Source organism: Psychrobacter sp. 2Y5, from assembly GCF_051847375.1.
Taxonomy (GTDB): Bacteria; Pseudomonadota; Gammaproteobacteria; order Pseudomonadales; family Moraxellaceae; genus Psychrobacter.
In genome coordinates, this window is sequence record NZ_JBPYDA010000005.1 from 1 (window position 1) to 115,343 (window position 115,343).

Here is a 115,343-nt window from a genome sequence, read left to right on the forward strand (position 1 = left end):
CTAATGAATTTCTTAGATCTAGCTAATCAAGACTGTCACCTCTTAATCAACTTCTAACAACTCAGAACCAATAAAGCCCCTTGCTGTGGGTGTGTATTATATAGATTTAGACATGTCTGTCAAATAGTTTTCATCATTTTCAGCAAAGTTTTTTGCTGAAAATGGCGGTTGACTAGCAAGCAACTGTTTTTATTAGCTTTATACTTTAAAATATTTAAATCATTTGTTTACTACTTGCTAGAAACGTCTTCTTAGCAACAAAAACTTATTTAGCAGCTGCTAACGCCTTTTCAATATCGGCCTTAATAGCTTCAGGCTTAGTGGTTGGCGCATAGCGGTCGATCACTTGACCATCGCTACCGATTAAGAACTTAGTAAAGTTCCATTTAATACCATCGGTAAGTAGCCCGCCCTTCTGCTCTTTAAGCCACTTAAAGATTGGATGAGCATCGCTACCATTGACATCGACTTTGGCCATCATAGGGAAGCTGACGCCATAATTTTTTTGACAAAAAGCGCCAATCTCTTCGTTACTACCAGGGTCTTGGCTACCGAACTGATTACACGGAAAGCCGATAACCGTTAAGCCTTGGTCTTTATAGTGCTCATTTAGGGTCTCAAGCCCTTCAAACTGCGGGGTAAAACCGCATTTGCTCGCGGTATTGACCACTAGCAGCACCTGACCTTCGAAGTCAGCTAAAGACTGCATCGTGCCGTCCATACGCTCAGCAGTAAAATCATAGATAGTACTCATCACTCATCCTTAATCAAATTATAATTCGGTTGTCGCTGTGCCCAAAATATAAGGGAGCTATTATCAGCTCCCTTACTATATAACAAAGTCTACGTAATCAATAGCTAGTATTGAATGCCGCTTAGTCTTCGGCTTTATCCAAATCGATCGACACTGAATTGATGCAATAGCGCATACCCGTAGTCTCACGTGGACCATCAGGGAACACATGGCCTAAGTGTGCATCACAGTTACTGCAAGTGACCTCGGTACGGCGCATCCCTAGCGAATCATCGACGTGCTCATCAATAGCGGAATTGTCGATCCCTTGATCGAAACTTGGCCAGCCACAGCCAGCATCAAACTTGCTTTCTGAATCAAATAATTTGGCACCGCAAGCTTTACAGCGATAGACGCCTTTATCATTGACATCATTATAAGCGCCGGTAAAAGGACGCTCAGTGCCTTTCTCGCGAATAACATGATACTCATCCGCACTTAAACGCTGCTTCCAGTCGGTTTCGGTTAACTGGGCAATCTCTTCTTTGGTGAGTTGGCTGTCTTGCATAGTCGTTCCTTATTATCGTTCACTTTTAAAATTTTGAATTTTCAAAACATTCTGATAGGTTCGATATGGTAGTTATCCTTAATTATTCAATGTGTAGATGACTATGATTACTAAAAACACACGTTAAAGTGCTCTTACATTTTTATGAGTAAGAACTGTTTTTAGTTTTAACTCATATCAAAAATACCTTATAAATAATTGATATTAATAGATTAACTTAAAAACACCTCATAGAAGTTCTGTGGAAAAACTATATATTGCAAGTATAACTTGCATTGGAATACGTTAGATGGCTTGCATTGCCAGTACTAATGCAATAATATCTTGCATTAAAGTATTTAATAAAGTGTTAATAAGCTGAGGTCAAATTAATTATGAGTAAAACCCAAGATAAATTCGCTCAAGACCAGCGCTTGGCACAAGCTGAAAGACTGGTACAACTGCGCCGTGATAAAGGCTTAACCGCTGAGCAATTGGCACAAGCAATGACCAAAGCAGGCGCTAGAGTCAGTCGCGGCGCTATTTCCAATTGGGAGCGCGGTACTAATGGTATCGTCTCCTCCAAGCTGCCTACGCTTGCGCGACTTCTGGGATGCACAGAAGGCTATCTGCTTCGCGGCGACAATGATAGCGATGGGCGTGAACCCAACCCTCAGTCCATAACGACAGATCAAAATAAGCCCTCACTAGCCCATGGCAACCCAAGCCAGCAATTAGATACTCACTCAAATAGTTATACGACTTACCAAAACAAAACTCCTCAAGATAAAAAGCTTCAAGACAAGGAAGAGACGACTATGACTGAACTCAAAAAATCTGAAAAACTACAAAACGTTTGCTATGACATTCGCGGTCCTTTATTAAAAATGGCTAATAAAATGGAAGCCGAAGGTCAACGCATTCTCAAACTCAACGTCGGCAACCCTGCTCCTTTTGGCTTAGAAGCGCCGCATGAGATTTTACGTGATGTGGCGATGAATCTGCCAGAAGCGACAGGATATTCAGACTCGCAAGGGATTTTTTCGGCGCGCAAAGCGGTGCTGCAGTATTATCAGTCTAAAGGACTACTATCAGCGGTCGATGTACGCGATGTCTACCTTGGTAATGGTGTCTCAGAGCTGATTGTGATGACGATGCAGGCGCTGATGAATGATGGTGACGAGGTACTGATTCCGATGCCCGACTACCCTCTATGGACGGCAGCGACCAATCTCTCTGGCGGTACTGCAGTGCATTATCGCTGCAATGAAGATGATAACTGGCAGCCTGATATCGAAGATATTAAAGCAAAGATTACGAGCAAAACTAAGGGCATCGTGGTTATCAATCCGAATAACCCGACTGGAGCGCTGTACTCTGATGAGAATCTAAAACAGATTATCGAAGTTGCTAAAGAGCACAATTTGATTATTATGGCAGATGAGATATATGACCGCGTACTATATGACGATGTCGAACATAAGCCTATGAGTACGCTTACCGATGAGGTACTAGTCTTATCTTATAACGGCTTGTCAAAATCGCACCGTATTGCAGGCTTTCGTGCCGGCTGGATGATGGTCTCTGGTAAAAAGCAACATGCTACGGACTTTATCGAAGGCTTAGACATGCTCGCCTCTATGCGCCTGTGTTCAAACGTGCAAGGACAATATGCCATTCAAACGGCGATGGGCGGTTATCAAAGTATGAAAGAGCTGACCTCAGAGAAAGGCCGCTTGTTTAAACAGCGTGAAATGGCAATCTCGCGTCTTAACGCGATCCCCGGCATTTCTTGCACTATGCCGCAAGGAGCGTTTTACTGCTTTCCAAAGATGGACCCTAAAATTTATCCGGTCAAAGACGATATGCAGTTTATGATGGATTTATTGATTGAGGAGAAGGTACTCATGGTACAGGGCACTGGCTTTAATTGGGATACCCCTGACCATTTCCGCTTAGTATTCTTGCCTAATCTACATGATTTAGAGAATGCTATGGATCGCTTAGATCGTTTCTTTGCCAAAAAACGTCAACAATACGGTACAGATAAATTAGCTAATAAAGCTGCTAATAAACAAGCTCTTGAAGCTTGAATTCATGATGAAAGCTATCATGATAAATTAAAACCAAACCACACTTTATTGTAGTAAAAAAGCTTATCGATGATCATCGATAAGCTTTTTTTAACATTGAATTTTTAACCTGTCTTTTTCATCATTTTATAGTCAATATCCCATTAACTAAAAATTTGATTGAGTATCAAGAAGCTGATAGCCGATAGTGCTGCGGCGACTGGTAAAGTGATAACCCATGCCAGTCCAATAGGTTTCATAAGTGCCCAATTGGTGTTTCTATTGACGATACCGATACCTAACACCGCGCCTACTAAAGTATGCGTACTCGATACGGGTAAGCCTAAAGTCGAAGCGCCCATTACTACGCCTGCGGCGGCAAGCTCAGCTGAAAAGCCAGAGGCCGGATGCATTTTGGCGAGGTTAGTGCCCACCGTTTGAATGACTTCTTTGCCAATAAACCATAAACCAACGATAAGCGCTACTCCAAAGGTGAGCATCACAGGCGATGGTACTGCAGCCTCTGAGGCGATCGTATTGGTGCGAATCACATCCATAATAGCAGCAAAAGGCCCCACCGCATTGGCAATGTCGTTAGAGCCATGACTAAAGGCAAAGGCTGAAGCGGTAAAGACCTGCATCCAGCTGAACATAATAAAGGTGGCTTTGGTCAGATCCTCTTTGTGTTTACCACGGATACTCTTAGTATAGATATAGGTGGCTAGCCAAACTAGCGCACTTATCATGCCCATGATTAAGAAACCTTGCAGGGTCGTCATATTACTATTGACGTTTTTGAGGCCTTTAAACACCACTAACGAGGTCATCACCGCCCCGCCCATAGCTGCCAAGATAGGTACCCATTTCTTCAAAGCTTTTAGGGTATCTAAGCTTTCACGCTCATGCTCGACGATATACAACTTTTTATAATAGTCTGTCTCTAAATCCTCAACGTCACAGTCATCGTCTTTATAAATGTCTTGATCGCGAAGCATGGCTGAGGTATAGGAGAGCTGTTCAGACTCAGTCATCGCATCCAGACGTTCTTTGTGCTCTTTTTTGATAGATTTTTTATCGGCTTTTAGCTCTGCGATTTGCGCTTCTGCCTGATCGTTGTAGTCGATGACGTTACGTTTGATATGACCATATAAGAAGTAAGAGAGCACGCCGCCTAATAAAGGTGACAATACCCAAGAGACAGCAATCGTGCCGATAGTGCCCCAATCTACGGTTGAGAGCGCCATCTCAGTACCACCTAGAGTGATCCCTAATACAATAGAGCTACCCACTACCCCGCCGATGATGGAGTGCGTGGTTGAAACGGGCAGACCTTTTTTGGTGGCGAATAACAACCAAAACGCTGCAGCAATCAAAGCAGACAGCATGACATAAATGAACTGATTAGGACTGACCGCCAAGCCGTCCAAATCCACAATACCACTGCGAATAGTATCAGTTACTTCACCACCTGCTAATACAGCGCCCGACACCTCAAATATCGCTGCCACCCCCAAAGCTTGCGGAATGGTCAAAGTACCTGCACCTACTGAGGTGCCAAAAGAGTTGGCGACGTCATTACCACCGATATTGAATGCCATAAAGACACCAAAGGCAGTAGCAACGATAAACAACGTCGTTTGTTGACGCATCGTGTAGTCGAGACCCCACCATAAAAAATAGCTGGTCATCGCAGTCAGTAAAATAGCAAAGAATAAATTGATTCTCATAGAACCAACCGGCTTGGTTGATGCTGTAGAGTTGCTGCTAATACCCATAAAATGAGACGCCTTGAGTAAGATTAAAGAGACTTGCTAGTGATAATGATGTCACAACACACGCTGATATCCTGCTCAGCTGCGTGATTGCAGCTTAACTTCATCGTGCTTGAATCTGGATAGAGCTACTCTTTGAATGTATAGCAATCCTTATAAACCTGCCCGCCATAGGCTATAGACATACAATTAAGCCGCAAGTAACAGTCTAAATCAATTGATTAAGGCAGCTCGCGGCTTAGGTATCTAGCGATTATTTATCTCATAAATAGCCGCTAATAAGTTTATTAGAATAAAACCATTAGAATTAGAACAAATCATTAAAATGAAACAATGATATATTGAAGCGACAAATATTTAGGCAATACACCTCACTGCAATAAATATCGAAGTCATAAAACATTGGCTCAATAAAACACTGTATATAGGACTAACCCCTCAAATAAAAGAGTCATCAGCCCTTATTCGTGCGCCCATTATATTAAATATTGAGCACTTATGCACAATGAAATTGCCAAAATTGTAACGACAGGTTTATGAGCAGAGCTCTTTATATTTATTCGCTTATTTTCGCTTTTATCTCGTGACTTATTTATAGGCTTTTAGCTGCTCAATCGCATGATCAAGCACATCGAGACGGGCACGGCGCTTATCGTTGGTTGCGACAATACACCAAGGCGCATGCTCAGTGTCTGTATGCGCTAGCATATCAGCCGCCGCTTGCACATAATCCGACCACTTCTCACGGTTGCGCCAATCATCATCAGTGAGTTTGAATTTTTTATGCGGGGTTTCTCGTCTTGCTTCAAAGCGCTCGAGCTGCTCATCCTTATCAATAGCGAGCCAGTACTTAATCACTAGCGTGCCTGCTGCTTGTAGATCCGCCTCAAAGCGGTTAATCTCGCCATAAGCACGCTGCCAATCGATAGGCTCAGCAAACCCTTCAATACGCTCAACCAATACCCTACCGTACCAAGTGCGATCGAAAATAGCGATACGGCTGATGCGATCCGTTTGCTCATTAGGCAGCTTAGTCCAAAATCGCCAAAGATAGGGATGCTGTAGCTCGTAAAGCATCGGTGCGCCAATATTATAAATCTGATACTCGCGTGGATCGAGTGGTGCAACCATTCTTTTAATAGAGCCGCCCTTACCCGCCGCGTCCATGCCTTCAAAAGCAAAAATAACATGGCGACCTCTGCGATCTCGTATGAGCTTCGCAAACTCAGCTTGCTTGTCTGCTAGCTCATCTTTGTAATCTGACTTATCTAGGTCATGGTCTTTGATATCAGTGAGCGCTTTTGGCACTTCTGTATCTATAAAAGCAGCGGCTGTACAATCAGGCGAGTCGGGCGCTGCAGGGGTGCCTGAGCTTTCTTTCATAGACGTCTCACTACTCGCTAATGCCGTTTGTATAGCGTGCAGGACTTCGTGACAAAATCTCGTTTGTGCTTGCGACTTATCATTACCATCAATAATGACCCAGTCGCCTTGTTGGCTCAGTATTGTTGCTGCTATCAAGTTAAACTGCTCTAGCACTTCCTCATCGCACCAATCTATCTGATACAGATACTGAGGATCTGCTGTCTCATCATTAAGACGCTCCTTTAACGTCTCAGCATCGATATGAAACCAGCACTTTAATACCTTGGTATGATTGGCACTCAAGTCTTGCTCAAAAGTTTTTAACTCAGCCAATTGCTCTTTTAAATAAAGGTGCCAATCCGTTGTTGGGAGTTTTTGTTGTACCTCCGCGCCGTTTGCTGATTTATACTGAACCATGCGTATCACGTTATGTATCAGATCGGCGTACCAATTCCCAAAATAAACCATCACATCGCCGTGACGCGGCATCGCTTTAGTATGCGCCTGCCAAATAGGCTGATAAGCTAACGGCGGGTAGCCAATAGTGGCTTCTACTTTTAATAGCCTTGGATCGACCCATTGCCTTAACTGTTTGACCGCGCTGCCCTTGCCCGCTTGCTCCATACCATTGACCAGCACTAGTAAGCCTGTTGGCTTATTCGTTGGCGGCGGTGTTTGTTGCCTAGTAGCCCTAAGCGCGAATTGCGCAGTGACCAAGGCCAGCCTAAGCTCATCTTCATCCATCGAAAACTCGCTTAGCGGATTGGGTGTCAAACGGCTACTAACTACTTGCGGATCTAAGCGCGCGCTGACAGCTTGCTGCCTATTATCATTTTTCTCATTTGCACCGGTTTTATGCTCTTTATCGTTAAACATGATAGCGACTCACTTGCTAGTTATTTATTCTGAAGGTATAGATAAATAATAGCATTCACTTACCACCGAGATAATATCGCTGTGTAACAGTTTGCCATTTGTATTGTTTTTTATTTAAGGGTAACTTTAGGGCATGTCCTCCCTTTTCGTGTCCGCGTGCTTGCGATTATTAAGCAGAGTCATCTTAGTAGGGCGTGTTGAACATTAGATCATGGCACTGACAGAGATTATTTTTTAGGCGATTCAAAGGTAAAAATATCTAGCTTAGTCATTCTAAGGGGATATTTTTAGCAGAGAAGCGGCAAAAAAGAGTCCTATCCTTGCAGGCTGATGCTAAAATTGCCCCATACGGTGTTGCAAGTCTAGCTAAGGTATTAACATTATCTTCGACTTGCGCCTAGTCTGGAACGATTTTAGCGATCAGCAGTGCCTATTTATGAATGTTCAACACGCCCTAATAAAAACGGAAAAAACGAAGGCTTTAAGGTATCATAGCCTCATAAAAAATGTACCAAAAACTCTTAGTAGCTATTGCCAATTCTGCTACTCTCTTAGGCAGCATGTGTTTACTCTTTATTATACTTTTTGTGCATAATAAGCGTTCAGCTGCTAATTTTTTGGCTTGATTATTTATTTATATAAGTTTATTCATATAGGATTGTTATGTCAGCATTATCAGAACTACAACATCATCTAGCGCGCTTTTGGCAATTGCCCTACCACGATGATGCAGCGCTGAATGAAAAACTCATTGAAGTGCAAGCATGGCAGCGCGCCCGTATCGAACAAACCCATGCCGATGTCTTTGAACAACCAAAAAACCGGCCGATGGCAGATTATTTTTTGACGCAGCTCTATGGCGGTGATGAGTTCAAAAAGCTCGCCGAACAACTACAGCGTATCGTTCCTAAAGCCAAGAAAGTAGAGCGTTTCGCGCCTGCTGCAGCGTTAGAAACAGGGAGTATGGCTATTTACGCTGCTATTCTAGCCATTGAATTAGACTTGCATTTAGCGCAGTGGCTAATAGCGCAAGACTTGCCTGTCAATGCAGAGACTATGATTTGTGCTTATCGTGCGGTTGATGAAGCGGATGAACGCCGAGCGCAGCTTGGGAACCTAAAAGAAGTCTGCTACCGTACCGATAAATATATCAACTCATTTATGTTACGCAAGGCTTTTGCTATGGCAAAAGGCACCGCCTATCGCCATAATTATCAGCCGCTATATGACTTTATCGATGCAGGGTTTACTGCTATGCGCCCGTTAAAGAGCGTCAAAGGCTTTATAGAGCCTTTTTGCACGCGCGAGCTTACCATTGTCGACCAAGTCCATGCCGCGGATAATGGCGACACCGTTACCGTGTTTGCTGTATCATAGCGCTACAAATACCAGCATTAGCGCTCCTAAATCAACAACTAGCCATGCGTATCAGTAATAGGATAATCTTATGACTAACACTGCCAATGACACCCTTAATAATAGTATTAACGCTACTCATCTCGATACTAATATGCATAGCAAGCCTAACCCTCATAGCGACTTGCAAGACAAGTTGGTCAAAGATAGTATCGCTAATAACCAAAATATTACCGCACAGGCACAAGCTCGCCAAAGTCCTGCGCCTAAAGTTAAGAATAAAACCATTATGAATACTAATAACACTGCAACCGACAATAATAAAACAGCTAGTCCTAAAACCAATGATTTCACGCAAGTTCAAGACCTACCAGTCGGAACCCCGCAAGGTCAACAAACCACGCTGCCTAACAACGATACGACGAGTGCCGCTACCGACAAGCAAGCCCAGTCTCAGACCAATAATGCCGCAGTCAAAAAAACGGCTTTTAATCAACGCGATGATATTAACAACCCACATACGCCTGACACTGATGGTTTAGAGCAAACGCATTTTGGCTACAAAACGGTCAATAAAGCTGAAAAACAAGCACGCGTGGCGGACGTCTTTACCTCAGTCGCCAAAAAATACGACATTATGAATGACTTGATGTCCTTTGGCATTCATCGTTTATGGAAGCGCTTTGCCATCAGCTTATCAGGTGTTCGCGCTGGCCAAAAGGTGCTCGATATCGCAGGCGGTACAGGCGATTTGGCAAAAGTGTTCAGCCGTGAAGTCGGTCGTCATGGTCATGTGGTGTTATCAGATATCAACGCCGCTATGCTCGAGGTCGGCCGTGAGCGTTTAATCAATGCAGGCTGCAATAACGTCGATTTTGTCCTCGCGAATGCCGAGACTCTAGCGCCTTTCGACGATGAGAGCTTTGATCTATTGACCATCAGCTTTGGTCTACGTAACGTTACAGACAAAGATGCGGCGCTGCGCTCTATGTACCGCGTCCTAAAGCCCGGCGGCCGCTTACTTATCTTAGAGTTCTCCAAGCCTATATTTGAGCCTTTATCTAAAGCCTATGACTTATACTCATTTACGGCGCTACCGATGATGGGTAAAATCGTCGCCAATGATGCTGAGAGCTATCAATATTTAGCAGAGTCTATTCGTATGCATCCTAATCAGCAGACGCTCAAACAGATGATGCAGCAAGCGGGCTTTGTCAATTGCGATTACCACAATCTAACCGCTGGTATTGTTGCCGTGCATCGCGGTTTTAAAGCGTAACTATTAAAATTTAGAGCTTAAAGCTGAAAACCTAATCTTATTACTGTGAGAATATTATGCTAACGGTCTTACTTTTGGCAGGCGCTGAGAAGCTTATTAATGTCGCTTTGATGAGTGATGAAATCATCCAAGCCGGTCTTGAGCCCTTGGCTGGTAAAGTGCTGCGCCTCAACATGGCGGTGCCTGAGCTGCATTTAGACGTTATATTCAATCATAAGCGCTTGCGTTTTGAGCCAGTAACGATTCCTAGTGTTTTTGAGCCCCGCGGCGGCGATCACCTAGATGAGCGCGCGCAAGCGGACATGGATATGGCGCGGCTAGGCCATAGTCAGCCTGACTGCATTATTACTGTCGATAATCCCGCGCAGTTGCTCAACTTGATGCGCGACGCCACAGGTAACTTGCCTATTGAAGGCGATTATAAAGTGCTGATGCAGCTGAAACAGTTAGTCGCTGGGTTTGACCCCGACATTGCCGGTCAGCTAGAGCCACTCATTGGCAAACCTATGGCAAGTCAGTTACAGCTGCTGATCACTCAGCTCAAATGGGGTCTACGCCACAGCGGTAAGCGCGTTTTTGATGATGTCACCGACTGGGCCAATGATATCGCTGGTACCAGTGAGCCTGATCCGACGGATAAAGCTGAGGTTAATGATTTGAAGCAGCAACTGCTTAAGTTGCGCGTGGATGTTGAGCGCGAAGAGGCTAAGTTGGCAGCGCTTAGAATGGAGCAAGCGCGTTTAAGACAAAATCAATAATCTATTGCGATAACTTTTTCGCTTACAACTACCACTGTTTTAACCTTGTACCTTATCTAGAGTAATTATTGCCCATGCTACTATCTCATCGCGCACGCTTACTCGAGCTTTGGCGTATTGCCGCCAGTTATCGACTTGACACTCATTTTCCTGTAGAAGAGGCGCCGCAGCTGCAGCCTGTGGCGCGTTTACTACGTTTGCATCCTGCCGCTTGGGGCAAAAAGCATCAGCCTAATGCGGTCAAATATGCATTAGAGGATATGGGTACGCTATTTCTAAAGCTAGGCCAACTGCTCTCGACTCGTCGCGATTTAGTACCGGCTGAGATCATCGAACAACTAGTACAACTACAAGATAAGGTCAAGCCTTTCGATGTTGATACGGCTATCGCCCAAATCGAAAATAGCAAGCAGGGCTTAGGTCAGACGATTGACACCTTATTCGCCCGCTTCGATACCAAACCTTTAGCCGCCGCCTCTATTGCGCAAGTGCATACCGCCGCCCTGCCCGATGGTCGCGAAGTCGTCGTCAAAGTCGTGCGTCCTGATATTCGTGAGACTATCATTGCTGATTTTGAGTTATTACGCGAACTTGCCAATTGGGCCTCTGCGCGGATAGAGGCAGCACGCGCGGTACACCTTATCGATATCGTCGAAGACTATCGGCAAGTGATGCTCAATGAGCTGGACTTAACGCTAGAGGCGGATAATACCACTAAGATGCGTAACAACTTCTTAGGTTCAGCGCTGATGTATGTGCCTGAAGTTTATGACGCCTCAAAGAACGTCATGGTGATGGAGCGCATTCAAGGCGTGCCGATCTCGCAAGTAGAAGTCTTTGATCAGCTTGGTTATGACCGCGCGGCATTAGCAGAAAAAGGCTTAACGATATTTTTTACCCAAGTTTTTCGTGATAATTTCTTTCATGCCGATATGCATCCGGGTAATGTCTTTGTTGAGACCCCGCCTGTCACGACCCTTACCAATGAGATAACCCCTGTCAATTTAGGTCATGCGCCGCGTTACATCGGCCTTGATTGCGCAATTATGGGCACCTTATCTAAGGAAGATCAGCTGATAGTGGCGCGGATGCTACTAGCAGTAATGAATAACAACTTTACCGCCTTAGTCGATATTGTTAGTCGCGCCGGATGGATACCGCCCAATACCGATAAGCATGCCTTAGTGCGTGACATGCGCCGCACTGTTGGCCCTATGCTACAAAAATCTATCAATGAGATAGATTTTGCTGGCGTCTTGATGCAAATCTTAGACATCGCCCGCCGTCATCATATGAGTATTCCGCCGCAGCTGATGCTACTACTCAAGACCTTAGTCCATGTGGAAGGTCTAGGCCGTGATCTCTATCCTGAGCTAGATATTTGGTCGTTAGCTAAGCCGATTTTGAGCGGCTGGATCAAAGAGCAGCTCGATCCTATGCGTAACTTGCAACAGCTACGTAAGCAACTGCCTGAGATTTTATTATCGAGTACTGATATCCCCAAACTACTCGATCAAGGCCTGCAAAGCTTGGCCTCACAAGGCTCACGACAAGATAGCCAACTGCGCGAGATGCAGCAAATACGCGCTGATATGCTCAACGACCGTCGCCGCGACTGGTTAGCATTAGCAGGATTTGCTATCAGTATTGCTATTGCCACCCAAGTCATAGGTTGGTTATCACCGCTGTTTTATATTTTAGCGGTTCTAGCAGTCGTCTGGCGTATTTTAGCTTAAACTTATCTCTAAAATATGCTCACTAAGACTCAGTTATCAAAAGCAATTTTTTGATAACATCATGAGTATTTTTTATCGAAAATCTATTTCTTTTCTAGGAGCTAGTTATGTCCGCCACTCGTCATCCTGACCACGATACCCATCAAAAAACTATTAGCAACGCTACCGAAGCGTCTAGTCAAAACTATCCTAGTCATAATAATCAACTCGCTACGCCAAACCATAGCGCCGCCATTGCAGCGCTAAAACAGAGGTTTGGTAAGCAGCTCAGTACCAACCTGACCACTCGCGAGCAGCATGGACACACGATGACTTGGCTAGCCAATCAGCCACCCGATGCGGTATTGACCGTTTATGATAAGCAGGAGGTAGCGGCAGCTGTCGCTATCTGTAATGACTATAAAATGCCAGTGATAGCTTTTGGTATTGGCTCGTCATTAGAAGGTCAACTTAACGCGCCACACGGTGGTCTGTGCTTAGATATGCATGCTATGGACGCTATCTTGCAGGTACATCACGAAGATCTAACCGTGACCGTGCAGCCTGGCGTCACCCGCGAGCAGCTCAATCACTATCTGCGCGATACTGGGCTATTCTTCCCAATAGATCCCGGTGCTAACGCCAGCATCGGCGGTATGGTTGCGACTCGCGCCTCAGGCACTAATGCGGTACGTTATGGCACGATAAAAGATGTAGTCCTAGCCCTTGAAGTAGTCACTGCTAGCGGAGAGATTATCCGTACTGGAACGCGTGCCAAAAAGTCGGCGGCCGGTTATGACTTAACACGTCTCATTATTGGCTCTGAGGGTACGCTAGGTATTGTGACTGAAGTGACGCTAAAACTATCCGGTATTAGCGAATGTATCGGCAGCGGACTTTGTCATTTTCCAACGGTTGAAGAAGCTTGCCAGGCGGTGATGCTCACCATCCAGATGTGCTTGCCTATTGCTCGTATTGAGCTGCTAGATAGCCTGCAAGTCAAAGCCTGCAATCTTTATGCTAATTTAGACTTGCTAGAGACGCCGACTTTATTTGTCGAATTTCATGGCACGGAAGCTAGCGTGCGTGAGCAAGCTGAAACCTTTAACGAGATTATAGAAGAGTTTAATGGTAGCGACTTTGTATGGGATACCAATGAGGCGGAGCGAAAACGTCTTTGGCAAGCTCGGCACAATGCTTATCATGCCAGCTCAGCTTTACGACCGGAAGCTAGCGCCTTATCGACAGACGCCTGCGTGCCTATATCACGCTTAGCTGAATGTGTCAGCGCGACTGCCAAGGATATCGAAGACTCAGGGATGATAGGCCCTATCGTCGGTCATGTCGGTGATGGTAATTTTCACGTCTTGCTATTAGTCGATACTAATAATCCGGAGGAAATCGCTACGGCTGACGCCATAATCAGCCGATTAGCAGTACGTGCTATCGAGATGGATGGCACTTGCACGGGTGAGCATGGTATCGGTCAAGGCAAACAAAAGTACATGGCGCAAGAACACGGTAATGCTGTCGCCGTCATGCAAGCTATAAAGTCCGCACTAGACCCTAATAACATCCTCAACCCTGGTAAGATCTGGCCACAGCCGCTAGCTGTGACGGAATAATCCACTGTTAGTTGCTCTTATTGGCTGATATTACAAACGCGCTAACTTTACGAGTCAGCGCATTTGTAATGAATAAAGAACTTTAGCCTTATTCCATCTGATCGATAGCCATCTGCGTCAATATGCGTCCGCGCGCGGTACGCAGTACATAGCCTTGCTGTATAAGGTAGGGCTCAATGACATCCTCAAGCGTACCTCTATCCTCAGCCATAGCAGCGGCGACTGCTTCTACCCCCGCCGGGCCACCATCGAAGCGCTCAAGCAATATCTCAATATAGCGTCTATCGAGATGATCAAGACCGCGTCTATCGACTGCTAGCATATCGAGCGCGCTTGCTGCTATAACGCCATTGATACTACCGTCACCTCTGACCTCGGCATAATCACGCACGCGGCGTAGCAAGCGATTAGCAATCCTTGGCGTACCGCGAGCACGGCGAGCGATTTCCACTGCTCCATCTTCGGTCATCGGCACACGCATTAGCCGCGCCGCTCGGCTAACGATAGTGGTCAAATCGGCAATATTATAAAACTCTAAACGCTGCACGATACCGAAGCGATCGCGTAGTGGCGAGGTGAGCAAACCTGCTCGCGTTGTCGCCGCCACCAAAGTAAACGGCGGCAAATCAAGCTTGATAGAGCGGGCAGCAGGTCCTTCACCAATCATAATATCGAGCTGAAAGTCCTCCATCGCAGGATAAAGAATCTCTTCGATAACAGGGCTTAAACGGTGAATCTCATCAATAAATAGTACATCGCCAGCCTCTAAATTGGTCAGCATCGCTGCTAAATCGCCAGCACGTTCTAGCACCGGTCCTGAGGTTGAGCGCAGATTACCACCCATCTCGCGGGCGATAATATTCGCTAACGTCGTTTTACCTAGACCTGGTGGGCCAAATATCAGCGTGTGATCTAGCGCCTCATCACGAGCCCGCGCCGCGCCAATGAATACTTCCATCTGCTCACGGACTACAGGCTGTCCAATATATTCAGTGAGCAATGACGGACGAATATTGACATCAGGAGCATCGCCTGCGCCTTCTAAAGGATTGATTAATCGCTCTTGGCTCATAGTTTTATCATTTTTAAAAAATTAGGGTATTAACGTATTAAATAGCATAACCAAAGTGCTTGCCTATGTCATGCATAAACGCTCAAGAAAGGACAATATAACGTAAATAAGCGACATCTAGTGTCGCTTATTGATAAGAGATTATAGAGTTGTAATCGGCGAAGTTGGCTAAAATCTGGACAGCTGCTGCAGAGTGGCTTTGAGTAAGCTTTGCGTATCCTCAAAAATAGCGCCGTCACTTTTAGCCGCTTTGATGGCCTGCTGAGCCTCTTTTTCTTTATAACCTAAGCTCACCAGCGCTCCTTCTACTTCTGCTAGAATACTGCCCTCAGAGGAAACAACAACAGGCTCTACATCAAGCACTAAAGAACTATTATCGACTTCGATGTTTTTAAGCTTATCTTTGAGCTCAATCAGTAAGCGCTGCGCAGTCTTTTTGCCGATACCTGGTATGCGAGTGAGCGCAACTTCAGAGTCTTGCTCGACGTGCATTTTTAGCTCGGCGGCTGACATCGCTGAAAGCATCGCTAAAGCCATCTTGGCACCGACGCCGTTGATTTTGATCAGTTGCCGAAACACGTCACGCTCTTTGCGATCGATAAAACCAAACAGTAGCTGCGCATCTTCGCGCACATGTAGATGCGTCCAAATGCTCGCTTGCTGTTCAAGCTGCAACTGACAAAACGAAGGTAGCGGCAGCTCGATGTCATAGCCCACACCAGAAGCGGTCATAATGCAAGCGGTTGGTGCCATTAAATGCTGTACTTGCCCAGTAATCAGTCCTATCATAATGCGCTACCTGTCGTTAATGGAACTCTAAAATATCATTAAATAAGCCATTTTGACCAAAAAACTTATTTATAAAAATCAACCATATCCTCAAGGCTGATTGGGCGGATCTTATGCGCTTGACCTGCTGAGCCAAAAGCTTCAAAGCGATTGGTACAGATGTCGGACATCGCTTGCATAGAAGCTTTGAAGTACTTGCGTGGATCAAAATTGCTTGGGTTTTGAGCCAAGTGCTGACGAATCGCCCCGGTGGAAGCCAGACGCAAGTCAGTATCGATATTCACCTTACGCACGCCGTGTTTGATCGCTTCAACGATTTGCTCGACAGGTACACCGTACGTCTCACCGATATCGCCGCCATACTCATTGATGACCTTGAGCCATTCTTGTGGCACCGAAGACGAGCCGTGCATTACTAAATGAGTATTTGGGATACGCGCATGAATCTCTTTGACCCGCTCAATAGATAAAATATCACCAGTAGGCGGACGGGTAAATTTATAGGCGCCATGGCTGGTACCGATCGCGATCGCTAGCGCATCGACTTGCGTATCTTTGACGAATTGCTCAGCTTCATCGCTGCTGGTCAGTAACTGTTCTTGACCTAATACTCCTTCAGCGCCAGAACCATCTTCCTCGCCTGCCATGCCAGTCTCAAGGCTACCTAAACAGCCGATCTCCCCTTCTACTGAGACGCCGCATGCATGAGAGAATTTGACCACTTCACGGGTCACGCTAGCATTGTAGTCATAGTCCATTGGTGTTTTGCCGTCTTCACCCAAAGAGCCATCCATCATCACTGACGAGAACCCTTGCTGAATAGAACGCTGACAGATCGCCGGCGACATGCCATGATCTTGGTGCATAACAACTGGAATATGCGGCCACTCTTCAATAGCAGCTAGAATCAGATGACGCAAAAAAGCGGATCCAGCATAAGTACGTGCCCCTGCACTCGCTTGCACAATCACTGGTGAATCACAAGCGTCGGCGGCCATCATGATAGCTCGCATCTGCTCTAAGTTGTTAACATTAAAGGCAGGTACGCCATAGCTATGCTCAGCGGCATGATCTAGTAGCTGACGTAGGGATATTAAAGCCATAAAACGCTCTCTATTTAAATTTTAAAAATATGAAAATGACACTCATAATTGTTGCGGGATGATTATAGCAAACTATACCCAACTCTCGTAGTGCTTACGCTTCTATTTATCTTCTGAACACTTCGATTATAAAACTCAATGATGGATTAATTAATTAACACCGCTAAACGCAGAAAAAGCCTTGGCAATAACCAAGGCTTTTTAAATAAAGTAGAGATTTATCTTGAACTAACTACTCTTTAGGTTGCTACAAATAGTGTCAGCGGCTTTAATGAGTATTAGTATTGTTGGTCAGCTTCTACAGCCACTTCATTAGCAGCATTTTCTGTAGCATCAGCACCGTCAGCTACGGCTTCAGCCGTGCCTTGAACAGCAGCATTTGTGCCATCAGCGATAGCATCGCCAGTATTAGCTAGCGCATCGGTAGCTGCAGCTCCAGCTGTTTCAGCGCCCTGAGCAATCTCATCACCAGCATTTTGCGCGGCAACTTCAGCGTCTTGAGCAGCCAGTTCAGCTTCAGTAGCGGCAGCGTCTGTGTTAGCCGCGATATCATCACCAGCAGATTCGACAGCAGCTTCGGTGTTCTCTTCCGTTTGTTGGCTACATGCAGTGACTGCGAAAGTACCAGCAAGGACACTGGCAAGTAACAAATGACGTTTTAACATAATAAACCTCTTGTAAATAATGCATGTCAAATTACATGGTTTTGCTAGTTTATAGTTAGCAATTAGGACATGCAATAAAAATTTTCAGTATATTAACAATATAATAACTGCTTCAACTCACTATTCTTAAACATGATCGAATGACGACTATGCTTACGAATAATTTGACAGCCTACCTCAGTTGATTTACGAAGTTTGTACGCCTAATGTTACTATCAGCGATATTAAGCGCTCAATTGTAAGGCGGCCACGGCAGGTAACACCTTTCCTTCGACAAACTCTAAGAAAGCACCGCCTCCTGTCGACATATAACTCACGCCGTCAGCGACTTGATACTTATCAATGGCGGCTAAAGTATCGCCGCCGCCAGCTATCGAAAACCCGGCGCTCTCTTGCACGGCTTTGGCGATAATTTGCGTACCTGTGCCAAAAGCATCTACTTCAAAGACCCCAACAGGGCCATTCCATAAGATAGTCTTAGCATTATTGATAGCGTCAGCCAGTTTTTTGGCGCTTTGCTCAGCGATATCTAAAATCATATCATCAGCGGCTATATCGGTAACTGCTTTGACCTCAGCATTGGCTTGCTGTAATGAGCCCGTAAAATCTGCAAAATCGATATCATTCTTATTTGCGGTGATCACATACTCTGGCAGTAAAATATCGGTTTTAGTCATAATATCACGCGCGGTATCGACTAAGTCCGCCTCAAATAGAGAAGCTCCGACGTTATGTCCTTGCGCCGCCAAGAAGGTGTTTGCAATACCACCACCAACGATGATTTGGCGGCAGACTTCAGCTAGGCTATGCAATACTTCAAGCTTAGTAGACACTTTTGAGCCACCAACAATCGCTAGCATGGGCTGAGCTGGCGTCTCAAGCGCTCGGCTGAGAGCATCAAGCTCAGCGGCTAATAGTGGCCCTGCACAAGCGACTTTACCCGCCTGATGCATCGCTTGGGTAACCCCTTCTGTAGACGCCTGCGCCCGGTGAGCGGTGCCAAAAGCATCCATCACAAAGACGTCACACAAGTCAGCATAGTGCTGCGATAAGCTAGCATCGTTACTTTTTTCACCTTTATTGAAGCGAACGTTCTCAAGCAGCACCACTTCCCCAGGCTGAATATTGACCTTGTTCTCTAAGTAATCACGGTTTAAAGTGACCGGCTTGGTGATTCGCGTTTCTAGCTTATGCGTTAAATAGGCGGCGACAGGCGCTAGCGAGTATTTGCCTTCTGGGCTACCTTCGGTCGGACGACCCAAATGAGAGCAAATAATAACTGCCGCGCCTTTGTCTAGAGCCATCTGGATAGTCGGCAAGCTCGCTTGCAAACGCGCATCGCTCATTACTTTACCGTCTTTAATGGGTACATTGAGATCTTCTCGAATTAAAACGACCTTACCCGTCAATTCCAGCTCACTCATACGCAAAAAGTTCATGACCACTTCTACCTTATTGTCTTTTATTGAATGTTCGGTTTATTCATTCGGGCGTGTTGAGCACGTCCAACTGCTTTGACACTATTTTATTTAACAAGCCGCATCTGCTAACTTTTCGTTTGCTAACCTTGATTTGCCAACTCTTATGTATAGCGCTATTTGCTGCGCCGCATTTTAGCGGTCTATCTAATATACCGTCAACTCAATCTAGCTTATATTTATACCTAATAAACTGGGCACCTTTATAATAAACCTTCGATAAACCTCAGTAACATTTCGTGGTGGTACTATTGGCTTATCCGCCTTAAGCTGATACGGTACAAAACAACAAAAACCAGTAGGAGAGTATAATGAGTATTGATTTAGATGTGGCCAAAAAAACACTATTAGACCTAAAAGAAGAATACCAAACTCGCATCGATAACATTGAAGATCATATTCAAAACCCACAAGATGAGCTCAATAAAGATTGGGAAGATCAAGCGATCTCTATTCGTCAAAACGATACACGCCAGCTCCTTGCAGCAGAAGCCAGGCAAAACCTTATTTATGTTAATGACGCTCTAAGCCGTATCGAAAATGGCACTTATACTGAATGTGAAGTCTGCGGCGAGCCTATTCAAGAAGAGCGTCTAAAAGCCGTGCCTTATGCGACTTTATGTATGGAGCACGCGGAATAAAGCTATCTAAAACTCTCGTTAAACCTATTATCGATAATAATCAAGGCGTGTTTAGATTTAAACACGCCTTTCTTAGGCCGCTCTTGCTCTGTATCGTTTGGGTAATTTGAGCTGTGACTCTCTTGATGGCAACCTATATTGAGCTGGGCGCATTCCACGCGCTCAAAGCTTGCTGCCACTGCTGGCATTGATGAGCGATTTTATCAACGCTCAAATCCATAATATCTCCAACAACCGCGATATAACGAATAGGCAAACCTTGTAGCTGAATAATATTCTCTACCGTTAGACCGCCTATCACACAGATATCTATCTCTTGCTCGCATCCTGCTACAAGCTTCGAGCGCTCTATAGGCTCGGCATTAGGCTTAGTCGTTGAGCTAAAGATAGCGCCCATTGCCGCGTAGCTTGCGCCTTCGCTATTGGCCTTGATGACCAAATCGACATCATTATGACAAGTACGCCCAATTACTTGCTTGCTACCTAAGCGCTGCCTGGCCTTCTCGACACTGCCATCGCTCTGCCCTAAATGCACGCCCGCGCTCAGCTTCTCCGCTAGTGCTATATCGTCATTAATAACGACTGCAACCTTGTATTTATTGGCGAGCGCTACTATTTGCAGCGCTTCTTGGTAGAGTTTAGCGGCACCATCTTTTGACGCCAAAACTTGTTTGCGGCGGATCTGGAGTAAGTGCACCACCCCTGTCGCCAAAGCAGACTCTAGCTTAGCCATCAGCACTGGCAACTCGTCATCATTAGTCAGCAAATACAGCTTGGGGATTGGTAGATTTGATGGGGTCAATAGCTCAGTCATATCGTGGGTGACTCAATTGAGGTTTAGATAATTTATTCACTATGTAAGTTAAGATCTACGTTTTATATCTTTAATTAAATATCAGCTTTCAAAATAATTATTATAAAAAAGGCTGTTACCTTAAATAACAGCCTAATAATAATCACAATACTAGGATAGTCTTTACACCGTACGGCGGCTCGCCAAACTATTCAAGATATTCTTGGCATCGCCCCAACGTGTCGCTGAGCTGTTAGCGCCTAAGATCACAATGATGGCTGGACGATTATTGACGCGAGTTTCCATGACTACGCAGCGGCCTGCCTCATTAATAAACCCTGTCTTGGAGATACCGATAGGATAGCTACCTGAGCGAACTAAGCTGCTAGTATTATTGGCAGAATAGGTGCGGTTACCACTAGCGTAATTGGCCACATAAAAATCATAGCTCTTAGTGGTAGAGAAGCGGCGAATCACATCATAATTACCAGCGGCGCGTACCATCTTTACCAAATCATTTGAGGAGGCAACATTACGCTTATCCAGTCCAGTCGGATCACCAAAAAAAGCGGTTGTCATACCGAGCTCTTGGGCCTTACGGTTCATCGCCCGCATAAAGGCATCATAGCCGCCTGGATAGTTACGAGCTAAGCTTTTTGCCGCTGGGTTTTCAGACTTCATCAAAGACATCAATAGCATCTCAGCACGGTTTAAGCGATCACCTGATTTTAGACGTGAGCTGGCACGCTTAGGACCCACAAAATCCTCAGGCTCGAGTATCAGCTCCTCACGCATATCTAGGCCACTATCTAGCACCACCATAGCAGTCATTACTTTGGTAATACTTGCCATCGGCCGAGCGATATCAGCGTCTTTTTCGTAAATGGACTCGCCAGTTTCCGCATCGATCACCGCTACACTACGAGAATCGGTACTAATTGGAATCATGTCGCTGCTACCAAAACTGCCGCGGTAGGTAGTATTGTAGCTATTGCTGGAATTGAATCTATTATTGCTGCTACCATAGCTATTAGCGTTGGTAATATTGGTGGTGCCGTAACCGTTATCTACTTTTTTGATGCCTGAACCACTATTAGAGCGGCTGACACTAGACGACTTGCTGTACATAATGTTACGAGCTTCTGATAAACTATCAGCGCCGCCCCAACTGACGCGAGCACTAGCTTCAGGGTTACCATTAATTGTAAGCGCCGCTTGCGCAACACCGCCCAAACTCATCGAAATCAGAGCAGCAACGAGCTGCTGTTTGGTTAATGATAAATTTCTCATTCTTCCCCCTAAGGTTAGTATGGCATCAGTCACCAATTATAATAGACAACCGATAGATAAATAGCGTGCAACGACTATGTTTAAATGTGGCTTAATAATGACTAGCTCACTATCAGCTCATTGATAAATTATTACCAATATAGCCCAATGACGACTAGCAAATGATTACTAAGATAGTATTGTGTACTTTTAGTGTATCATGGTTTGTATTTTAGAGTAATCGACTATGCCATCTACGTAAACCTTTTTGAGTCTTGAGTAAACTTTGCTACATTTGCTTTAGTTTTCAGCAATATTGATTAACATTTCAGTAATATATAATACGATCAACTCGTTCTTTTTCAAAGTCTTTATCTCTAAGATTTTATCTACAAAATGGTCTTATTTTTAGCCGTAAATGATAGCTTGTAAAAAAAGCAGTAATAAAACACTCTGTGGACAGTATAATTAAGAGTATAACTATGATTAGAGTATTAGTAGTAGACGATCACGATCTGGTACGTATGGGTATTAGTCGGATGTTAGCCGATAGTGCTGATATCGAAGTTGTAGGTGAAGCTGACGGCGGAGACATGGCTATCAAACTGGCGCGTGAGCTGACCCCTGATGTCATCTTACTTGATGTCAATATGCCCAATATTGGTGGTTTAGAAGCAACTAAACGCTTGGTACAACTCGATATAGGCTGTAAGATCTTAGCAGTGAGTAGCGTCGTTACTCAGCCCTACCCTTCTATGCTGCTTAAAGCGGGCGTCAATGGTTATATCACCAAAGGAACGCCTCTTGATGAGATGATAAGAGCGATCAAAAAAGTGTATCAAGGGGGCCGTTATTTCAGTCATGATGTGGCCGAGCAGCTCGCGGAAGTGTTACTCTCTGATAAAGCTGGCTCGCCTTTTGATCTACTAAGCGACAGAGAAAAACAGGTAGCAATGATGGTGGTTAATTGTCAAAGTCCACAAGAAATCGCCGATCAGCTATTTGTGAGTGTCAAAACGATCAACACTTACCGCTACCGCATCTACGAAAAAGTAGGAGTCGATAGTGATGTAAAGTTGACGCACTTAGCCATTCGTCATGGTTTGATTCAGCCCTAAGTTAAATACTCGCGACTCTTATTTGGTTTGGTTTAATGCTCTTATGGAGTGTCAGTATCTTAATACTTTGTTCTATCGAGACTTTATTCTCTCAGCACTTTACTGATTTGAAGTGAGTCTAAGCAATTTAATACTGTTTAATGCCGTGCTGTCGTTGAAGTGACCTACTATGATGCTATCTTTATTATACTGCTGTGATACCTCTGCTTTATGACCCTATTAGCCAAAACGATGACTATCATCAACAACTATCGTCAGCAAAACGATACTCTGCCTTCCTCACAGCTACGTAGATTGGGACTGGTTTATAGCAGTTACCGCCTTGTCGTTAACGTATTTTATTTAATATTAGCTTATGCTAATGCTAATGCTGATAATTTGCTCTTGCCTAGTTTACTACAGCAGACAGCATTGGTATTTTATACGCTACTTAGTATTATTTTGCTGGGTTTATTCTATGTCGTGCGTAAGCGCCCACAGCGCCAGCTCGGCTTTGGCTTAGTAGTCGATATTATTATGCTCAGCTTGCTGCTCTATAGCAGTGGCGCGCCAGATTTACAACTGACGATGCTGTATATGGTGGTAGTTGCCGCAAGCTTTATGTTACTTCCCGGCTCGCAAGCGCTAGTCATCACTTTGCTCGCCGTTATCTTTGTTATTTATCAGCAGTTTTTTTATGCTCTCTCTAGTAGCATCAGCTTAGCTAATCTAGGCGACGCGCTGCTCATGTCCGCCAGCTTTTTGGTCGTTGGTTTTTTGAGTTGGACAATATCGCAGCGTTTATTACACGTTGAAAAAGTCTCAGCACAGCAAGCAAAAGAAGTCGCCCGACTCAATGATATCAATCAAGAAGTTATCAGCCAAATGGTCAATGGCGTTATAGTCCTAGATCAGCAGCAGGTTGTACTGGCCAATCGCGCTACTTATCAGCTATTAGGTATCACTGAAAAAAACAATGCGCTAGAAAACTTTCAACAGCAATTAGCGCATCTACACGCTCAGTTATTAGAGACTTGTTTGGCGGTACCTGCGGGGCAAACGCGACTGTTTACTTATAAGCTACCAACGACTATAGAAGCTTCGATCGTGGCGCGCTTACGGGTACAAGTCACTCCACTAGAAGACTATAGCCGCCTGATAATATTAGAAGACTTACGCCGTGAACAAGCCAGCGCACAACAGCTAAAGCTTGCCTCACTTGGACAGCTAACCGCTAGTATTGCTCATGAGATTCGTAACCCCTTATCAGCCATCTCACAAGCCAGCCAGCTCCTTATGGAAGAAGTCGATGACCAGCCTGCCAATACGGTTGAAACTGCGGCGGCTAATAGCGTAGATGATGGTAATCAAGAGCTGTACAAGATGATATTCTCACAAACCAAACGCGTTAACAGAATCATTGAAGATGTGTTAAAGCTCTCTAAACGACAGCCGCCCAATAAACACAGCATTGAGCTTAAGAGCTGGATGGTAGAGTTTATTGCGAATCATTTTAATGGTCATGATGTCTTTTTATCCGGTACAGTGCAGCCTTTTATTGTCTTTGATACCGATCAATTAGAGCAGATATTGATTAATTTAATCAATAATGGTCTGCGCTACAGTAGTTTATCCCACCCTCATGCTTACGTAGAAGTAGAGGTTTATAGTCGACGCAACGATGTTATAATCGATATATTAGATAAGGGTGCAGGGGTAAAAAGCGCTGACATTGAGCACTTATTTGAGCCTTTTTTTACCACTGACAAAGCCGGTACGGGCTTAGGTTTATACTTATCACAAGCGTTTAGCGAAGCTAATCAGGCGCGTTTAATCTATGTTCCTGAACACGAAAAAACTTGCTTTCGCTTGATTATCCCAGCTATTTCGGCAGAAGCAAATCACGTTGACAGCGCTAGTATTTAAACCGTGATTTAGTTTACGGCCGACTTTATCTGCACTTTATACCCATTGATCTATAATCATTGATCTATAATCACTGCTCCATACCAATTTTATTTATTGAACATTGGACACTGAATATTGAAAGGTTATTTATGACAGCAACCGCACTGGTCGTCGATGACGAAGTAGATTTGTGCCGCTTAATGCAAATCACCCTGACTAAAATGGGCATCAAAAGCGATGTCGCTTATGATTTAGCGCAGGCAAAGGCTTACTGGCAAGCCAATGAATACGATTTTTGTCTAACAGATCTGCAATTGCCTGATGGCTCTGGTCTTGAGCTAGTCAAGCTGATCAGTAGCAGCTCTTGTGTGCCGGTGGCTGTCATTACCGCGCATGGTAGTATGGACTTAGCAATCGAAGCCCTAAAATTAGGAGCATTCGATTTTGTCAATAAGCCTCTGGAGCTACCGCGTTTACGGCAGGTGGTCGAAAACGCTCTAAAAGTCATTCGTCAAGATGATGCTCAAACAGTAGACACGCAAACGCCTGAGCAGCAATTGTTAGACCAACGTTTGATTGGTGACACTCAGGTCATGCATACGCTAAAATCTACTATCTTAAAGCTCGCCCGCTCGCAAGCGCCGGTATTTTTATCAGGGGCGTCAGGTACGGGTAAAGAAGTCGCCGCTCGGCTCATTCATGATCTAAGTCCTCGCCGTGAGGCGCACTTTGTTCCTGTCAACTGCGGCGCTATCCCCTCTGAGCTGATGGAGTCAGAGTTTTTCGGTCATAAAAAAGGCAGCTTTACCGGTGCCGTGGCTGATAAGCAAGGACTGTTTCAACAGGCCAATGGCGGGACGTTGTTTTTGGACGAAATTGCAGACTTACCGTTAGCCATGCAAGTCAAGCTACTGCGCGCTATTCAAGAAAAAACCGTACGGGCGATTGGTGATACCAAAGAGGTCGCCGTTGACATTCGCCTGTTATCCGCGACCCATAAAGATCTGGCTCAGCTGGTAGCTGCTAACAACTTTAGACAAGACTTATATTACCGTATCAATGTCATAGAGCTAAAGCTGCCAGCCCTTAATGAGCGAGCTCACGATATTCCAGCTTTGGCTCAGCATTTCTTGGCTTTGATTCGTGAGGAATGGCAACTAGAAGGGTCACCGCAATTAAGCGATGATGCTATTCAGCGTCTAAAGGCGCATCATTTTGCCGGTAACGTCCGTGAGCTACGTAACTTATTAGAGCGAGCGATAACGTTAGCGGAGAGTGATATCATCGCGGTTGAGCACTTAGGATTACCAGATCCTGACGGGTCATCGTCTGAGCAATCACCTTTCCATCAGTCGCAACCTATGACTAAGCAGACTACTCAAACAACTTTATCAGATAGTTCAGCCCCTATTATCAATAGTTTATCAGCGGACACTCCTCAAGCCGAAGAGCCAGTAAAAAAAGCCGTAGCTAACAAGCCTAGCCGTCCTTATCGGGTACAAAGCCCATTGTTCGCACCGGACTCTATTCAACCCTTTAGTACGGATAGCTTAACAGAGCATAAAACCGTCAAGCCTAGCTCAGAGAGTCAGACTAACCAGCTAAATAATATGCAAAAAGACACGACAGCAAGTGTATCAGTAGCGACTCAAAAAAGCACCCCTGCTGAATTACCCGAAAAAGGCTTAGAGGCTTATCTACAGCAGCAAGAAAAACAGCTTATTATCACCGCGCTGCAACAGACTGGCTGGAATAAAACACAGGCCGCTGAGCTCCTAGGCACGACCTTTCGCTCCTTACGTTATCGCATGAAAAAGCTTGAGATTGCTGAAGAGCAAACGGACTGATAGCTTCGCCATTAGGCGGCTATATAATGAGCACTCTAGCTACTTCACAGCCGGCTCTGCTACGCGGCTTTTTCTAACCAAATGGATTCCGGAGTTTTGTATTTTGGGGCGTAGTAAGTCAAGGGCTTGCATCTCCCACGAGCGCTCACTACCCGTCAGACGCACATCAGGCTGCACCCCAACTTTATCAATCTTTGTCCCCGCCGTGGTCAGATAGTGCGCCACCGTTAGCTTTACAGCTTGCTCATCATTCAAAGCTATCACCGACTGTACAGAGCCTTTACCGTAGCTCGTCTCCCCAATAATAGTTGCTCGATTTTGCGCTTGTAAGCTACTGGCTAATACTTCTGCCGCTGAAGCGGAATAACGGTTTTGCAAAATAGCTACCGGTAAAGACGCGAGTAACGCACTGCCTCTAGTCGATAAAATGCGCGGATCGCCTTGGCGTCCTTTGACTTGTACGACATCAGCATCATCCATAAACAGGCTAGCGACATCGACTGCCGAAGTCAGTACCCCACCCGGATTATCTCGTACGTCTAAGATCACTCCAGTGATAGGCGCGTCTAAATCTATAAGACTTTGTACTATTTTTTCACGTGTCGTTTCTTGAAACGCTGGCAATTTTACAATAGCCACGCCATCTACCAAACGCGTCTCTATCATCTGTGCCCGAGTATGATTACGCTGTAGTGTCACCGCGCGCTTACGTCTCCCTGCCCTTGACACGATAACGTCGATTTGTGAGCCGGCAATACCAGTTAGTAGTTGTTTAATATCATTGGACTCGCGCTCATCATCAAGCTTAAAATCACCCACTTGATGTAAGTAATCCCCAACAGCCACGCCTTTTTTGTCAGCAGGTGAGTCTTTTATCACCTCGGTCACGACCCAATGATCAGCATCCGCTTTATAGAGCGCTTTGATACCGACATCACCAACATCGCCCTGGGTGAAAGCACGTAGATTTTCATATGCCTCAGCATCCAAAAACTCTGCATGACTATCAAGCTTGGTCAGCATACCGCTCATAGCATTATTGAATAAGGTCTCATCATTGACCGGCTCTATATATTCGCGGCGTACCAGATCAACGACAGCGACAAAGGTTTTAAGCGTCTCAGGCGAAATAGCTTTGAGCGATACCTTCGCCACCTCACGCGGTATATCCTCATAGTTATCGTCAGCGCCCTCTCCTAATAGATCGCTCGTACCCTCTCCAAAGGCATCAATATTATCAATATCATCCACTATCCAGTCTTGGCTTTGATCAGGAACGCCAGTATCGTCTTCTAAGAAATCGTCAGTACTACTATCACTACTGCTGTTAGTCATCGACTTATTGTCTTGCAAGCTGATCAGTTGTAGATTTGCGGTAGAGTCTGTCTGTTGCTTTTGTTGCTCACTAGCTTCAGTCATTACCTTTATCCGGTCGTCATTGAGCGCAGCTTGCGTAGGCCCGCTAAACGCAAACACTCCTAATAGACAAGTGGTTAACATCGGTCGAAACGCTTGATACGGATTTATCATCATTTCTGAAAAAGGTTTTTTTAGAGCAGATAAAGGCATAGGAAGACTCACCTAAAAAATAAATATTTTCGTTATATAAAGCAACAACTATAAGTATAAGATAGCTTAAGGCTATGATAAAAACCACTTAAAGTAATTTTAGTAACTAGTATATTTTTATAAAAGAAACTTTAAAAATCCTCAAAACTATAAGCGCGAAAGCTATAAAAAACAAAGCTTGCTGAGCGAAGCATGAAAAAGGGAAGAATAATCTCTATCCTTCCCTTTTCCTAGCTATAACTGATGTGATAACTTATCTTAAATTGTCTGTTATAAACACGATCTATGGCTACTCATTAATTTAAGCGGTAGCAATCAGTAAGTTTTCACCTGTCATCTCGCTTGGGATCTGTAGATTCATTAGTGATAGTATCGTTGGCGCGATATCACTTAATCGGCCGCCACTACGTACCTTAACATCCTTTTCACCAATATAAATAAGCGGGACATGCTCAGTAGTATGCTGAGTATGCACTTGCCCGCTCTCATAGTCCTGCATCTGCTCACAGTTACCATGGTCAGCGGTAATGAGCATATCACCACCAGCGGCGCGTACCGCAGCTTCAACGCGGCCGATACAGACATCTAAGGCCTCTACCGCCTTGACTGCAGCATCGAAAATACCCGTATGCCCCACCATGTCACCATTGGCATAGTTGACAATCAATACATCATACTTACCAGACTCGATAGCTTCAACGAGCTTATCAGTGACTTCCGGCGCACTCATTTCAGGCTGTAAGTCATAAGTGGCAACATCAGGCGATGGCACCAAGATACGCTCTTCTCCTGCAAACTCCTCTTCACGGCCGCCACTAAAGAAAAAAGTCACATGTGCATACTTTTCTGTTTCTGCAATGCGGAGCTGCGTCTTACCTTGATTTTGTAAGTACTCGCCTAGTGTATTGCTCAATGACGTAGGATAATAAGCGATGCTCGTTTTTGGGTTGTCCGCGAGCACGTCTGAGTATTTAGTCAACATAACAAAAGCGGCGAGCCTTGGCTGCTTATGACGCGCAAAACCTGAGAACTCATGATCAGGCAGTACAAAAGCTTGTGCCAATTCGCGCGCACGATCAGAACGGAAATTCATAAAAATAACCGCGTCGTCATTTTCAACAGTGCAAGGCGTTTCGCCATGCTCGATAACGGTAGTTGGACTCACGAACTCATCTGTCTCGCGCGCTTTGTAGGCCGCTTGAATAGCGCCATCCGCCCGAGTTGACATACGCTCCGCTTTACCTTCGGTAATCAGCTCATAAGCTTTTTGCACTCTATCCCAGCGGTTATCACGATCCATCGCGTAGTAACGACCGATGATACTCGCTATCTGGACGTTTCCTTCGTAATGAGCATTGAGCTTATTTAAATACTCTCGCAAGCGATTAATATATTTATCCGCAGACTTAGGCGGCGTATCACGACCATCTAAGAAGCAATGTACAAAGACATTTTTGGCACCATGTACTAGCGCTGAGTGACACATACCTTCGATATGATCTTGATGCGCATGTACCCCGCCATCAGATAATAGACCCATAATATGCACATTACCGCCGAGCTCATTGGCCGCTTTAACGGCGCCCACTAGCGCTTCATTTTTATAAAACTCGCGATTAGCAAGCTCGCTTGAGATGAGCGTTGAGTCCTGATAAAGAATGCGCCCAGCGCCCAAGTTCATATGACCCACTTCAGAGTTACCAAACTGACCTGGCGGCAGTCCGACGTCTTCTCCTGAGCCTGATATTAACCCATGTGGATACTGCTGATAAACCTGATCTAAATTTGGCATATTGGCGGCAGCAATAGCATTATCGTCACTTTCTTCACGATGCCCAAAGCCATCTAATATCATTAATACATGTGGCGTTTTCTTATCTTGCTGATCGCTGTGCTGGGTATTATCGTTGATAGACTCTGATGGTTGTTGCTTACTAGCCATAGATTACCGCTCCTCAAGTGAATGAAAGCCTGTACTGCTCAAATAGTGAAATACTGTCAATTGAATACCTATATGCAACTTAGCTCTATGGATTCAGACAATATAAAGTGCTCTATATTAGCACACATCTTGAAATTGCTGAAAAATTGGCTTTTTATCCCTTACTTTATTGATATATTAAAGCTATTTGAGCAGGCAATAAAGGGTATCAATCTGTAAATCAGACTTGCAATACCTTATTTCATTGGTTAAGATAAAACTATTCTGAAGTGTTGGCTAGTAGATGTTTATTCCCTGAGCCGATAATGCTTTACCAGGATGTGCTACCTATTGCTTCATTGTGTATGCCTGCACTGCTTGCAGTGTATCAGGAAACCTGCCGAGGCAATGACACATCCGCCCTGAACTTCACGGTTCATGGGTCACCATCTTACGGCGACACTTTGGTTGTTAGATTCGGTTAGGTGTTCTTATTTATAGTCAATAAAATGAGCACCCACCATCGAAAAGCCCCTATCTTCATGAGATAGGGGCTTTTTTTATGTGCAATAGAACTTTTTTAGACACCCTACTTTAAGCAAATTACAAAGTTATAGAAAAATAGCATTATAAAAAATAGAGAACTATTGGCTATTCGTCATTAGCAGATTTAGTAATTTTTTTGACGTCTTTTGGTACATTTTTGGCCGTGCCATCTACTGTTGTATGCTGTTTGAACACATCACCGAAAGGGTTTTGTTGCTGCTGACCAAATGGGTTTTGTTGATTACCCATGCCGCCGCCAAATGGATTCTGTCCACCGCCCATACCGCCAAACGGGTTTTGGCCGTCCATGCCGCCCATACCATTGGCGCCGCCCATTTGCTTAGCCATCATCTCCATCATCTTCTGCTGATTATTCATGACATAGTTATTGGCTTTGTCTTTAAGCAGCTTTTGAACCGGTGGCAAGACGACCAGTAACGCCAATAAATCGCTAATCACCCCAGGTATCAACAGTAAAATACCTGCAACCGCCATAGCGACACTTTTCATCATAGTAGACTCTTGCGGACGCATAGACGGATTCATCATACCGCCGGCCTTCATCTGCTGTGCCATCGGGTTGAGCGCGGTCATGCCTTTACGAATAAGCGAGATACCTATCACTGCGGCAATAATAAACCACATGAATACCAACCAGCCACTAGTGAACTGGGCAATCAAATACCAGACCAGCATCTCAATAATAAACCAAACAATGGCAATCCCAACTATCTGACCCATGACGTGTCGTCCTTAAAATAAACTTAAAAAATTAAAATGGCTAACATATGATGTATATGGGGATGGCTTGCTATACTATCAAACTTGTAGAGCATTTTTAAGTAAATAGTAAATCGAAAGAGAATATTAAATAAACCTAAATGCTAACAAAGAAACCAATAGCAAAACCATGCCAAAATAGTGGCAACATAGTGGAGAATTATGGCAATTATTATCGGAATCGATCCGGGCTCACGTATGACAGGGTACGGCATCATACGGCAAACAGGCGACAAACTGACTTATATTGATGCCGGCACCATTCGCACCGATACCAAAGAGATGCCCGAACGCTTAAAACGTATCTTCAATGGCCTAACCCGCATCACCCAGCATCATCTCAAATACGCTGATGAGCCTATTTATACCGCTATCGAGCAAGTGTTTATGGCCGAAAACCCAGATTCGGCGCTTAAATTAGGCCAAGCGCGCGGCGCTGCTATCGCGGCAATGGTAGCACTAGATTTGGAAGTCTCAGAATACACCGCTCGGCAAATAAAACAAGCAGTCTGCGGCTATGGCGCGGCCGCCAAAGAGCAAGTGCAAGATATGGTTTGCCGTATTTTGACTTTAGAGGTAGTACCGCAGCAAGATGCCGCCGACGGTCTTGCCTGCGCTATTTGTCATGCGCATTCTAGCCACTCAATGAACAAGCTGATTCTCAATAGCGCGCTAAGAGGCCGCGGCTCCTCAAAGAAAAAGGGCCGCTGGCGCTTAAGTGAAGAGGATTTAGGCAATCTAAATTAAGAGTGTGTGGTATATTTCAATAAATACCGCTTAAAAACTTTAAGCACAGTTTTTTTATTATAAAAAACGCGCTAATATCAGCACGTTTTTATGATCGTAGCGGCGCAGGCTTGCCAAGTTATAATTTACGAAAATAACTGCTTATTCAGTGCTATCTACTACCGTACTTTCAATCACTCTATCTAGTACATAAGCGAAATCTGAATCAACATTATCTACTAATACGGTGTCGGTTTCTGTCTTAAAACGCTGCAAACGTAATATCTCATTATGCTGCCCATCATGCTGATAACCATCAATGCTACCAGCAAACTCGACATATTGCCCTTCGCTAGTTTTTAAGCCTTGGTCATTATAAGTGATTGGTCGTACTTGCAAACACATCTGCGTCTTATTGTCCTGACACAGTTTTGACTCAGCAGCGACTTCCCAAAATATAGTTTCGCCTTTACTATTATATTTGGCTTGTGAGGTCAGTCTACCCCTCCAAACCAAGGTACTTTCATCGCTAGTGACTTGTGTTAATGTTGGGGTTGCAGCGTTATTGGCACTAGCCGCTATACTTACTTGGTTCTCTCCTTGCATCAGTTGATTGAGCTTCATTTCAGCTTTATCAAGCTCACCACAAGACATTTTGGTACTCATACTTTCACTAATCTTCAATTTATCTTCCTTTAGCATAAAAGAAGCTCCCATAGTGTTGCAGCCAACGCTATAGTTCAAAGTATGATTGTTTTGCGAATTAATCAGCAGGGTCACTTGCTCTTTTATAGGTATAAGTGACGTAATCGGTTGACGATTACTATCAGTCGCTGTATCTAATATCCAGCGGTAATCACTAAGCTTGGTCAATAGCTGATCTTCAGCACTTATTGACTCAGCAGTGGTATCGCTATCATTAGCGTCAACCTTGTCCATCCTTTCGCTCTCTTCAGTAGTCGCTGCACTGACAGAGTCATTATCTGTTACTGGAGAGTTATCACTACAAGCACTCAGAGTCATTGCTGCTGCTAGTAAACTGGGCAAAAAAGCGGTTTTTAGAGCAGCTCTCATATTTGGTTGGTTCATCATTGGTAGCATAGGCAACCTCTCTTTTAAAACAAGTCTAGATTTTTAGCAGATTTAGCGTTTAATAGTCAAATCATCTCTCATGATTATAGGTGCTGTGATAAATAATTTAAGTGATATTGATATTATTTATCACCATTCACCACATTTATCAAAATAAACAACTTTATCGGTATGTACTGAGCCGTTTATTATTTTTATATTTTAGGGCTTAGGAATCAGATTTAGGCTTTGCCATGACCTTTATTCCAAAACGCTCATGCATACTCTTATAGAAGCGTGCTAAGTTTTCACCTTGCTCTAAAGGATTGACTTTGAGGGCTTTACCGAAATCAAGACCTAGATACAGTACGATATCAGCGAAGGTGAGATGATCGGTAACTAGATAGTCGCGACCCTTAAGGGCATTTTCAAAATAAGGCAGGGCTTTGACAGCGCGTGCGATGGACTGCTCCACAAATTCTGGCACTTGATCGACCCGCTTGGCTTTAGAAGGATGGCTGTGCTGAAACGCTAGCATATAATTGTACAACACCTCAAACTCAGCAATACGGCGCATGGCACAGACTTGCGCGCGCTGTACAACATCATTACCCATCACCGAGCGCTCGCCATAAACGCGATCGAGATATTCACAGACCGCCTGCGAGTCATTAAGTACGGTACCATCGCCTAAAGTCAGCACTGGCACGGTTTGCATCGGATTGATCTTAGTAAAAGACTCTGAAGACTGCTCATTGGCGGCAAAGTCAATATCGACCACACTTAAATCATCCATGTCGTCAACGTCAATGCCTTTTGAGGCCAGTAGAATAAGTGCTTTACGTGGATTGGGTGCCGTGCGCGTAATATATAACTTTTTCATAGTAACTTCCCTGTAAGTGAATGAATTTGGATAAGTGCAGGGCTTTTAGCGCTATTAGATAGTATTTATTTTAGCTTTATAATTAGTGTAGCAGTACATAATAGCTAGCTTGCAATCCTTATAATAGCAAACCTGACTAAAACTTTTGCTACGAATAGTAAAAAAGCCCTACGACTTTATGTCATAGAGCTTTTGCATACTAAATTAGCTTAAACGAGCTTATTTATTGGGTGCTGGAGTGGTACGCAAATAAGGCTTAATTTCAGTATGACCTTTTGGATAGTTCGCAGCGATATCTTCATTTTTGACACTAGGTGGAATAATAACGTCATCGCCGTCTTTCCAGTCGACTGGGGTGGCGACATTGTACTCGTCTGATAACTGCATCGCATCAATGACGCGCACGATTTCATCAAAGTTACGGCCACAGCTGGCTGGATAAGTTAGCGTTAAACGCACTTTTTTCTTCGGATCAATAATAAATACGCTACGGACTGTTGCCGTGTTATCGGCATTAGGGTGAATCATGTCATAAAGATCAGCAACTTTACGATCAGAATCCGCGATGATGGGGAAATTCACGGCGGTACCTTGGGTCTCTTCGATATCTTTCGCCCAGTCATTATGATCGTCTAAACCATCAACTGATAGCGCAATGGGCTTGACATTACGCTTTTGAAACTCGCCGCCGAGAGCTGCTGTGCGGCCAAGCTCTGTCGTGCAAACTGGCGTGTAATCTGCAGGATGGGAGAAAAGCACTACCCAGCTATCACCTGCCCAATCATAAAAATTGATATTGCCTTCAGTCGTCTCCGCATCAAAATTTGGAGCGTCGTCACCTAAACGTAGAACTGCCATAATAGTATCCTTGTTATTAGTGTTTGAAATTATTAATGTTTCAGCGTCAGCGCCTACAGGGCTGCCACGCTGTATTGTTATCATAGCTATATAACGTTGTACAACTATATAGCTATATCTAGTAAACAAGCTTCTCTAGCTTACCAAAACAGTTATGAATGTCTTGTGAGAGATTGTAATGCGCTTATTCCATTTAGAGGTAAGCTAAAAGCCCATTCCTAGATTACTAGAAATGGGCTCATTTGCAAACTAATATTGATAATTAAGCTCGATACCTAAGCTGGATACTTAAGCTGGCTTATAACTATCACGTAAGCTGACGATTTGATTGAATACTGGCTTATCAGCGCTGTGCTCTTCGCTATCTGAGATGAAGTAACCTTCACGCTCAAACTGAAAGCGAGTACCGGCGTCCGCATCCGCAAGCGATGGCTCCACGACCGCATTTAACACGGTTAAAGAACTCGGGTTCAATGCCTCATGCACATCACTTACGCTACTTGGATCTTCTGCGCTAAATAAAGGCTCGTAGAGTCGTACCGTCGCTGGCACACCTTTATCGGCTGAGACCCAATGAATGACACCTTTGACTTTTCGGCCTTCAGGGTTATTACCTAGAGTCGATGGATCGATAGTTGCTTTGAGCTCAACAACGTCGCCACTATCATCAGTAATGTGCTCAGTCACCGCGAGCACATACGTATTACGCAAGCGAATCTCAGGTTTTTCTGGAGATAAACGCTTATATCCTGCTGGCGGCTCTATTTCATAGTCGCCTTGATCGATATAAAGGGTTTGAGTAAAAGGAATCTCGCGCTCGCCCATATCGACATTAGGATGCTTAGGTTGGCTGAGCCACAAGGTTTGGCTATCTTCATCGAAGCGAGCGGCTACGCTATCAGCTTTTAAATCTTGCCACTGGCTCACCGCCTCGATAAAGTTAGTAATCGTCACTTTTAGTGGTTTTAATACCGCCATACCTCGTGCGGTAGTAGTATCCAAAGATTGACGAATACTGAACTCTAACAAACGCATATCGGTGACGCCATCGGCTTTTGCGATGCCAACGCGCGCACAGAAATCACGCAGCCCCTCTGGCGTATAGCCACGGCGACGCATGCCAGCCACCGTTGGCATACGCGGATCATCCCAACCTTCTACAATGCCTTCGTCAACGAGCTGCTTAAGCTTACGCTTACTGGTCAAAGTATGATCGACATTCAAGCGACTAAACTCATACTGATGCGGTGGCTGCTCAAAACCGATCTTCTCGACGATCCAGTTATAAAACGGACGATGATCTTCGAATTCTAACGTACATAACGAATGAGTAATGCCCTCGATTGCATCCGATAAAGGATGAGCAAAATCATACATCGGATAGATGCACCACTTATCACCCGTTTGATGATGCTCTTGATGCATGACCCGATAGATAATAGGATCGCGCATATTCATATTAGCATCAGACATATCGATCTTGGCTCGCAGTACTGCTTCACCATCAGCAAATTTGCCGTCTTTCATATCGGTAAAGCGTTGCAAATTGTCTTGGACGCTAGCATCGCGTTGCGGTGAGGGCGTGCCCACTTCTTTGAAGGAACCTCGGTTCTCTTTGATTTGTTCAGGAGTTTGCAAATCGACATAAGCATCGCCTTGCTCAATCAATTGCACCGCCCACGCATGCAGCTGATCGAAATAGCTGGAGGCATGCAGTGCCTCGCCCGCCCACTCAAATCCTAGCCAATGAACGTCCTTTTTTATATTGTCAATATAGTCCTGCTTTTCAGCGGTCGGATTGGTATCGTCATAACGCAAATGACAAAGCCCGTCGAACTCTTCAGCGACGCCAAAGTTTAGGCAGATGGATTTGACATGACCTAAATGCAAATAGCCATTAGGCTCAGGAGGGAAACGGGTCACGATTTGCTCGTATTTTTGCTTTTTTATATCTTCACGAATGATATTACGAATAAAGTCGTTTTTCGGCTCATCTTTTTTTATATCGTTGCTCGCGTTATTACTAGGTTTGGCGCTCATTAATCATTGCTCCTAAGCCATTTATTAGCGGCTTGAATTGAAATCATTATAAATTAAGAATAAAAATAAAGTTGCGTTATTCTATCAGCTTTTGCAAACTCATTAACAGCCAGATACATGACATCAGGCAAAAAAGCCGTTAGACTGACCTCTAAATTAACACTGCCTCTTATGAGCGAAAAGGAATATCTATGCATGCTATCAAAACATTCGGGTTTGCCAGCTTATTTGCCCCTTTGTTTATACTAGGTTGTGCCAGCACCAATAACACAATGATTTCAGACACTCAGCCCAATTCATTTTCCAACACCAACAATCAGGAGACAACCATGAGCGATATGCCAGTAGTACAGTTAGAGACATCAATGGGTGATATCACTATTGAGCTCAATGAAGAAAAAGCGCCAAAAACCGTAGAAAACTTCTTAAACTACGTCAATTCAGGTCATTATGAAGGTACTATCTTCCATCGCGTTATTGATGGCTTTATGATTCAAGGCGGCGGTATGGACGCCCAGATGAATGAGAAAAAAACCAACGCACCAATCGAAAACGAAGCGGATAATGGCCTTAAGAACGATAAAGGCACGATCGCTATGGCGCGCACTCAAGACCCGCATTCAGCGACTAGCCAATTCTTTATCAATGTCAAAGACAACGACTTCTTGAACCACTCGGGCAAAAATATGCAAGGTTGGGGTTACACGGTATTTGGTAAAGTCACCGACGGTATGGATGTGATTGAAAAAATGCGCAGCGTTGCAACAGGTCGTTTCGGTATGCATGCTGATGTGCCAAACGAGCCTATTACTATCAACTCTGCTAAAGTCGTTTCTCAATAAGCAAACGCTAGCTGAATAGACCTCTATTTAGGATAGCTAATTAGGAAAATCATAAATGCAAACCTTTAATCATCTGATAACCACTCGCCCGCATGATATACGGCAAGTCTTGATTAGTGATTTGCATTTATCGCTTGATGAGCCTGCCTTGGTGCAGGCTTTTTTAGCGCTGCTTGATGACTGTCTCGCTTTGCCGAATCTTAAGCGCTTGTTTATCTTAGGCGACTGGTTTGAGGTTTGGCTTGGCGATGATGTTTATCTGTCCTTAACAGACGACGAAAGACAAGCGCATTGGCTAACCCCATTAATCATTAGGCTCAAACAGCTACGAGTGAATGGCTGTGAGATATTAGTCATGCATGGTAATCGTGACTTTTTATTAGATCGCGGTTTTCTCAATCTATTTGGTGGCGAGCTTATCGATGAGCCTTATGCCCTAGATGTTGGTGAACAAAAGTATCGCTTGGAGCATGGCGACGCACTGTGCAGCGATGATAAAAAGTATCAATGGTTCCGTAAAGTCATACGCCATCGCTTGAGCAAATGGTATCTACTCAATAAATCCCTATCGAGGCGCTTAGCTATCGCTGAGAACATCCGCGCTAAGAGCAAGCTCAATAACCGTACCAAAGACGCTTATATCATGGACGTTAATGAGCAATCTGTCGCCCAAGCGGTTGCTAACAATGACGCGCTACTGCATGGGCACACACATAGGCCTAATATCCATACAACGCTAAATAACAAAACTCGTTATGTGCTTGGTGATTGGCGTTATATCGATACAGATACGCGCCAGCCAAAAGTCAGCGCAGTAATTGGAGCGGTTGTAGCAGAGGCGCACTCAGCAGAGGCTGAATTTAGCTTAGTCGAGTTTATATACGCAGTATAAACCTAGCTAGCGTAACGAGTGCGTTATTTGGCAAATCTTATCCTAATAACAATGTTTACCTATAAAACTTACCGCTATAATAACTAGTATTTAAAACTAACCGCGCCCTAGCAAACCATATGCCTAAACACAATCTCGTTATCCTTATTCATGGTCTACATCAAGTGGCCTTTGTCATGCGGCCACTGGCCAAACGCTTGCAAGCACAAGGGTTTGATACTCATCAATTCAGCTATCGCAGCATGCGCGACAGTATCAAAACCAATAGCGCTCGCTTAAACACTTGGCTTGAGAGTCATCATCACCCTGATCAGCCAATCGATCTCGTTGGTCATAGCTTGGGCGGGTTGATAATCCGCGATTTTGTCGCTCACTATCCGCAGTGGCGCATTGGGCGCTGTGTCACTTTAGGTACGCCCCACTTGGGCAGCGTCAGTGGTGATTACAGTTGGCGATTAGTGCCTTTTATTGTCGGTAAATCATATGAGCAAGCTTTGGACGGCACAGTTGCATCTTTGCCTGACGATATTGAGCTTGGGGTTATTGCGGGTAATAAAGCGCAGGGCTTAGGTCAGCCGATTTTGAACTATCATAATCGTAAACTGCGCAAGGCTGATAGCGACATAGAAGATAAAAGCTTAGCTCATGACGGCACAGTGTATGTCACTGAGACTCAGCTTGCCGGCGCTACTGACCATATCATCTTGCCCGTCACTCATACTGGCATGCTAATGAGTAGAGAGGTCACGCAACAGTTGATCTGGTTTTTAGAGCACGGTAGGTTTAATCACGGAACGATTAAGCCTTAACTCCCATGCCCTGCTTAAGCTCAGTTTTATGCTCTTCAATAATAGGTATCAAAGTCTGTGTCACCCATTCATGACGCCAGCCTTGTAGCCCCTCTGGCAGATCAGCTAAGTCTTTATCATAAGCAATGACTTCATATAATTGATGCAGCCACTTTTTACGTATTAATACATTTGCTGGTATGCCGATCTTCTCTGACTGCTTGTCCACCACATGCTGTACAGCCTTGGCGAGTGCTTTATTCTTGGAGCGATAAGGCGCTGGCAGGCGATCTGGATACTCTGCCGGGTGCTGCTCTTTTGCTTTTTTGATAACATTTAGCAACTCTTCTCCGTAGAGTCTGAGCATACTACGATGCATAGTAGTTTTGTGCGCCAGCTCGCGCATAGACTTAGGCTTTTCGGTGATAATCTCGCGTACCGCTTGTTTTTTTATCACAAAGGTGCGCGGCTGATTGGTGGCACGCGCCAACTGTTCACGCCAACTTGCCACCGCTTGCAGAATAGCCATTTGCTGCGTGTCATAGCGATAGTCCGCCATAGTAAGATACATATCTTCATCGGCAACCTGCTGGGAGTCGTACAGCTCTTGAGCATAGAGCTGACAATCGGCCCAGACATACTCGTACAAGCCTTGCTTTTTTAGCTCATATTCCAAGCTCAGATACAGTGCCGGCAAAAAACGCACATCATCTATCGCATACTGCTCTTGTTCATCAGATAGAGGACGACGCAGCCAGTCGGACTGACTTTGCTCTTTATCAATATGCATATCCAACTGATCATCTAGTGCTTGCTGGTAGCCCATCTGCAACTGACCGGTTAAATACGATAGCGCAATTTGCGTATCAAAAATATTAGTCAACGGCGGGCAATCAGATAGTAAGTAAAAAATACCTAAATCTTCGCCACAAGCGTGCCAAATGGCAACCTCAACTGCGCTTAGCGCTTGCCAAAACTCCTGCAACTGTAACTGCGGGGCATCTAATAAATAGATATGAGCGCCCACGTTTATCTGCACCAAAGCTAAACGCGGATAATAAGTATCGCGCTTGATAAATTCAGTATCCAATGCCACTCGTCCGCAGCCTTCTAGCGCTGCAATGACGGATGCTAATTGGGATTGCTCTTTGATCCAAGTCACCGGCAGCTCATCGGCACTATCTAGTAGCGCATCAATGTCTGGCTTGGAGGGTAAAGCGTTTGACGCAGAGACTGATTGATTATCGAGCGTCACTATAGAGCCATTATCAGTAGAAATATCATCTTGCGTAGTTGTTATCGTTGTTAAAGAAGGGTTGGGCACGGGCAGATACCTGCTTAAATTGAAAAGTTAATGAGTCGATTATAACAATATCAGAGTATTAATTGGGCTAGCGTTATTTATTTCAAAGAATAAAAAACTAGGCATAAAGCCTAGTACCTTTACTAATCAATTAATACCACAAAACGATGCTTTTATAAAAAAGAGCGATTTTGCAATGCTTGACCTAAGGTCATACTATCAAGATACTCAAGCTCACCGCCCATCGGCACCCCTTGTGCCAGGCGAGTGACTTTTTTGACATGGCGACTGGTCGCCTCGCTAATAAAATGCGCCGTTGTTTGACCTTCTACTGTGGTTCCTGTCGCTAGTATCAGCTCCTCTACCGGCTCTTCTTTGACCCGCCAGACCAGCTGATCGATATTGAGATCATCGGCACTAATGCCATCGATAGGCGATAGATGACCGCCCAAGACAAAATACAGGCCGCGGTAGCCAGCTGTTTGTTCAATCGCCATCACATCAGCTGCCGTTTCCACCACACACAGCTGAGTGCTATCGCGTCTTGGATCTTGACACAGCGGGCAGATACTCTCATCACTGAAGCTATGACAGCGCTGACACTCAACGATTTCACGCATCGCCTCATCCAAAGCTTGGGCTAGTGCCATACCTTGCGGGCGTTTTTTGCTGAGTAAATGCAAAGCCATACGCTGCGCACTTTTTTGACCGACACCAGGCAGTATACGCAGCTGCTTGACCAGCTGATCGAATTTGACAGTAAGCAAATTATTATCCTTTCACTATTATAAAACGGACTCTATAACTTAAATTCTAGTTATAAAAATGGGGTCATATCATCACGATAACAACCCCATCTATTGACTGCTAAAGTCAGTATTTATAAGCTTTTTGTGTTATCCAACAATGAATAACCGCTTAGAACATGCCTTGCATACCTGGTGGTAGACCCATACCTGAGGTCGCGCCAGCCATAGTTTCTTCGTATAGCTCATCTGCCTGACGAACGGCATCATTAATAGCGGCGGCGATAAGATCTTCGATCATATCAGGCTCGTCCTCTAATAAACTAGGGTCGATAGATAAACGCTTGACCACATGGCGGCCGGTCATGGTGACTTTGACGAGGCCACTGCCTGCTTCTGTCTGTACTTCTTTATTGGCCAGCTCTTTTTTGGCCGTCTCAACATTGGCTTCGACTTTTTTTTGCATGGTTTGTGCTTGTTGCATCAAGGCTTGAATATTCATAAATATCTCTTTGTCTTTTATAATAAAAATTGATGGCTATAGCGTAAGATAGGGTATCAGTTTAAGATAGAGTATCTTTGCAAATCAGCCAATCGTCTAAAACTGCTCGTATCAAACCAATTATACCGTTATCTTTATAAACTGTCTAAGCCGCGAGCCAAGTCTTTGATGATATCTTCAACATCCTCGAGCCCTACCGACAGTCGAATTAAACTATCATTGACCCCTGCCTCAGCGCGAGCTTCAGGCGTTAAGCGAAAATGAGTGGTGGTCGCAGGATGAGTAATCGTCGTCTTAGCATCGCCTAAATTATTAGTAATAGAGATCATTTGTGTCGCATCTATCACCTGCCAAGCGGCAGCTTTGCCATCTTGCGTACCATTATCAGAATCGATCACTTTGACTTCAAAACCCATAATCGCGCCATAAGCGCCGGGCATATGGTGCTGGCGTGTCGCAAGCTCGTGCGCTGGGTGATCTTTTAGACCGGAGAAATGCACGGTATTAACGTTTGGATGATTCACCAAAAACTCAGCTACTTGATTGGCATTATTACAGTGGGCTTGCATGCGTAGCTTGAGAGTCTCAAGCCCTTTGGTAAATACCCAAGCGTTAAAAGGACTCATGCTGATACCGCCTGAACGTACCACGGTAAAGGCCTCTTGCATCAGTTTATCGCTACCGACTAAGGCGCCGCCTAAGACTCGGCCTTGACCATCTAAATACTTAGTCGCCGAATGAATGACCACATCGGCGCCTAAGTCTAACGGACGCTGTATCACTGGTGACGCAAAGCAATTATCGACAACGAATAAGATATCATTGGCCTTTGAGAGCTCACTCAAAAAGCCAATATCGCAGATTTGCGCCAGCGGATTACTCGGACTTTCGCAGTAGATGAGCTTGGTGTTGGGCTGTACGGCTGCCGCCCAAGCGTCATTGTCAAAGCAATCAACGTAACTGACCTCGACGCCGAACTTGGCCATATAGTTATTGAAAAGGCCAATGGACGACCCAAACAGCTGATTGGCCGCCAGCAAGTGATCGCCCGCCTTTAGGTAAGCCAAACACATGGTCAAAATAGCGCCCATGCCAGAAGCGGTTGCCACTGCGCGCTCACCGTTTTCGAGTGCTGCTAGGCGGCGCTCAAAGGTGCGCACGCTTGGGTTAGTATGGCGCGAATAAACGTTACCCGTCTTAGTACCATTAAAATGCGCGGCGGCATCACTCGCCGACGTATAGACATAGGAGCTGGTCGTAAAAATGGCTTCTGAATGTTCACCCTCATCGGTGCGATGTTGTCCGGCACGTACGGCGATGGTTTGCATACCATAATCAAGGCTCAAATCTAAAGCATCTGAGCGCCAGTTATTATCCAAACTACTATCGTTGCTATTTTGTTGTGCTGGCGATTGGCTCATAAGTGTTCCGTAGTGAAAATTGAGGCTACAAGGAGGATAGATACCGCTATTGGTTATCGTTTTAAACTGCACAATATCATATCATGCCTCTGCTTTTCAGACCTCTGCTAAGCTTTTTTTCGTAACTAGGCTTTAAGCCTTTATCGTACCTAAGCCCCTGCTACGAATTAAAAAATTTAACGTATTTTTTATAGGCAGACACCCTTGTACCTGCTAAGCTTGGCAAAAATATTTGTGCGAGTTGCTAAAATGTATAACTTTTTTAGTTATTACTCACATACTTGTTAAGCACGATATGATTATGTGTAGAGTCATATTAATACTGCTTCAATACTGTAATGGATACTGCCATTAATTCAGTACTGATACTGCGTATTACTAATAATGGCATGGTAGTAGACCGCTAAGCCAATCTTTTGAGTTCATTGAGGCCACCTTATGATGTCGATGTTGGATGTTTATTCTAGTAAATTGACGATGAGCCTTACTCTTGGGTTGTCATTGAGTTTAGTTGGCTGTCAAATCTTACCGAAACAACCGCACTTAGCAGAGAGTAAAGCTCTATCTGAGCGGGTTAATGCTATGTATACAAATAACAGCGTAAAAGATCAAGATGAGTCAAATATTTTAAATTCACGCTTGGACTCAGGTATTGAAGATAACAACGTCAATACTGAAACCGATGATACCGCCAATGCTGATAATAATACTGACTTAGTCGCCGCTATTAGTGAGCAAAACAAAATCCATCCTGATTTATCAGGGTATCATCCGATTGTCACCGGAGCCAATGCTTTTGCCTCTCGTAGCATATTGACCGATATGGCGACTCGTAATATCGACGCTCAATACTACATTTGGCATGACGATCAGGCCGGTCAACTACTACTAAAAGACTTATGGGAAGCGGCTGAGCGCGGCGTTATCGTGCGCTTATTGATAGATGACTTTAACAGTAGTGCCGCACTTGATCAGCAGTTATTACGTTTCTCCAGTCATCCTAATATAGCGGTAAGAATTACTAACCCTTTAATGCATCGTAAGTTTCAAGCGCTAAACTTCGTCACTGGTCTGCCGCGTATCAACCGGCGCATGCATAATAAAAGCATGACTTTTGATAAACAAATCACTATCATCGGTGGCCGCAATATCGGTAACGAGTACTTAAGTAACGATCAAAACAGCCAATTTGCTGATTTAGACGTACTTCTTATCGGTAAAGTGGTCGCGGATATTGATAATAGCTTTGGCAGTTATTGGTCAGCGCCTATTTCTTACGATATTGAGACGTTAGTGACTTTAGATAAAGATGGACCTACGGACTTTATCGCAGGGCTTGATCAACTTGATAAAAATGAGAAAAGCGATAGCCAAAGTAGCGTATCGGTATATAAGTCAGCGATTGAAGACTCTTCTATCGATACTGATTTATTGAATAAGCGCATTCCTTTTCGCTGGACGGATATGCAGTTTTTGAGTGACGATGTGGGTAAGCTTACCAAGTCTGTTCCTGCAGATACCAATTTGGTGCAGCAGCTACGAACCTTGCTTGGACGCCCTTCTAAAGAGCTGACAATCATCTCTTCTTATTTTGTGCCTACCAAAGATGGTGTCGATACGTTAGTAGATCTGGCCAACTCTGGTATTAGCATAAAGATACTGACCAACTCTTTTGATGCCACCGATGTAACCGCCGTGCATTCTGGCTATAGCCAGTGGCGACCTAAGCTCCTCAAATCCGGTATCAAGATATATGAGCTAAAATCCACAGCTAGTGAAGAAGATCGCGAAAACAAGTTGTGGAAAGCGCGAAGTCAATCTTCAACTAGCTTACATGCTAAAACCTTTGCCATTGATGACCATCAAGTCTTTATTGGCTCCTATAATGTCGATCCGCGCTCAGCAAATATCAATACGGAGATGGGCGTTATCATCAATGATGATGAGCTGGCGCGTCAACTTCATGAAGCGCTCGGTGATGACTTACTGAGTCAAGCTTATGAAGTCAAGTTGACCGATGACAATCATTTGCAATGGCACACTATGGAAAACGGTAAGAGGAAGGTTTATGAGACTGAACCGCGGGTGGATTTGTCCGATCATATTTGGCTAACTATTATGTCTTGGTTACCTATTGATTGGCTGCTATAAACATCCCCTAGCCTATAGTTGCTACACTTTTTTTATTTACCCTCTATTTTATCTCAGCTCAATCATGACTTTTTATTTATCGTCGACGGTTATTGTGATGACCGTTGTAATGCTTTGCTTGTATATGGAAAAAAACCGACCATGCCCTCTCGCCCTCAATATGCGCTTATGTCTGGTAAAGATAAAAACATGGTGATTTTTGTCTGCTTGACTAGCGCTATCACTTTTTTTGACTTTTTGATTTATTTGTATATGGCAGATTATATTTCTTCTGCTTTTTTTCCAGCCAATATTGATCCTCGCGTCACTCGTTTGCAAGGGTTAGGGTTATTCGCTATCGGTTATTTAGCTCGCCCGCTTGGTGGTATTATTTTTGGCCGCTATGGTGATATTAAGGGACGTAAGCCCTTATTACTCATGAGTATGCTTGCTACTGCTCTTTGTATGATAGCTATGGCGATACTACCAACCTATGCTCACTGGGGCATAATAGCGCCTATTTTATTTATTTTTTTGCGCTTGATACAGGGGATGGCGTTTGGCGTTTATGTGCCTTTGGCTTGGATTTATATTGCTGAACAAGTCCCGCGTCAGTATCTATCAGTGGGCTGTAGCTATGTGACGGCGAGCTTTTTTGTAGGCGTATTATTCTCCAATGCTTTTTTTGTCTGGCTAAACGGATCGATGACTCCTGTTCAGTTATTAGATTATGGCTGGCGTGTGCCCTTTGCTGCCGCTGCTCTGTTAAGCCTTTTACCCCTACTTGCATGGCGTTTTATTAACGAATCACCTTTTTTTATTGAAATGCAAGCAAGGAAACCTTTAAAAGAGATCAGGCAGCCGCTCACTTTACTATTTAAGCACTGCAAGCACTCTATCTTTTTAGGCCTTTTGCTCAGTTTTGTGATTGCTAGCATCACTACGGTAGTGGCTTTACTACTGCCAAGCCTAATCGAGTTACGTTTTATCTTGGATAGTGATCTGTTTGGTTTTTCGCATAGCTTGGGCATTGTGTTTATGATTTTTGGCTGTGTCTTTTATGGCATTGTGTCCAACTATGAAAATTTTGGTAAAATTTTAGTTTTTGGCTCGGTTTTGTTAATCGGTCAGATGTTTGTCTTTTATTATCATCTGCAAACCGGTGGCGATTACATCTTGATTATGTACGCTTTACTCGGGTTTTTTGCTGGAATTGTGGGCATGATACCAGCTATCTTTGTACAGTTATTTCCGACTAACGTACGCCTCACAGGTCTTGCTTTATCTTATAATGTGATGTATGCAATCGTGGGCGGACTTTTGCCTTTTGCACTGGGTTATGCCACCTCTTATATTAGCTTCTCACCTGCTCTGTATATCGCTTTTATCGGTGCGATGAGTATTATGGTTGGTTTGTATTTTTATCATCTACCAGAATCGAGACAACTTAACCGAGTGATTTAATGGCGCTATGCACTTTAACTTTGAATAATACCGATAATAAAAAAGCTACCATCAGTTCAATTTAAAATGCATATAGCTCTGTTAGATAGGCCCTAATGCTTTATTAAAATGAAGGCTGCGCTGAGTAAGAGGCTTTGTTAAACAAATAGTTAAAAACGTTTTGAAAAAGAGTTCTATAGTTATGATAGATATGACCAACAAACGCTTATCAGTCGCGCCGATGATCGACTGGACAACGACTGACTACCGTTATTTTGCGCGCCTGTTCAATCCTCACGTTTATCTTTATACGGAGATGATTAGCACGGGGGCGATCATATATGGTAACCGCGCGCGTCACTTGCGTTTTGATGACCGCGAACACCCTATTGTCCTGCAATTAGGCGGTGCAGATAGCGCGGATATGACCCAGTGCGCCGAATTTGCGCAGCAGCATGGTTATGATGAGGTCAATATCAATGTCGGCTGCCCCTCCGATCGAGTACAGCACAATAAGATAGGCGCTTGCTTGATGGCGGAACCTGATACCGTTGCAAGCTTAGTTAAGCATATGCAAGCGGCGGTCGATATTCCGGTAACGGTCAAACATCGCATCGGTATCGATGACTTTGATAGTTATGAGTTTATGAAGGAGTTCGTTGAGACAGTGGCAGCGGCGGGCTGTACGCGCTTTATTGTCCATGCTCGTACCGCTTGGCTACAAGGTCTCAGCCCAAAGCAAAACCGCGAAATACCGCCTCTGCGCTATGAGGATGTCTACCGGCTTAAGCAAGAATTTCCTGAGCTTGATATCGAGATCAATGGCGGTATCGAAAGCGTACAAGATATCGTAGACCACCTAGAGCACATCGATGGGGTGATGATCGGCCGCGCTTTTTATCAAAACCCTTATCTGCTCGCAGAGGCCAATAGCTTATGGGGCGAGCCTGCGCCAAAACGCTCTGATATCTTGGCTGAGATGTACCCTTATCTGCGTCAGCAAATCGAGCTTGGCGAAGCGCTACCGACGATGGCGCGGCATTATTTAGGCCTCTTTCAAGGCTTGAATGGCGCGCGCAAGTGGCGACAGGCTTTAAGTGGTAAACCCAGTTTGACCATTGAGGATATTGAACGAGCCGCCACAGAAGTGCTCGCGCTAAATCCTGGAATTTAAGTATCGCTACGTACGCCTAAAAACTTGTCAGCTGATAAAAACTACCCTTAGCATTCGTTAAGCTAGAGCATAAATCAGTCACAAACGCGCATCAAGTTAAGCAGCTTGCGCTAGATACTGCCACATCGCCAAGCCGTTATTGCAGATATGTAGAGCTATCGGCAATAGGAGCGAGCCCGACTTGTAGCGCGCATAACAAAATATAAAGGCGAGCACGACGATAGTGCTAATTTCATAGAGCCCATATTGCAGATGCATAATCGCGAATACTAAGCTAGTAATCAGACTTGCCATCAGTGCGCCGTGCGCTTCTGATTGTGCTAGGCCTTCAGCTTTCGATAGCCCTCTTTTATCAAATTTTATGGCAAACTGCTCTTTGAGCGCTGACCAAATAATGCCTCGAAACAACAGCTCTTCATAGATAGGTGCAATCACTACCATCGCAATAATCAACAGCCATACCGAGCTGACCGAAGCATACAAAGGATCAACGAACAGCGAAGGGGATTTATCCAACCAGTATGTCAGCGCTTGACTACCAATCATAAACAGTAATAGTAGCCCAAAGCTGCCGATAGCGACTTTTAGTGAGAACGACTTGAGCGCTAAATAATCGCTGACTTGCGCGCCTTTTAAGCGAATGATAAGCGCTATTAAAGCGCTCAAAAATACACCGCTAAAGACAATCGAGCTACTAACGATCGTGCCATTGCCGCTAGCAAAATAAAATAAATCAGCCGCCGTTTGTGATTTAGTGGAGGGTAATAATAGCTTTCCAGCGATATAAATACCTAATAGCTGACTGCCAAAAAAAGCAAACACCATTCCTACTAGCAGCGCTAAAGCTTCCCATAAAGAAAATAGCGGCGGCGCTTTTGCTGTTTGCTTGATCGCGTCTGGTAGGTTTGCAGATTTCGACATATATAATGACTCAAAAAAATAAGCGACGCCATTTCACAGAACAGCTTTAGCATTAAGACTTGCTATTATTTAGACATCTGCTGCTCGATGATATCTAGCACCACTGCTGACACTGAGTCTGGATACTCAAGCGGGAACATATGACCGCCTTTGTGAGTCTGAAAGTCTATCCCTAAGCGCGCTTTGACTTGCTGCGGGAATTTACGTTTCAAAAATAAACTTGCCTCGCCAATGACGAGCTTAACGGGCGGCTTGGGAGCTTCATTAGGAGTCAACCAATACATCGATGGATTGGTTCGAAACACCGCCACCTCATTTTTCTTGGAGATCGCTAACGTCACTTTGCCATCAGCTCGCTCATGTAAGCCGTGCTCGATATACCCTTTAAAGCTGCGCTCATCGAAATTTTTAAAGAAGCTTTTGTGACGCATTTGCTCGTAAGCGTCATCGCGGCTCTCCCAAACATCACGGCGATGTTTTGAGATGCCTGAGGGTGAAAATTTATCCATTGAGCGGTGATTCATCATTGGCACTTTATCTAGCGTCTTTGCCAAATGCATAAATAAACTATTACGCCCATATATCAAAGGCGGATCCATAAGCACTGCTTGCTTGAAGTGTTTGGGCGCACGGTACAGCGCTTGCAAAGTACACAACGCTCCCAGAGAATGCCCAACCGCGACGACTTGTGCCACGCCATGACGCGTGCAAGCCTCTGCTACACTATCGACGACTTGCTGGGTCAGACTGCGCCAATTATCGTCCACCGGATAGCCGCTTGTTTCACCTAACATAGGGATATATTCAATAGTGAAAAATTCAGCGAGCCCGGCAAAAAAAGGCGCATAAACGGCGCTTGGCATGCCATTGGCATGGGCGAAATGCAGTACTGGCTTTTGGGTTATCTTTGATACTGGCAGGGACGCAAACCTTTGCGCCTTATGGTCATTCTCACTCATATAAGCTCTCTATTATTTTGATTATTAAAATATATTTATAGGATAGTGGATTAAAGGGACTAAAACTAAACTTAGTTATAGCAAAAGGCTGAGCTATTTACTAGCTCAGCCCGGATACTGATAAATTCAAAACCAACTTTATAGTAGACACCCTTAACGCATCTCAGCGCTGCCCTCTTGCTGCCCTAATACATCAAGGTTAATACTTGAGCCGACACCTGCGCCTAATTTTACCGCAAAGCGGTCCATAAACAGCTGGAACGGATCTACAGGCGTATAGTTCACCACATTATCAAGCTCAAGCTGCTTCTCTAAACTGCTGATACTGCCTTTTTTGTCCGCTAGTCCTAAAGCGATCGACTGCTCACCAGTCCAAAATAGCCCTGAGAATAGTTTATTGGCTTCAGGATCTTTGAGGCGATCGCCGCGACCTTCTTTTACTGCATTGATAAAGTGTTTATGGGTATTGGCTAATACATCTTCGACATGCTGCTCTTCATAATCCGTTAGTGGTCGCGATAGGCTTAAGATATCTTTGTATTCGCCAGCAGTAATCGTACGATCTTCCACCCCAACTTTGTCCATTAACCCTTCGATGTTGTAGCTAGGCATGATGACGCCGATAGAGCCGACTAGACTTGAAGGATTCACATATATCTCATCGGCTGCCGAGGCAATATAATAAGCCCCAGACGCACCGATATCACCGATGACCGCATAGAGTTTTTTATCAGGATACTCGGCGCGCAGATCTATCATCGTTTGCCATATCTCGTCCGACTGCACCGGAGAGCCGCCAGGAGAGTTGATATCTAAAGCTACCGCCTTCGAATTCGGGTTTTCAAAAGCGCGTGTTAAAGCTTCATTAACGTCATAAGCATTGGCAATATCACCATTACTGATGACGCCTTGTAGCTCCACTACCGCCAAATGCGGCGAGCTGGTATCCATCCCTTCTAACCCGGTAGGCGTTTTGGTGCTACAGCCACGACTAAAAGTGAAGAATAATAATAAAATATAACCAAAGGTAAGCAGCTTAAAGAAGATACTCCAACGCCTTGAGCGGCGCTGCTCTTCAACACTAGCTAATAAGGTTTTTTCGATAAGACGCCATTCTTGTCCGCTGGGCTGATTGGCCGGTACCTGCTGCAGAGGTACTGGCTGATTCGCCGAATTGTCAGGACGTTTATTAGGGTCTGGTGGCCAGTTGGGCATATAACTTCCTAAGTGAGGTCGATCTAAAACAAAATACAACTATCGTATATAAAAGCGCGTCAAATTATAACTGATTGAGGGCTTGCTAAGTATGGTGACATTGTCACTAAGGTTCAATAGTAAAATATGAGCTTATTGCAGCGATACTGTTAGAGGTTGTCTATTGGCCTAGCTATTGACTACAATTACTCATCAGCCTGAATGGTTAGCGCCACTTCCAAAGGCTGCTCATCGTAAGTCAGTACTTGTTCAGTCTGCTGTGCCATTAACACCTCTGCAGATACCGCTGAGCTACTATGACTCAGCCAAGTTATTGAACTAAAATCTGCTTGACTCATATCAAAAGCTAAAGGCTCAGCCGCGCATAATAATGACCACAATTGCCAACTGCGCTTATGAGTGGCAACATCGAGAATAAGTCGTGATAAAGCTGTCGCGTCGGTCTTGGTCTCATCCAGAACAGTGTCATTAAAAACAGTGTCACTCAAAACAGTATTATCCGAGGCAGTCTCAGTCAAACCAGATAACCTTTTATTACTGACAAGCGTTTGTACAGTGGCTTGAGTAGGCTGCTGAGGGTTGCTAGCATTATAATGCACGACAGTTATCGGCGATTGACTAGCAATAGCTAGACTACAATCCCAAACGCTAGCATCATCAATCTCGCTCCAACCAGTGAGTGCCTGCAGCTTTAACTGACCATTTAACGCTTGCCACTCTTGACCTTGCTGACAGGCTTGCGCACTGACAAGAGGGTTAGCGCTAGTTACTGTTAGTGCATTTTGTAGCGCTTGCCAGCGCTCATGTTGCCCTGCTTGCCAATACTGCGCTGTCGGTAGCTGTTGGCTTAAGAGTGCTACGCTTAAAGGTAATAAAGATATTCCTTGCGGGACCGACTGACGGTTACTGTCTGTAGATTTAGAAGGCACACTAGTAGTCATAGTGGCAGCGCTGCTTTGTACAATAATACCATCTAGATGTTTGATCGCTAAGGTGCGCAGCTGCTGCTCTAACTGTCCGACTAATTTTTCAGCCGTCAGCGTACTTGGCATATTGCGCTCACCTTGCACTCTATGATCGGCCAAAAACAGCCAATTTATCTTATCTTGGCCCAATTTTTGGTCTAATGATGGTTTACTAGCTTTGCTTTGATTGTCTATGTCTTTATCATTAGGATAAATGAGTACCGCCGCCGTTATATGACGATCTCCTGTCGGCAGTATATAAAGTGTTGGCGCCTGAGAGAAAGACTGCTGATTGCTATAAATCGTCATCGACAAAAGCGTCAGTGGCACTAAGGAGAACCAGCGACTAATGACCCCTCGTGGGAGTAGCCAAGGCAAAAGCATGAGCGCCGCCATCAGTAACATAGCGAAGTTGATTGGGGTGTATAACCAAGCGCTATTTAGCACAGGTAGCGTCGTCAGCCATTCGATCAGTTGATGTAACTGACTGACGATAGCACTTACTAACGCCCAAATACTATCAGCAATGCTAGGTGCTAATAAATAGCACAGCCCGGCCAAAAGGTTCAGCGGTACAATAATCCAGCCGAATAAACCAATAGCAAATAGGTTAATCACAAGACCCCATAACGACGCCTTGCCAAACAGTAATAAAGTGATGGGAAGCAGCGCTATAAATAGCCAAAACTGTAATCTAAAAACGCGCTTAAATAATAGCCAACTTTTATGCTTTTGTGAGCTTACATTAATAAGACTTTGCTTATCTTTGCTGAGCTTAGACGCCTTTGTGGATAATGCAGGATAGGACGTGGTGGCAGCTGAGGACTGACTTGCGAGGGCGTCCTCATAATTGAGCAGCAATGCTACCGCAATAAATGACAGCCAATAGCCGGCTTGCCATAACACATACGGATCTAGCCAAGCCATAAAGATAGCTAGTGCTAATAACACCCGCAGAGTACTCATAGGCACTAACGTCAGACGTACCAAGCCTATCGCCAATAACATCCAAGCGGTACGCGCCGCTGGCACATCAAAGCCGGTAAATAACGCATAAATAAAAGCGGAGGCTATCATCACCCACCAGCGTACTTGCCAGCGCGGCAGCAGGCGATAAAGTGCCGGATAAAAGCGCTCGACTAACACCACCACCATAGCGGCTAGCATAATAGCCATAAACAGCACATGAGTGCCTGAAATCGCTAATAGATGCGAAATACCCGCTAGCTGATACAGATCTTTGGTTTCGCGATTGATTAAGCTGCGATCACCAGTAAGCAAACTCAAAGTCACTGCATCTGCTTGTTGTTCAGCAGCGCTTTTAGTGGACCAGTCTTGATAAAAGTGCTGACGTAGATGCAGACGCCAGCTATCAATAGTGATATGCATCCGCGCCCAAATAGAAGTAGAGTCACTAGCTACACCCGCCGACTGATTCGGATAGCTAATAGGGGCTGAGCTTAGCGTGATAATCGTCGCGGCCCCATCGATATGACGGGCGCGTAGCCAGCGATAGCTATCAAAACCAGTCGGATTATTTAGCGCTTGCTCGGAGCTGGCTAATGGCGCAAGCGCCAAGGTCATCAATACGCGCGCGCCCGGCTGCAGGCTATTTAACTCGGCTACACTAGGAGTATCGTTAGCCTTATTGGGGTATAAAATTAGCAATACCCGCCGATTTAATGACGCGCTATTTGGTTGCAGGATGTCATTAACCGTACTCTCAGTACTTTTTTCAGCTAATTGTTCAGCGCTAAGATCAGTGGTTAGCGGTACTATCTCGCTAAGAGTAGCGACCTGCCGATAGCCGCTATTGAATGTAGCATCGTACACGCTATCACTAATTCCCTCGATAGTGACCCAAGCTTGCACTCGCGCGGGCTCCGTTATTTTCGTACTCTCTAATTGCTGATGAGCAATGAGCGCTTGTAGTAAGCTACCGATGATTAAAGCCAGTACCAATGCTGCTACGATTAGATAGCGTAGCGGCTTAAACAAGCTAAGAATACGAGGGGTTGACGAGACTAGCTTTGAGGCTGTTTTTGAGGGGCTGTCAACAGAAATGGTATCTAATATAGGTAAGCTAATACGCTGCTGAAATAAGATAAGAGCGGTAGTGATGACAACAAGGAAGCAAGGTAAAAGTAGACTATAGCTAGTGTCTAATAAAGCTAAGCTCTGAGGCAAGGGAATAGCCGCTGCTATGGTTAATACGGCTGCCATAACGAGTATTATTAGCGTGCCAATCCCCCAATACATTGACACTCCTCGCTCGCTAATGTGAGTTTGTTCTATTATAAATCATAGAGCGTGTTGAATAGCAGTTTGCTATTTAAGCTTAGCGCTGACCATAGCATTCGCGCCTTTATTACCCTATACTATTTCATAACAAAATATTTATAATAAATATCGCTGTAAAAACACTTATCAAAAGCTTATTCATAAGCTTTAAGTCGCTATCCTCTAATCATAGCACTATTAATGATGATATACTTTTGTCTTAAAACATACTTGCCTACCGATTGGCTTGTTTTTTAGCAGCGGGCTTTAATTAATGACTGAAGGCAGGCTTGTGTCAAAAAAACGTCTGAAGAACCTACTTCCCACCCCTGAACAAATCCTACAGAGTCGCAGCTTAAAGGTCTTTGCGCCGCATTTGGGCGACCCTAGATTATGGCAGTTCAATCGCCACAGTCTAAATAAAGCTGTTTATATTGGGGTGCTTAGCGCTTTTTTTCCGCTACCTGGTCAGATGCTATTAGCCTTAATCGGCGCACTTATTTTTCGCGCAAACGTACCCATGGCGCTGGGTCTGACTTGGATCACCAACCCATTGACGACGCTGCCTATTTTTTATGCAGGCTACTATATTGGCGCAAAGATTATTGATGTGCCGATGATTAGCTTACGGCTGATTGGTAGGATGATTGCTGATTTTAGTCTATGGGTATTATCGGACGGTGCCAACCCTTTTATTATTCATAGCGGCACGGTATCGATTACCGCGTTTTGTCTTGGGCTGACTATCTTAGCTATTATTAGTAGCATTGTCTGCGGCTTGGCTTTCAAAGGCATCTGGCGTTATAAGACAGTGAGCAGTTGGCAAAAGCGTCAACGCTTGCCAACTGATAAACCGCCTAAACCTTAAGGCACTAAAGCCCAAAACGCCGCTAATTATTTTGATGTTCGTCTAACGCTTCAAGAATATTATCTTTAAAGTGACTGTCCATCACTTGTGTGGTAATAGCCTTGTCGTCTTTGGTTAAAGTATATTGCTTACCTGTCGCCGTCTCTTGTACTTCTAAATAATAATCCACCCCGGCTAAAGTAATAGCATCAAAAATCGCGGTCAATTGCTCTTTTTGCGCCTCTCTATCGACTTGCTCAAATGCTAAGGTATCGATATAAGGCAATAAAGGCTCCTCCCCTTCTTCTGCACTACCAAAAGCCGCGATTGGGTCATCTCCCTTATCCATAGTGTCACTCCTCAAAAGTAAATAATAGCAAAACCATACTATCGATTTATGTTAAAAACAACGGCTACTATTTATCCCTATCGTAGCTTTTCTAGCGGCTAAGTTGCTGAGCAGTTTCGACATGCCCTAGTAATTCTCCCAGTGACCATTACGTAATAGCAGCTGACGATCAGCAAGCGCCGCCAAACTGCGATCATGGGTCACCATAAGTAGCGCTGTTTTCATCGTGCTTTGCAGCTCCGATAATAGCCCAAACACGCTTTGCGCATTATCATAATCTAAGTTGCCTGTAGGCTCATCGGCTAAAATCAGCGACGGCTTAGTCACTAGCGCGCGAGCAATAGCTACCCGCTGACGCTCGCCGCCAGATAACTCGCCGGGCCTATGCTCTAAACGATGACCTAAGCCCACATTTTCTAAGATTTCAATCGCTTGCTGACGCGCCTCAGTAGTCGATACTTTTGGGCGCATAAGCAGCGGCATAGCGACATTTTCGATAGCGGTAAATTCAGCTAAAAGATGATGAAATTGGTAAATAAAGCCCAAATACTGATTACGCATCGCGCCGCGCTCAGTCTCATTCATATGATTAAGACACTGACCATGCAGCCACACCTCACCGCTAGTAGGCGTATCAAGACCGCCTAACAAGTGCAATAAAGTGCTTTTCCCCGAACCACTAGTACCGACGATAGCCACACGCTCGCCGGCGCTGATATTGAGATCCAAACCCGTGAGTACTTGGGTATGTACCGCTCCATCATCATAAATCTTATTAATATTGCTTGCCTTCAAAATAGCTGACATTGCGTATCCTTTATTCTTTAATTGCTGACAGTTGCTATATATTCACCTTCGACTACTTCGATATATTTACGTAGGCTATAAATAACCACATCATAGCCGAGTACAAGCTTGGTTACTCATAGCGTAACGTTTGGGCTGGCTGAATCTTGGCCGCCCGGCGCGCTGGATAAATAGTTGCTAAAAAGCTCAGGATAAACGAAGCACCGGTAATCAATACCACATCCGTTATACGCAGCTGTGAAGGCAGATAATTGACAAAATAAGCATCAAATAGGTTTAGGCCAAAAGCTTGATTGATAAAGCCTAAGATATCACTAACGGTCAGCGCAAATACAACCCCTAGTATCGTCCCTGCAACCGTACCGATAACGCCAATCACCACCCCTTGCACCATAAACACTTGGGTAATCAGACGTGGCGACGCACCAAAGGTCTTCAAAATAGCGATATCGGCCTTTTTGTCCGTCACTAGCATGACTAAGCTTGAAACAATGTTAAAAGCAGCGACTAAAATAATCAAAAACAGCAGTAAGCCGACCATAGCCTTTTCCATTTGGATAGCACCAAACAAGTTGCCATGGGTTTGGGTCCAGTCACTAGGATAAAGCTGAGGCGGAGCAATGCTAGCCGCTTTTTGCGCGGCAGCAGGCGCTTGGAAAATATCGTCAAGTTTTAAGCGAATACCTTGCGCGCCATCCGGTAGTCGTAGCAGTTTTGCCGCATCATTCATCGGAATAAAGGCCGCTAACGTGTTGACGTCTGGGCTAATATTAAAGATGCCGGTCAAAGTAAAGCGCTTAAATCTAGGAATGACGCCGGCAGGCGATGGCGAGGCTTCTGGCAGCACCAAAGTGACTTTGTCACCGATATTAAGACCGAGCGATTGCACCATCTCCTCCCCAAGAACGATATTGAAATCGCCGCTCTGTAGGGTATCAATACTCCCCTCCATCATATGATTATTGATAATGGAGACATTTTTTTCATACTCAGGCTCGATACCGGTGACCATAATCCCAGCCACTTGACCGTTCGCTGTTAGCATCCCTTGTAGTTGGATAAAGGGTGCTACCGCTGCCACTGCTGGATCTTCAGCCTTGATTCGATCGGCTAATGGCTGCCAATCATTAATCACCTCAGCTGAGGTGACGGTCGCTTGCGGCACCATACCAAGTATTCGGGTTTTTAGCTCTCGATCAAAGCCATTCATCACTGATAGCACAGTGATAAGGACGGCTACCCCTAGGGTCAAACCTATCATGGAAATTAGAGATATAAAGGAGATAAAGCGGTTACTGCGCTCGGCTCGGGTGTAACGCAAGCCAATAAATAATGCTAAAGGACGAAACATAGTCAAACTCTTTATCTTATTTATATGCGTCTCTATATCGTGACGACTCCCTTAAGCGAATAAGGCGAATAAAGCTTTGTAACTAAATAAACAGGCATATAAATAGGGTTTTAAACAGGTCTAATTGTTATCTAACCTATCAACATCCTGATAGGTTAATAAGACTGCCAAAAAAAGGGGATAGTTTGACACAATTTTATGAATATGTGCCAATGATTAGCATAAACTAATGGGGTTTTTTGGCAAACTCGCTTTGTTTGTGATTATTTTTTAGGAAGGGCTTGCTATTGTTTGCCATCATACCTATATATTGTATGCTAAAGACAAATGTCATTAACCCATCATTGTGGTACGACGGATAGCTTGACGTCATCGCAGCACGCTGAGCTTGGCAGTATGCTGAGCTTAATAGGAACGAGATATTATTTATATCAAAATATCATGCTCTCTTATTAGCTTGCTGCATTGAATACGACTTAGCGCTCACTATCCAACCTTACCGCTGATTTAAGTTTGAGTATCCTCATGACCATTAATTATCATTATAAAAACGTACAAGCCCCTACTAAGATCACCTTATCCGACGAACAAACTGCTGGTCATGCTGATCATTGGCGTATATTGACCGATGATATGAGTCAGGATGTGCCCGAATGGTTACAGCAAATGATCGAGCATGCGGCTATCCCCAAAGGCCTCAATAGCAATGTCAGTGCGACAGACAGCTGTCTATTATTATCTGAAGATCAGCCCTGCCACATCAATCAAGTTTTGGCTATGAAAGAGGGTCGTCCTGAGCGTTTTATCAACGCTTACCCTTGCATCGATAGCCCCTATGGACTGAACTGTAAAATCGAGCGTATTATCGCCAATGACAACTCTCATGATGCGGTACTACGCTTACGCAGCAGCGATGGCAGTATTATTTATGCATTTGATCAACTCTACACTGCTAACCGTCATCAATACCAGCAAGGCGCCTCTTACTTTGTGAATTTTAGCGCTTGGGCGCATGAGATCTCGATCAGCGAACAAAACGAGGTAATCAAAGTTGAAGATGAGGAAGCCATTCGCTATCATCGCGCCTTTAATGACATTGTCGCCGCCAATGATGGAAAAATACCCGAAGATCTGCAGCAGCAAATTGCAGAGTGGCAGCCTGAGACTAAAGAGCAGATGGCTCCGGTCGAGATTAACCTAGGTCACATGTGCGCTTATCTGTTCGGCGATACCTTGGGCCAAGAGGATGAAGCTTGGTGTCAAGGACAAGTGCTAGGCAAGCAACAAACGGTCTTTAACGGTAAGCCCGTTATTTTGTTTGATGTAGTGATCTTGCGTGAACAAGACGCCGATCCTTTTGTCGTCCGTATTGGCGCTTGTGAGACCGATGAGACGCGAGCGATTGCAGTGCACGACTATGTGCAGGCGAATATCTGGCTACAAGCAGCCATTTATAAAGAAAACCAGCAAGAAAAAGCGGCTAGTTAAAAAAACAATATTAATAATGCCCGCAAAAAAAGCCCCAAACATAACTTTTGGGGCTTTTTTTGCGGGCTTAGATTTATACCTTTAGGAGGTTATAGCTAGAATGTATCCTCAGTATCGATTAACACACTCTAAAAACTAAGCTCTAAAAACAACACTCTAGCAAAAACTAAGCTAGCGTCGTCATTGACTTAATATCTTTAAACAGCGCTTTTTGCTCATCGCTTGGACGAGCCGTTTGTAGAGCCATCAATTGCGACATATCACCTTCGACGCGAATTTTACCACTCATAAAGGCACCCATAATCTCATTCATATCGAAATCAGTGATAATCGACTGCAAGGTTTTATTATCAAGCAATAGTGTCGTTGTCGCCTCAGAGTTCAGGCCTTTATGCAATAAGCCATTGGCGAAGTTACTTTCAATCACTTCATCACCGTCAGTGACTTTTAGGTTGATAACCATGTTTTCCAGTGCAGGAGGAAGGTTTAGCTCACCGGCTTCATTGCCCATTTTCTCTACTTCTTCAAACCAGGTATCCGTCAAAAAAACAGCCATATTCTTATCCTTAGTGAATACTTATTATTGATACTTATTATATTTATCTTATCATCGGTGTCAGTAGATAGAGTTGTCATCTTACTTATTTAACTCTCAAGCCATACATCGAATCTATAAACTAGACATTGATATAAACAGCGTCCATACAAGTATATTGAGTTGTCATCATTGTCATAAAACTATTTATACCGCTTTATTATAAGGGTGAGCTTAACTAGAAGTAAAACCTAATATCACCATTGATTGCCAAATGGTAACAAAATTTATCGCTTGGCTTTTACTTAGCAGGTTTTATTTACAGCATCAGTCGCAGACCAGCCCCCTTTAATACTTATTACTATTCTTATCCATGCGAATCAAACAGCGTACGTATTAGCCAAATAGACTTAGATATTCACATACAGGCGCCTCTATTTTATCTTTCAAGAGCTTATTAGGATAAGTTGCCCGATAAATTATTTACTAAAGAGTTTGTATTTTAGCGCAGGAGTTTGATGATATTTGATTAAGATTGCGTTACAATACCCTTAAACAGAGTCGGGAGTTTTAACTAAACGTTACCTGAGCGTGTTTTTTGTCAGCAGCCGCTAGCATATATCTGTTTTTTATCAGCTTATGAGACAGATAAATGTCCGATTGTATTTCAGTCCTTACTTGGCTAACCATTATCCAGTCAGTATTTAATGACCTAGTAACGGTAGCTTAATAACTTAGCTTCGTAATTAAGGTCTGAGTATGACAGTGTCTTATTAACTTTAACGATATATTAATCATCCTTACTTTGCTTAGTTGTGTTATTGGCCTTGGTGGCTATTTTACCGCTCAGTCAACGCTGAGATAGCAAAAGTTTGGCTCACTAGTTAATACACCGTTACAGTGATAGATAAGCCTGACAGCAGCATGCGCCGCAATCCCTATTCATTTGATAGCATCACCTCTTAACCTTGCTATCTTTTGGATATCGCAAAGCTTTAGTTAATTCTGTTGATAATTTAGGCTGTAAAGGAATCATCCAATGAGTTTACAAAACACAGCAGTCGCCCCTATAGACCGCGAGTATGAGATCACTATCGTAAGATTTTTTACGATTATGGCCGTCATCTGGGGCATCGTCGGCATGAGTATCGGTGTTTTCATTGCCTCACAATTGGCGTGGCCAGCACTTAACTTTGACATTCCATGGCTGACATTTAGTCGTCTAAGACCACTGCATACTAACGCGGTCATCTTTGCGTTCGGTGGCTGTGCCCTGTTCGCAACCTCTTATTATATCGTGCAGCGTACCTGTAAGACTCGATTGTTCGCCCCTTATTTAGCTTGGTTTACCTTTTGGGGTTGGCAGGCGGTTATCGTCTCAGCAGTCATTACATTACCGCTAGGGTTAACGTCGACTAAAGAGTATGCTGAGCTTGAATGGCCTATCGATATCTTGATTGCTTTAGTATGGATATCCTATGCTATCGTTTTCTTTGGTACGCTTATCAAACGCAAAACCTCACATATCTATGTCGCTAACTGGTTCTTTGCTGCCTTTATTATTACGATTGCCTTACTACATATCGTCAACAGTATGGCGATTCCCGTTAGTGCGTTCAAATCATACTCGTTATTTGGCGGTGCGACCGATGCTATGGTGCAGTGGTGGTATGGGCATAATGCGGTTGGTTTTTATCTGACGGCAGCGTTCCTTGGGATGATGTATTACTTCGTTCCGGTGCAGATTGGTCGCCCGATCTATTCTTATCGCCTCTCTATCGTGCATTTTTGGGCCTTGATTGCCTCATATATGTGGGCCGGTGGTCACCATTTGCATTATTCAGCGCTACCAGATTGGACACAGTCGCTAGCTATGGTGTTCTCTATCATTTTATTCGCACCTTCTTGGGGCGGTATGATTAACGGTGTTCTTACCTTATCAGGTAGCTGGGACAAGCTGCGGACTGACCCGATTATTCGCTTTATGATTGTGGCCTTATCCTTCTATGCGATGTCGACATTTGAAGGTCCGATGATGTCTATTAAGACGGTCAACGCGCTCTCGCATAATACTGACTGGACGGTGGGTCACGTTCACTCAGGGGCGCTCGGCTGGGTTGGTTTGATTACTATTGGTTCTATATATGTCATGCTACCGCGTATTTATAATAAACCAAAAATGTATTCTATCAGTCTGATTACTACTCACTTTTGGCTGGCGACAGCAGGTACCATTTTCTATATCGTCTCGATGTGGATCTCAGGTATTGGTCAAGGCATGATGTGGCTTGCGACCAACCCTGATGGTACTTTGGTATACAGCTTTGTAGATACGGTTGAGTTCTCGCACTTCCCTTACATTGGCCGTGCATTTGGTGGTCTGTTATATGTATCGGGTATGTTTGTGATGGCCTATAACGTCTATCGTACTATTCAGATGCCTGAAGGGAAGCCGGTCGATATCGCTGACCCAACGGATCATGAACCTAGTGTTGACCAAACTTCGACAGCTAAAGTATAAGGAGCGATCATGGCTGGTACACCGCATGAAATTATTGAAAAAAATACAGGCTTGTTGGTCATCTTTATCGTTATCGCTATTAGCTTTGCAACGCTAGTCGAAATTGTACCGCTAATCTATGATAACAAGAGTCCAGAGGATGGCGGGGTAAATACACCGCTTCCTGCCATGGAGCCTTGGACGGCGCTTGAATTTGAAGGCCGCGACATTTATATTCGTGAAGGCTGTCACGTTTGCCACACCCAAATGGTTCGCCCTTTACGTGCCGAAGTTGAGCGTTATGGCCCCTACTCTCGTGCTGCAGAATCAACGTGGGATCACCCGTTCTTATGGGGATCGAAACGTACAGGTCCTGATCTAGCACGGGTTGGTGGTCGCTATTCGGAAGATTGGCAAAAGCAGCATCTCATTGCACCAAGATCTTTAGTTCCTGAGTCAGTCATGCCTGGTTTCCCATGGCTTGCCACTAACGAAGTGGACGGAGTCAAGGTTCAAGCCAAAATGCGCTTATTCCGCGATCGTTTTGGGGTTCCTTACACTGAAGAAGATATCGAAGGCGCACCTGATGTCGTACTTGGTGCTACTGAACTTGATGCTCTAGTCGCTTATTTACAGCAACTAGGTACAGCGATGGAAGGACAGCGCTAATGGGTATTGGTGAATTACAAACAATTGCAACTGTTGCTGCCTTCATCGCCTTTATTGGCGTTGCCTGGTGGGCTTATTCGCCAAAAAACAAAAAACGCTTCGAAGAAGATGCACAACTTGCGCTCGATGACGATCTCCGTGATGATCCGTCTGATGAGCAGCGCAATAAGGATAAATGATGACATTCTTTTGGAGTTCTTGGATTACCATACTCAGTATCGCTTGTTGGGCCGGTATTCTTGGCGTCTTATTATTTGTGCTCAAATATAAGCCCGATGTCGAGGAAGATGGCACTACTGGACACAGTTACGATGGTATTCAAGAATATGATAAACCGCTACCAAAATGGTGGTTAGTAATATTCTTTGGTTCAATTATTTGGGCAATCGCTTATTGGATTTTCTTCCCCGCTATTTTGCCAAAGCACTGGGACGGTATAGCTACGGTAGAAGTCGATGGCGAAACCGTGCCCTGGACCTCGCATAATGAGTTAGCCAGTGAGCTTGAAGCTAACGATAAGCTATTTACAGATAACTTTGAACAGAGCATTTTAGCTAAAGCTGGCGCGAGTGATGCGACAGCAATTTTGGATGAGCTTAGTAGCTTACAAACGACTTTGCGTCGTAGTGAAGAGCCGCCTGCAGATCTGCAAACTCAGATTGATGATAAAGTAGCAGCGCTTGCGCCTGCAGTTAAGAAACTATCGCAAGATTCCAATGCCCTCAAAGTAGGTAGCCGTTTATTCTTACAGAACTGCGCGGTCTGTCATGGTTCTAATGCTAAGGGCGCGGTAGGCTATCCCAACTTAACGGATAACGACTGGTTGTATGGCGGAGAGCCTGAAAACATCTTGACGACACTACATAAGGGTCGAGTGGGTGGTATGACGGCGTGGCGTGAGCAACTTGGCGAAGATGGTATTCGTTCAGTAGCTGAATACGTATTATCGCTATCCCCTAGTAAAGGTGGCGCAAGCAACGGCGAGCTGGATCGAACTTTGGTTGCTCAAGGCGAAAGTATATTTAAAGAGCCAACCAACTGTGTGCTTTGTCATGGCCCAGAGGGTAAAGGGATGATCTCTACTGGCGCGCCAAACTTAACCGATGATATTTGGTTATATGGCGGTGATCGTGAGACAGTACGAGATACTCTACGTTATGGCCGTGCCGGTGTGATGCCTGAGTGGGAGACTAAGTTAGGAAATGAGCGTATCATGCTTCTAGCCGCTTATGTCTACTCGCTTTCAGATAGATCTGCTGCTAACACCAGTAATATGACGACGACTAACACCGCATCAGCCACAACTAGCGATAATTAAGCTAGTCGTCAGACAGGTTTGGAAATAATAGCATTTTAGTAAAGGAGGACTGTCAATGCAGTTCTCCTTTTTTGATTAGCAGACTTTTTATAACTTAAGCGCTCTGAGCGCCTTAATATTATAGCTTTACGAATATTGCTATTTGGGATTATACCCCCATTTATATTAGGGAAAATGTTAAAATAACCCTCCATAAAGACTAGTTTTCACCTTAGACTATGGCAACATTTTCTGTAGCGTCTCACCAGACTGCAAATTGATTCTTTTTTTAAAAAGAGGCAAGTTTATGTCAGCTCCACAACCAAATAAAATTCCTGTGCAACAAATAGATCTCGACGCGACTAAGCACCGAGTGCATCCCCGTTTTGTAACGGGGTTTTATCAAAATATTCGCGTCATTAGTATGTATTTCTTTTTGGCATTGTTTTTGCTGTTGCCATGGCTACGTTATGATGGCAGGCAGGCTATTTGGTTCGATGTACCTTCACAGCATTATTACATCTTTGGAATGACATTTTTAACCCAGGATTTTTACTTTATTGCTGCTTTTGCTCTTATCGCTGCTTTTACTTTATTTGTGGTAACCGTTTATGCAGGGCGAGTGTGGTGTGGCTATGCCTGTCCGCAAACCATTTGGACACATATGTTCCAGTATGTGGAAAAAATAGTGATCGGTGATCGCAATAAACGTATCAAATTTGATAAGTCGCCAATGGGGCCACAAAAAATCCTTAAGCGCTCGCTGATTTATTTTATCTGGTTTGTGTTTTCGATGATTACCGCAACCACTTTTGTTAGCTATGTATCAGGCACAGAAGCTCTGTATCAGAGCTGGCAAATGATTGGTTTCTTACCTTTTCCTGATTGGCCAACATGGATATGGGTATCGGTATTCATCTTCGCTTTCTCGACTTATGCCAACGCCGGCTATATGCGTGAGCAGATGTGTATTCAGATCTGTCCTTATGGTCGCTTCCAAAGCGTCATGTTCGATAAAGACACACTGATTGTCTCTTATGATTATGATCGCGGCGAGCCTCGCGGCGCGCGTAAAAAAGGTACGCATCCTGATGATTTAGGTGATTGTATCGAATGTCAGATGTGTGTGCAGGTCTGTCCTACCGGTATCGATATTCGTGATGGTCTGCAAGTTGCTTGTATTCAGTGCGCCGCTTGTATCGATGCGTGTAACGATATTATGGACAAGGTTGGCTATCCGCGTGGGCTTATCCGCTACACAACTGAGCGACAACTGGCTGAAAAAGAGCCTAGCCGTATATTGCGCCCGCGTTTATTTGCTTACTTAGCTCTGTTAACCATATTATGTGGTGGGCTCATATTTGCATTAACGGATCGGGTTCCATTAGAGATCGATATACGCCGTGACCGTAATCAGCTATCATCGCTGAATCAGCAGGGCATGATCGAAAACAGCTATGTGGTGAAACTCACTAATAAAACTCAAGACGAGCATACTTACAAAATCACTTTAGAACCTGAAGACGGTTTGAGTTTACAGCTGCGCTTCAATGATGTGCCGCTAGTTGCTGGTGAAAGCTTCGATATGTCAGTGAGCATTTACGGAGATCCAGAAGTTGTCGAACCAGGACAAACACCTGTGACGCTCAATGTAGAGAGCGAAGATGGTCAATATAAAGTCAGTAAAGATAACGTCTTTACCACTCAAGGCCAGTTGTAGCCGATAATGGTTAGGCGCTTATCATGATGCGATTAGAATAACGCGATGACTCTTTGACTTAATTTTGCTTGATGTCTTGCGCTTGATAAGTGATTATTATCTTACGTAGCACATTTGGCTTATGTATTAAACGCTATTTTATTAATAGGTATTTTATGTCTACTTCCTCATCGAACTTTAAACATCAAGACAGTCAGCCATGGTACAAAAACTACATGGTGATTATCTTTGTTATTGGTCTACCGGCGTTTGTGGTAGTGGCTTGTATTTTCTTCGTGTATTACTCTTATCAAATCCGTGATAGCGTGGTGCGTGATGACTGGTATATGGATGGCAAGACTCTCTATCACGATGTCTCACGTGACAAGCTCACTTACGATCTAGATTTGCATGGAAAGATGCAGTTCTCAGAGGCAGGGGATATCGTTTTTTATCTCAATTACCCTGAGCAAAGCCTACAAACAGGCACCTTATTGAACGGTGAACCAGTCACTTATCCTGATACCCTCAACCTATCCATCTCCCATGCCACTGACATCAAAAAAGATCGTGATGTGGTACTGCAACACCAAAGCGCTAATAAATATACAGCTCAAGCGGATATCGACCCCTTAAAAGCCAAATACTATCTACAAGTCAGTAATGAAGGCGATGATGATTGGCGTATGCAAGATGTGGCAAAACTGCCACGTACTGAGGTTAGTTTCAATCCGCTGCCTGTATTTGAAAAAACTTCTTAACAGAACTATCGAAACCTGTAATGTAAAAGCCAGCTAACTTGACAGGCTAGCTGGCTTTTTTGTGATTGGTAGTAAACTAAAAACCGTTTATTGGGCTTATAACACTGGATTGATAGTAGGAATCTTTGTGCTTTGCTGGCTTTTATTTATTGCCGTTACGGAATGCTCTGTATTCGAACTATTAGTGCTAAAAACTTGCTTTTTGGGCTCAGTGGTTAAACCCATCTCATCAAGAATGCCTTGCTGCCCGACTTGAATATTATTCCCTTCGAATAAGCGCTCGCTATCATCACGCTCGGTCGTTAACGTTTCAAAATCGAATAGCTCGCGATCGGCTAATTGTGACGGCGCTACGTTTTGCATGGCTTTAAAGATAGAAGCCAAGCGCTGCGGATGAGCATCATCCCATTCGCGTAGCATGTCGTTGATAATCGCGCGTTGCAGGTTGGTTTGGCTGCCGCATAAGTTACAAGGAATAATCGGGAATTGCTTTAGAGCAGCATAGTCGATGATGTCTTTTTCTTGTACATAAGCTAACGGCCGGATCAAAATATTTTGCTTATCATCACTGAGTAGCTTAGGTGGCATAGATTTCAGCGCACCGCCATGAAATAAGTTCAAAAAGAAAGTCGCTAACATATCATCGCGATGATGACCTAAAGCGATTTTGGTTGCGCCGATTTGTTTGGCAAAGCCGTAGAGCGAACCCCGACGTAAGCGCGAACACGCCGAGCAATAAGTCTTACCTTCAGGGATCACGCTTTTGACGATGCTATAGGTGTCCTTCTCTAAGATATAATGCGCTATCCCTTGCTCATTTAGATAATTGGGCAATACCTCTTCTGGGTAGCCCGGCTGCTTTTGATCCAGATTGACTGCGACAATATCGAAATGAATCGGCGCGACACGTTTTAGCAGCAGCAAAATATCGAGCAATGTATAGCTGTCCTTGCCGCCTGAGACACAGACCATGACTACATCGCCCTCTTCGATCATCTTGAAATCTTGAATCGCTAAAGACACTTGCCTGCGTAGCTTTTTCTGTAATTTTTTCAAGGTAGCAGATTGCATAGTCTCTGATTCATTGTCGTTAGTAGCAACGTCCAGTTGAGACTCAAAATTGGGAGTAAATAAAGTAGCGGTGTTCATAAAAGACTCAATATTAGGATAATACAAGATCGGCAACTAAGGCTAGGTTTATGAGCGTTAAATAGCATTAACCTCATTATAGTCTGCCATTAATAATAGCCGCATTATAACAAACCTTACCAATAAATTTATTAGCAATAAACCCTAGTATTTTTAAGATAGTGCGCTTAATGCGTTTTCGATATTGATACCGATAAACCTTCTATGAGATGTAAAGATAAAAGCGTAACAATTTCTTGCATCATTGCAGCACGTTGGTGGTTTTATTTATAGACTATAATTGATATGGTAGGGCACAAATAGCCAATTCCCAATCGGCCGCTGCGTCTTTGCTCTATGATTGGCTAATAGTTTATTGATTTATTTTTACTGACTGACCTGTAAGAGGATACTTATGAAGCTGTTACGCATTCTACCTTTGGCGCTGCTAGGACTTGTTGTTATCCCGCAAGCAAACGCTACTGATATTAAAAAAGACAATATTAATCAATGTATTAATGGCGCCGTTAAATATAAAGTTGCTGATAAGAACACCGCGTCTAAGCTGTGTAACTGTACTATCGATGTCCGTAGTAGAATGACTATCGGTCAGATGTGGGAAATCGAGAGTTACGCGCAAGACAAAAAAGACCCTTCTGGATTGCCTTATGTGCAAACGATGCAGCGAGACTTGCAGCAATGTACAGAAGGTTTAGACTTAAAGCAGCCACAAAAACCGTCTTAACAAAAACTATGTTAATCAGTATCGGTATAAAGCAGCGATAGCTTTGTGCAAGCTGTTACTTTATTAAATCTGTATTAGAAGTAACGAGATAAGACTGGCCATTGTCAGTCTTTTTTGTTTGTGAGTTGCCAACTAACGCGCAAAGTGTAAAACTGAGCCTTGATGACTGCCCACTACTGTTTGCAAATTTGAAAACTTCAACAAAAAAGGATTTTATTATGGCTAAGCCAACCACCGAAAACCTCGCTCTACCTGATTTTCCAGTGACGCTCGTACGCAAACTAGACGGAAATTTCATTGAAGAGGATATTAGCTTATCAGAGCTAGTAGCGAACAGACAAAAGGGCTTAATCCTCTATTTTTACCCGAAAGACAATACACCTGGCTGTACCACTCAAGCCACTGACTTCACCGAACATCTGCACGATTTCGATGATCTTGGCTACGATATCATTGGCGTTTCCCGAGACAGCGTTCAGTCCCATAAAAACTTTATCGAAAAACATGATTTACAAATCCCGCTAATCAGTGATGGCGATGAGACCTTATGCCAATACTTTGAAGTTATTAAAGAAAAAAATATGTATGGCAAAAAAACCATTGGTCTGGTGCGCTCCGCTTTTATATTTAATAGCGAAGGCACGCTCACCCATGCTCAGCGTAACCTGCGTGCTAAAGGCTATGCTGAGCGCGTATTGGCTCTGTTAGCGCCTAAATAAACGGCTGGCGCATAACCAACTCCTCATCTAAATAGGCTTGAGCATCTAACTCACCTAACGCTGCATTGGTTAACAACCCTATTTAGGGGACGTTGATACTATAACGGTGTCTATTAAACATTTTTGCAACAGCTCGCTACGCTTATCCTGCTGCGCTTTTATACAGATTCACTTACCCTAGCGAGTAAACATTGCATATGATTCAGTGGCGTAACGGTGAGCTGGCAGATAAAGACTAAACCTTATAAAATCCGCAGTAAGGCGACTAAAAAACTCGCTCTCAATTGACTTATGGCAATGACAGCATTTATTAATTATAGTTATTAAAAATAGGGAAACGTTATGAACCAATCGTCTGAAAACCTTGCTAATAAGCAATCTAAACAAAACTCCGATAGCGTCACGCGCACCGTTTCAGTCGCCGTTATTGGCGCGGGTACAGCAGGGCAAAACGCCTTTCGCCAAGCGAGCAAAATTAAGAAAGATATCGTAATCATTAACGAGGGTTTTTGGACCACGACTTGTGTTACGGTAGGCTGTATGCCGAGCAAGCTACTCATTGCCGCCGCTGATCGCGCCCATGAAGCCAAATACTCAGAAAATTTTGGTATTCATAGCGAAGTGACCATCAATGGCAGACAAGTTATGGCTCGGGTACAAGCAGAACGCAGTCATTTTGAGAGCTATATCGAAAAACAGGTCGAGAGCTGGCCAGATGATAGTAAAATAGCCGGTAAGGCGCATATTAATGAAAACGGCTTGATCGAAGTCAATGAAGAGATTATCCAAGCCGAGAAAATTATCATCGCTACCGGTAGCTCGCCCTTTATTCCTGACGACTGGCGCGAAAAACTAGGAGAAACGCTACTCACCTCTGATACCGTGTTTGACTTGCCTGATTTACCTGAGTCTGTTGCGGTGATCGGTACTGGCTCTGTGGGCTTGGAGCTGGCGCAAGCTTTTTCACGTTTGGGAGTCGCCGTAACTGCGTTCAACCGTGAAAACCGCGTCGCTGGTTTAAAGGATACCGACATTAACGCCAAAGCTATTGAGTGTTTGAGTGAAGATTTGACCATGCACCTCAAAAGCACTATTAATGAGATAGGCCATGAGATCAGTACCGACGGTAAGACAGCTGCTTTTATTGAATACACAGATAAAAACGGCAATGAGGGTCGCTGGCAAGGTGAGCGTGTGTTAGTAGCTACTGGACGACGTAATAATATTAAGCAGTTAGGTGTGGAGAATTTAGGGGTTGAGCTCGACGAAAAAAACCGTCCAAAAAACCTAGATAAACATACCGGTCAGATAGGTGATCTGGATGTCTACATCGTTGGTGATGCCAACGCGAATATTCCGCTTTTACATGTTGCTAGTGATGAAGGCTATAGCGCTGGCAGTATCGTTTGTGATCAAAATACCGATGCTTATATTCGTCCGGTAGCGATTCCTTTTTCTATCGTCTTTACCTCCCCACAAATCGTCAATGTCGGTATGTCACAGCAAGAGATTGAAGACGATCCAGATTTAGAATACGTCATTGGTAAAGTCAGCTTCGATAACCAAGGCCGTAGTCGCATTATGGGTGTCAATTGCGGCTTACTGCATATTTATGGCTGTAAAGAGACGGATAAGGTATTAGGCGCGAGCATGGTCGGCCCAGATGCTGAATATATTGGTCATATTTTAGCTACCGCTATAACGAATGATATCTGTGTAAAACAGCTGCTTGACACGCCTTTTTATCATCCTACTATCCTCGAAGGACTACGTACGGCGCTGCGGGATGTTCAACACAAAATGGCTATCCCTTATCAGTCGCTTGATACGCAAGAAGATGGTTTTTAGAGCGCTGTTAAGATACACTTTTAGGATAGTGGCTTGGTTTAAGCCGTCTTTTAGAGCCGCGTTTTTGACGTTAGACTAGCCTTTATTAATACACTCATATGGACAATAAGATGGCCATCGCTAGCATTACTGATTTTTTTCAAGAAATCATTCGTGATTTGCATGCCAGCCTTTATCTGGCATTGGGTGGTTCAATAGAAGAAGATGATCTAGATTGGTCTTTGTATGCCATAGAGCTTGCTAGTACTGCTATTAAGATACTCATACTGTTAGCCATCATAGGTTTTTTTTATTGGTTAGCGATATATCTAATCAAAAAGAACAGCACCCGCTTGCGCATGAATGAGCGCCGCGTAAAAATAGCCCGCTCGGTGCTGCGCTATATCTGGATAGTGGCGAGTCTTATCGCTATTATGAGTCAAATTAACTTTGAGCCTGAGACAGTCAAGGCAACCGCTAAAGCTTGTATATGGGCGGGCATATACTATGTACTTTGGACCTCCTCCGGACAGATTATCCATAAAGTACTACAGCATTATGGCTTAAACGCCTCGATTGAACAGCTACTCAAAAATATTCTCTCAGTCATCTTGTTGGTGCTTGGCCTTGCCAGCGTCATGGCGCAGTTTGGCTTTGATATTGTCTCTTTAGTAGCCGGTTTAGGTATTGCAGGACTAGCCGTTGGTTTCGCCGCGCAGTCCACACTTGCTAATTTTATTGCCGGTATTACAATTTTGCTTGAACAATCCTTTCAAGTAGGCGACTGGGTCAATATCAATGGTAATGAAGGGCGCGTGGTCGTCATTGCCCTACGCACCACCCATGTACTTACCCGTGACAACATCACCGTTATTATTCCCAATTCAAATGTCGCCTCATCTGAGGTCACTAACATAACCTCCAAAAACTTTATACGTTTTGATATCCGCATGCGTATCGCTTTTGAAGATGATGTTGAAAAGGCAAGGACAGAGATCTTACAAGTGCTAAAAGATACTGAAGTGGTGCTAAATCGCCCTGAAGTCTCAGCTACTGTGGCTGAAATTGGAGAATACGGTGTTTATTTTATTATCCGCTTTTGGGTTAAGCCGGCCTCCGTCGCTCGTATGCCCAAGATAAAAGAGGATCTACAAGAAAAAATCAAATTGGCTTTTGATGCCGCCAATATCTCAACTCCCTACCCACACATGCGGCTGTTGATGCCAAAGGATGTCGATTATCCTATCGCGACTAAACCTTTTGAAACGACAACGCAACTGGTCTCCGATGAGATAGTGTTAACGAAGAACAAAGATTAAAGCGTGCTGACCTATATATAGCCTTGAGCGCTATGGTCATTGAACTATATCAGCGTGAATTATGTTAAAATTATCGGTTAGATAGTATTTCTGTTTTTGTACTAAGCTCTTTTTATTTACATCCTTTGATCCGCCCTCTAGCCACAGGTATCCGTATGACCGAACCAACCTCCTCTGCACAGCCTTCATCATCATCGCTGACGCTCGACCTTATTATCACCTGTGCCGATGGGCTTGAGCTACCTCTACAGACTGAGCTATCAAGCTTCGGTATCGAAAGTGATATTAAGAGTACCGGACGTTTGAGTGTTAGCGCAAGCTTGCGGGACTTATACCAGATTTGTCTCTGGTCGCGCGTGGCATCACGGGTACTCATGCTGATTAAGCGTAAAAACATCAACTCTGATTATGATGTGGCAGAGCAGCTCTATGGACTAGCAAAATCGATTGACTGGACGCAGCAGTTCGATTTAGAGCAGACCTTTGCTATTCGTCTGTCAGTCGATAAGCGCGTGGCGGTCAGCCAGCAGTTTGCCATGCTACGTATCAAAGATGCCATTGCTGATACCTTTAACGAAGCTTATGAGAGCCGCCCTAATGTTGATAGCAAAAACCCAGATTTTGCTATTTTTGCTACCGTCAATGATAAGCAAGCCGAGCTGTATTTAGATCTATCGGGTACTAGCTTGCATCGCCGCGGCTACCGAGTGGCGATGACTGATGCACCGTTAAAAGAAAACTTAGCCGCCGCCCTGCTCTACAGCTCAGGCTGGCATTTAAGCAACCAAGCAAATAATGCGCCTTTATATAATGCTTTGATTGACCCAATGTGCGGCTCTGGTACCTTCATTATCGAAGCGCTGCTTATGCATTTAGATTATGCCGTTGGTATCGATAAAGCTGCTAATCAGTTTGGCTTTTATCAGTGGCAGCATCACGATGAGAGTCTATGGCAGACCATGATCGATGAGGCGCAAGATCGTCACCGCGAGGCGCTCGCTATTGCGCTTGAGCAGCCTGATACCTTGCCGCTGATACTTGGATTTGATGCTGATAGCGGCGCTATCTTAGCGACCGAAAAAAACCTAATAGCGGCCGGCCTACAAGATCTGCTACCGCTGATCGATCTGGAGACGCGCGCGCTAGATAAGCTCAGTCATACTTTGCGACCGATGGTCAAAGATGGCAGATTAATTAATCCATTAATTATCACTAACCCGCCTTATGGCGAGCGCTTAGGCGATGAGGACTTTATTCGTCCGCTTTATCAAGCGCTGGGGCTTATCTTACAAGACAGCTTCGCCGGTAGCGGTATCGATCCGATGCTAGGTATCCTCGCCGCCCATGTCGAGCAAGTCGATATCCTACCGATTAAAGAGCCAAAGACCTTGCGCTGTCATAATGGCGCGATAACGGTATATTTCCGCTACGGTCAGCTGATTGCCGGACAGTTAGGTAGCTTAACCAGCAACTTTGAGAAGCGAGAAATTGCAGTCGAGGAAGGACAGGACTTTATCAATCGCTTGCAAAAGAACTTAGGTAAGCTCAGAAAGCAAGCTGCTAAACAAAACGTTAGCAATATCCGTGCTTATGATGCTGATCTACCAGATTTCAAAGTCGCCATTGATCTGTACGGCGATTACGTGCACGTACAAGAGTATGCACCGCCGAAGACCATTCCGCCTGAGACCGCCAAAAAACGCTTCAATCTGGCGCTAATGGGTATTCGAGAAGTGCTCGATATCGACCGTGAGCAAGTGTTTATCAAGACTCGTGCGCGTCAGTCAGGCAATGAGCAATATAGCAAGCAAGGCAATAGTGAGAAAAAAGGCAAGTTTTATATCGCGCGCGAAGACGGCGCTTATTTTTATGTCAATTTTACCGACTATCTAGATACCGGTCTATTCATCGACCACCGTAACATGCGCGCGCGTATCAAGGCCAATAGCAAAGATAAATCAGTACTGAACCTGTTTGCTTATACTTGTACGGCTAGTGTGCATGCCGCGCTTGCTGGGGCAAAAAAAGTCACTAGCGTCGATCTATCCCAGAATTATCTGGATTGGGGTAAGCAGAATTTTGTGCTAAACGGTCTCGATATCAGTCGCCATAAGTATCAGTTCGTCGCCGCTGACATTTTTGAGTGGATCAAAGACAATACTGAGCAGTTCGATATCATCTTTATCGATCCGCCGACCTTTTCGAACTCCAAAAAGTTCCAAGGCACCTTTGATGTGCAGCGCGATCATGCGGCGCTTATCAACCGCGCTATGAACCGCTTAACATCTGACGGTGTACTTTATTTCTCTAACAACTTCACGCGTTTTGAGCTGGATGAGCAGCTCACTGAGCGCTATGAGATTACTGAGATTACCCATCAAACGATCGGTTTTGATTTCAATATCAAAAAGCCTATTCATCAAAGCTTTGAGATTCGCCATCGTTAGGGGCTGAGTTAATAGTAAAGCAACAATAACCGTAATAACTATGACCTGATCGGCTTTGATTGGGTCATTTTTTGTTGTTATGATAGAACATCAATAAATAGTCGCTACCTCGGCGCATTTCTCGCTTTTAAACTATTTATTGCCATTTATATTTACTATAACAACTACTATTAAAAGGATCTCCCATGGCTTTATCATTAAATAAAGGCGGTAACTTATCACTAACCAAAACCGACCCTAATCTCAATAAGCTGTTAATTGGTTTAGGCTGGGATGAGCGCGCTACCTCAGGCGCTGAGTTTGATCTTGATGCTAGCGTGTTTTTGCTAAGTAATGCCGGCAAAGTACGCGGCGATCATGATTTTATCTTTTATAATCAACTCAAATCTGACAATGGTGCAGTTGAGCATACCGGTGATAATCGTACCGGCGAAGGGGATGGCGATGATGAAGTCATCAAAGTGAACCTGACGCAAGTGCCAAGCGATATCGATAAAATTGTCGTAACTGTGACCATTCATGATGCTGCCGCTCGTAGCCAAAACTTCGGTCAAGTCGCGAACGCTTTTATCCGTGTCGTCAACGAAGAGTCTGGCACTGAGGTGGTTCGTTTCGATCTGGCAGAGGACTACTCAGTTGAGACCGCGATGGTGTTCGGTGAAGTCTATCGCCACAATAACGAGTGGAAATTTCGCGCGGTAGGTCAAGGCTATTCTGGCGGCCTGCAAGCAATGTGCCATCAATATGGCGTCGATATCTAACTTTAAAGCCTTGTAAAAGCATTGTTGTTAGAGCATAAAAGCAGGGTCAATCAAAGCATAGTTAAAGGGTTTAAAAATGTACTGCTCAATGCGCTATTTTTGCCAATATTTTGTGAGATATGACTTTATTTCTGATGAGTAATCGCCATAATAGCTCTAAGTATAAAACCGCATAGGCTGCAAAATAGCGTAACTTTTCCTAGCTAAACCGGCCAAAATGCTTTATGTTTCTCTAAGTTTTTTCCCAAAAAAGCAGCTAGTAATAGCTGCTTTTATAATAGCTATACCCCAACTAGACAAGATTAACCCAGCATTATAGTGAGTTCCTTATAAAAACGGTACAGTGGGACTGGGATGAATTTTATGCAGCCTCTGTCTGCTAGGCACAGCACGCCAGTAAAATTTATACCAGTTCCGCGTTGAAGAACCATATATCTATTTTATTTAGAATTGACTATAGTTTGATGCAATAAGACAGGATATGTCATGAGACATTTTTATTTAGATTTTATCTTCACCGCTATTGCCTTGGCGGTAGCGGCTTGGTGGGGATACTCAAACGGTGGTTTAGGCGGAATGATAGCCACGCTATCAATTACGGCTATTTTGGCGGTTATGGAGATCTCCTTATCTTTTGATAATGCCGTTGTTAACGCCTCCGTCCTAAAAGGCTGGGACGACTTTTGGAAAATGATTTTCTTAACCGTAGGTATTTTGGTCGCCGTCTTCGGTATGCGCTTGGTCTTCCCTATCGTCATCGTCGCTGTTACTGCGGACTTAGGTATGATGCAGGTGATCGACTTGGCTTTGAATAATCCTGAAGAGTACTCTGCGAGATTGATGGCGCATCATGCTGAGATTTCAGCGTTTGGTGGTATCTTCTTATTATTAGTCTTCTTAAACTTTGTTTTTGATGAAAAAGAAGTGCACTGGTTTGACTGGCTTGAGAGCCGCTTGGCGAAACTTGCCAAAGTCGATGCGATGAGTGTCTTTGTGGCACTGATTGTGTTAATGATTGCCGTATCCTTTGCTGCAGACACGCAAGCGGCGGCAGTGTTGATCGCTGGTGTTTGGGGTATTTTGGTATATTTAGGCGTACAAGTGGTCTCTGGTATGTTAGAGGGCGATCTTGAAGAAGAGCTAGATGCGGAAGGTAAGAGCACAGGCCAAGCGACTAGCGCTATTATGAAAGGTGGGATTATCGGCTTTTTATACTTAGAAGTCCTTGATGCATCATTCAGCTTTGATGGCGTTATTGGCGCGTTTGCTATTACTAATGACGTGATTGTGATTATGCTAGGTCTCGCTATCGGTGCGATGTTCGTACGTTCGATGACTATTTTCTTAGTCGACAAAGGCACGCTTGATGAGTTTATCTATCTTGAGCATGGCGCTCATTACGCTATTGGCGCTCTTGCAGTTATTATGCTGTTATCGGTCAAATTCCACGTACCAGAGCTGATTACTGGTCTGATTGGTATTGCCTTTATCGGTTGGGCGCTGTTAGCTTCGCTTAAGTACCGAAAAACAGAGGCGCTAGCGAATCCTAAGGGGTAGGTAGAGCTTATAACTTAGCCGCTTGAGACAATAAAAAAGAGCTATAGCGATAATTCGTTATAGCTCTTTTTATGTGTATGATAATTATCTTATTGTTCGGTTCTCTTGTAGCTCTTACCCTGTCTTAGCTCTCCTATCTACTTACCTGCCAACATTTTTTGCAGCTTCGCCAAAATCACTCCGTATAGTGGCAAAAATATTAATACGCCCATGACCATCTTAAAGATATAATCTACTGTACCAATCTCAACCCAGTTCGCTGCCATAAAGGGATCCGGACTTTGATAAAAAGCGATGGCAAAGAAGCAAAAGCTATCGATTAAGTTACCTATTAGCGTTGAGGCGAGCGGCGCAATCCACCAGCTTTTTAGCTGACGTAGTTTGTTAAATACTTGAATATCTAATAATTGCCCAACCACATACGCGGCAAAGCTGGCTAGCACAATGCGAAATACAAATAGATTAAAATCAAGTAAGTGCTCATGCCCGACAAACTGCCCATTAGCGAATACCACCGAAAAATAGTACGAGATCGCTAGTGCCGGCAGCATAGCGAAAAAGATAATACGCCTCGCCAACTGCTGACCAAAGATACGCACGGTCAAATCAGTCACCAAAAAGATAAACGGAAAAGTAACCGCGCCCCAAGTAGTGATAAAGCCAAAGAAGCCAACTGGAATTTGCACCAGATAGTTACTGATAGCGATAATAAAGATGTGCAGACCCACTAACCAAAATAAAGCACGGCTGTAGCGAATAGACGATGTAGATGTGGCTGAAATAGAATTGATGCTCATAGAAGAGTCCTTTTTTTAATTCAGGGTTGAGGGAACCTGAGCGCGCATATTATAAAGCAAAAGCGATAATAGCTAAACCCTTCGGGTAAGAATTTTTATTAGCCACTTTAGACAAATTTAGTTCATAAAAAGTTTTAAAGATGTTTTCCGTAGATGATTTTAAGACACATCTCTAAACAGATAACCACAAAATACGACTTGCGTAGTCAGTAGCTGCTTAGTATAGTAAAACGTAACGCTAAGCGACCTACCATCTACGCTTAGCAAATAATGAATCACCTTATAATGCCTCAATAAATCATTGATAACTAAAAGGACAATTTTATGGCTATTAGCTTAACAAAAGGCGGTAACGTCAACTTATCAAAAGAAGCGCCAGGCCTCACCAACATCACCGTCGGTCTTGGCTGGGATCCACGCGCCACTGACGGTCAAGAGTTTGACTTAGATGCCATCGCGTTTTTAGTCAATGAAGGCGGTAAAGTGCGTAATGATAAAGACTTTATCTTCTTTAATAACCTAAAGTCAGACAATGGCGCTGTTGAGCACACCGGCGATAACCGCACTGGCGAAGGTGACGGCGATGATGAGCAGATCAAAATCAATCTCGCTAATATTCCAGCAGATGTCAGCAAAGTTGCGGTTTGCGCGATCATTTATGAAGGCCAAGCCCGCAACCAAAACTTTGGTCAAGTTGGCGAAGCGTATATTCGTATCGTCAATGACAACGGTAATAGCGAAATTGCTCGTTACGACTTATCAGAAGACGGTAGCACTGAGACCGCTATGATCTTTGGTGAGCTCTATCGTCATAGTGGCGACTGGAAATTTCGCGCAGTCGGTCAAGGCTTCAGCGGCGGCTTAGGTCCATTAGCCTCTTCTTATGGTGTGAATGTCTAAGATTAGACTTTCAACATAAGTAAGCGTTATCTATTAAAGCTAGCAAGTGCGATGATTATCCGTGTTTGTTGGCTTTAATTTTATGCATTCACCAGCTCTCTATCCTCTTTATATCATCAATAGCAAAAGTAAATGATCAGTTCAATGACTAGCTTAAGGATACATTCATTATGGCAGCGACTTTTAATTTAATAGGTACCATCGAGCCTTTTTTGCACTGTAATCTACAAAAGGGTGACTCGATCTATTGTGAAGCCAACGCTATGGTCATGATGGAGTCCAATCTTGAGCTAAAAGGTAAGTTACAAGGCGGCCTCATGCAGTCGTTAATGCGCCGTTTTGCTAATGATGAATCGCTATTTCAGCAGCAGATTGAGGCGACAGGCGGTGAAGGCGATTGTCTGCTCGCCCCTACTCTCGACGGTGATATGCAGATACTCGATGTTGGAGCGCAGCAATATACGCTAAGCGATGGTGCTTTTGTTGCCGCGCAAAAAAACGTCGATATCAGAGCTAACATACAACGTAATTTGGGCGGCGCGGTGTTTGGCGACACTGGCGGTTTTATGGTGATGCAAACCCAAGGTCAAGGCCAAGTAGTAGTATCAGGGTTTGGCTCGCTATTTGAGATCGAAGTTGAGCCGGGTAAAGATGTCATTATCGATAATGGTCATGTAGTCTGCTGGGATTCTAACCTAGAATACAAACTCTCGGTCTCGACCAGTAAGAAGAAAGGGTTTATGAGTAATATAATCAACTCTGTCACAAGTGGCGAAGGTATGGTGTTGAACTTTTCTGGTTCAGGTAAAGTGATTATTTGCTCGCGTAACCGCGATAGCTATCAAGGCTGGCTACAGAGCGTACTAGGTAGCAACGCGGGTGGTCGCGGTGGCGGCGGTGGGTTTTTAGATAATATTTTATAACCAAAAAATGCAGTTGGATGAATTCACTCTACCACTTTATTGCAAAAATTCTTATAACAACTAAAAGGAATACGATATGGCAGTCAGTCTACAAAAAGGACAAAAAATATCCTTAAGCAAAGAAGCAGGCGGTACCCTTACCCAAGTCAAGCTTGGCTTAGGCTGGGATGTCGCACAAGCACCGCAAGCACAAAAAACTGGCTTGTTAGGAAAACTATTTGGCGGTGGTAGCGGCGGCGGCGACACTATTGATTTAGATGCCTCCTGCATTATGTTCGATAGTAATAAGCAAGCCGTCGACGCGATTTGGTTTGGCCAGTTGCAATCCAAAGATGGCAGTATCTTGCACACCGGCGATAATCGTACCGGCGCAGGTGACGGCGATGATGAAGTGATTAATGTTGATTTATCGAAGATTCCCACTACTGTGACTTCCTTAGTATTTACCGTCAATAGCTTCACGGGTCAGACTTTTGAGACGGTTGAAAATGCCTTTTGCCGTATCGTTAATGCCAGTAACAACTCAGAAGTAGCGCGTTATAACCTATCAGCGCAAGGCGGACACACTGCGATGATTATGGCGAAAGTCTATCGTCATAACAATGAATGGAAGATGCACGCTATCGGTGAAACCGCTTCTGGTCGCACCTTTCATGATTTGATGCCCGCTATTGCACCGCATGCGTAAAAATTAGTATTGAATCCTTAATAAAAAATAGCCTAGCTATGATAAATAGCTAGGCTGTTTGCCTTATAAGCTCCAACCATCCACTCTACCCTACTACTATTTACTACCTCGCTTCCAGCTAAAGCCCCAATCAAAGGCTTTATCCATCTCTTTGTGCCCATTGAAGTATTGGTTAATGCGCTCGACATTGATACTGCCCTGCTGATTAACGAGCCGTGCAATCGCGCACATCGGCGCATTACCCGCACCTTCGGTCAATCGAGTCTCAATAGGCGGCTGTCCGGGTACATGAATCGTCACTACGCCATCGGTCTGCGCCCAATTAGGCACACCCTCGTAAATGAAAGCAAAGATAAACACTTCTTGAATTTGCGACCACTGCTGACCATTGATATCGAGCCATTCGCCATCGCTGACTTGCCCTGTTCTATCATCAGCGCGCAGCAACACAAAAGGCGAGCCATTGAGATTGCCAAAACGATTACCTAACGCTTGAATTAACGTCTTCTCACCGTTTTTTAGGTGCACCATAGCGCCGATATCGAGGTCAATGCCGCCTGAACCACGCTGCTTAAATAAATCGCCTAGCAGGCCTTTTTTTGGCGCGGATTTATCGACATTCGGACGTTGATTCCAGTTTAGATTGACCGCTATCTTACCAAAGTCATCGCGCTTGGTTAGGTTAATGGTGGATTGGTTTTTGGTTAAGGTAATCTTGCTCAGATTGACTGAGGGTCTTGCTGGAATCGGTGGCGGATTGTTCTGATGAGCACTGTCTCGATTGCCATTGTTTTGAGTACTGTGATTCGGCTTTTGGGTGTTGATCGATGGTGAATGGTTTTGAGTCTGATTGTTTGACTGATGCTGGGCTGGTGCATCATCGGCAATCTCCACTCCGAAATGCTCGGATAAAGGCTTAAGACCACCTTCAAACCCTTGCGCGATAAAGCGAAACTTCCAGCTGCCCTGACGACGATAGCATTCTGCTAGAATGATCGCTTTCTCATTACGTCCTGCGCTATTGAGTTGACAAGTCATCAGTACTTGGCTGCCTTGCAGCACTTGAATATCGACATCGCCGAGCTGCGAGAGCGTTTGATTGCTAGAGAACGCCAAAGCGATTTTTTCAATTTCGCTCGCTTGTGCGGGTAAATTAATATCAAAAAACCCATCGCTGTCATGGCCGCGGAAGCTGACGCTACCATCATCGCTACGCGTCTGACCATAAAAGATCATATCGCCATCACCGCGTACTTTTCCGCTACTGGTCAAGCGATAAGCGGCGCAATCGATTGCGTTGTGACTCAAAATACGAATGCTAATATTGTCATTAGGCAGCGGCGCATTAGCACCCGCTACTAATACCTGCGGTTGGGTTTGGCTCATTATATTTTCCTTTTGTTATATGTATTTCTTTTATCTGTGAAAGCTATTTATGAATGATTCGCTTGTATATGAGTATATAGTAGCATGGATATTGGGCGAGTTTTATGGCGACTTATGGCTTAACTTTTTGCACAATTATTTTAAAAATTGGCTGACTATAAGCATTTATCAGTTGGTGTATTTGTATATAATAACGAGCAGTTATCTCTTAAGGTTTTGACAATCATGGACACCGCTATGACTCATACAACAAATGCTAGTAACCCAACAGCAGCTTGGCTCGCTGAAGGGCAATCGAGTCAACGCGATATGCTTGAGAGTCTACAAGCCCTTAAAGCGCAATCGATGACGCCCTTTACTATAATTGCTTCTCATCGTCATGAGCGTCCTGAGATATTTGAATTCGCCGATATGGTCTTTCGTGAACCTCATCACTCTGCCAAGAAAATAGATACGCAAGATAACCAAGCGCCTAGTGATCGTTGGCAGTTTGTATTGGAACAAGCCAAGCAGAACCATGTCAAAGTCTTACTTACCGGACGTAATGGAATTGACTATGAAGCGCATAGATCTGTCTTTGATGAGTCTGGCATTCGCCTGCTAACTGGGGCTACTAGCGTCGCAGCACTTGAGACTATCGATGATAAGTTTGCCTTTATGCAGCACTGCCTGGCACACAACATTCCAGTAGCGACTGCTTGGCGCTTTGATACGACCGCTGAGCTCACCGCATTACTCAGCGAGCATAGCGATAAGCGCCTTTGCGTAAAGCCTGTAACTGGTATCTTCGCCCAAGGGTTTTGGCGTTTAGACTCTAGCTTTGACAGCGATAATCAATACGATAGCTTTGAGCATTTATACTTCACTGACAACAAAAAAATCAGCACCGAGCAATTCATCAGTGCTTATAGTCATAGCCAAATGGTACGCGAGCGCCCTATTCCTATGTTGTTGATGCCTTACTTGTCAGGGCGCGAGTATTCTATTGATGTGGTCTGCGAATATGGCGAGGTGCTGGCGGCAGTCACTCGCTATAAAGAAGGCAAGATTCAGCACGTGGGCTACGATAATCCCGTGATGGATGTGGTCATTCCACTAATCAAAGCCTTTAATTGTGATGGGATCGTCAGTGTACAGACCAAACAGAATGACGAGGGACAGCACTGCGTACTAGAGATTAACTCTCGTCCCTCTGGCGGTATTGGCTACACCACCCATAGCGGTGTCGATCTAACGCAAATCGGCTTTGGCTATTGGTTAGGACTAACTGACAAACCGAAACTGGCTGATAGTATTCAGCAAATCACCCCTTGTCAGATACGTTCTATCATGACGAGTGTGAAGATTGAGACAGGCACAGAAGGATAGTAGATGGTTTGCAATACACTCTCCTAGCTATTGTGACTTAGCTCAGGAAAACGCCTAACCATATACACCATCACTACTAAAGCAAGGGCGGCTATCGCCGCGCCGACGAAACCCACGCTCGATAGCGAGATATAAGTCACCGCGTAACCTCCGAGTAAAGCGCCCATCCCGATTCCTAAATTGATAATTGCTGAGAACATCGCCATTACCATATCTTGCGCATTGACATCAATCTCGATAACTTTTGACTGAATAGTTAGCATCAATAAAATCATCGCTGTGCCCCAAACTACCGTCACGATACTCAGTAGCCATATCGAGCTCACCGCCCATAACATCAGCATCATAGCGGCCAGTATCAATACGGTAGATATCAGCATAAGCTGAGTGGTTGAACGCTCATTCCAGCGGCTAAAGATATAACTACCGATTAGGCCGGCGCCGCCGAATAGTAACAGTATAAAAGTGACCTGATTTTGACTAATCGTACCGACCTTATTCATAAAGGGTTCGATATACGAGTAAGCAGCGTAGTCAGCGGTAAACACGACAAAACAAAATAAATATAAGCAGATAAGCAGCGGGTTTCTAAGTAGCTCTGGCAGCTTACTAAAGGAGCCGTCGAACATACTAGGCAGATCTGGCAGCAGTTTAGCTTGTAGAATAAAGACGATAAAAGCAATGATACCAATACCGGCGAAAGTCGTACGCCAGCCAAACCATTGTCCCAATATACGTCCTATAGGCACCCCTAATACAAGCGCTAAAGACGTGCCAGTCGCTAATATACTTAGTGCTAAGGCTTTTTTGCCTTGCGGCGCAACACGAAGAGCTATTGCCGCAGTAATCGCCCAGAATATCGCATGCGAGAGCGCGATACCCACACGGCTGATGAGCAGTACGTTAAAGCTCCAAGCAAAGACTGATAACGCATGACTGGCGATAAACACCGCAAACAATGCAAGCAACAAACGCTTACGCTCAAGGCGACTGGTCAGTAGCATGAGTGGCAGTGACATGGCAGCGACCACCCAAGCATAGAGCGTCAACATCCAGCCGGTCTCTGCGGTAGTAATCGAAAAATCCCGCGCGATATCGCTCAATAGCGCCACAGGCACGAACTCGGTGGTATTGACGACAAAGGCGCTCACCCCCATTAATATCACTTGAAAATACTTGCTTTGCCGAGAAGCTGAATTGGGCGCTGGAGGTGGTTCCATAGAATCTACTATATAAGGGAGCCAAAGTGACAGTATCGATAATAGCGTCAATATTGGCTCGAAAATTAAAGAAGTGGTGTAAAGAAGATACGCCGTTATGCTTATAGCGCAACCAAATTACAAGTCACTTTCGTTACTATTATAAATAATATCAACACCATGACATTCTACTGCTAATTCATATATGATGATAAAAATGCTGAGCCATTATACTTTTAGCTTAAAGTAAAAATAAAAGTGACAGATAACTACTTTTTTATTGGAATTTAATAGCAAACTCGTTATTACGCAAGCCCAGTTTAGTAAGCAAAGTTACGGTCATCTGTAAGCACCAATGACAAAGTCAAAAAACACTTCAACAAGCAGTCAAACAAGAAATCAAATACTCAAACAAACGAGATAAAGCCTCTACTATAAAACCGCTTTAAGAAGCTAGGTTAAGGAATATGAATGTCAGCTAAGCCACAAAGTACTACCATCACTCTACCTCGAGGCAAACTAGACCTCACTTACCAGACTAATAACCGAAACGATAATACCTACCAGCTAGAAGACCTGCTTGGCTTTGCTCAGCGTATTAACCCCAAACGTGCGTTCTTGTTCGTGTCTAAAGTTTTAGGTCGCCACATCCCTGTCGCACCTAGTATCATGCGTGATGCTTTTACCGATTTGGCAAATTTAGTACCAGATAATCTACCGGAGCCGATTTTAGTGATTGGGATGGCTGAGACTGCTGTAGGACTGTCGGCAGGCGTGCACCAAGCGCTGCAAACTCGCTACCCAAATGCGCTATTATTAAACTCTACTCGTCACGCTCAGCATAACCAAAACAATGACGCAGCAATATTCACGACCTTTAGCGAAGATCACAGTCATGCCAGCCAGCATTTAATTTATCAAAGTAGCGATAAAGATTTACAAGCACAGCTTCTTGCTAGCAAAACTTTAATCATGGTCGATGATGAAGCCTCAACCGGAAATACTTGCGTCAATGTAGTGACGGCTTTGCGAGACGCAGGGCTCAAGCAATTACAGCAAGTCCATCTAACTACTTTGGTTGATTGGTCATTAAATCAAAGTACAACTGATGCTGATGACAACATCTCGACCCGCCTGCCTGATGTAGAGTTTTATCGTCACCATCTATTGTCCGGCGCTTGGCAATGGACGGATGCACCAAGCCCTGAGCCGATAGTTATGCCATCAGTGGATACCATTGAGGCTGGCAGTCAAGCTCTTGGAAACACCGGTAATTGGGGACGCATTCCGACGCTCGATAGTACGGGCGGCTTTGTGGATTATCTACAGAATTTTCAGCAAGCGTTTGCCAGTTTTAGCGAGCAAGCTATTTCTGAAAAAGGCAGATTACCCAAACGAATATTAGTGTTAGGTAGTAATGAATTTGTCTGGTTGCCGTTTTTATTAGCCGAGTGGCTCGAGCAAAACACAGCTACAAACAATGCAGTAAAGTTTAGCGCGTTGACGCGCTCGCCAATAGCGTTGGGCGGTACGATTAGTACCATGCTCAGCTTTCATGATAATTATGGCCTAGGTATGACCAACTTTGTCTATAATGTCGAGCCTGATGATTGGGACTTGATTGTATTATGTGTGGAGACCGCTAGCGATAGCGTGGATGATCTGTGGCAAGATTTGGATAACGTATTGGTCGTAGGAGCAGAGCGATGACTATTCCTTTCTTCCAAGCCAGTTCTCATATCATAAAGCCCTATACGCTCATGGATCTAGACGACACGCTATTTCAAACGCAGCGCAAAATAGACGCTTGGGATTTGCCGACTTCCAAAGCTGAGAATTTAGTGTGTGCTGCCGTAAATAAAAAAGGCGAGCCACTGAGCTTTATGACCCATCGCCAAGTGAGCTTTTTTAATTGGTTACTAGCGAGTACTGAATTAATCGTCGTCACTGCTCGTGATCGCACGGAGATTAAACGGGTGAAACTGCCTTTTGCCAGTTGGCAGGTGTTAACTCATGGGGCGATTATTGTTAGTGAAGACGGCAAGCTCGAGAGTCAGTGGCAGCAGCACATGCATAACGAGCTTGCGCCGTTGCAAGATAAATTGAACCAGCTTAGCCAATTATTTACTCAGCACAGCAGTACCGACAACAGCCATCTAAAATTTACCGCGCATAGTGATAGCTTCAATAACGGCACTGATCCTGAAGAGCTAATCATTTATCTGTCGATTAAACATGCGCAAAAAGATCATCAAGCTTTGATAGAGTTAGCAAAGCAGTTGCCTAAACTGATCCGTGATTTTGATGGGCATTTTTATCTACATGTGAACGCTAATAATTTAGCCATTCTGCCGCATGCCGTACACAAGCATCACGCGGTAAAGTTCTTATTAGAGCAGCATTTAGAGAGTACTAGGCCGAGCTTTGGCTTTGGTGATAGCTTAGCCGATTTGCCTTTTTTGCAATTGCTAGACTGGTACGGAATGCCCAATCACGGGCAGTTGCATGATCAATGCGACCCTCAACAATCAAAATAACCACAGGGCATTTAATGACAAAAGCTATAATAAAAGACTTAGAAACATTTGGCTCGGGCAGCTATTTGGCTGACGATGTGACAGTGCTCCTTGATATCGTAGATAAGACGGAAGTAGCGGATGTGCCGGTCAGTGAAAAAGAAACGCTGATTCAAAGTGGTCAGCGTCACTACTCCGATATGCTCACCTTAGAGCAAGCGCCAAGCGCTAGGCATGAGCAGCTATATCTGCAAGCTTTAGCACAAGGCAAAGCGCGCATGGCTAGCGATATTGCAAATCTAGCGTATACCCTGCACGAAATTTTTCAAGCTTCAGTCAATGAAAAAACCCCATTAATAGTAGTCAGCTTAGTAAGAGCTGGACTGCCCGTTGGTGTATTATTGCAGCGCGCTTTAATAGATGCTAATAGCGCTTATGCCTTGCCAACCAAACACTACGGTATTAGTATCATTCGCGATCGTGGCCTTGACCCAGTCGCGTTGCAGCTTATATTAGACAGTCATCCCGGCAGCCCTATCATCTTTGTCGATGGCTGGACCGGCAAAGGTGCTATCTATCAACAGTTGGCGCGTAGTCTTAAGCCTTTTGTCGATGACAGACACCCTAATTTTGCTAATATTTTTCATCAAGGCAAAGGGGTTATTCCGTTACTTACCCTTGCCGATCCGGCGGGCGTCGCTTGGCTGGCGGCCAGCTTTGATGACTGGCTGATTCCTTCTGGATTATTAAACAGTACGGTATCAGGACTGATATCGCGCTCGCTTTATACCGAGCCGCACTCAGGACTACATCGTGCTATTTTTTATGATAACTTAATCGCTATCGATCACAGCTTATCTTTTATTGAGCAGATTGAGTCAGAACGGCAACAGCTAACGACAGCGCCTAAGCGTTTAGCGACCTTTATACAGCCTAGATATAGTACTCAAAGTATCATTGATAAAATAGCGACACAGTACAGTATCGACAATCGTAATCGCATCAAACCCACTATCGCCGAGGCGACCCGCGCGATATTACGCCGCGACCCTGAGCGCATCTTACTCGCGACTGCCGATCATCCTGACACCACATTATTACGACACTTATGCCATGATAGAGATATTGAAATCAGTGTGTTAGGTGCTAAAATATTACCTTATCAAGCGATTACCCTTATCAAACAGCGCACCCATCCGACTTAATGTGCCAGTACTTTAGCGCTTTGTATTTGCGCGATTTCTCTTACCTCTTATACTCTCTTTAACTAATTATGATACCGACTATGCCAGATAATTCTAATAACGAGTCAGACCTTTATCGTTCCACCCAGTCTTATGAGCATCTCATTACAGAGCGCCACGCTTTGTTAAAGCCGCATACTCATCACCCCTACCAGCTGGGCGCTAGCCTATATATGCCAGCAACTCGGCAAGATATTTGGCAGGTGATTAAGCGTGAAAAATTATCGACAATTAATAGTATTATTATCTGTGTTGAGGACGCAGTTAGCCATGACGATGTGGAGCTAGCATTAGAGAGATTACAGGAGCTGCTCAACACTTGGGCGGCGCATATTGATAGTATCAATGATCCCTCAAAACCTGAAAACACTAAGCAAGAGCAGCCCACGCGGCCGTTAGTGTTTGTGCGTCCGCGTAATCCGATGATGCTACAAAAACTAGCGCATTATAAGCATATTGAGCTGCTCGATGGCTTTGTCATGCCAAAAGTTGATATGTGTAGCTTGTCGAATTGGCGCATGGCTTGTCAGAACCTCAGCACCGACCAATTGCTGATGCCGACTCTGGAGACTGCCGCACTGTTTAATCCGCATCATAATCAAGAGTTGGCTATTGGCTTTAAAGAAGCATTTAGTCAGCCTGTTTTTGCCTTGCGTATTGGCGGGAATGATCTATTTGCCGCGCTACGTCTGCGCCGCCCAAAAAATAGCATTGTCTATGACACTCCTATTGGTACTTTGGCTTATCAGCTGCTCGGCTGCTTTGTGCCGCATGGCTTTTATCTCACAGCGCCCGTCTTTGAATACTTAGATCAGCCCACGCTATTTATGCAAGAATTAACGCGTGATGTCAGCTTGGGCTTAGTGGGCAAAACTGTCATTCACCCAAGTCAAATCGCGCTAGTACAACAAGCGTATTGCGTACCGGCAACTACTTTAGATGAGGCGCAAGCGATACTGCATACTGAGGCCAAAGCTGTATTTAAGTACAACAATACTATGTTAGAGCCGGCCACGCATCGCGCTTGGGCTACAGAGATTATCAACCGTGCCAAAGTATTTGGCACTATTAATAATGATAATACTGACTATAGCTCACGACTGTAATTGGCTCCGATTAACTGCTTAGAATCATTAAGATTCGCTATAAAAAAACCCAGAAGCCGCTATCCTCTCGATAAACTGACCCCCATAAGTTGGACACAACTTTGGGGGTTATTGTATGAAATACGACATAGACTTTAAGGCTAAACTCTACTCATTAATACCAGCCTTCAATCCTATCCAAAAACTCACCTAACACTCTATTGACTTGCTCAGGCTCTTCAACAGTTGACGTATGACCTGCGCCTTTAATCACCGCAAGCTTGGAGCCATCAATAGCAAAATGCATGCGCTCAGACTTGTCATAAGGCGTCGCCGCATCTTCATCACCGACGATGATCAAAGTTGGCGTCTGGATGCTGCCTAATTGCTCATAAACTCCTTTGCGCTCGATTACGCCCGTTGTCGCCTTAACCGTGCCGCCTTTGCGATTACTCTGCAGCATAGATAACCATTCTTTTCGATCGGCCTTGCGCTCTTTGGCTGCCAAGAAAGTGCTGCCAAACATAATTGGCATCACCTTTTGACTAACGCGCTTCATCCCAAGCCAGCGAATCGCTTTCATTAGTTTACGATACTGAGGCACGTTTTTGGGATCTTCGGCATCTGCAGAGGTCTCAAGCAACGATAGTGACAATAAGCGCTCAGGATGGTTTATCGCGATACGCTGCGCGACAAACCCGCCCATAGATAAGCCAACAAAGTGACACTTATCGATATCTAGCGCGTCAAGTAACCCGATAGTGTCTTTGGTTAAATTATCCATATCATAGCCGTCTTTGGTAATCTGCGACTGCCCTTGCCCGCGAAAATCAAAGGTGATGCAGCGATAGTCCTTTTTAAAATGTTCAACTTGTTTGTCATACATTCTACCGCTCCAAAGCAGGCCGTGAGCGAAGACGATTACGGGCTTTTGATGATCATTGGGCGCGCTGTCTTCATAATAAATGTCGGCATTATTTACTGTAATCGTTGGCATAACTCTTCCTTGTTTATGTGAATGACTATTGAATCTATATGTAAATCTGTACGAATGCTTAAACGAGCATATTATTATGTCTAACTTCGTATAATTAGCATAATTTACAACTCCTAAATTTAGTAGTGATATTTGTAAATAGCAGCTTGCATCTGCTACTAAAGATGGCGCAAAGGTACACCAAATCAGATTTTAGAGCGCCCGCTAACCTGCTATAGTAACTAACATTGGACTATTTATTAGCTAGCTTTCTAAACCCTAACTATTAAAAGGATGATTCTTATGTCACAAGCGCTTGTCGATTATCAAGTAACTAACCACATCGCCACTATCACCATGAACGACCCCAAAACCCTAAATGCCTTTAGTACGCCGTTGAAAGGTGCCATTATGGAAGCACTCGATCAGGCAGATAAAGATAATGAAGTACGCGTTATCGTCTTGCAAGGCGGCGGTGGTAACTTCTCAAGCGGCGGTCATATCGGCGAGATGCTAGAGAACGGTATGGAGTCTGAAGCGCTAGTCGCTAAGCTTGATTTTATGCTGCGCGAAGTCGCTGAGGTCAGCCTTAAATTGCGTAATATTCATAAGCCCATCATCGCCAAATTAGAAGGCGCAGTGGCTGGCGCGGGTATGAACTTAGCGCTGACTTGTGACTTTCGTATTGCAAGTGACAATGCCAAATTTGTGCAAGCCTTTGTCAATATCGGCCTCATACCCGATGCAGGCGGTATTTATTTATTAAATCAATTAGTTGGCGCGGCCAAAACGACCGAGCTGGTCATGCTCGGCGATAAGCTCAAAGCCGATGATGTCGCAAGGTTAGACTTAGTCAATAAAGTCGTCAGCGCCGAAGAGCTTGATAATGAGGTTAGCGGCCTAGCCACGCGCTTAAGTCAACTACCAGGTAAGGCGCTGGCCTCTATGAAGCATATGATCAATATTCATGCATTCTCAGGACTTAACGAAGCGTTAGGGATGGAAGTCGAGCAACAAAATATGATGGCTCAAACCGATGATTTCAAAGAAGGGATTACGGCGTTTATGGAGAAGCGCAAGCCGGTTTATCAGGGTAAATAACTCACTTACACCAATGTTTTTTTGAGTAATAAAAAAGGCTGCCATTAGGCAGCTTTTTTGGATAGGTCCATATAGAAAATCTATATCAATATGAGTAATATATTTACTTATTGAGCCGCAGTGTTCTTATAGTGATGCGGTAAAGTAAATATCTTGTCAAAACACAAAGTAAAGATAAACGTATAAACCAAGAAAAACAGCAGTAACGCCGCCTCCATCACAAAGGCTGTCATCAAGCCCACATTATACCAAACCATATACAGCGGCAAGCAAATCAACACCAAGCCACCTTCAAATCCTAATGCATGCATACTGCGGATGAATAAGGTACGCTTTGCCACATGCTTGCGACGTTCCCACGCTTCAAATGCCGTATTGTAGAGAAAGTTCCAGATGACCGCTGCCAATGACACCATCACCGCGACTGGTAAAGACTCTGCCGCATCGCTACCGCTAAGCTTCATCAATACATAAGTGGACGAGATAATCGCGATAATTTCAAAGACAGTCACATAGACGATACGACGTTTGATGGGGGACAAGGTAATCAACCAAGACTCCAAAGCACATGTAGTGCATAAAAAGTATCGGTCCGTCCCGAGATATGAAAAGTAAAAAAAAGTGCAGAGCCACGGTTTCCGCCTGCTTCTATATTATACCTAATGTAGCGTAGAAAATCAGCCACTGTACTTAAAACGAAAAACCCCGCATCATTGTGATACGGGGTTCTATTTATATAAAAGCGGTAAAACTTAAAAACGCTTCATTATAAAGATTAAGTCAACTGAGCAACATTAATCTTATCCGCTTCTTCGGTATACTCTTCCATACGATCGAAGTTCATGTATTGATACACTTCATCACCCATGCTGTTAAGCATGCCAGCATACTGCTGATACTCGTCGTTGGTTGGCAGTTTACCCAGTACTGCGGCGACCGCAGCAAGCTCAGCTGACGCGAGATAAACGTTCGCGCCTTGACCGAGACGGTTCGGGAAGTTACGAGTCGACGTCGATACCGCAGTAGACTTCGGTGCGATACGTGCTTGGTTACCCATACATAGTGAGCAGCCTGGCATCTCAGTACGAGCGCCGGCTTGCGCGTAGATGTTGTAATAACCTTCTTCCATCAACTGGCGCGCATCCATCTTAGTTGGCGGCGCGATCCATAGACGCGTCTTCAGGCTACCTGCTGGTACGTCCTGCAAGAGTTTACCTGCAGCACGGAAGTGACCGATGTTGGTCATACATGAACCAATGAATACTTCATCAATGGTATCGCCTGCGACGTCAGCCAAAGTTTTGGCATCGTCTGGATCGTTCGGGCAGCATAGGATTGGCTCTTTGATCTCGCTCATATCGATGGTCATATCGATAGTATATTCAGCGTCTTCGTCAGCACGCATCAGGCTTGGGTTAGCTAACCAGTCTTGCATCTGCTCGATACGGCGGCTGATGGTACGCGCGTCGCCATAGCCTTCAGAAATCATCCACTTAAGAAGGGTGATGTTTGAGTTTAGATACTCAGTTACCGACTCTTCAGATAGCGTGATGGTACAGCCCGCTGCACTGCGCTCAGCTGAGGCATCAGATAGCTCAAACGCTTGCTCAGCCGTTAGGTCTTCTAGACCTTCGATCTCAAGGATACGGCCGTTGAACTCGTTGATTTTGCCTTTTTTATCGACCGTCAAGTAGCCTTCTTTGATCGCTTGATAAGGAATGGCATGGACTAAGTCACGCAAGGTGATACCAGGCTGACGCTCACCAACGAAGCGCACACGGACAGATTCCGGCATATCAAGTGGCATAACACCAGTCGCGGCAGCAAAGGCTACCAGACCAGAACCGGCTGGGAACGAGATACCCATTGGGAAACGCGTGTGCGAGTCACCGCCCGTACCAACGGTATCTGGAAGTAGCATACGGTTGAGCCAGCTGTGAATGATACCATCACCTGGACGTAAGCTGACGCCGCCACGGTTCATGATAAAGTCAGGTAGTGTGTGCTGAGTCTCAACGTCAACTGGCTTTGGATAAGCAGCGGTATGACAGAATGACTGCATGACGAGATCCGCTTGGAAGCCTAAACATGCCAAGTCTTTTAGCTCATCACGGGTCATTGGACCTGTGGTGTCCTGAGAGCCAACGGTAGTCATCTTCGGTTCACAGTACATGCCTGGGCGTACGCCTTCTAGGCCACAAGCTTTACCGACCATTTTTTGTGCAAGGGTAAAGCCTTTACCCGTATCAGCTGGCTCTTCTGGCTTAGCAAATACGTCTGAATGACCAAGACCCATGTACTCACGCGCACGGTTAGTCAAACCACGACCTACAATTAATGGAATACGGCCACCAGCGCGAACTTCATCAAGCAATGTTGGTGAGTTTAGTTTGAATTCAGAGATGACTTCCTCTGAGTCATGCTTAGTGATTTTGCCGTCATGTGGATAGATGTCAAACACATCGCCCATGTTTAGGTTATCAACCGCGACTTTTTCAATTGGCAAGGCGCCTGAGTCTTCCATAGTATTAAAGAAGATCGGTGCGATATTGTTACCGAGCACCAGACCGCCGCCGCGTTTGTTGGGTACGTTCGGGATGTCTTCGCCCATCAGCCATAGCACTGAGTTGGTCGCAGACTTACGGCTTGAGCCGGTACCGACGACGTCACCAACGTACGCAAGTGGATGGCCTTTTTCTTTCAATTCTTCGATCTGCTTCATTGGGCCAACAACGCCCTCATCGTCAGCAGTGATACCGTCACGAGAGTTTTTGTGCATAGCTAGCGAGTGCAATGGAATATCAGGACGGCTCCACGCATCTTGTGCAGGTGACAAATCATCCGTGTTGGTCTCGCCGGTGACTTTAAACGTCGTGTAAGTCGATTTCTGTGGTACTTCTGGACGGCCTGTGAACCATTCAGCATCGGCCCAAGATTGGATGACTTCTTTGGCAATGTTGTTGCCCGCTTCGGCTTTTTCAGTGACGTCGTTAAACGCGTCAAATACTAGCAAAGTCTTTTTCAATGCTTCCGCTGCGTCTTGTGCGACATCAGAGTCGTCTAATGCAGCAACTAATGGCTGTACGTTATAGCCACCTTGCATGGTACCTAAGATTTCTACTGCTTTTTTCTTGTCGATAAGTGGTGAGCTCGCTTCACCTTTTACAATAGCGGCTAAAAAAGCAGCTTTTACATAAGCGGCTTGATCCACACCCGCTGGAATGCGGTTTTCTAGCAGATTCATCAAGAACTCATCTTCACCCGCTGGTGGGTTTTTTAATAGTTCAACCAATTCTGCTACCTGCTTTTCATTTAGTGGAAGCGGTACAGTTCCTAGCTCAGCACGTTCTTCGACATGTTTACGATAAGCTTCTAACACAATAATTGTCCTCGTAGTTGGGCTAGCACATTGCGTGAGTAGTCAGAATGACTGCCGGCGTAGATGCACTATAGGAAATAATTAAGGGAATGTGGTCATTGAAATTTTTGTGCTGCAATGATAGCTTAAAACGCTCAAAAAGTTAATGGCTTAGGCTGCAAAAGGCGTAGAATCAAGCCATATTCAATATTTATTATAAAAATAGTAGTCGCTATTAGAGTAAATACCAGACATATATGTTCAATAATTATGAGAACTCATTGTTTTACGTTGAATATTATCAAAGTTGACTCAATGAACGAGTCTGATTGAATTTTAAAAATTAAGGATAATAAGATGAGCAATAATAATGATGACCTTTCAAACTATGAAAAGGGTCTAAAGGTGCGTACTGAGGTCATGGGCGAGGCGCACGTTAAGCGTTCTCTCGATGCCGCCACGGCCTTTACTCAGCCCTTGCAAGACTGGATCATTGAGCACGCTTGGGGCACGACATGGCAAGATGACAACGTCTTACCGCGTAAGTATCGCTCTTTAATTACCTTAGGTTTTTTGGTTGCACAAAAGAGTCCGACCGAGCTAAAAGGTCATATACGCGGCGCTATTAATAACGGTGCAAGTCCCCTTGAGATTCGCGAAGTGCTGATGCACAGCCTACCCTACTGCGGCGCGCCTGCCACCCAAGAAGCGTTTCGCGCTGCTATCGAAGTATTTAATGAGATGGGCATTAATTTAGAGAAATAGCTCTTTCACAAGCCTTGTCTTTGCTTGGAACATTATATAAAAACCCAAGCAAATCTCTGCTATAATTATGCCATTGCCAAACCCTTCTAATCATGACTAAAACCCTTATTTTTAAAGACTTATTCATTATTAAAGACTTAAAGGTATAAAGGGTTAAGAGATAAGTTGATTATGACTATTGCCGTACAAACCCATGTTCCTGCACCAAGAGTAAAACCCAAAAAAGCCATTCAAGGCGAAAAGCTACGCGGCTACGATAAAGTTGCTCGTATCCCAATTAAAGTTATCCCAACCGTCGAGGCCAAAAAAAAGCCAGATTGGATTCGAGTAAAAATGTCCTCCCCTGCCGAGGTAGCTCGCATCAAAGCCAAGCTGCGTGAGCAAAAGCTCTACACCGTTTGCGAAGAAGCCGCTTGCCCAAACTTAGCACAGTGCTTTGGTGACGGCACCGCAACCTTTATGATTATGGGCGATATATGTACTCGCCGTTGCCCGTTTTGTGATGTCGGTCATGGTCGCCCCAACGAGCTCGATAAAGATGAGCCGCGTCATACTGCTGAGACTATTCAAGGGCTTGAGCTTAAATATGCGGTAATCACTTCTGTGGATCGTGATGATCTAAAAGATGGCGGTGCCAATCATTTTGTAGAAGTACTCAATGAATCACGAGCGCTGAGTCCAAATTGCTTGATCGAGATCTTAGTCCCTGATTTCCGTGGCCGTATGGATGTTGCGTTAGATTTATTAACCGAAACCGCACCCGACGTTTTTAATCATAATATCGAAACGGTACCGCGTCTGTATAAAGCTTTCCGTCCTGGTTCTGATTATCAACACTCGCTTGATTTGCTAAAGATCTATAAAGAGCGTCGTCCTGATATCGCCACCAAATGCGGCTTTATGGTCGGACTTGGTGAGACCGAAGAAGAGGTTTATGCGCTACTTGACGATCTCAAAGCGCACGATGTCGATATGATTACCGTCGGTCAATACTTGCAGCCAAGTAAGAACCACGCACCAGTCGATCGTTATGTGCATCCTGATGAGTTTCAGCGCTATATGGATTATGGCAAAAAGATTGGTTTCTTTAGCATTTGGGCGGGCCCGATGGTACGCTCAAGCTACTTTGCCGATCGTCAGTACTACGGTGAGGATTGCCCTGCGCCTATTCGTAGTAAAAAAGCGCTCGAAGCTGAAGGTAAGCTTGGCTGCTAAAATAGCTATAAATTGAAACAAAAAGGAGACCCATTACGGTCTCTTTTTTTATAATTGTCTGTATAAACGCTACTCAAAGCGCATACACTCGCAGATTAATGTAGTGCTATATTAGTATCAATAAAAAATACCAACGCCTACTTTAAAAACTCATAAAAAAGGATTAACCCATGAGCCAAGAATTCACGCCGCAAGAAGGCTCTTGCTCCTGCTATAGCAATACTTATACCATTAACCATACTCCTATGGCGCGCTTTATCTGCCACTGTACTATCTGTCAGGATTATACCGGTAAGGCTTATAATGATGTTACGGTTTTACTTAAGTCAGATCTTAGCGAATTAGAGATAGATAAAACACGCTTTCGTAGCTGGAAGATGCCGCCGAATATCAGCCGTGGATTATGCAAACGCTGTCATAAGCCAAGTATAGAGACGGCTGTGGGCGGTAATCTTGTGTTAATTCCTACCGATAATTATCCTAATAAAGCGGCGTTGCCTGAGCCGACTATGCATTTGTTTTATAATCGCCGTATTAGGGACGTAGAGGATGATTTACCGAAATATGAGGGCTTTGTGCAGAGTCAAACTATGGTGGTTAAGGAGCTGGCTCAAGGAATGTATAAAAGAGTTACGAGAAGCTAATGGTTATCTCTAAACGCTAGGTTTAGTATTTTAAGCGCTGTTTTATTTTGAGAAACAAACGCTACTAATAGTCAAAACTATTCGTTTCTTTAACTCCTCCATCTGGGACTAATATGATTTCAACCTTAGTAGAAGACACCGGCCATTTATCCGCTGACATAGCCATCATCGGCGGTAGCGGCTTATATCAAATGCAAGACTTAATTAATAAACGCAACGTTAGTATATCAACGCCTTACGGTAAACCTTCTGACGATATAGTCTTAGGAGAGCTGGGCGACGTAACCGTTGCTTTTTTGACCCGCCATGGTCAAGGGCATAAATTCACCCCTTCTAAAGTGCCCTACCGCGCTAATATCTATGCACTAAAAACCCTAGGCGTGCGTTATGTGATTTCAGTCTCGGCAGTGGGCTCACTACAAGAACACCTCAAACCGTTAGATATGGTCATCCCTGATCAAATGATCGATATGACTAAGCATCGTGCTAGCACTTACTTTGGTAAGGGCGCGGTGGCGCATGTAGCGATGGCAGATCCCTTGTGCCCTGCTGTCAGTGAGGTGCTCAATCGCGCGTATGCTCAAGCGAGTATCCATGAAGGACAATGTCATGAGAAAGCGACTTACGTCTGTATCGAAGGACCACAATTCTCTACTCGCGCTGAGTCGCAGTGGTATCGCCAAATGAACGCCGACATCATTGGCATGACGAATATGCCAGAGGCTAAGCTTGCGCGTGAAGCGAGCATGGCTTACGCAACGCTGGCGCTAGTAACAGATTTTGACTCATGGCACCCAAACGAGGAAGATGTCAGCGCCGATTACGCGATCCAAAACCTGATGAAAAATGCCGATAACGCGCAGCAAGTTGTCAAACAAGCTGTGGCTTTACTCGCCAGCGAACAGCCCGACTCTATTGCTCATACGGCTTTAGCGCAAGCGTTAGTAACGCCAGTTGAAGCGATGAGCGAGGAGACTAAGACGAAGCTTAGTGCGTTATTGCCTTAACTATGATGGTTTTCTAAACAGGAAAAGCCATCAAATAGTTAATGGCTTTTTAGTCGTTGTAGGCTGTGGCTTTATAATCATCAAGCCAACCTCTAGGTAAATACTGCAAATCTTTAGGTTCATCGATATCAGGCAAAGGCTTCATACGCGCTAATGACCAGCGCAAATCTTTAATGCGCTGCTCGGTTACTTCGGCAACATCGCTGACGCTCCATGTCATGTTTGAAAACAGCTGCGCGTTTACTTGTTTAAAGCCAAGCAAAACATAGCCGCCATCAAAGGCTGGAATCAGCGTTATATCATGTTGCTCAAGTTGCTTCGCGGCATCTTTAATCCGCTCAGCAGTTAAATCAGGACAATCACTGCCTATTAAAAGCACCTGTTCGAAATTATCTAGCGCATTCTGACTGGCGCTTAGCATACGCATACCTAAATCACCATCCGCTTGCGCTGACCACAGCAATGATTTAGGTAAATCTAGCGTTTGCCAACAGGGATCGCTTGGTGCCGGACTGACGTTTAGCTCAACCGCAAATCCCGTTGCTAGCGCTTGCTCAACGCTATGTAAAAGTAGTTTACGTGCCATCATCGCCGCGCCTTCACTACCAAGCACGGGTTGTAGCCGGGTTTTTGCTTTACCCTTAGCTGGAAATTTAGCGAATAGGATAATACAAGTTTGTGATTTTTGAGTCATATTAAAAGTTTTCTATTATTTATAATAACGTTGTCTAATATTATCCGCTGATATGCCGCGCCAATAATCAAAGCGCAGCTGCCACATGAGAATAATGGTCCGCCACGTACCATGCTGCTGCCAACGCCTTGCTGAAGTTATCACCTTAGTTTTTAGACAAGCAGGTTTGGCAATTGCTTTAAGCTGTTTACACAGCTCGACATCTTCCATCAAGCCTTGCTTAGGATAGCCACCGACTTGCTCAAACAGAGTACGTTTGATGAAAATAGCTTGATCGCCAGTTGCAATGCTAGTGAACCGTGAGCGCCAATTCATCATTTGACTGACCAGCCAAAGCATCGGCTGACGACTATTTAACTTGACATCAAAACGACCCCACTCTGAGTTTTTTGTAGCGGTCATCACCTCATATATAGCTTGAGTTGGTAGCTTAGTATCGGCATGCAAAAATAATAAGATGTCACTGGTGGCTAACGCTGCACCTGCATTCATTTGGCGCGCGCGTCCGGCTTTAGACTCAATAATTTGCCAATCAGTTTTATGATTATTCGGCGTCAACTGTTTGACCATATCTTTAGCCATTCGAAGAGAATCATCGTTTGAGCCACCATCAACCAAGATCACTTGCTGCGGGGCTGGATTGAGATTATAAATATTGGCAAACAAATAAGGCAGATTGTCTGCCTCATTGAGTATAGGGATAATGATAGTAACGTTAGCAATAGCCGTCATAGTTAGCCGTACTCTTACTTTTGCTTATTATTGCCATTATTTTTTGTTCAAATTCCAATTATAATCGGTATAGCTAATCTTAGTTTTGCCATTTTTTAAATCAGCCGTTTGTGATTTATTGAGACCTAAGGAGGAATTATAGCGAGCCAAAAATCCTTCTAAATCTTTGGTACCGCGCCAATTGCTCTCAAAGTCTTCTTTATACCATTTAAAAATTGGCGATACCTCAAGCGTATTACCTTTGAGTCTATTGCGACTGCTATCGGTGAGGAATTTACTGGTGACTTGCTCCAACTGCTTATCCAGTTTACTACCCGTATAAGCATCGTCCAATAATGCAGGACAACCAATGCTTGCACAGTTTACCGCAAAGTGAATACGCGGTTCGTTATAACGCCCAGAGCCGCGAATCAGGTTGTGCTCAATATCATCAAGCGAGCGTTTTTTACCCAGTACGGTGACAAAATCTTGCTTCCAAGGCGAGCTAAAAATCCCGCCAATATCTTTAATCGATTTGATATTAGGATATTTGGTTAGCACTAAATCTACGGTGCCTGCGTTATAGACGTTGATTAAAAAGGCTAATTGCTCATCCTTACTCCAACGGTTGAACTGTGCTTGACTAACTTTGCCAATCGCTGCCAGGTAGCTATCAAGCTTAGCTTGATCCGCTTTCATAGCGTTATAATTAACGACTGAGGCTTTGCCTCCATTGGTCATCGTGACGTTTTTATTTAACAAACTGTCCCAAGCGCTATGATTAAAGTCGGCATAGCTTGCCATGCTAGCCAATAATATTGAAGTCGCGACTGCTGTCTTAGTTAATAAACGCTTGCTTGAAAAACTAATAGTGCTTTTAAATAAGCTCATATTTAACTCCGTTTAAATCGATGATATTTCTCTACCCATTTGAGTAAAGTCTCTGGGGCATGATTACGCTTCCACTCGCCCGCTACATATTTATTGGCTTCACTCATCGTGGGATAAGTATGAATCGTGCCGAGTACTTTATTGAGTCCAAGGTTATGTTTCATCGCCAGCACGTATTCTGCTAGCAGCTCGCCAGCATTATGGCCGACGATAGTCACGCCTAGTATTTTGTCTTTATTAGGCACGGTCAAAACTTTTACCCAACCTGTCGCTTGGCTTTCGGTGACCGCGCGATCAAGGTCACTAATATCATAGCGAGTTACTTCAAACTCAATACCCTGCTCATTGGCTTCAGTTTCACTAAGACCAACCCGAGCGATCTCAGGATCGATAAAGGTCACCCAAGGAATCACGCGATAATCCGCTTTAAACTTCTTAAGACCGCCAAACAATGCGTTGACCGCTGCATACCAAGCTTGATGCGAGGCCACATGGGTGAACTGATAAGGGCCTGCAACATCACCCGCTGCTAAGATATTAGGGAATTTGGTTTGTAGGTAGTCATTGGTAACGATAGTGCCTTCAGTATCTATGCCTAGGTTCTCAAGGCCATAGCCTGTGGTACGAGCCTCACGACCGACCGCCAGTATCAAAGCATCAAACTCCAGAGTACTCTCTACTCCTTGCTTGTCTTTTACTGTCAAAGTTTGTACTGAACACTCTTTATTAACACCACTATCGCGTGTGAAACGTACCGCATCGTGATTAAGTAGCACTTGTACGCCATCGGCCTCTAGACATTCTTTGGCATAGTCAGCCACCTCTTGATCTTCCTTATTAAGCAGCTGCGCACCACGTTGAACTTGAGTCACATTTGAGCCCAGCCGAGCAAAAGCTTGTGACAATTCACAACCAATAGGCCCACCGCCGATAATGACTAAGCGCTCAGGCGGCGAGGATTGATGGCTGAGTTTCTCCCATAAATTATCACTGGTCAGATAATCAACGGTCTCTAAACCGTCAATCGGCGGTATAAAAGGTCGGCTACCGGCAGCGATGATAATATTGCGCGTGGTAAGGCGCTGTACTTGACCATCGTTATCTTTAACCTCAACCGTCCACGGATCAATGATAGTGGCGTAGCCTTTGATCACATCGACGCCAAGACCCGTATAACGCTCGACACTATCATTGGGTTCAATTTTTTTGATTACTTGCTGGATACGGCTCATAACGGCTTTGAAGTTGTAATCGACTTCGACGTTTTGTAGACCAAACTCTTCAGCATGACGCATGTTGTGCGCCACTTTTGCGCTTTTAATCAGCGATTTGCTCGGCACGCAGCCATAGTTTAGACAGTCACCGCCCATCTTATTGGCTTCAATCAACGTAACTTTAGCCTTTACCGTAGCGGCGATATAAGAAGACACCAGTCCGCCTGCTCCCGCGCCGATCACTACCATATTACGATCAAAGGTCTTAGGCTTATTCCAACCTTTATAAACTTGGCGAGCTTTGTACCAATCGAGTACTTTTTTGGCTAATAAGGGAAATATCGCCAGTAACGCAAATGAGCCCAATAACGCTGGGGAGATAATATCTCCAAGGCTTTCAATTTGCGCAAGTTGCACGCCAGCGTTGACGTAGACAAAAGTCCCTGCCAGCATGCCTATTTGACTAACCCAATAATAAGTCCACGCCTTGATAGTGGTTAAACCCATCAAGATATTGACGATGAAAAAGGGAAACAATGGCAATAGACGCAAAGTAAATAAGTAAAAGCCGCCGTCCTTTTCTATACCTGTATTGATACTTTTGAGCTTATTAGCAAACTTACTTTGGAAGCTATCTCGTAGTAGATAACGAGAAGCAAGAAAAGCAAATAGCGCGCCAATGCTAGAAGCAAAGGAAGCTAATAATAGCCCCCACCAAAGACCAAACAAGGCTCCCGCGAGCAAAGTCATGATAGCCGCGCCTGGCAATGAGAATGCGGCGACTAATACATAGGCTAAAAAGAATAACCCGCCTACCAATAGTGGCGACTGGTTGCGCCACTCATAGAACTGTCCTAAGCGCGACTGAATACCTTCTAGGGTCAATAAATCATCGAAACCAAAGAAGAAGAAACCAGCGATGACTAAGATAACCACGAGGACAATTAAAATCTTTTTCATAAGCTAATATTGTCCTGTGTAGACGGAATAAAGCGAGTGTAGTAAAAGTAAATTACAAAATTTATAAGGTATCTATTTAACAACTTTAAACCGCCGAATCTACAATTTTATCGTCTTGTTTATGTTCTTGGCCTTCCTCTTCTAGCGCGCCGCCGCAGCTACTGCCTTGCCCTGCAGTACAGCCATAACAATGATCGCCGATAGCTATCGCGTCGCCTGTAGAGTCTTCAGTAAGCAGATCACGTAGATGTCGACGTGACTTATTGGGTACGGGCATCTCAAGTTGCTGATTAAAGTCGCAGTCAAACAGCTCACCTAACCAGTTGACACTGATGGTCGAGCGACACATGACTTCTTTTAAATTATCAGCGTCGTAATTATCTTTGAGCAGATCCATATAAGGGTGAAACTCGTTTTTGGCTAACAATACCGCGCCAAAACGCTGAATCGGCATATTAGTTAGCGCAAACAGTTGATTAAACTCGATATCAAAATGTTCTTTGAGCTCACGCTTATAATCAGCTTCGAGCATCTGTTGATTGGGGGGTAATGTCGCGCCTTGGGGGTTATATACTAGATTCAAAGTCAAGCCTGTATCAGCACGTCCATAGCCTAAAGTGTTTAGCTTGTGAAGACCCAAGATACTATCATCAAACGCGCCTTTGCCACGCTGCTTATCAACGTTCTCTAATGAATAACAAGGTAGTGATGCCACAACTTCAACGTCATTATCCGCCAAGAACTGCGCCATGTCCTCAAAACCCTCTTCCATCAAAATCGTTAGATTACAGCGATCAATAACTTTAACCCCTAAGGCGCGAGCTTCTTTTACTAGGTATTTGAAATCTTCATGCATCTCTGGCGCGCCGCCTGTGAGATCAAGCGTATCTATCTCTTGCGCTTGTAATACTTCTAATATCAGCTCAACTAACTCGCGTGACATCATCTCAGTACGATAAGGACTGGCAGCTACATGACAATGGACGCAAGACATATTGCATAGATAGCCCATATTGACTTGCAATGTCGTCAGCTTACGCCTCTTAATCGCAGGAAAGTCCGTATGTTCAAGCAGTTCAATAGTTGATTTCATAGCGTGTGGCCTTTGGATGATGATCGTTTTAATCTTTAGTATTTGCTGCGTATACAAGCAGAATATAGGAAAACTTTAAAGATAAATAGCTTTTTTGAGTGATAACTCATTTATTATTACACTATTTAATTTTTCTATTGTGACGCGGGGTGATAGTCAGTGTAACTAAACAATCAATGGCAGCTAAACTATTGTTTCGTAAATCGGTATTGCTGATATCATTACTACAAACTCTGCTCATAAGAGTTAACAAAACGCTTGTCGATATAACGTTTGAGCCACCAGACCCAGCGTCCTTCTACGCTAAAGCTACCCCAACTGCCAATAGCATATTTATCACCGCAAGCGAGCAAATACAAAGTACGGTTTTTAGGTTGATAGCTTTTTAAATTATCCCCTGCTAAATAGGCCAGTAAGTTATCGGCTTCCACTTTGCCACCAAATACCGCATGCACGCCTGAATGTGCCATCTCTCGATCCACGCGAGTCGCCACGTCACCTACGGCAAAGACATTGTCATGCGAGATACTTTGCTGTTTATCATTGACCGCGATAAAACCTTCATCCACTGTAGCCAAATTAGTATGACCAGTCCAAGCAGAGCCCATCACTCCTGTAGCGGCGATGACCGCATCGGCAGCTAGCGTTTGCTGAGACATTATTAATTGCCCATCCGCTAAACTCTCAGCGCGCTCATAGATAATCTTAACATTGTGGCGCTGTAATTGTTTAATGACGCGAGAGCGAAAGCCTGCATCAAAGTCTGAGAGTAAATGCTCACCGCAGACTAGACAAGCTTGATGATTGGCATTAATTTGCTGTAAGGCAAACTGTGCTGCCATCACCAGCTCCGTTGCTGCCGCGCCCGCACCCACTACGGCAACTTTATAAGAGCTCGTTTGCTTAGCTTGCTTAAGGATCTGTTGCCACTGTTCGACGAAATTGAATATTGGTCGTACGGGAATGACTGTATTTTCTAAATATTCATCTGCTAGGGCATCAGTGTCAAGCCAAGTCATATCAGTATCAGCGCCCGTATTTAGCGATAGCATCTGATAATGAAAATGCTTTTTTTCAGCAGTAGTGACAATTTCTTTATCAGCATCGACGGCGACGATTGGTCGCTGTACTAGCGTCACGCGGGCGCGTTTGCACAGATCAGTAATGTTGATACTGATGTCGCGAAGGTCATAATGTCCTGCCATCCACCCGGGCAACATACCAGAATAAAGCGTCTGCGGCTGCTCAGTGATAATGCTTACCTCTATATCTTTTAGATCATCTAAGCGCTTATTTGCAAGCCGGCGTAGCAAGCCAATGTGTGCGTGCCCTGCTCCAGCGAGCAGTAGTTTTTTGGTAGGATGCTTTTTAATCAGTAGCTTTTTCATTGTTTACGCTTTTATTAGAAGAGACCGCTGAGATTAAAACATAAGTTAATACCACTTTAAGTCAGTCTATTGTAGGATGGATAAAATGTTTGGTAATTAACATACAAAGAATAATTTTAAGGATAAGATAATGTCGCAGTCACTAATGATAGCTCGCTTGGGTAAACCAACCCTACTAGCTATGGCTCTAGCAAGCCTAATCGGTTGCAGCTCAATCGATAATACCCTCACAGAAAATAGCACCGCTCAAGCATCTGCAGAGTCGGCGGCGACCGTCTATTATAATGGTGATATTATCACTATGGCAGGCGATACCCCTGACATGGTTGAAGCGCTAGTGACTAAAGACGGTAAAATCGCTTATGTGGGTAGCTTAAATGCGGCGCAAGCAAAATATAAAAATGCCGTTCAAGTTGACTTAAAAAACCAAACTTTATTGCCTAGTTTCATCGATCCGCACAGCCATTTTGGTATGGTCTCTAATACCTTTGGCCAAGCTGACCTTAATCCGCCGCCTGTCGGCAATGTCGATAGTATCGATAAAATGCTACAAGTGCTCAAAAATTATAAGGAAGATAATGATATCGCTGATGGTGAATGGCTATATGGCTGGGGTTATGATGAGACGCAACTCGCCGAGGACCGTCATCCGACCAAAGAGGAAATCGATAGCGTACTCCCAAATAATCCCGTCTATTTGCAGCATACCAGTGGACATATGGGCGTAGCGAACTCTAAAGGCCTAGCTGCGATGGATATCACTGCCGATAGCCAAGCGCCAGAAGGCGGCAATATCGCTCGCGTTAAAGGCTCTGATGAGCCCAATGGTCTAGTGCAAGAAACCGCGATGTACCCGTTTATGTATGTGCTTCTCAAAGAGCTGACACCCAAGCAAGCTGAATTTTTTGATCAAACCCAAGATTACTATGCGAGTAATGGCGTCACTACTGCGCAAGATGGCTCAACCACGCGTGATGCGATTGAGTTTTTTCAATCACAAGCGGATGCGGGCAAATTAAAGATCGACTTAGTCTCACTCGCAGGCGTCAGTGATTTAGATAAGAACTTAGCCGATAAAGACTTTGTTTGGAAAAGGTACCAAAATGGCTTTAAAGTCCAAGGCACCAAAATTATTGCCGATGGCTCCCCGCAAGGCAAAACCGCTTATTTTACTCAGCCTTATCTAACCCCGGTGGCGGATTGTGAGAGTGATTGCCGCGGCTTGCCTAGTATCAGCCAAGATGAGATGAATGAGATGTTTGCTAAAGCTTACGCGCGGGACAATCAGCTTTTTATCCATAATAATGGTGATGGCGCTACCGATATGATTCTCAAGGCGCATGAGTATGCGATCAAAAAAACCGGCCAAGCGGCTGATAAAGACCGCCGTACTGTGCCCATCCATGCGCAGTTTGCGCGTCCGGATCAACTAGAGGCGTTTAGAAAGTATAAGATGCTGCCGTCATTTTTTACCAATCACGCTTATTTTTGGGGTGATGTCCATATCAAAAACTTAGGGGCTAAGCGAGCGAACTTTTTAAGCCCTATTGCGACTGCTGATGACATGGGACTAATATACACCAACCATTCTGATGACACAGTGACCCCTATTGATCCGCTATTCTCTGTCTGGACAGCGGTCAATCGCACATCACGCACCGGCAAAATTATCGGTAAAGATGAGCGCGCCAGCCCCTATCAAGCGCTAAAAGCAATTACTGCTAATGCCGCTTATGAGTACTTTGAAGAGGACTCTAAAGGCTCTTTAGAAGTCGGTAAGCTTGCCGACTTAGTCATTTTGGATAATAATCCTTTAACGGTAAAAGCGGATAATATCCGTAATATAGAAGTAGTAAGGACTATCAAGGAAGGCAGAACCATTTATGACCGCGCCACACCAGACTCAAGCGCGCAGTAAACTGATAAAAAACTATATTTTTATTTATTAAACTCATCAAGGACCTTTATATGAGCACTACTATGAGTACTACCGAGCAAATTACCTCATCGAATACTAGCCACTATCTGCATCATACTTTTTTTGAGCCGACAGATAGCGAGACTCAGATCACAGCGACTCTATTGATCGTTCACGGTATGGCGGAGCACAGTGGTCGTTATAGCGACTTTGCGCAGTTCTTAGCAGATAATGGTATCGCTGTCGCCACCTATGATCAGCTCGGTCATGGCAAAACGGTTAAGTCAGAGAGCGAGCTTGGCTTCTTTGGTGAAGAGCATCCGGTGCAGTCTTTATTAAAAGATGTGATTATCATGGCAGATAGTTTAAAGGCGAAGCATCCAGATGTTCCGCACTTCATTATGGGTCATTCGATGGGCTCGTTTATCGTACGTACAGTAATGAAGCATCACGCTCATAACTTTACAGGCGCTATTTTGATGGGTAGCGCTGATGCTGATCCATTAGCCAAAGTTATTTTGCCTATCAATAAATGGCTTGCCAAAATCGCTCCTAAAAAACCAAATGCGGTGTTTGCTAACATTATGAATAAAATCTTCAATAGTAAACTTGATAACCGTATTTCTTCCTCACAGTTTGCTTGGCTGACCGAAAACCAAGCCAGTATTGAGGTTTATGAAGCCGATCCTTTAACCGGTTTCGACTTTACCAATAACGGTTATTTAACGCTATTTAACTTAATGGAATCCGGTCTAAACAAAAATTGGGCCGCGACTATTAACAAAGACTTTCCGATGCTATTTGTCAGCGGTAAAAATGACCCTGTCGGTAATATGAGCAAAGGCGTACGCAAAGTGGTCAACCGCTTAAATGAGCAAAACTTTAATCAGGTAGACGTTAAGCTGTATCCACATATGCGCCACGAACCGCTCCATGAGTTAGAGAAAAAAGCCGTCTATCAAGATATTTTAGACTGGATAAATAGCCATGCTACCAAAGTCTAGTAATCATTATTCACACGCTATATAGTCGCTATGAAATAAAACAGATACGTCTGCATGGTCATTTTTATATTAAGCTAGCTATAAGTAAGTGATTTGCTAAAAGACATAAAATTAGCGACAATACGGCAGCTAACTTTTAGCCTATAAGCAGCAGATTAATGGGTTGAACCTTTACTATAAAATTTAAATTCATTTAACTTACATTATTAATTTTGGGAACTTTTATGTCATTACAACAAACGATCGAACAAGCTTTTGAAAACCGTAACGAGTACAGCCCAGCCAATATGCCGCAGGATGTCCGTGATGCTATCGAGCAAGTGCTTGAGCAATTAGACAACGGTAGCCTGCGCGTCGCTGAAAAAAAGGATGGCGAATGGGTGGTCAATCAGTGGGCGAAAAAAGCCGTCTTACTCTCGTTCCGTCTCAATGACAACTATGTGCAAGCAGCCGGCGAGCATGTGCAGTTTTATGACAAAGTGCCGACGAAATTTGCCGATTGGAGTGAAGCTCAGTTCAAGGAAGCAGGCGTACGAGTCGTACCACCAGCCGTCGCTCGTAAAGGCTCCTACATTGCAGCAGGCGCGGTACTGATGCCGTCCTATGTCAACATCGGCGCGTATGTCGATCAAGGCGCAATGGTTGATACGTGGGCGACCGTCGGCTCGTGCGCGCAAATTGGTAAAAACGTCCATCTCTCAGGTGGTGTCGGTATCGGCGGTGTTTTGGAGCCACTACAAGCTAATCCGACCATCATTGAAGACAACTGCTTCATCGGTGCGCGCTCTGAGATCGTTGAAGGCGTTATCGTTGAAGAAGGCGCAGTGATCTCTATGGGCGTCTATATCGGTCAATCTACGCGTATCTATGATCGCGAAACTGGCGAGATTCATCGCGGCCGTGTACCCGCAGGTTCTGTGGTGGTGCCCGGTAGCTTGCCATCTGAGGACGGCACCCATAGTCTATACGCTGCTATCATCGTCAAAAAAGTCGATGCGCAAACGCGTGCAAAAACAGCGGTTAATGAGCTATTACGTTTAGACTAGTTATTTAGACCTGTTATTGGGATTAGTTATACAGTCTCTATAACTCTTATACATTACCGTAATAAAAAAGATGCTGAAGTCTGACTTCAGCATCTTTTTTATTGAAAATGGATTTTTGATTACTTCATCACCTAGCTTAGTATCTCGTTACTCTCCGACCACACCAGACTGTAACACCAAGTGTTTAACTTCGATAAAGTCTTCAAGCGTTGACTGACCACGCAGGCGACCGACGCCGCTTTGCTTATAGCCGCCTTCCTCAAACTCATCGCGCATCACTGCCCAATCATTGAACCAAATAGTACCTGCTTGCACTTCTCGGGCAACGCGGAACGAGCGGTCTAAATCTCTGGTCCAGATACAAGCAGACAAACCATATTCTGTGGCATTAGCCATCTCAATCGCTTCGCGCTCACTTTCAAACACTTCTAATACTAGTACCGGGCCGAACACCTCTTGCTGTACGATATCCGCTTGACTGTCATCGACTTCTAACAAGGTTGGCTGATAAAACGCGCCTTTAGCTTGTTGGCTATCATTGAGTGGACCACCGCGAACGAGTACTTTAGCACCTTTATCGATAGCATCTTGTACCATCTTATCGACACGTTTTACGTTATTTTGATCGATCATCGCGCCCATATCATTGCTAGTATCCATCGCATCGCCGACTTTGACGTTCTCTAAGCGTTTGGATAACTTGTCGCGCACTTCATCAGCGATATCTTTATGGACTAAGATGCGGCTACCAGTCATACAGAATTGACCGGTAAAGGTCGTGAGCGCTTTTTCAACGACTGGCAAACAAGCATCAATGTCAGTATCGGCAAAGACAAGGTGCGGGGTTTTACCGCCGAGCTCTAGGCCAAATAGCTTCAGCTCATCTGCGCCTTCTTTCATTAGCGCGCGTCCCGTTGAGGTGCTGCCTGTGAAACTAATGGTCGGTACATCAGGATGCTCGACTAAGGTTTGTAATGCCTCTCGCTCGCCTATAACCATATTGACTACCCCTTTAGGCAGATCCTCTACGCTAGCAATAATATCCATGATAAGCGCATTACTCAGAGCCGTTTGTCCCGGCATCTTCAGTACGGTCGTGCAGCCCGCTGCCAACGCGGGGGCCAACGAGCGAATCAGTAGCGCCGCAGGAGAGTTCCAAGGCGTGCTAATACCCGCTACCCCTATCGCTTCTTTAACTAAGATAGAATACTTGCCCGCCGACCATTCCGCCGTACGACCAAACTCAGTGTAGATTTTAGAAGCCGCGAAACGTATATTAGGCATAACAAAAGAGGCTTCAAATTGCGCCTCACCAATTGCTTTACCATTCTCTTTGGCTATCATAGTTGCTAGCTCATCTTGACGAGCTTCAAATGCATCTGCCATCTTGGTCAACACTCGATAACGCAGATCGCGGTTGGTTTTCCAGTCGGTATTTTTGAAGGTATCTTTTGCCGCTTTGATAGCGTCTTGCATCTCAGTTTTGCCGCCTTCAACGTAACTGCCTAAGACGTCACCTGTCGAGGGATTGATGGTGTCTTTTTTATCGCCGCTATCTATCCATTCTCCATTGATATATTGCTTGGCATGATTATTTGTTATCATATTGCACTTTCCTTTACTGTTTTGACCCCTATAATCCTAGACTTCTACTTATTGGATTACTATTGGTTATTGTAACTGGTTATTATCACTTTGATTATTAACGCCGTTATTTCAACTACTATAGTATTCAGTCACTTATAGTGAGTCCCAAAAAAAGCATACAGCTCGCACAAGGATGCCAAGATGGTCAAACTTATTTTACTAGGCTTATTGGCAGGGGCACTGTTTAGCTCGACCTTTATCCTAAATGAAGCAATGAGTAGTGCCGGCGGCCATTGGTTTTGGTCCGCTAGCCTACGTTATACCTTTATGTGGTTAATGCTTAGCGTCATTATCGCGATGCAACATGGCTTTGGCCGTCTAAAGGAGCTAAGCGTCATCTTTGCTCAGCATTGGCGCTTTTGGTGTGTCACAGGTAGTATTGGTTTCGGCGTCTTTTATACCGGTATTTGTTACGCGGGTGATCATGTAGCTGGTTGGGTGGTTGCCGCGACTTTTATGTTTACGGTGGTTACAAGTTTACTGGTGCTACTCGCTTTCGGGCAGCGCTTCGATAAGAAGTTCATCGCTTACGCGTTACTGGTGTTCATCGGGGTAGTATTAGTTAATCTAAGTGAAGGCCTGCGGGCTTCAGCGGTGGAGACAGTAGCGAGCGCCTCCATGTCCGAGATGATTCTTTTGGGGGCGCTTCCTGCCCTGCTAGCCGCTTTCTGTTATCCGATTGGTAATCAATTGGTTTGGCAAGTGTCCTATAATTCACGCCAGCATACCGCTAAGATGCGCGAGGTTCAGGCCTACGCTTATGAGCAAAGGGTACAGCCGATAGTCAATGAAGCACCCATTCTCTCTAGCGCTATTGACCCTAATCTCGATCATTCTTACCCTAGCGACTCTGTGGCTAGCCATCAGCCCTCGTCTTTATTACAACATTTAATCAGCCGCATTCCTGCTGTTGAAACGGACTTACTACAAGATGCCTTTAATAAAGTTTGGCTGATGACGTTGGGTAGTTTGCCATTTTGGCTACTATTGGGCATTATAGTGCGTCCTGAGGCGCCAAGCGGCTCTCAGCTATTTAACACGTTACTAGTGGCGCTACTAGCTGGCGTCGGTGCGACCAGTATTTTTCTTTATGCGCGAGAGCGTGCAGTGACTTCAAGTGAAGTGGCTGGCGTCGACTCCACCCAGGCGAGCGAAGTGATTTTTGCCTTGATGGGCGGTATGTTGTTTCTAGGTAATATGTTGCCCTCAGCTATGGGTCTGTTAGGTATTGGACTCATCATTTTAGGCTTGATACTGTTTGCTAAAGACGGCTAATCATAAAACGAGCTCTCGATTTTTATAGAATATAAGCAACCACTCATCACAAAGCGCCATTTACCATAAAGAACAGTCAGCATGGAAAAACATAACAATGGTTAATGATTTGATTTTCCCTGATATTTTACTATACCTACTAGATATGGTTGGGGTGATTGCTTGCGCTATCGCGGGCACCCTGCTCGCTCAGCATAAAGGCTTCGATATCGCCGGTTGTATTTTAGTATCGATGGTTAATGCGATTGGTGGCGGAACTTTGCGTGATATGGCTTTGGATCGCCATCCGTTGTTTTGGATGACCGATCTTAATTACGTCATCGTTATCACCGTGACCTCCCTTGTCCTACAAGTATTTTTTCATCTATATCATAAGATCGATAATGCGCTCAGATTATTCGATGCCATAGGGCTTGCCGCCTTTAGCGTCATTGGCTTTAAGGTCGCCCTTCATCAAGATATGTCGCCCCTGATTGCCATAATGATGGGAGTTTGGACGGCCATTATTGGCGGCATGCTACGCGATATCATCTGTAATGAGATTCCCTTAGTTCTACAACGTGAGATCTATATTTCTGCTAGTGTTGCCGGTTCAGTGACTTATCTATTACTCGACTATTTAGGTCTAAACCCTGGGCTTAACGAGTTTATTATGCTCGGCGTTATCTTTGCCGTACGTATGTTAGCGGTAAAGTTTGACTGGCATCTGCCTTCTATTCGTCTTGTTGATTGATATCAATAATAACTTAGCCGCGCTTATGTTAAATATTGCTTTAGATGCTACCCTAATCACTACCTTTGACCCGCGTTCTTTATTATATCTATTCGATATGATAGGTATTGTTGCGTGTAGCGTCTCTGGAACGATTTTGGCAAAGCACAAAAACTTCGATGTTTTTGGCTGTTTATTGGTCTCTATTGTCACCGCCATTGGCGGTGGTACCGTGCGCGATGTGATTTTAGATAGGCATCCGCTATTTTGGATGGTTGATATGAGCTATCTGACAGTCATTACTATAGCTTCTATAATGACACAGATATTTTTCCACCCCAATTCAAAGAGGGTTGATAAGTTTTTAAAACTCTCTGACACCATCGGTCTATCAGCGTTTACTTTGATCGGTATCAAAGTTGCCGATAGCATGGATGCTAATGTGCCAGTAGCGTTGCTATTAGGAGTTATTACGATCATTGTCGGTGGCATCATTCGCGATATGATCTGTAATGAGATTCCGCTGGTACTACAACAAGAGATCTATATTAGTGCCGCTTTAGCTGGTGGTGTTTTGTACTTTGCCCTGTATAATTTAGGGGTTGCAGTTTGGATTGCTGACATCTCTGCTATGAGTGTCATCTTTAGCATACGTATGTTAGCCATTCGCTACGATTGGCAGTTCCCTTCATTAGAGTGGCGACGTTAAGATTTTAGTTTACTAAAACCAAGTCTTTCACCATCAGCTGTAAGCTACGTTTACCATTCCACTCGTTAACATCAAGCTCAAAGAGGATATGCACCTTTTCAGCGCGGTAATCCCAAGCAGCAGCATCGAAGTTGAAATAAATGGCATCGATAGGATACTGCACACCAGGATAGCGCAAGGAAAGTTTGAGATGCTTATCTTTTAATATCTTAAAGCTCAATACTTCAAATATGCCATCGAATATCGGTGCGGCAAAGCCATGGCCCCAAATACTGGCCTCAGCCAGCTCATCGGCAAACCATAAGCTAAAGTCGCTGGCTTGCAGCTCGCCATCGGTAAATTTTTGCTCGGCAAAGATCTCTTGGTCCAGCTCCTCCATTACCTTATCAAAAGCGGCTACAAACCCCTCAAAATTACCACGCTTAATAGTCAAGCCCGCCGCCATGGCATGACCACCAAAGTGAGTGATAAGCTCGGGGCTGCGCTCAGCCACTTGCTCAATAGCATCGCGAATATGTACGCCAGCGATGGAACGCGCTGAGCCTTTGATCGCGTCATCAGCTCCCGTACGCTCGGTATCCGCAGGAGCAAAGACAATACTAGGCCGATAGTGACTCTCTTTTAAGCGGCCAGCGACGATACCGATGACGCCTTGATGCCAGTCGTCTTGATAAAGCACGAGGCTGCGCTTAGCGTCAACGGCTGGTTTTTTTTGCACTTTAGTAGCAATAATAATATCATCGCTACCCTCCAAATCTTCTTCATGAATAGCATCAGCGGCAGCGTTCTCATCTTCTAAAGCTTGCAGGATCTGATCAGCTTGCGCGCGCATCTCACCTTCGACTTGCCGACGATTACGATTGAGTAGCTCAAGCTCATGCGCTAAACGCTGCGCGCTACCCCAATCATCGGTAAGCAAACACTCGATACCGATACGCATATTGTCCATGCGTCCCGCCGCATTAATCCGTGGACCCAATACAAAACCAAAGTCTTGTGCATGTAGCTGCTTGGGATCGCGCCCTGCTTGCTCAAGTAATGCCAGAATACCGATACAGCAGCGCCCTTGACGAATCGCGTTTAGTCCATGGTGGACAAGAATACGGTTATTCTTATCGAGTACGCCGACATCAGCGATAGTACCTAGTGCGACTAAGTCTAAATACTGACTGACTTGCACTGATGATTTGCCAGCTTCACGTCTAAGCTTAGCAAGCCTGCCTAACACATAGAACGCTACCCCTACTCCAACTAGCGCCTTGCTAGCAAAGGTGCAGTCCAATTGATTGGGATTGACTACCGCTTCAGCCGGCGGCGTCGCTTTCGTCGTTAGATGATGATCGGTAATAATCACGGTGATACCGTCCG

General features: G+C 44.4%; 96 protein-coding genes and 1 other RNA gene (1 of these 97 running past the window's edge). 52 read left to right on the forward strand and 45 right to left on the reverse strand.

Features of this window, described 5'->3' with window-relative positions:
- Window positions 1-265 precede the first annotated feature (265 nt).
- Both ACS8E3_RS06445 and msrB read right to left on the reverse strand, forming a co-directional pair.
- Window positions 266-754 carry a glutathione peroxidase gene (locus tag ACS8E3_RS06445; RefSeq protein ID WP_439242421.1) on the reverse strand — a complete coding sequence of 163 codons (489 nt, stop codon included), beginning with the start codon at window positions 752-754 and terminating at the stop codon, window positions 266-268.
- Between the two features lie 121 nt (window positions 755-875).
- On the reverse strand, window positions 876-1,301 hold the full coding sequence (gene msrB / locus ACS8E3_RS06450) for a peptide-methionine (R)-S-oxide reductase MsrB (protein ID WP_439242423.1): 426 nt from the start codon (window positions 1,299-1,301) through the stop codon (window positions 876-878).
- Window positions 1,302-1,675: 374 nt separating this feature from the next.
- Here msrB and ACS8E3_RS06455 point away from each other — a divergent pair, with 374 nt between their 5' ends.
- Window positions 1,676-3,373, forward strand: a complete 1,698-nt coding sequence (locus tag ACS8E3_RS06455) for an aminotransferase class I/II-fold pyridoxal phosphate-dependent enzyme (protein ID WP_439242425.1) — start codon at window positions 1,676-1,678, stop codon at window positions 3,371-3,373.
- Between the two features lie 143 nt (window positions 3,374-3,516).
- Here the strand turns inward: ACS8E3_RS06455 and ACS8E3_RS06460 are convergent, their stop codons facing one another.
- Together ACS8E3_RS06460 and ACS8E3_RS06465 are read right to left on the reverse strand one after the other, a co-directional pair.
- Window positions 3,517-5,127 (reverse strand): inorganic phosphate transporter, encoded by a 1,611-nt coding sequence (locus ACS8E3_RS06460; protein ID WP_439242427.1) that lies wholly within the window; start codon window positions 5,125-5,127, stop codon window positions 3,517-3,519.
- A gap of 585 nt (window positions 5,128-5,712) precedes the next feature.
- Complete coding sequence (locus tag ACS8E3_RS06465; protein WP_439242429.1) at window positions 5,713-7,365, reverse strand: ATPase; 1,653 nt, start codon at window positions 7,363-7,365, stop codon at window positions 5,713-5,715.
- 663 nt (window positions 7,366-8,028) lie between these two features.
- Here ACS8E3_RS06465 and ACS8E3_RS06470 point away from each other — a divergent pair.
- The 5 genes from ACS8E3_RS06470 (at window position 8,029) to ACS8E3_RS06490 (ending at window position 14,098) form a co-directional block, all read left to right on the forward strand.
- Window positions 8,029-8,742, forward strand: a complete 714-nt coding sequence (locus ACS8E3_RS06470; protein ID WP_439242431.1) for an FFLEELY motif protein — start codon at window positions 8,029-8,031, stop codon at window positions 8,740-8,742.
- A gap of 268 nt (window positions 8,743-9,010) precedes the next feature.
- Entirely contained in the window at window positions 9,011-10,000 is a 990-nt protein-coding gene (gene ubiE / locus ACS8E3_RS06475) for a bifunctional demethylmenaquinone methyltransferase/2-methoxy-6-polyprenyl-1,4-benzoquinol methylase UbiE (RefSeq protein ID WP_439242795.1), read from the forward strand.
- Window positions 10,001-10,056: 56 nt separating this feature from the next.
- A complete protein-coding gene (locus tag ACS8E3_RS06480; RefSeq protein WP_439242433.1) occupies window positions 10,057-10,758 on the forward strand; it encodes a ubiquinone biosynthesis accessory factor UbiJ in 702 nt (233 codons plus the stop codon).
- Window positions 10,759-10,832: 74 nt separating this feature from the next.
- Window positions 10,833-12,494, forward strand: a complete 1,662-nt coding sequence (locus tag ACS8E3_RS06485; RefSeq protein WP_439242435.1) for an ABC1 kinase family protein — start codon at window positions 10,833-10,835, stop codon at window positions 12,492-12,494.
- A gap of 107 nt (window positions 12,495-12,601) precedes the next feature.
- Window positions 12,602-14,098 (forward strand): FAD-binding oxidoreductase, encoded by a 1,497-nt coding sequence (locus tag ACS8E3_RS06490; RefSeq protein WP_439242437.1) that lies wholly within the window; start codon window positions 12,602-12,604, stop codon window positions 14,096-14,098.
- Window positions 14,099-14,186: 88 nt separating this feature from the next.
- On the opposite strand, the gene ruvB is transcribed toward ACS8E3_RS06490, so the two are convergent.
- The 5 genes from ruvB to ACS8E3_RS06515 all read right to left on the reverse strand — a co-directional run bounded on the left by ruvB (window position 14,187) and on the right by ACS8E3_RS06515 (window position 19,166).
- Window positions 14,187-15,170: a Holliday junction branch migration DNA helicase RuvB gene (ruvB, locus tag ACS8E3_RS06495; RefSeq protein ID WP_439242439.1), complete on the reverse strand. Its 984-nt coding sequence runs from the start codon at window positions 15,168-15,170 to the stop codon at window positions 14,187-14,189.
- A gap of 168 nt (window positions 15,171-15,338) precedes the next feature.
- Window positions 15,339-15,959: a Holliday junction branch migration protein RuvA gene (gene ruvA, locus ACS8E3_RS06500; protein WP_439242441.1), complete on the reverse strand. Its 621-nt coding sequence runs from the start codon at window positions 15,957-15,959 to the stop codon at window positions 15,339-15,341.
- Window positions 15,960-16,024: 65 nt separating this feature from the next.
- Entirely contained in the window at window positions 16,025-17,062 is a 1,038-nt protein-coding gene (gene fba, locus ACS8E3_RS06505; RefSeq protein WP_439242444.1) for a class II fructose-bisphosphate aldolase, read from the reverse strand.
- A gap of 278 nt (window positions 17,063-17,340) precedes the next feature.
- The gene (locus tag ACS8E3_RS06510) at window positions 17,341-17,727 is read right to left on the reverse strand and encodes a hypothetical protein (RefSeq protein ID WP_439242446.1); all 387 of its coding nucleotides are present in this window, start codon (window positions 17,725-17,727) and stop codon (window positions 17,341-17,343) included.
- Between the two features lie 224 nt (window positions 17,728-17,951).
- A complete protein-coding gene (locus tag ACS8E3_RS06515) occupies window positions 17,952-19,166 on the reverse strand; it encodes a phosphoglycerate kinase (RefSeq protein ID WP_439242448.1) in 1,215 nt (404 codons plus the stop codon).
- A 350-nt stretch (window positions 19,167-19,516) separates the two neighbouring features.
- On the opposite strand from ACS8E3_RS06515, the gene ACS8E3_RS06520 reads away from it, so the two are divergent.
- On the forward strand, window positions 19,517-19,846 hold the full coding sequence (locus ACS8E3_RS06520; RefSeq protein ID WP_439242450.1) for a TraR/DksA family transcriptional regulator: 330 nt from the start codon (window positions 19,517-19,519) through the stop codon (window positions 19,844-19,846).
- 133 nt (window positions 19,847-19,979) lie between these two features.
- Here the strand turns inward: ACS8E3_RS06520 and ACS8E3_RS06525 are convergent, their stop codons facing one another.
- Window positions 19,980-20,660 carry a thiamine phosphate synthase gene (locus tag ACS8E3_RS06525; protein WP_439242452.1) on the reverse strand — a complete coding sequence of 227 codons (681 nt, stop codon included), beginning with the start codon at window positions 20,658-20,660 and terminating at the stop codon, window positions 19,980-19,982.
- A gap of 162 nt (window positions 20,661-20,822) precedes the next feature.
- Entirely contained in the window at window positions 20,823-21,929 is a 1,107-nt protein-coding gene (locus ACS8E3_RS06530) for a serine hydrolase (RefSeq protein ID WP_439242454.1), read from the reverse strand.
- A 461-nt stretch (window positions 21,930-22,390) separates the two neighbouring features.
- On the opposite strand from ACS8E3_RS06530, the gene ACS8E3_RS06535 reads away from it, so the two are divergent.
- The 3 genes from ACS8E3_RS06535 (at window position 22,391) to ACS8E3_RS06545 (ending at window position 26,760) form a co-directional block, all read left to right on the forward strand.
- Window positions 22,391-23,026, forward strand: coding sequence for a response regulator (locus tag ACS8E3_RS06535; RefSeq protein ID WP_439242456.1), 636 nt, complete (start codon window positions 22,391-22,393; stop codon window positions 23,024-23,026).
- Between the two features lie 210 nt (window positions 23,027-23,236).
- Entirely contained in the window at window positions 23,237-24,931 is a 1,695-nt protein-coding gene (locus tag ACS8E3_RS06540; RefSeq protein ID WP_439242458.1) for a sensor histidine kinase, read from the forward strand.
- Window positions 24,932-25,062: 131 nt separating this feature from the next.
- Window positions 25,063-26,760: a sigma-54-dependent transcriptional regulator gene (locus tag ACS8E3_RS06545; protein WP_439242460.1), complete on the forward strand. Its 1,698-nt coding sequence runs from the start codon at window positions 25,063-25,065 to the stop codon at window positions 26,758-26,760.
- Window positions 26,761-26,799: 39 nt separating this feature from the next.
- Here ACS8E3_RS06545 and ACS8E3_RS06550 read toward each other — a convergent pair whose 3' ends face one another.
- Window positions 26,800-28,329, reverse strand: a complete 1,530-nt coding sequence (locus ACS8E3_RS06550) for a S41 family peptidase (protein WP_439242462.1) — start codon at window positions 28,327-28,329, stop codon at window positions 26,800-26,802.
- A gap of 301 nt (window positions 28,330-28,630) precedes the next feature.
- Entirely contained in the window at window positions 28,631-30,271 is a 1,641-nt protein-coding gene (gpmI, locus tag ACS8E3_RS06555; protein ID WP_439242464.1) for a 2,3-bisphosphoglycerate-independent phosphoglycerate mutase, read from the reverse strand.
- A gap of 258 nt (window positions 30,272-30,529) precedes the next feature.
- Between gpmI and ssrS the strand changes: the two genes are divergently transcribed.
- Window positions 30,530-30,723, forward strand: a non-coding RNA gene (gene ssrS, locus ACS8E3_RS06560) — 6S RNA.
- 178 nt (window positions 30,724-30,901) lie between these two features.
- Here ssrS and ACS8E3_RS06565 read toward each other — a convergent pair.
- A complete protein-coding gene (locus ACS8E3_RS06565; RefSeq protein WP_439242466.1) occupies window positions 30,902-31,537 on the reverse strand; it encodes an FxsA family protein in 636 nt (211 codons plus the stop codon).
- Window positions 31,538-31,738: 201 nt separating this feature from the next.
- On the opposite strand from ACS8E3_RS06565, the gene ruvC reads away from it, so the two are divergent.
- Window positions 31,739-32,323: a crossover junction endodeoxyribonuclease RuvC gene (ruvC, locus tag ACS8E3_RS06570; RefSeq protein WP_439242468.1), complete on the forward strand. Its 585-nt coding sequence runs from the start codon at window positions 31,739-31,741 to the stop codon at window positions 32,321-32,323.
- Between the two features lie 141 nt (window positions 32,324-32,464).
- Here the strand turns inward: ruvC and ACS8E3_RS06575 are convergent, their stop codons facing one another.
- The 4 genes from ACS8E3_RS06575 to ACS8E3_RS06590 all read right to left on the reverse strand — a co-directional run bounded on the left by ACS8E3_RS06575 (window position 32,465) and on the right by ACS8E3_RS06590 (window position 37,154).
- Window positions 32,465-33,403, reverse strand: coding sequence for an META domain-containing protein (locus ACS8E3_RS06575; RefSeq protein WP_439242470.1), 939 nt, complete (start codon window positions 33,401-33,403; stop codon window positions 32,465-32,467).
- A 199-nt stretch (window positions 33,404-33,602) separates the two neighbouring features.
- A complete protein-coding gene (locus tag ACS8E3_RS06580; protein WP_439242472.1) occupies window positions 33,603-34,256 on the reverse strand; it encodes a glutathione S-transferase family protein in 654 nt (217 codons plus the stop codon).
- Between the two features lie 219 nt (window positions 34,257-34,475).
- Window positions 34,476-35,114, reverse strand: a complete 639-nt coding sequence (locus ACS8E3_RS06585; protein ID WP_439242474.1) for a peroxiredoxin — start codon at window positions 35,112-35,114, stop codon at window positions 34,476-34,478.
- A gap of 288 nt (window positions 35,115-35,402) precedes the next feature.
- Complete coding sequence (locus ACS8E3_RS06590; RefSeq protein ID WP_439242476.1) at window positions 35,403-37,154, reverse strand: glutamine--tRNA ligase/YqeY domain fusion protein; 1,752 nt, start codon at window positions 37,152-37,154, stop codon at window positions 35,403-35,405.
- A gap of 329 nt (window positions 37,155-37,483) precedes the next feature.
- On the opposite strand from ACS8E3_RS06590, the gene ACS8E3_RS06595 reads away from it, so the two are divergent.
- The 3 genes from ACS8E3_RS06595 (at window position 37,484) to ACS8E3_RS06605 (ending at window position 39,697) form a co-directional block, all read left to right on the forward strand.
- Window positions 37,484-37,996 (forward strand): peptidylprolyl isomerase, encoded by a 513-nt coding sequence (locus ACS8E3_RS06595; protein WP_025647344.1) that lies wholly within the window; start codon window positions 37,484-37,486, stop codon window positions 37,994-37,996.
- Between the two features lie 55 nt (window positions 37,997-38,051).
- Window positions 38,052-38,888: a UDP-2,3-diacylglucosamine diphosphatase gene (locus ACS8E3_RS06600; RefSeq protein ID WP_439242478.1), complete on the forward strand. Its 837-nt coding sequence runs from the start codon at window positions 38,052-38,054 to the stop codon at window positions 38,886-38,888.
- A gap of 119 nt (window positions 38,889-39,007) precedes the next feature.
- Window positions 39,008-39,697, forward strand: coding sequence for a lipase family alpha/beta hydrolase (locus ACS8E3_RS06605; RefSeq protein ID WP_439242480.1), 690 nt, complete (start codon window positions 39,008-39,010; stop codon window positions 39,695-39,697).
- Here ACS8E3_RS06605 and ACS8E3_RS06610 read toward each other — a convergent pair.
- The 4 genes from ACS8E3_RS06610 to ACS8E3_RS06625 all read right to left on the reverse strand — a co-directional run bounded on the left by ACS8E3_RS06610 (window position 39,687) and on the right by ACS8E3_RS06625 (window position 43,648).
- On the reverse strand, window positions 39,687-41,000 hold the full coding sequence (locus ACS8E3_RS06610; protein ID WP_439242482.1) for a ribonuclease D: 1,314 nt from the start codon (window positions 40,998-41,000) through the stop codon (window positions 39,687-39,689). The genes ACS8E3_RS06605 and ACS8E3_RS06610 overlap by 11 nt on opposite strands.
- A gap of 152 nt (window positions 41,001-41,152) precedes the next feature.
- A complete protein-coding gene (gene recR / locus ACS8E3_RS06615) occupies window positions 41,153-41,746 on the reverse strand; it encodes a recombination mediator RecR (RefSeq protein WP_439242484.1) in 594 nt (197 codons plus the stop codon).
- A 151-nt stretch (window positions 41,747-41,897) separates the two neighbouring features.
- Entirely contained in the window at window positions 41,898-42,227 is a 330-nt protein-coding gene (locus ACS8E3_RS06620; protein ID WP_439242487.1) for a YbaB/EbfC family nucleoid-associated protein, read from the reverse strand.
- Window positions 42,228-42,361: 134 nt separating this feature from the next.
- Window positions 42,362-43,648, reverse strand: coding sequence for an O-succinylhomoserine sulfhydrylase (locus ACS8E3_RS06625; RefSeq protein ID WP_439242489.1), 1,287 nt, complete (start codon window positions 43,646-43,648; stop codon window positions 42,362-42,364).
- Between the two features lie 447 nt (window positions 43,649-44,095).
- On the opposite strand from ACS8E3_RS06625, the gene ACS8E3_RS06630 reads away from it, so the two are divergent.
- The 3 genes from ACS8E3_RS06630 (at window position 44,096) to dusA (ending at window position 48,395) form a co-directional block, all read left to right on the forward strand.
- Window positions 44,096-45,799 (forward strand): phospholipase D family protein, encoded by a 1,704-nt coding sequence (locus tag ACS8E3_RS06630; protein WP_439242797.1) that lies wholly within the window; start codon window positions 44,096-44,098, stop codon window positions 45,797-45,799.
- A 141-nt stretch (window positions 45,800-45,940) separates the two neighbouring features.
- Window positions 45,941-47,242: an MFS transporter gene (locus ACS8E3_RS06635; protein ID WP_439242491.1), complete on the forward strand. Its 1,302-nt coding sequence runs from the start codon at window positions 45,941-45,943 to the stop codon at window positions 47,240-47,242.
- Window positions 47,243-47,423: 181 nt separating this feature from the next.
- Window positions 47,424-48,395 (forward strand): tRNA dihydrouridine(20/20a) synthase DusA, encoded by a 972-nt coding sequence (gene dusA / locus ACS8E3_RS06640; protein WP_439242493.1) that lies wholly within the window; start codon window positions 47,424-47,426, stop codon window positions 48,393-48,395.
- A gap of 96 nt (window positions 48,396-48,491) precedes the next feature.
- Here dusA and ACS8E3_RS06645 read toward each other — a convergent pair whose 3' ends face one another.
- The 4 genes from ACS8E3_RS06645 to ACS8E3_RS06660 all read right to left on the reverse strand — a co-directional run bounded on the left by ACS8E3_RS06645 (window position 48,492) and on the right by ACS8E3_RS06660 (window position 54,714).
- A complete protein-coding gene (locus ACS8E3_RS06645) occupies window positions 48,492-49,316 on the reverse strand; it encodes a CPBP family intramembrane glutamic endopeptidase (protein WP_439242495.1) in 825 nt (274 codons plus the stop codon).
- 65 nt (window positions 49,317-49,381) lie between these two features.
- The gene (locus tag ACS8E3_RS06650) at window positions 49,382-50,275 is read right to left on the reverse strand and encodes an alpha/beta fold hydrolase (RefSeq protein WP_439242497.1); all 894 of its coding nucleotides are present in this window, start codon (window positions 50,273-50,275) and stop codon (window positions 49,382-49,384) included.
- A gap of 153 nt (window positions 50,276-50,428) precedes the next feature.
- Window positions 50,429-51,490, reverse strand: coding sequence for a signal peptide peptidase SppA (gene sppA / locus ACS8E3_RS06655; RefSeq protein WP_439242499.1), 1,062 nt, complete (start codon window positions 51,488-51,490; stop codon window positions 50,429-50,431).
- Window positions 51,491-51,675: 185 nt separating this feature from the next.
- A complete protein-coding gene (locus tag ACS8E3_RS06660) occupies window positions 51,676-54,714 on the reverse strand; it encodes a ComEC/Rec2 family competence protein (RefSeq protein ID WP_439242501.1) in 3,039 nt (1,012 codons plus the stop codon).
- Window positions 54,715-55,027: 313 nt separating this feature from the next.
- On the opposite strand from ACS8E3_RS06660, the gene ACS8E3_RS06665 reads away from it, so the two are divergent.
- Window positions 55,028-55,603: a DUF2062 domain-containing protein gene (locus tag ACS8E3_RS06665; RefSeq protein ID WP_439242503.1), complete on the forward strand. Its 576-nt coding sequence runs from the start codon at window positions 55,028-55,030 to the stop codon at window positions 55,601-55,603.
- 22 nt (window positions 55,604-55,625) lie between these two features.
- Here ACS8E3_RS06665 and ACS8E3_RS06670 read toward each other — a convergent pair whose 3' ends face one another.
- The 3 genes from ACS8E3_RS06670 to ACS8E3_RS06680 form a co-directional block, all read right to left on the reverse strand.
- Window positions 55,626-55,931, reverse strand: a complete 306-nt coding sequence (locus ACS8E3_RS06670; RefSeq protein ID WP_439242505.1) for a hypothetical protein — start codon at window positions 55,929-55,931, stop codon at window positions 55,626-55,628.
- 126 nt (window positions 55,932-56,057) lie between these two features.
- Window positions 56,058-56,738: a lipoprotein-releasing ABC transporter ATP-binding protein LolD gene (gene lolD, locus ACS8E3_RS06675; RefSeq protein ID WP_439242507.1), complete on the reverse strand. Its 681-nt coding sequence runs from the start codon at window positions 56,736-56,738 to the stop codon at window positions 56,058-56,060.
- A 112-nt stretch (window positions 56,739-56,850) separates the two neighbouring features.
- Window positions 56,851-58,089, reverse strand: a complete 1,239-nt coding sequence (locus tag ACS8E3_RS06680) for a lipoprotein-releasing ABC transporter permease subunit (protein ID WP_439242509.1) — start codon at window positions 58,087-58,089, stop codon at window positions 56,851-56,853.
- A gap of 525 nt (window positions 58,090-58,614) precedes the next feature.
- Between ACS8E3_RS06680 and ACS8E3_RS06685 the strand changes: the two genes are divergently transcribed.
- Window positions 58,615-59,577 carry a hypothetical protein gene (locus ACS8E3_RS06685; RefSeq protein ID WP_439242512.1) on the forward strand — a complete coding sequence of 321 codons (963 nt, stop codon included), beginning with the start codon at window positions 58,615-58,617 and terminating at the stop codon, window positions 59,575-59,577.
- 166 nt (window positions 59,578-59,743) lie between these two features.
- Here the strand turns inward: ACS8E3_RS06685 and ACS8E3_RS06690 are convergent, their stop codons facing one another.
- Window positions 59,744-60,133, reverse strand: coding sequence for an SCP2 sterol-binding domain-containing protein (locus ACS8E3_RS06690; protein WP_439242515.1), 390 nt, complete (start codon window positions 60,131-60,133; stop codon window positions 59,744-59,746).
- A gap of 1,018 nt (window positions 60,134-61,151) precedes the next feature.
- Here ACS8E3_RS06690 and ccoN point away from each other — a divergent pair.
- The 6 genes from ccoN (at window position 61,152) to ACS8E3_RS06720 (ending at window position 67,038) form a co-directional block, all read left to right on the forward strand.
- Window positions 61,152-62,633: a cytochrome-c oxidase, cbb3-type subunit I gene (ccoN, locus tag ACS8E3_RS06695; protein WP_439242518.1), complete on the forward strand. Its 1,482-nt coding sequence runs from the start codon at window positions 61,152-61,154 to the stop codon at window positions 62,631-62,633.
- Between the two features lie 9 nt (window positions 62,634-62,642).
- On the forward strand, window positions 62,643-63,281 hold the full coding sequence (gene ccoO / locus ACS8E3_RS06700; RefSeq protein WP_439242521.1) for a cytochrome-c oxidase, cbb3-type subunit II: 639 nt from the start codon (window positions 62,643-62,645) through the stop codon (window positions 63,279-63,281).
- A complete protein-coding gene (locus ACS8E3_RS06705) occupies window positions 63,281-63,460 on the forward strand; it encodes a cbb3-type cytochrome oxidase subunit 3 (protein WP_439242523.1) in 180 nt (59 codons plus the stop codon). The genes ccoO and ACS8E3_RS06705 overlap by 1 nt, the downstream gene beginning before the upstream one ends.
- Entirely contained in the window at window positions 63,460-64,599 is a 1,140-nt protein-coding gene (ccoP, locus tag ACS8E3_RS06710; RefSeq protein WP_439242526.1) for a cytochrome-c oxidase, cbb3-type subunit III, read from the forward strand. The genes ACS8E3_RS06705 and ccoP overlap by 1 nt, the downstream gene beginning before the upstream one ends.
- A gap of 286 nt (window positions 64,600-64,885) precedes the next feature.
- Window positions 64,886-66,298, forward strand: a complete 1,413-nt coding sequence (ccoG, locus tag ACS8E3_RS06715) for a cytochrome c oxidase accessory protein CcoG (RefSeq protein ID WP_439242528.1) — start codon at window positions 64,886-64,888, stop codon at window positions 66,296-66,298.
- Window positions 66,299-66,453: 155 nt separating this feature from the next.
- Window positions 66,454-67,038 (forward strand): FixH family protein, encoded by a 585-nt coding sequence (locus ACS8E3_RS06720; RefSeq protein WP_439242530.1) that lies wholly within the window; start codon window positions 66,454-66,456, stop codon window positions 67,036-67,038.
- A gap of 96 nt (window positions 67,039-67,134) precedes the next feature.
- On the opposite strand, the gene ttcA is transcribed toward ACS8E3_RS06720, so the two are convergent.
- A complete protein-coding gene (gene ttcA, locus ACS8E3_RS06725; protein WP_439242799.1) occupies window positions 67,135-68,109 on the reverse strand; it encodes a tRNA 2-thiocytidine(32) synthetase TtcA in 975 nt (324 codons plus the stop codon).
- 472 nt (window positions 68,110-68,581) lie between these two features.
- On the opposite strand from ttcA, the gene ACS8E3_RS06730 reads away from it, so the two are divergent.
- The 7 genes from ACS8E3_RS06730 to ACS8E3_RS06760 all read left to right on the forward strand — a co-directional run bounded on the left by ACS8E3_RS06730 (window position 68,582) and on the right by ACS8E3_RS06760 (window position 77,541).
- Window positions 68,582-68,911: a hypothetical protein gene (locus tag ACS8E3_RS06730; protein ID WP_439242532.1), complete on the forward strand. Its 330-nt coding sequence runs from the start codon at window positions 68,582-68,584 to the stop codon at window positions 68,909-68,911.
- A 218-nt stretch (window positions 68,912-69,129) separates the two neighbouring features.
- Entirely contained in the window at window positions 69,130-69,630 is a 501-nt protein-coding gene (locus ACS8E3_RS06735) for a peroxiredoxin (RefSeq protein WP_439242535.1), read from the forward strand.
- Between the two features lie 342 nt (window positions 69,631-69,972).
- Window positions 69,973-71,478, forward strand: a complete 1,506-nt coding sequence (locus ACS8E3_RS06740) for a dihydrolipoyl dehydrogenase (RefSeq protein WP_439242538.1) — start codon at window positions 69,973-69,975, stop codon at window positions 71,476-71,478.
- Between the two features lie 110 nt (window positions 71,479-71,588).
- Window positions 71,589-72,776, forward strand: coding sequence for a mechanosensitive ion channel family protein (locus ACS8E3_RS06745; protein WP_439242540.1), 1,188 nt, complete (start codon window positions 71,589-71,591; stop codon window positions 72,774-72,776).
- A 155-nt stretch (window positions 72,777-72,931) separates the two neighbouring features.
- A complete protein-coding gene (gene rlmKL, locus ACS8E3_RS06750) occupies window positions 72,932-75,223 on the forward strand; it encodes a bifunctional 23S rRNA (guanine(2069)-N(7))-methyltransferase RlmK/23S rRNA (guanine(2445)-N(2))-methyltransferase RlmL (protein WP_439242542.1) in 2,292 nt (763 codons plus the stop codon).
- Between the two features lie 185 nt (window positions 75,224-75,408).
- Window positions 75,409-75,984, forward strand: coding sequence for a TerD family protein (locus ACS8E3_RS06755; protein ID WP_439242545.1), 576 nt, complete (start codon window positions 75,409-75,411; stop codon window positions 75,982-75,984).
- 486 nt (window positions 75,985-76,470) lie between these two features.
- Window positions 76,471-77,541 (forward strand): DUF475 domain-containing protein, encoded by a 1,071-nt coding sequence (locus ACS8E3_RS06760; protein WP_439242548.1) that lies wholly within the window; start codon window positions 76,471-76,473, stop codon window positions 77,539-77,541.
- Window positions 77,542-77,678: 137 nt separating this feature from the next.
- On the opposite strand, the gene ACS8E3_RS06765 is transcribed toward ACS8E3_RS06760, so the two are convergent.
- A complete protein-coding gene (locus tag ACS8E3_RS06765; RefSeq protein WP_439242551.1) occupies window positions 77,679-78,338 on the reverse strand; it encodes a 7-cyano-7-deazaguanine/7-aminomethyl-7-deazaguanine transporter in 660 nt (219 codons plus the stop codon).
- Between the two features lie 324 nt (window positions 78,339-78,662).
- Here ACS8E3_RS06765 and ACS8E3_RS06770 point away from each other — a divergent pair, with 324 nt between their 5' ends.
- From ACS8E3_RS06770 to ACS8E3_RS06780, 3 genes are all read left to right on the forward strand, one after another.
- On the forward strand, window positions 78,663-79,238 hold the full coding sequence (locus tag ACS8E3_RS06770) for a TerD family protein (protein ID WP_025647412.1): 576 nt from the start codon (window positions 78,663-78,665) through the stop codon (window positions 79,236-79,238).
- A gap of 170 nt (window positions 79,239-79,408) precedes the next feature.
- Window positions 79,409-80,161: a TIGR00266 family protein gene (locus ACS8E3_RS06775; protein ID WP_439242553.1), complete on the forward strand. Its 753-nt coding sequence runs from the start codon at window positions 79,409-79,411 to the stop codon at window positions 80,159-80,161.
- 76 nt (window positions 80,162-80,237) lie between these two features.
- Complete coding sequence (locus ACS8E3_RS06780) at window positions 80,238-80,849, forward strand: TerD family protein (RefSeq protein ID WP_439242556.1); 612 nt, start codon at window positions 80,238-80,240, stop codon at window positions 80,847-80,849.
- A 96-nt stretch (window positions 80,850-80,945) separates the two neighbouring features.
- Here ACS8E3_RS06780 and ACS8E3_RS06785 read toward each other — a convergent pair whose 3' ends face one another.
- Entirely contained in the window at window positions 80,946-82,235 is a 1,290-nt protein-coding gene (locus ACS8E3_RS06785; RefSeq protein ID WP_439242558.1) for a TerD family protein, read from the reverse strand.
- 237 nt (window positions 82,236-82,472) lie between these two features.
- Between ACS8E3_RS06785 and ACS8E3_RS06790 the strand changes: the two genes are divergently transcribed.
- A complete protein-coding gene (locus tag ACS8E3_RS06790) occupies window positions 82,473-83,603 on the forward strand; it encodes an ATP-grasp domain-containing protein (protein WP_439242561.1) in 1,131 nt (376 codons plus the stop codon).
- 23 nt (window positions 83,604-83,626) lie between these two features.
- Here ACS8E3_RS06790 and ACS8E3_RS06795 read toward each other — a convergent pair whose 3' ends face one another.
- A complete protein-coding gene (locus tag ACS8E3_RS06795) occupies window positions 83,627-84,823 on the reverse strand; it encodes a sugar transporter (RefSeq protein ID WP_439242564.1) in 1,197 nt (398 codons plus the stop codon).
- Between the two features lie 450 nt (window positions 84,824-85,273).
- Here ACS8E3_RS06795 and ACS8E3_RS06800 point away from each other — a divergent pair, with 450 nt between their 5' ends.
- The 4 genes from ACS8E3_RS06800 to ACS8E3_RS06815 all read left to right on the forward strand — a co-directional run bounded on the left by ACS8E3_RS06800 (window position 85,274) and on the right by ACS8E3_RS06815 (window position 89,668).
- Window positions 85,274-86,512 (forward strand): phosphoribosyltransferase domain-containing protein, encoded by a 1,239-nt coding sequence (locus ACS8E3_RS06800; RefSeq protein ID WP_439242566.1) that lies wholly within the window; start codon window positions 85,274-85,276, stop codon window positions 86,510-86,512.
- A complete protein-coding gene (locus ACS8E3_RS06805; protein WP_439242568.1) occupies window positions 86,509-87,339 on the forward strand; it encodes an HAD hydrolase family protein in 831 nt (276 codons plus the stop codon). The genes ACS8E3_RS06800 and ACS8E3_RS06805 overlap by 4 nt, the downstream gene beginning before the upstream one ends.
- 14 nt (window positions 87,340-87,353) lie before the next feature.
- Window positions 87,354-88,523 (forward strand): cysteine protease StiP domain-containing protein, encoded by a 1,170-nt coding sequence (locus ACS8E3_RS06810; protein ID WP_439242570.1) that lies wholly within the window; start codon window positions 87,354-87,356, stop codon window positions 88,521-88,523.
- A gap of 80 nt (window positions 88,524-88,603) precedes the next feature.
- Complete coding sequence (locus ACS8E3_RS06815; RefSeq protein WP_439242572.1) at window positions 88,604-89,668, forward strand: HpcH/HpaI aldolase/citrate lyase family protein; 1,065 nt, start codon at window positions 88,604-88,606, stop codon at window positions 89,666-89,668.
- A 154-nt stretch (window positions 89,669-89,822) separates the two neighbouring features.
- Here ACS8E3_RS06815 and ACS8E3_RS06820 read toward each other — a convergent pair whose 3' ends face one another.
- Window positions 89,823-90,644, reverse strand: coding sequence for an alpha/beta fold hydrolase (locus ACS8E3_RS06820; protein WP_439242574.1), 822 nt, complete (start codon window positions 90,642-90,644; stop codon window positions 89,823-89,825).
- Between the two features lie 282 nt (window positions 90,645-90,926).
- On the opposite strand from ACS8E3_RS06820, the gene ACS8E3_RS06825 reads away from it, so the two are divergent.
- Complete coding sequence (locus ACS8E3_RS06825; protein WP_439242576.1) at window positions 90,927-91,724, forward strand: enoyl-CoA hydratase/isomerase family protein; 798 nt, start codon at window positions 90,927-90,929, stop codon at window positions 91,722-91,724.
- 107 nt (window positions 91,725-91,831) lie between these two features.
- On the opposite strand, the gene ACS8E3_RS06830 is transcribed toward ACS8E3_RS06825, so the two are convergent.
- The gene (locus tag ACS8E3_RS06830) at window positions 91,832-92,275 is read right to left on the reverse strand and encodes a PACE efflux transporter (protein WP_439242578.1); all 444 of its coding nucleotides are present in this window, start codon (window positions 92,273-92,275) and stop codon (window positions 91,832-91,834) included.
- Window positions 92,276-92,499: 224 nt separating this feature from the next.
- The gene (gene acnB, locus ACS8E3_RS06835) at window positions 92,500-95,103 is read right to left on the reverse strand and encodes a bifunctional aconitate hydratase 2/2-methylisocitrate dehydratase (protein WP_439242580.1); all 2,604 of its coding nucleotides are present in this window, start codon (window positions 95,101-95,103) and stop codon (window positions 92,500-92,502) included.
- 336 nt (window positions 95,104-95,439) lie between these two features.
- On the opposite strand from acnB, the gene ACS8E3_RS06840 reads away from it, so the two are divergent.
- From ACS8E3_RS06840 to mtnP, 4 genes are all read left to right on the forward strand, one after another.
- Window positions 95,440-95,847 carry a carboxymuconolactone decarboxylase family protein gene (locus tag ACS8E3_RS06840; protein ID WP_439242582.1) on the forward strand — a complete coding sequence of 136 codons (408 nt, stop codon included), beginning with the start codon at window positions 95,440-95,442 and terminating at the stop codon, window positions 95,845-95,847.
- Window positions 95,848-96,018: 171 nt separating this feature from the next.
- Window positions 96,019-97,062 carry a lipoyl synthase gene (lipA, locus tag ACS8E3_RS06845; RefSeq protein WP_439242584.1) on the forward strand — a complete coding sequence of 348 codons (1,044 nt, stop codon included), beginning with the start codon at window positions 96,019-96,021 and terminating at the stop codon, window positions 97,060-97,062.
- Between the two features lie 170 nt (window positions 97,063-97,232).
- The gene (locus ACS8E3_RS06850; RefSeq protein WP_439242586.1) at window positions 97,233-97,706 is read left to right on the forward strand and encodes a GFA family protein; all 474 of its coding nucleotides are present in this window, start codon (window positions 97,233-97,235) and stop codon (window positions 97,704-97,706) included.
- 113 nt (window positions 97,707-97,819) lie between these two features.
- Window positions 97,820-98,713: an S-methyl-5'-thioadenosine phosphorylase gene (mtnP, locus tag ACS8E3_RS06855; RefSeq protein ID WP_439242588.1), complete on the forward strand. Its 894-nt coding sequence runs from the start codon at window positions 97,820-97,822 to the stop codon at window positions 98,711-98,713.
- Window positions 98,714-98,762: 49 nt separating this feature from the next.
- Here mtnP and ACS8E3_RS06860 read toward each other — a convergent pair whose 3' ends face one another.
- The 6 genes from ACS8E3_RS06860 to ACS8E3_RS06885 form a co-directional block, all read right to left on the reverse strand.
- Complete coding sequence (locus tag ACS8E3_RS06860) at window positions 98,763-99,407, reverse strand: TIGR04282 family arsenosugar biosynthesis glycosyltransferase (protein WP_439242590.1); 645 nt, start codon at window positions 99,405-99,407, stop codon at window positions 98,763-98,765.
- Window positions 99,408-99,422: 15 nt separating this feature from the next.
- Window positions 99,423-100,139: a TIGR04283 family arsenosugar biosynthesis glycosyltransferase gene (locus ACS8E3_RS06865; RefSeq protein ID WP_439242592.1), complete on the reverse strand. Its 717-nt coding sequence runs from the start codon at window positions 100,137-100,139 to the stop codon at window positions 99,423-99,425.
- Between the two features lie 36 nt (window positions 100,140-100,175).
- A complete protein-coding gene (locus ACS8E3_RS06870) occupies window positions 100,176-101,009 on the reverse strand; it encodes a DUF547 domain-containing protein (protein WP_439242594.1) in 834 nt (277 codons plus the stop codon).
- Window positions 101,010-101,011: 2 nt separating this feature from the next.
- Entirely contained in the window at window positions 101,012-103,183 is a 2,172-nt protein-coding gene (locus tag ACS8E3_RS06875; RefSeq protein ID WP_439242596.1) for an FAD-dependent oxidoreductase, read from the reverse strand.
- A gap of 85 nt (window positions 103,184-103,268) precedes the next feature.
- Window positions 103,269-104,276, reverse strand: a complete 1,008-nt coding sequence (arsS, locus tag ACS8E3_RS06880; RefSeq protein WP_439242598.1) for an arsenosugar biosynthesis radical SAM (seleno)protein ArsS — start codon at window positions 104,274-104,276, stop codon at window positions 103,269-103,271.
- A 224-nt stretch (window positions 104,277-104,500) separates the two neighbouring features.
- Window positions 104,501-105,664 (reverse strand): FAD-dependent oxidoreductase, encoded by a 1,164-nt coding sequence (locus ACS8E3_RS06885; protein ID WP_439242600.1) that lies wholly within the window; start codon window positions 105,662-105,664, stop codon window positions 104,501-104,503.
- A gap of 130 nt (window positions 105,665-105,794) precedes the next feature.
- On the opposite strand from ACS8E3_RS06885, the gene ACS8E3_RS06890 reads away from it, so the two are divergent.
- The 3 genes from ACS8E3_RS06890 to dapD all read left to right on the forward strand — a co-directional run bounded on the left by ACS8E3_RS06890 (window position 105,795) and on the right by dapD (window position 109,632).
- Entirely contained in the window at window positions 105,795-107,582 is a 1,788-nt protein-coding gene (locus tag ACS8E3_RS06890) for an amidohydrolase (protein ID WP_439242602.1), read from the forward strand.
- 62 nt (window positions 107,583-107,644) lie between these two features.
- Complete coding sequence (locus tag ACS8E3_RS06895) at window positions 107,645-108,586, forward strand: alpha/beta fold hydrolase (protein WP_439242801.1); 942 nt, start codon at window positions 107,645-107,647, stop codon at window positions 108,584-108,586.
- Between the two features lie 224 nt (window positions 108,587-108,810).
- Window positions 108,811-109,632, forward strand: a complete 822-nt coding sequence (gene dapD, locus ACS8E3_RS06900; RefSeq protein ID WP_201610229.1) for a 2,3,4,5-tetrahydropyridine-2,6-dicarboxylate N-succinyltransferase — start codon at window positions 108,811-108,813, stop codon at window positions 109,630-109,632.
- Window positions 109,633-109,779: 147 nt separating this feature from the next.
- On the opposite strand, the gene ACS8E3_RS06905 is transcribed toward dapD, so the two are convergent.
- Window positions 109,780-111,237, reverse strand: coding sequence for an aldehyde dehydrogenase family protein (locus ACS8E3_RS06905; RefSeq protein ID WP_439242604.1), 1,458 nt, complete (start codon window positions 111,235-111,237; stop codon window positions 109,780-109,782).
- A 183-nt stretch (window positions 111,238-111,420) separates the two neighbouring features.
- Here ACS8E3_RS06905 and ACS8E3_RS06910 point away from each other — a divergent pair, with 183 nt between their 5' ends.
- The 3 genes from ACS8E3_RS06910 to ACS8E3_RS06920 all read left to right on the forward strand — a co-directional run bounded on the left by ACS8E3_RS06910 (window position 111,421) and on the right by ACS8E3_RS06920 (window position 113,975).
- On the forward strand, window positions 111,421-112,554 hold the full coding sequence (locus tag ACS8E3_RS06910; protein ID WP_439242606.1) for a multidrug resistance efflux transporter family protein: 1,134 nt from the start codon (window positions 111,421-111,423) through the stop codon (window positions 112,552-112,554).
- Window positions 112,555-112,651: 97 nt separating this feature from the next.
- Entirely contained in the window at window positions 112,652-113,287 is a 636-nt protein-coding gene (locus ACS8E3_RS06915; protein ID WP_439242608.1) for a trimeric intracellular cation channel family protein, read from the forward strand.
- Between the two features lie 25 nt (window positions 113,288-113,312).
- Window positions 113,313-113,975 carry a trimeric intracellular cation channel family protein gene (locus tag ACS8E3_RS06920; RefSeq protein WP_439242610.1) on the forward strand — a complete coding sequence of 221 codons (663 nt, stop codon included), beginning with the start codon at window positions 113,313-113,315 and terminating at the stop codon, window positions 113,973-113,975.
- A gap of 4 nt (window positions 113,976-113,979) precedes the next feature.
- Here ACS8E3_RS06920 and recJ read toward each other — a convergent pair whose 3' ends face one another.
- On the reverse strand, window positions 113,980-115,343 hold the 3' portion of the coding sequence (recJ, locus tag ACS8E3_RS06925) for a single-stranded-DNA-specific exonuclease RecJ (protein ID WP_439242612.1). The gene runs 463 nt beyond the window's last position; the window shows 1,364 of its 1,827 coding nt (coding positions 464-1,827); the start codon falls outside the window, past its right edge — the gene reads right to left on this strand; it ends in the stop codon at window positions 113,980-113,982.

Bases quoted from the DNA above. Each gene is read 5' to 3' on its own strand.
- ACS8E3_RS06875 (WP_439242596.1), bottom strand. From the start codon at position 103,183: ATGAAAAAGATTTTAATTGTCCTCGTGGTTATCTTAGTCATCGCTGGT.
- ACS8E3_RS06485 (WP_439242435.1), top strand. From the start codon at position 10,833: ATGCTACTATCTCATCGCGCACGCTTACTCGAGCTTTGGCGTATTGCC.
- ACS8E3_RS06515 (WP_439242448.1), bottom strand. From the start codon at position 19,166: ATGAACTTTTTGCGTATGAGTGAGCTGGAATTGACGGGTAAGGTCGTT.
- fba (WP_439242444.1), bottom strand. From the start codon at position 17,062: ATGGCTTTAATATCCCTACGTCAGCTACTAGATCATGCCGCTGAGCAT.
- ACS8E3_RS06745 (WP_439242540.1), top strand. From the start codon at position 71,589: ATGGCCATCGCTAGCATTACTGATTTTTTTCAAGAAATCATTCGTGAT.
- ACS8E3_RS06800 (WP_439242566.1), top strand. From the start codon at position 85,274: ATGTCAGCTAAGCCACAAAGTACTACCATCACTCTACCTCGAGGCAAA.
- dapD (WP_201610229.1), top strand. From the start codon at position 108,811: ATGTCATTACAACAAACGATCGAACAAGCTTTTGAAAACCGTAACGAG.
- ruvC (WP_439242468.1), top strand. From the start codon at position 31,739: ATGGCAATTATTATCGGAATCGATCCGGGCTCACGTATGACAGGGTAC.
- ACS8E3_RS06580 (WP_439242472.1), bottom strand. From the start codon at position 34,256: ATGAAAAAGTTATATATTACGCGCACGGCACCCAATCCACGTAAAGCA.
- ACS8E3_RS06445 (WP_439242421.1), bottom strand. From the start codon at position 754: ATGAGTACTATCTATGATTTTACTGCTGAGCGTATGGACGGCACGATG.
- ACS8E3_RS06530 (WP_439242454.1), bottom strand. From the start codon at position 21,929: ATGAGAAATTTATCATTAACCAAACAGCAGCTCGTTGCTGCTCTGATT.
- ACS8E3_RS06915 (WP_439242608.1), top strand. From the start codon at position 112,652: ATGGTTAATGATTTGATTTTCCCTGATATTTTACTATACCTACTAGAT.
- ruvB (WP_439242439.1), bottom strand. From the start codon at position 15,170: ATGAGCCAAGAGCGATTAATCAATCCTTTAGAAGGCGCAGGCGATGCT.
- ACS8E3_RS06775 (WP_439242553.1), top strand. From the start codon at position 79,409: ATGGCAGCGACTTTTAATTTAATAGGTACCATCGAGCCTTTTTTGCAC.
- ACS8E3_RS06755 (WP_439242545.1), top strand. From the start codon at position 75,409: ATGGCTTTATCATTAAATAAAGGCGGTAACTTATCACTAACCAAAACC.
- ACS8E3_RS06805 (WP_439242568.1), top strand. From the start codon at position 86,509: ATGACTATTCCTTTCTTCCAAGCCAGTTCTCATATCATAAAGCCCTAT.
- lolD (WP_439242507.1), bottom strand. From the start codon at position 56,738: ATGTCAGCTATTTTGAAGGCAAGCAATATTAATAAGATTTATGATGAT.
- ccoO (WP_439242521.1), top strand. From the start codon at position 62,643: ATGGCTGGTACACCGCATGAAATTATTGAAAAAAATACAGGCTTGTTG.
- ACS8E3_RS06605 (WP_439242480.1), top strand. From the start codon at position 39,008: ATGCCTAAACACAATCTCGTTATCCTTATTCATGGTCTACATCAAGTG.
- ACS8E3_RS06780 (WP_439242556.1), top strand. From the start codon at position 80,238: ATGGCAGTCAGTCTACAAAAAGGACAAAAAATATCCTTAAGCAAAGAA.
- ACS8E3_RS06735 (WP_439242535.1), top strand. From the start codon at position 69,130: ATGGCTAAGCCAACCACCGAAAACCTCGCTCTACCTGATTTTCCAGTG.
- dusA (WP_439242493.1), top strand. From the start codon at position 47,424: ATGATAGATATGACCAACAAACGCTTATCAGTCGCGCCGATGATCGAC.
- ACS8E3_RS06690 (WP_439242515.1), bottom strand. From the start codon at position 60,133: ATGGCTGTTTTTTTGACGGATACCTGGTTTGAAGAAGTAGAGAAAATG.
- ACS8E3_RS06480 (WP_439242433.1), top strand. From the start codon at position 10,057: ATGCTAACGGTCTTACTTTTGGCAGGCGCTGAGAAGCTTATTAATGTC.
- ACS8E3_RS06705 (WP_439242523.1), top strand. From the start codon at position 63,281: ATGGGTATTGGTGAATTACAAACAATTGCAACTGTTGCTGCCTTCATC.
- ACS8E3_RS06600 (WP_439242478.1), top strand. From the start codon at position 38,052: ATGCAAACCTTTAATCATCTGATAACCACTCGCCCGCATGATATACGG.
- ACS8E3_RS06765 (WP_439242551.1), bottom strand. From the start codon at position 78,338: ATGAGCATCAATTCTATTTCAGCCACATCTACATCGTCTATTCGCTAC.
- ACS8E3_RS06525 (WP_439242452.1), bottom strand. From the start codon at position 20,660: ATGACTGAGCTATTGACCCCATCAAATCTACCAATCCCCAAGCTGTAT.
- ACS8E3_RS06510 (WP_439242446.1), bottom strand. From the start codon at position 17,727: ATGTTAAAACGTCATTTGTTACTTGCCAGTGTCCTTGCTGGTACTTTC.
- ACS8E3_RS06820 (WP_439242574.1), bottom strand. From the start codon at position 90,644: ATGCCAACGATTACAGTAAATAATGCCGACATTTATTATGAAGACAGC.
- rlmKL (WP_439242542.1), top strand. From the start codon at position 72,932: ATGACCGAACCAACCTCCTCTGCACAGCCTTCATCATCATCGCTGACG.
- ACS8E3_RS06625 (WP_439242489.1), bottom strand. From the start codon at position 43,648: ATGAGCCAATCGCCAGCACAACAAAATAGCAACGATAGTAGTTTGGAT.
- mtnP (WP_439242588.1), top strand. From the start codon at position 97,820: ATGATTTCAACCTTAGTAGAAGACACCGGCCATTTATCCGCTGACATA.
- ACS8E3_RS06660 (WP_439242501.1), bottom strand. From the start codon at position 54,714: ATGTATTGGGGGATTGGCACGCTAATAATACTCGTTATGGCAGCCGTA.
- ACS8E3_RS06860 (WP_439242590.1), bottom strand. From the start codon at position 99,407: ATGACTCAAAAATCACAAACTTGTATTATCCTATTCGCTAAATTTCCA.
- ACS8E3_RS06895 (WP_439242801.1), top strand. From the start codon at position 107,645: ATGAGTACTACCGAGCAAATTACCTCATCGAATACTAGCCACTATCTG.
- ACS8E3_RS06545 (WP_439242460.1), top strand. From the start codon at position 25,063: ATGACAGCAACCGCACTGGTCGTCGATGACGAAGTAGATTTGTGCCGC.
- ACS8E3_RS06770 (WP_025647412.1), top strand. From the start codon at position 78,663: ATGGCTATTAGCTTAACAAAAGGCGGTAACGTCAACTTATCAAAAGAA.
- ACS8E3_RS06720 (WP_439242530.1), top strand. From the start codon at position 66,454: ATGTCTACTTCCTCATCGAACTTTAAACATCAAGACAGTCAGCCATGG.
- lipA (WP_439242584.1), top strand. From the start codon at position 96,019: ATGACTATTGCCGTACAAACCCATGTTCCTGCACCAAGAGTAAAACCC.
- ACS8E3_RS06815 (WP_439242572.1), top strand. From the start codon at position 88,604: ATGCCAGATAATTCTAATAACGAGTCAGACCTTTATCGTTCCACCCAG.
- ACS8E3_RS06565 (WP_439242466.1), bottom strand. From the start codon at position 31,537: ATGGGTCAGATAGTTGGGATTGCCATTGTTTGGTTTATTATTGAGATG.
- ACS8E3_RS06885 (WP_439242600.1), bottom strand. From the start codon at position 105,664: ATGAAAAAGCTACTGATTAAAAAGCATCCTACCAAAAAACTACTGCTC.
- ACS8E3_RS06535 (WP_439242456.1), top strand. From the start codon at position 22,391: ATGATTAGAGTATTAGTAGTAGACGATCACGATCTGGTACGTATGGGT.
- ACS8E3_RS06785 (WP_439242558.1), bottom strand. From the start codon at position 82,235: ATGAGCCAAACCCAACCGCAGGTATTAGTAGCGGGTGCTAATGCGCCG.
- ruvA (WP_439242441.1), bottom strand. From the start codon at position 15,959: ATGATAGGACTGATTACTGGGCAAGTACAGCATTTAATGGCACCAACC.
- ACS8E3_RS06470 (WP_439242431.1), top strand. From the start codon at position 8,029: ATGTCAGCATTATCAGAACTACAACATCATCTAGCGCGCTTTTGGCAA.
- ACS8E3_RS06575 (WP_439242470.1), bottom strand. From the start codon at position 33,403: ATGCTACCAATGATGAACCAACCAAATATGAGAGCTGCTCTAAAAACC.
- ACS8E3_RS06685 (WP_439242512.1), top strand. From the start codon at position 58,615: ATGACCATTAATTATCATTATAAAAACGTACAAGCCCCTACTAAGATC.
- ACS8E3_RS06585 (WP_439242474.1), bottom strand. From the start codon at position 35,114: ATGGCAGTTCTACGTTTAGGTGACGACGCTCCAAATTTTGATGCGGAG.
- ACS8E3_RS06905 (WP_439242604.1), bottom strand. From the start codon at position 111,237: ATGATAACAAATAATCATGCCAAGCAATATATCAATGGAGAATGGATA.
- ubiE (WP_439242795.1), top strand. From the start codon at position 9,011: ATGAATACTAATAACACTGCAACCGACAATAATAAAACAGCTAGTCCT.
- ccoP (WP_439242526.1), top strand. From the start codon at position 63,460: ATGACATTCTTTTGGAGTTCTTGGATTACCATACTCAGTATCGCTTGT.
- ACS8E3_RS06740 (WP_439242538.1), top strand. From the start codon at position 69,973: ATGAACCAATCGTCTGAAAACCTTGCTAATAAGCAATCTAAACAAAAC.
- ACS8E3_RS06650 (WP_439242497.1), bottom strand. From the start codon at position 50,275: ATGAGTGAGAATGACCATAAGGCGCAAAGGTTTGCGTCCCTGCCAGTA.
- ACS8E3_RS06455 (WP_439242425.1), top strand. From the start codon at position 1,676: ATGAGTAAAACCCAAGATAAATTCGCTCAAGACCAGCGCTTGGCACAA.
- ACS8E3_RS06550 (WP_439242462.1), bottom strand. From the start codon at position 28,329: ATGCCTTTATCTGCTCTAAAAAAACCTTTTTCAGAAATGATGATAAAT.
- ACS8E3_RS06645 (WP_439242495.1), bottom strand. From the start codon at position 49,316: ATGTCGAAATCTGCAAACCTACCAGACGCGATCAAGCAAACAGCAAAA.
- ACS8E3_RS06795 (WP_439242564.1), bottom strand. From the start codon at position 84,823: ATGGAACCACCTCCAGCGCCCAATTCAGCTTCTCGGCAAAGCAAGTAT.
- ACS8E3_RS06620 (WP_439242487.1), bottom strand. From the start codon at position 42,227: ATGAATATTCAAGCCTTGATGCAACAAGCACAAACCATGCAAAAAAAA.
- ACS8E3_RS06630 (WP_439242797.1), top strand. From the start codon at position 44,096: ATGTTGGATGTTTATTCTAGTAAATTGACGATGAGCCTTACTCTTGGG.
- ACS8E3_RS06520 (WP_439242450.1), top strand. From the start codon at position 19,517: ATGAGTATTGATTTAGATGTGGCCAAAAAAACACTATTAGACCTAAAA.
- ACS8E3_RS06850 (WP_439242586.1), top strand. From the start codon at position 97,233: ATGAGCCAAGAATTCACGCCGCAAGAAGGCTCTTGCTCCTGCTATAGC.
- ACS8E3_RS06730 (WP_439242532.1), top strand. From the start codon at position 68,582: ATGAAGCTGTTACGCATTCTACCTTTGGCGCTGCTAGGACTTGTTGTT.
- sppA (WP_439242499.1), bottom strand. From the start codon at position 51,490: ATGCCCAACTGGCCACCAGACCCTAATAAACGTCCTGACAATTCGGCG.
- ACS8E3_RS06635 (WP_439242491.1), top strand. From the start codon at position 45,941: ATGCCCTCTCGCCCTCAATATGCGCTTATGTCTGGTAAAGATAAAAAC.
- ACS8E3_RS06870 (WP_439242594.1), bottom strand. From the start codon at position 101,009: ATGAGCTTATTTAAAAGCACTATTAGTTTTTCAAGCAAGCGTTTATTA.
- ttcA (WP_439242799.1), bottom strand. From the start codon at position 68,109: ATGCAATCTGCTACCTTGAAAAAATTACAGAAAAAGCTACGCAGGCAA.
- ACS8E3_RS06680 (WP_439242509.1), bottom strand. From the start codon at position 58,089: ATGTTTCGTCCTTTAGCATTATTTATTGGCTTGCGTTACACCCGAGCC.
- ACS8E3_RS06865 (WP_439242592.1), bottom strand. From the start codon at position 100,139: ATGACGGCTATTGCTAACGTTACTATCATTATCCCTATACTCAATGAG.
- ACS8E3_RS06920 (WP_439242610.1), top strand. From the start codon at position 113,313: ATGTTAAATATTGCTTTAGATGCTACCCTAATCACTACCTTTGACCCG.
- msrB (WP_439242423.1), bottom strand. From the start codon at position 1,301: ATGCAAGACAGCCAACTCACCAAAGAAGAGATTGCCCAGTTAACCGAA.
- ccoN (WP_439242518.1), top strand. From the start codon at position 61,152: ATGAGTTTACAAAACACAGCAGTCGCCCCTATAGACCGCGAGTATGAG.
- ACS8E3_RS06910 (WP_439242606.1), top strand. From the start codon at position 111,421: ATGGTCAAACTTATTTTACTAGGCTTATTGGCAGGGGCACTGTTTAGC.
- ACS8E3_RS06670 (WP_439242505.1), bottom strand. From the start codon at position 55,931: ATGGATAAGGGAGATGACCCAATCGCGGCTTTTGGTAGTGCAGAAGAA.
- ACS8E3_RS06460 (WP_439242427.1), bottom strand. From the start codon at position 5,127: ATGGGTATTAGCAGCAACTCTACAGCATCAACCAAGCCGGTTGGTTCT.
- ACS8E3_RS06840 (WP_439242582.1), top strand. From the start codon at position 95,440: ATGAGCAATAATAATGATGACCTTTCAAACTATGAAAAGGGTCTAAAG.
- gpmI (WP_439242464.1), bottom strand. From the start codon at position 30,271: ATGGCTAGTAAGCAACAACCATCAGAGTCTATCAACGATAATACCCAG.
- arsS (WP_439242598.1), bottom strand. From the start codon at position 104,276: ATGAAATCAACTATTGAACTGCTTGAACATACGGACTTTCCTGCGATT.
- ACS8E3_RS06760 (WP_439242548.1), top strand. From the start codon at position 76,471: ATGAGACATTTTTATTTAGATTTTATCTTCACCGCTATTGCCTTGGCG.
- ACS8E3_RS06890 (WP_439242602.1), top strand. From the start codon at position 105,795: ATGTCGCAGTCACTAATGATAGCTCGCTTGGGTAAACCAACCCTACTA.
- ACS8E3_RS06790 (WP_439242561.1), top strand. From the start codon at position 82,473: ATGACTCATACAACAAATGCTAGTAACCCAACAGCAGCTTGGCTCGCT.
- ACS8E3_RS06490 (WP_439242437.1), top strand. From the start codon at position 12,602: ATGTCCGCCACTCGTCATCCTGACCACGATACCCATCAAAAAACTATT.
- ccoG (WP_439242528.1), top strand. From the start codon at position 64,886: ATGTCAGCTCCACAACCAAATAAAATTCCTGTGCAACAAATAGATCTC.
- ACS8E3_RS06540 (WP_439242458.1), top strand. From the start codon at position 23,237: ATGACCCTATTAGCCAAAACGATGACTATCATCAACAACTATCGTCAG.
- ACS8E3_RS06810 (WP_439242570.1), top strand. From the start codon at position 87,354: ATGACAAAAGCTATAATAAAAGACTTAGAAACATTTGGCTCGGGCAGC.
- ACS8E3_RS06590 (WP_439242476.1), bottom strand. From the start codon at position 37,154: ATGAGCGCCAAACCTAGTAATAACGCGAGCAACGATATAAAAAAAGAT.
- ACS8E3_RS06465 (WP_439242429.1), bottom strand. From the start codon at position 7,365: ATGTTTAACGATAAAGAGCATAAAACCGGTGCAAATGAGAAAAATGAT.
- ACS8E3_RS06825 (WP_439242576.1), top strand. From the start codon at position 90,927: ATGTCACAAGCGCTTGTCGATTATCAAGTAACTAACCACATCGCCACT.
- ACS8E3_RS06595 (WP_025647344.1), top strand. From the start codon at position 37,484: ATGAGCGATATGCCAGTAGTACAGTTAGAGACATCAATGGGTGATATC.